We start from the raw sequence: 111,605 nt of genomic DNA on the forward strand, positions 1-111,605 counted from the left end.
GTATCAGGACAGAGCGCTCTCAACCATTGAGAGACGAAGCGGGACCGCGACGGTGCGGCGCGGACGGGACCCGGGCGGCCGCCAACGTCCGGGTGATGCCGCGTGCGGCCGCCATCAGCACCGGAACCTGCTGGTAGGCGTTGCCGTCGTTGGGCACGATCGCGGACAGTGCGGCTACGACCTGGCTGTCGGTGCCGTTGTGACCGTCGGCGCCCCGCACCGGGACCGCCACCCCGGTCGCGTCCGGGTGGATGTGCCCGGCGCACAGAGCGAAGCCGGCCTTGCGGATCTCCGCGAGGGTGCCGCGGAGCCGGTCGGGGGTGGTGATCGTGTTCGGCGTGTAGCTGGGCAGCGGGCCGGCCAGGATGCGCTCCTGCAGCTCGGCGGGTCCGTGCGCCAGCAGCACGAGCCCGGACGAGGAGGCGTGCAGGTTCAGCCGGCCGGCGATCCGGGTGTAGTTGACCACCGCACCGGGCGCGGTCAGCCGCTCGACGAACAGCGCGTGGTCCCCGTCCAGCACGCCGAGCTGGACGTGGTGCCCGATCACCCCGTGCAGGTCCTCCAGGAACGGCATGGCGGCATCCCGCAGCGTGAGCGTGGGGGAGGCCCGCTGAGCCAGCTCCCAGAACCGCACCCCGATCCGGACCCGGCCGTCCGGCTGGCGGGCCAGCAGCCCGTGCCGGACCAGCTCGCCGATCAGCCGGGACGCGGTGGCGATGTGCAGCGGAACCCGGCGCGCGATCTCGGAGACCGACAACACCGGCTCATCCGGCGTGAAGGCCTCGAAGATCCGCACGGCCCTGGTCAGGACCGACTCGCCGGATTGGGTCCGAGCCACCCGGCCAGTCTGGCACGGTGCCGCCGCTGGACAGGGTTTCAGTGGTCCCGCTGGCCTAGCTGCCTGGACAGCTCGCGCGCGCCGTCGATGACCAGCCTCTCCCAGCCGGGACGCCCGGCGGAGGTCCACCGGCTGGCCGGCACCGAGATGCTCATCGCCGCGACGGTCCGGTCCAGGTGGTCGCGCACCGGCGCGCCGACGCAGCAGACGTCGGCGTTGGACTCGCACTCCTCGAGGCTCACCCCGCGCTCGGCGACCTCGCGCAGCTGGGCGCTCAGCCCGGCGACGCTGGTGATGCTGCGCTCGGTGAGCGCGGCGAGCTTCGCCCGTCGCGGGTAGAGCGCGGCGAGCTCGGCCTCGGTCAGGTCGGCCAGCAGCGCCTTGCCCACCGCCATGCAGTGCGCCGGCAGGGTGCGCCCGACAGCGGAGACCATGCGCACCGCCCTGGTGCTGTCCACCTTGGCGATGTAGACCACGCTGCTGCCCTCGCGCACGGCCACGTGCACCGTCTCGTTGCACTCCGCGCAGATGCGCTCGGCGACCTCGGTGGCGACCTTGACCAGGTCGAAGCGCTCGCCGTATGCGTTGCCGAGCTGGAAGAGGCGCAGCCCGAGCCGGTAGTGCCCGGACAGCTCGTCGCGCGTGAGGTAGCGGCGCTCGGTGAGGGTGACGAGCAGCTCGTGCACCGTGGTGCGCGGCAGCCCGGTGCGCTGGGTGATCTGTGACGCGGACAGCGCGGCGTCCTCGGCGAGGAACAGCTCCAGGACGTCCAGGCCGCGCAGTACGGCGGGCGTGAGCCGAACCACGGCGGTCACCTCTCCGGATGCGGTGTGCGAAATCTAGCGACTCACCCTGCGAAATCCAGCGACTCGCCGGGACGGGGTTACCTGACCTCCCCGGGACGGGGTTACATGACGGTGCCGAGGTGCCAGGGCACGAACTCCTCCTCGCCGTAGTCCAGCGCCTCGCTCTTCGTCGGCTCGCCGGAGGCCACCGCGAGCACCCGGTCGAAGATCACCGCGCCCAGCTCCTCGACGGTGGTGCTGCCGTCCGCGATGCCGCCGGCGTTGATGTCCATGTCGTCGGTCATGTGCTCGTAGAGCGGGGTGTTGGTGGCCAGTTTCAGGCTGGGCACCGGGGCGCAGCCGAACGCCGAGCCGCGCCCGGTGGTGAAGCAGACGACGTTGGCGCCGCCGGCCACGATGCCGGTCACCGAGACCGGGTCGTAGCCGGGGGTGTCCATGAACACGAAGCCCGGCGTGGTCACCGGTTCGGCGTACTCGACGACGTCGACCAGCGTGGTGGTGCCGCCCTTGGCCACCGCGCCCAGCGACTTCTCCAGGATGGTGGTCAGCCCGCCCGCCTTGTTGCCCGGTGACGGGTTGTTGTCCATCGAGCCGCCGTTGCGCGCGGTGTACTCGCGCCACCAGTCGATCCGCTCGAGCAGCTTGCGGCCGACCTTCTCGGAGGCGGCCCGGCGCACCAGCATGTGCTCGGTGCCGTAGATCTCCGGCGTCTCGCCGACGACGCCGGTGCCGCCGTTGCGCACCAGGCGGTCCACCGCGTTGCCCAGCGCCGGGTTCGCGGTGAGCCCGGAGTAGGAGTCCGAGCCGCCGCAGTTGGTGCCGAGGATGATCTTGCTGGCCGGCAGCCTGGTGCGGCGGGCCCGGTCGGCGACCGGCAGCATCTCGGTCAGCCGGGCCACTCCCGCGGCCACCGTCTTCTTGGTGCCGCCGATCTCCTGGATGGTGCTGGCGAACACCGGCACGTCGGCGCGGATCCGCACGTCCCGGGTGAGCGCGGCGATCTGGTTGTCCTCGCAGCCCAGCCCGAGGATCACGAACCCGGCGAAGTTCGGGTGCGTCAGGTAGCCGCGCATCACCCGGCGCAGCACGTCCATGCCCTCGCCGTCGGGTGCCATCCCGCAGCCCTGCCCGTGGGTCAGCGCGACTACGCCGTCCACGTGTTCGAAGTCGTCCAGCACACCGGAGTAGCGCATCCGGGCCGCGATCTGCTTGGCCGCCGTCGCCGAGCAGTTCACGCTGGTCAGCACCCCGAGGTAGTTGCGGGTGCCGACGGTGCCGTCGGAGCGCAGGTAGCCGTCGAAGCTGGCCCGCTCGGACTCGTCGAGCAGCTCCTCGACCTTGGCGTCCACCGCGAACTCGTAGTCCCGCTGGAACTCGCGGTACTCGAGGTTGTGCAGGTGCACGTGTTCGCCGGCGGCGATGTCCCGCGCGGCGAAGCCGATGACCTGCCCGTAGCGCAGCACCCGCGCACCGGCGGGCAGGTCGCGCAGTGCGATCTTGTGGCCGCGGGCGATGTCGTCGCGTGCGGTGAGCGCCCGCTCGCCGTTGTCCAGCTGGGCGCCCGCGGTGATGTCGGTGCCGGCGATGGCGACGTCGTCGATCGGCTGGAGCCGGATGAGGCGTGGTGCCTGCGCTCGGGTCGGCGGTGTTGGGGTCATGGTCCCTCCACGGGCGGCGGTGCCTTTGCAGTCGGCCATTGCGGTCGGGCTCCCGCAAACTTTACCCTCGATGTTCGACAAGCAGGACTACATTCGAAATATCGAACAGCGGATTGGACGGCACATGTCCGAGTCCGTCGCACGGGAGCACGCGTGAACAACAGCGCTGGGACTGACGCTCGGGCCGGTCTGACCGGCGTCGTCCCGGTCGTTCCGACGATCTTCCGGGAGGACGAGGGGCTCGACCTGCCGGGACTGCGCCGGGTGATCGACTACCTGATCGACGGCGACGTCGACGGGCTGTGCGCGCTGGCCAACTACGCCGAGCAGTTCTCGCTGACCGACGCCGAGCGGGACGAGGTCGGCGCCGCGATCCTGGAGCACGTCGCCGGGCGGGTTCCGGTGATCGTGGCGACGAGCCACTTCAGTGCGCGGGTGGCCGCCGCGCGCAGCCGGGCGGCCCAGGATCTAGGTGCCGACATGGTCATGCTGATGCCGCCGTTCTTCGGTGCGACGCTCGCGGCCGCCGGCCCGAGCGTGATCGACTTCTTCGGGACGGTGGCCGCCGCGATCGACATCCCGATCATGGTGCAGGACGCGCCGGTGTCCAGCACGCCGCTCCCGACCGAACTGCTCGTCGACCTGGTCAAGCAGGTCCCGGCGGTGCGCTACGCCAAGATCGAGGTGCCGTTCGCGGCGGAGAAGCTGGCTGCGCTGGTCAGCGCGCTCGGGGCCGCGCTGCCCGGCCCGTTCGACGGCGAGGAGTCGGTCACCCTGATACCGGACCTGGACGCCGGCGCGGTCGGCACCATGTGCAGCTCGATGGTGCCCGCCGAGCTGGGCGCGATCGTGCGTGGCTACCTGGCCGGCGACCGCGGCGTGGCGGTCACCGCGTGGGAGCGGCTGCTGCCCCTGATCCACTTCGAGAACCGGCAGTGCGGTCTGCGGGCCCAGAAGATCCTGCTCGCGGAGGGCGGTGTGATCGCCTCGGAGCGCACCCGCGCGCCGCTGGGGCCCGTCTCGCCGCGCACCCGCTCCGGGCTGGTCGAGCTCGCCCGCCGGCACGACCCGCTGGTGCTGCGCTGGGCGCGCTGAGCCGATCCGCGGGGTGGGTGCCTGTCGCGCAGCACCTTGTTACCGAGCTGCACGTGGTGCTGGTCCGGCGGCCCGAAATACCTGCCTGGTGTGCAGTTCGGTAACAACAGGCACCCGAGCCGGCTCCGGCGGGATGGGGATGACCATGGACCTGCCGCTGGAGCACTGGTTCCGCGGCCTGCGGGTGGCCCGGGTGGTCGAGGGGCCGAGCGAGATCCACCGGTTCCTGATCGCCCGCAACCTGCTCGGCGGCGCGGCGCTCGGGAGGGTCTCGTGACCGACACCTCCGCCGCCCGCTCCACCGACCTCGGCCCGCTGCTGCGGCCGGCGTCGATCGCGATCATCGGCGCGTCCGCCAACGCCCAGGTGATCAGCGGCATCCCGCAGGCCGTCCTGGCCCAGCACGGCTACACCGGGGCGGTGTACCCGGTGAACCCGAGGCTTCACCAGCGGCGCGCGGACGGCGGCGGCGCTGCGGGCGCTCGTCGGTTGAGCGGTGCCGCGCATCGGCCGGCACCCCCGGCGCGGTCAGGCGACCAGGATCCGACGGGCACCGACTCGTGGCCGGGTGCGGCGCCGGGTCGGCGGTGCGATGGCCACCGGGAGCGGCCGGGCCGGGTCGAGCGGGTCGACCGGGTCCCGTGGGTCGAGCCGGGCCAGCGCGGTGCGCAGGGAGGCCACCGCCGCGGTGAGGGTGTGTTCCTCGGCGGCGGTGAGGGCCGTGCCGCCGGCGGCACGCACCTCGGCGTCGACCGCGGCGATGATCCGCTGCGCGTCGCGCAGGGCGGTCAGGGTCCGCCAGTGCGGCAGGCCGGTCAGCTCGGTGAGCGTGTCCAGCCGGGAGTCGAGCTCCCAGGCGAAGCGGTGCAGCGGCAGCGTGTCAGTGGTGTAGGTGTCGATGGTGTCGCGCAGTCCGTCGGTGACGAACCTGCGCAGCGGTGACCGGGGGAGGGAAGTCATCGGTGATCCAGTCCAAGGGGACGGGGGCGTTCCGCGAGCATGCGGGCACGACCAGGGACATGAGTGATGAACCTGGCCTCCGCGGCGAAATCACACCGAGACCTACAACGCCCGGGGCGGGGGCGGCGACGGACTACGACACACCGACGCTCCTACCGAGCACCGGTCACGCTAACGGCCGGGACCACCGCCGGTCAACACACGGCCGTGCGGTGGGTCGGACCGGACGGCTCAGCCCGCCAGCCGGGGCCACCAGCTGGCCGGCCGCTCGGGAGCGCCGCCGACCCCGAACTCGCTGTTCCACCAGAAGCGGTGTGCGCAGCTCGGGCACTGGCAGAACATGTTGCCGACCTCGTAGCCGAGCAGGTAGCACCAGCCCGGGTCGTCGTCGCAGGCCGGGCAGCTGGTCCACACGCGGCGGCCGATGTCCGCGTTGCGGTCGATCATCCGAGGACACCGGCCGCGCGCAGCTCGTCGTAGACGGCCTGCTGCTCGGCATCCAGGTTGCTGTACAGGCGGCGGTGCGCCTCGCGCTCGCCCTCGAGCAGTTCGATGGGGTCGTACAGGCCGGCGGAGGCCTCCAAGACCAGTGCCAGTCGCTCCTGGTCGCCCAGATCCACGCGGAACTCGTGCAGCACGGCGGCTCCTTCACCGGGTGCGCAGGCGGCTCGGGGCACGCCCAACACCGCCACAAATACCTGAGCGGTCGCCGCCGGCGCAGCTCGCTGTGACCAGCACCTCGTTGAATTGTGGCCAGTGAGACGAACGTCATGTAGTGGGCCGGCCACGCTCCGTAGCGAGAGGGGTCTGCCGGTGGCCGCGGCCGAGGGAGTAGGTCAGCCGAGCAGGGTGGTGAGCTCGGCGGCCGGGCGGACCGAACCGACCGGCTGGCCACCACCGAGCAGCGGGTGTTCGAGCTGTGCCCGGACCACGTCGTTGTCCACCCCGAGCCAGCGCAGGGTGGCCGCGACCACCACCGCCCGGGCCCGCGACGCGCCGTCGTCGATCTTGACCGCGATGCCGCGGCCGTCGGCGAGCCCGACCGCGTAGACCGCCTCCGCGCCGCCCTTGCAGAACAGGCCCGGCACCGAGCGCATCAGCGCTGCCTCGTCCCGCCGGCTGCCGCTGGCGTACTCCGGGTGCCGCCGGTAGGCGTCGGCGATGCGGCCCTCGAACGTGGCCGGGTCGGCCGAGGCGAGGCGGCCGAAGGCGCGGGCCAGTCCGGCCAGGCTGATGGCCAGCAGCGGGGCGCCGCAGCCGTCCACCGCGATGGCCGCGGCCGGCTCACCGGCGGTGTCCTCGACCGCCCTCCGGATCGCCCGCTGCACCGGGTGCTCCGGGTCGCGGTAGCTGTCGGTGTCCCAGCCGTTGGCCACGCAGGTGGCCAGCATGGCCGCGTGCTTGCCCGAGCAGTTCATGGTGATCGCCTCGACCCGGTGGCCGGCCCGGATCCAGTCGTCGCGGGCCCGCTCGTCCAGCGGGTACGCCGGTGGTGTCCGCAGCGCAGACTCGGACAGCCCGGCACCGGCCAGGATCCGCCGCACCCCGGCCAGGTGGAAGTCCTCCCCGGAGTGCGAGGCGGCGGCGAGGGCGAGCAGCTCGCCGTCCAGGTCCAGCCCGGCGCGCAGCATGCCGAGGGCCTGCATCGGCTTGTTGCAGGAGCGCGGGAACATCGGCCGGTCCACCACGCCGGCGGCGAACTCGACGGTGCCGGCCGGCCCGGTCACCACCACCGACCCGTGGTGGTGGCCCTCCACGAATTCGTTCCGGACCACGTCGGCGACGATCACTGGGGCGGTCACCGTCGCCAGCGTAGATGGGCTCGACCGGGTCGGTGGGCCGGGCAGTAGCTGGCACCCGGCGCAACGCGGTGTTCACGGCGGCGACCCTGGCCGGACACAGTCCGCCGCTTCGATGAGCCTCGCCCTACCCGACGGAGTCCGAGGTGCCTGCCCGTGTGCGACGGAACAGCCGTCCGCCCCGTCAACGGCCACCCAGGACAGCCAGACCCCGGACAGCCAGACCCCGCGCGGTCGGGCTTCGGCTGGCTCGCCGGCACCTGGCGCCGCACCCTGCTCGTCGACGGGACCGGCGCCGAGGACGTGAGCACCGAGGTCACCTGGCTGCAGGGCGCCCGGCACTATCTCGACCTGCGCCGACCACCCGGACGGCCCCCGTTCGACGCCGTGCGCCGGCTACGGGACCTCAGTCGCGACCAGGTCCGCTGGCTGGCCACCCAGGAGGCCTTCGCCGGCGAGCTGACCGACTCGGGTGATCACGTCGAGTGGGCGAGGCGCATCGATCTGCACCCGCCCGCGCGGCACCCGGACGCCGGCACCCTGACCGAGGCGGACGGGTTCCTGGTCGAGCGTGGCTGGTACGCCAACTACGTCGAGCACTGGCTCCGGGTACCGGCGGCCGCCGAACCGATGTGGTCGCTGTCCCTGGTGGAGATCGGGACCGGCGTCCGGGCGAGCGTGCTGCGCGTCGGGGCGAGCTTCGGCTGGGCCAGGGGGCGCCGCCGCGAGCTCACCGACCCTCGGCCGCTGCGCGAGGTGGTCGACGCCGCCGGGTCGCTCACCGAGGCGCAGGACGCGGTCGACGTGGAGGTCTCCCTCGGCGCGGTCCGGGACGGCGCGTGGACCGTGGCGGCGTCGACGCTGCCCTACCGCGAGCACACCGCGCTGAACCTGTCGCTGCCCGCCGATCCCGTCGCCGGCGCCACCGTGACGACCAGGGAGCCCACCGCGGCGGGGCGGACCGTGTCGCGCGCCTGGACCGTGACCGACATAGAGGGAGAGGTGACCGGGTGAGCGGGATCAGTTCCTTCACCGAGGTACCGATGATCGACATATCCGGGTTGCGCTCGGCCGATCCGACCCGGCGGCGGCGGGTGGTCGACGAGCTCGGGGCGGCCAGCCGGGAGGTCGGGTTCTGCTACCTCACCGGCACCGGGGTGGCGGCCGAGCTCTTCGACGACCTGCTGTCGGCGACCAAGCGGTTCTTCGCGCTCCCGCTGGAGACCAAGATGCGGCACTACATCGGCAACTCGAGGTGCCACCGCGGCTACGTGCCGGAGGGCGAGGAGGTGTTCAGCGGCGGCACGGTGGACCGCAAGGAGGCCTTCGACACCGGCCTCGACCTGCCCGCCGACGACCCGGACCACCTCGCCGGGAACCCGCTGCTCGGCCCGAACCAGTGGCCCGAGCTGCCCGGGTTCGCCGCCGCCGTGAGCGCCTACTACGCCGAGGTGCTCGACCTCGGGCGACTGCTGCTCACCGCGTTCGCCCTCACCCTTGGCGAGCCGCCGGAGTCGTTCCAGCGGGTGGTGACCAAGCCACCGAGCCAGCTGCGGCTCATCCACTACCCGTTCGAGCCGGACGCCAGGGACAGCGTCGGCATCGGTGCGCACACCGACTACGAGTGCTTCACCCTGCTCAAGCCGACCGCGCCGGGGCTCGAGGTGCTCAACGGGGCCGGCGACTGGATCGACGTGCCGCCCCGGCCGGACGCGTTCGTGCTCAACATCGGCGACATGCTGGAGACCTGGACGAACGGTGAGTTCGTGGCGACCACGCACCGGGTCCGCAAGGTGCGCGAGGAGCGGTACTCGTTCCCGCTGTTCTTCTGTGTCGACTACGACACGACCGTCGCGCCGCTGGCACGGTTCGTCCGGTCGGGCCGGCCGGCGCGCCCCGCCGTGCTGGCCGGCGAGCACCTGTTCGCGCAGACCGCCCAGAGTTTCGGGTACCTGAAACGGCGCATCGCCGCCGGCGAGCTCACCCTGCCCGACGGCGCGCTGGCCCTGTCCAGCTTCGGCCAGGAAGCCAGGCAACGGGAGCGCGCGTGACGCGGAGAGATCCTCAGGGAATGAGTCCTAGAGCAACGCGAGTGCACCAATGGGGTCCCTGTTCACACAGCCGATACGAACCGGGAAAGCCCGGGTCATCCGCGAAGGGTGTGCTAAGCGGGACTCACCGAGCGTGAGGCGTGTCTAGGGTTCCGTCGCCGCGACGAGGGGTCGCGGCGGGACTGGTCCGAGAGACACAGGCGGGGTTCCTCCCCGTTCCACGGCGGGATAAAAGCCCGGGAGAAGCCCTAGTCGGCTGCTCCCGCGTTGCCGACGTGAGTTCGCGGAGGACGCGTGGTTGATCTCAACACCGCCGGCCAGCGCTCGATCCCCACTGAACCGACCACCACCGCCCGTGCCGGGGACGCTGTCGTCGAGGCGACCGGCCTGCGGGTCTCGCTGAGCCGGGGCGGCCGCCGGTTCGACGTGCTGCGCGGGGTCGACCTGCAGGTGCAGCGCGGCGAGATCCTCGGCCTGGTCGGCGAGTCGGGCTCGGGCAAGAGTGTGCTGAGCCTGGCCATGTTGGGTCTGCTGCCCGCGACCTCCCAGCCGCAGCTGCAGGGCCGGCTGCGGGTCACCGGCACCGACATGCTGACCAGCGACGCGGAGGCCCGGCGGGCGAACCGGCGGGCCCATCTTGGCGCCGTCTTCCAGGACCCGATGACCTCGCTGAACCCGACCATGCGGGTGGGTCGGCAGGTGATCGAGGCGGCCGGCGGCGCGGACGAGGCGATCCGGCTGCTGGACCTGGTCGGCGTGCCCGACGCCCGGCGGCGGATGAACAGCTTCCCGCACGAGCTCTCCGGCGGTCTACGGCAGCGGGTGATGATCGCGATGGCGGTCGCCGGCAACCCCGAGCTGGTGATCGCCGACGAGCCGACCACCGCGCTGGACGTCACGGTCCAGGCGCAGGTGCTCAGCCTGCTGCGGACGCTGCGTGACGAGCTCGGCTGCAGCGTGCTGATGATCACCCATGACCTGGGCGTCGCCGCGCAGGTGGCCGACCGGGTCGCGGTGCTGTACGCCGGGCGGCTCGCCGAGCTGGGGCCTACCGCCGCCGTCCTGAGCGAGCCCGCGCACCCCTACACCGCCGGGCTGATGCGCTCGCGGCTGTCCCTGCACACCGATCGGGCCAGCGAGCTGATGACGGTGGCCGGGGCGCCGCCGGACCCGGCCCGGATGCCGCCCGGCTGCGCCTACGCGCCGCGCTGCCCGCAGGCAACCGACGCCTGCCTCGAACAGCTCCCCGAGCCGGTGCCGGTGGAAACCGACGAGGGTACCGACGCCACCCATCTGCGGGCCTGCATCGCCGACCTCTCGAGCGTGCGCCGGCTGGCCGCCGCGGTGACCCCCGCCGTGCCCATCGCCCCGGTGACCGCCTCGGCCGCCACGGAGTCCGACGCGGCCACGGTGCGGCGGGTGGAGAAGACGTTCCGGGTCAAGGTCGGCCGCTCACTCGGGCCGAAGGGCCGGCTGGCCGCGCTGCGCAGGGTGTCGCTGGACATCGCCCAGGGCGAGTCGGTGGCCCTGGTGGGGGAGAGCGGCTCGGGCAAGTCGACGCTGCTGCGGGTGATCGCCGGGCTGGAACGCGCGGACGGCGGCGGTGAGGTCGTGCTCGCCGACGGCGCGCCGCCGCAGATGGTGTTCCAGGACGCCGGCGCGTCGCTCACCCCGTGGCTGACCGTCGGCGCGCTGATCGGCGAGCGGCTGCGGCACGAGAAGCTGACCAGCTCGGCGCGGCGGGACCGGGTGGTGGCGGCGCTCGCGAAGGTCGGCCTGCCCGAGGCGGTGGCCGACGTGCGGGCCGGGGAGCTGTCCGGCGGGCAACGCCAACGGGTCGCGCTGGCCCGCGCCACCGTGGTGCCGCCGAGGCTGCTGCTCTGCGACGAACCCACCAGCGCGCTGGACGTCTCGCTCGCGGCGTCGGTGCTCAACCTGATCCGCGAGCTGCGCGGCTCGCTCGGCATGGCGGTGCTGTTCGTGACCCACGACCTGTCCGTGGCGCGCATCGTCGCGGACCGGATCGCGGTGATGTACCTCGGCAGGATCGTGGAGATCGGCCCGGCCGAGGAGCTCATCGCCGCGCCGAGGCATCCCTACACCCAGGCGTTGATCAGCGCGGTGCCCGGCTTCGGGGTGGCCCCGCCCGCCGTGCTCGGGGAGCCGGCCAGCCCGCTGGCGCCGCCGCCGGGCTGCGACTTCCACCCGCGCTGCCCGATCGCCGTCGAGGCCTGCAGCCAACCCGAGCTGGACGTGCCGCTCGAGCTGTCGCCACCCCGCGACGGCCTCGGGTCCGGCCGCCGGGTGGCCTGTATCCAGGTGGGGAGGGCGTCCTGATGGCCGTCGCCGAAGCATTCCAGCCCACGATCGGCCGCCGGTGGGGGCGCCCGGGCGTCCGCGCCGCGGCCCGGGCCGCCAGCCGCCGTGACCTGGCCGCCGCCGGCCTGCTGGTGCTGGTCACGGTGCTGGCGCTGGCCGCGCCGGTGCTGGCGCCGCACAGCCCACTCACCCCGGTCGGCACCCCCGAGCTGCCGCCGCTGCAGGGCGGGTTTCTACTCGGCAGTGACAGCGTCGGGCGCGACGTGCTCAGCCGGGTGCTGTACGGCATCCGCGCCTCGTGGTTCGCGGCGCTGGGGGTGGTCGCGCTCGGCGTCCTGCTCGGAGGGGCGATCGGGTTGCTCGCCGGCACGGTGGGCGGCTGGGTGGACAACCTGCTGATGCGGATCACCGACGGGTTCCTGGCGCTGCCCGCGCCGATCGTGGCCATCGCGGTGGTCGCGGCGCTGGGTCCCAGCCTGCTGCACACGCTGATCGCGGTGTCGGTGGTCTGGTGGCCGTTCTACGCGCGGATCGTGCGCGGTGAGATACGCACCCTGGCGGCCCGGCCGCACGTCGAGGCGGCCCGGCTGTCCGGCAGCGGCGGTTGGCGGATCGCGGTGCGCCACCTGCTGCCCGGCGCGGTGCCGGCGATCTTCGTGACCGCGAGCCTGGACATCGGGAACCTCATCCTGACCTTGTCCGGGCTGTCGTTCCTGGGCCTGGGCCAGTCGGCGCCGGCCGCCGAGCTCGGCGCGGACACCGCCCGCAACCTCAGCTACCTGCTCTACGACTGGTGGATCCCGGTGATGCCGGGGATCGCGGTGGCGCTGCTGGCGCTGGCCGCGAACGTCGCCGGCGACGGCATCCGAAACCTCCTCGCTCAACGCTGACCGCGCTGTTCCTCCCCACCCACCCGCCGTTGATCCCCGCCCCAGCCGGAGCCGCCCCGTGTTGATTCTCGTCGCCAAGCGACTGGTCGCCGCAGTAGTGATCATGGTTGCGCTGAGCGCCGCCCTGTTCGGGCTGCAGCGGGTGTCCAAGTCGGACCCGGTGCACACCATGCTCGGCCCGGGGGCCAGCCCTCAGGCCATCGCGATCGAACGGCACAAGCTCGGGCTGGACCAACCGGTCCCGACCCAGTTCTGGCACTACCTGGTGGGGGTCGCGCACGGCGACCTCGGGGTGTCCTACCGGACCCGGTCACCCGTCGCGACGGACCTGCGCACGTTCCTGCCGGCCACCGTCGAGCTGGCGGCGTTCGCGCTGCTGCTGGCGCTGGTCCTGGCGGTGCTGCTCGCGGTGGCGACCACGCTGAACTGGCCGGGGGCCGGGGTGCTGCGGTTCGTGCTGCTGCTCGGTGGCTCGACGCCGGCGTTCTTCCTGGCCATCGGCGGGATCATCGTCTTCTACAAGTACCTGGGGATACTGCCGGCCACCGGGCGCTTGACGGGGTCGCCGCCCAGTGGTGGTCCGACGCACCTGCTCACCGTGGACGCGGTGCTGCACGGCCAGCCCGGGGTGTTCCTCGACGCGCTGCGGCACCTGCTGCTGCCGGCGCTGGCGGTGGCGACCGGGCCGGCGATCTCGATCGGGCGGGTGCTGCGCTCCAGCCTGATCACCACGATGAGCCAGGACTACATCCGTACCGCGCGCGCGAAGGGGCTGCGGGAATGGGTGGTGCTGGCCAAGCACGTGCTGCGCAACTCGGCCGGCCCGGCGCTGTCGATGACCGGTCTGCAGGTGGGGCTGCTGTTCGCCGGGGTGCTGGTGGTCGAGTCGATCTTCGCGTGGCCGGGTCTCGGCCAGTACACCTCGCAGAGCCTGCCGGTGGACGACTTCCCGGCGATCGCCGGCGTGACGCTGTTGCTCGGCGCCGGCTACGTGCTGATCAACACCGTGGTGGACATCCTGCAGTCGCTGGCGGATCCGAGGATCGATGTCTGAACAGCCCGAGAAGTCCGAGCCCGAGAAGTCCGAGCCCGGGAAGTCCGAGCCCGGGAAGCCGGCCCGCGTACCCGGGCCGATGTACGTCAACCGCACCGACCGCGAGCTCGGTGTCACCGGCATCCAGACGTTCATGAAGCTGCCGGTCTGCCTGACCCCGGCCGACCTGCGGGCCGGCAAGATGGACGCCGCCGTGTGCGGGGTGCCCTGGGACGGCACCGTGACCGCGCGCTCCGGCACCCACCTCGGGCCGCAGGCGATCCGGTCCTGCGACTACGTGGGCGGGTACGGGGTCTCGCTGCCGCACCTGGACGTGCGGGTCGACCCGCTGGAGCACCTGACGGTCTGCGACTACGGCGACTCCGACGTACTGCCCGGCAACACCGACGGCACCTTCGACGCGATCCGCGAGTTCATCGCCGAGATCGTCGGCACCGGGGCGATCCCGCTGATCATGGGCGGGGACCACGGCATCACCTGGCCGACCGCGACCGCCGTCGCCGACCACTACGGCCACGGCAAGGTCGGCATCGTGCACTTCGACGCGCACGCCGACACCGCGCCGGACATGCGCGGCAACCTCGCCGGACACGGCACCCCGATGCGCCGGCTGATCGAGAGCGGCGCGGTGCCGGGGCGCAACTTCGTGCAGGTCGGCCTGCGTGGCTACTGGCCGCCGGCGGACACGCTGGACTGGATGGAGACCAACGAGCTGCGCACCCACTTCATGGCCGAGATCCGCCGCGACGGGTTCGACGTGGTGCTCGAACGGGCCCTGGACGAGGCGCTGGACCAGGCCGACTACCTCTACCTTTCGGTCGACGTGGACGCCTGCGACCCGGCGTTCGCACCCGGCACCGGCACGCCCGAGCCGGGTGGGCTGACCAGCGGCGAGATGCTGCGCGCGGTGCGCCGACTGGCCGCCGAGGTGGGCCTGGTCGGCATGGACGTGGTGGAGGTGAGCCCGCCGTACGACTCGGGCAACAGCATCACCGCGCTGCTCGCGCACCGGTGCCTGCGCGAGGCGCTGGTCGGTACCGCCATGCGTCGTCTCGGGCTCACCCAGCCCGACTACGTGGACCCCCGATCGGCCGGCACCGGCAGCGCCCGGACCTGCCGGACCCCTGAGCCCTAGCTAGCGACCCCAGCCCCAGCCCCGGCAACCCCGAAGTTCTAGGAGAAGCAGATGCCCGCACCACCACTGCTCGTCGGCCGGACCGCGCTGATCGTGGTCGACATCCAACGCAGCTCCGACCAGCCCTACGAGACCACCGGGATCTCGCACATGGCCGGGGCGGCCGAGCGCATCGCCCGGGTCGAGCGGCTTCTCGGGGCGGCCCGCGAGGTCGGTTTGCCGGTGGTGTTCTTCCAGGAGGTGCACCGGCGCAGCGGCGTCGACTTCGGCCGCGAGCTGGACGGCGCCGAGGGGGTGCACTGCCTGGACGGCGACGTCACCACCGAGCTCTGGCCGACGCTGCGCCCGCTGGCGGACGACGGCCGCGAGTTCCACATCGTCAAGCGCCGCTACTCCGGGTTCATCGGTACCGAGTTCGAGATCGTGCTGCGCGGGCTCGGGGTGCGCACGCTGATCCTGGTCGGCGGGCTGACCGACGTGTGCGTGCACTACACGTTCGCCGACGCCCACCAGCGGGACTTCCACGTGCGGGTGGTGGAGGACTGTGTGGGCGGTTCCAGCGAGCCGGCGCACGCGGCCGCCCTCAACGCGATGGAGTACCTGCAGACCGGCGCGCGCCGCCGCTGCGACGAGGTGCTGGCCGCGATCCGCGAGCAGCACAGCGAGCTCGCCGAGGTGGCGTCATGACCCGGCCGGGCGGGCGGCGTCTGATCGGAACGCTGACCACAGGGCTGACCGGTGTGCTGACCGGCGTGCTGGTGCTGCTGCTCGCTGCCTGCGGCGGCGGGGGAGGCGGGGGCGGCGGCGCCCAGGTGAACAGCGCCAAGCCGACCGACAGGGTGCTGCACCTGTCCTTCCTGCAGGACCCCGGGCAACCGCCGGACCCGGACGTCTACTACGCCGGCCAGGGGCTGGCACTGACGCTCAACACCTACGAGGGGCTGCTGAGCTACCAGCTGGGCACCGCCACCCCGACGATCGTCGGCGCGCTGGCCACCGCCTGGACCGAGTCGCCGGACAAGCTCAGCTACCGCCTGACCCTGCGCCAGGGGGTGACCTTCCACGACGGCACCCCGTTCACCTCCGCCGCGGTGGCCCCGTCGTTCGCCCGGCGCGCCGCCGTCAACGGCGGTCCGGCGTACATGGTCTCCGATGTGGCGTCGGTCGAGACGCCCAGCCCGACCGAGGTCGTGATCCGGCTCAAGCAGCCGAACTCGGCGTTCCTGGACTACCTCGCCGCACCGTACGGGCCGAAGATGATGAGCCCGACCGGCCTGAAGGCCAACGCCGGCACCGACAACGACCAGACCTACCTGCGCACCCACGACCTGGGCACCGGCGCCTACACGCTGACCCAGGCGCTGGTGGGGCAGAGCTACCAGCTGAAGGCCTTCCCGGGCTGGTGGGGTACCGCGCCGTACTTCCAGGAGATCGACATGCCGGTGATCGCCGACCTGTCCACCCAGGAGCTGGAGTTCAACCAGGGCCAGCTGGCCGCGATCATGCACGACCTGAACGCCCCGGCGGTCAAGTCCTACCTGGGCAGCACCACGGCGGCGCACTACTCGCTGCCGACCTTCGAGACCAGCCAGATCTACCTGAACCCGAACGGCGCCACGCTGAAGGACCAGGCGACGCGGGTCGCGCTGCTGCAGGCGATCGACATCAAGGCGCTCACCGACCAGGTGTTCAGCGGCCGGGGCACGGTGGCCACCGGCACCTACGGCCCCGGCCTGATCAAGGGCGTGCCGGACGTCCAGAACGTCTCCCACGACCCGACCAAGCTGGCGGCGGTGGTGGCCGCACTGCCGCCGACCGCCCGGACCCTGACCTTCGGCTATGACACCAGCCAGCCCGACGACCAGCAGATGGCCAACATCGTCGCCGCCGACCTGCAGGCCGACGGCCTCACCGTCAAGGTGCAGGGCTACCCCACCTCGCAGGTGTTCGGCTGGGTGAACGACCTGTCCGGCGCGCCGGATGTGCTGTTCACCGAGATGTGGCCGGACGCGGCGAACCCGTACACCTGGTCGCACATCCTCTACGACAAGGACGGCGGGCTGAACTACCTGCACTGCTCCAGCCCGTCGGTGAGCGACCTGCTGCCCGGCGCGCTGGCCACCGGCGACCCGGCCGCCTACGTCAAGATCGGGGACGCGGCGATCGCCACCGGCTGCTGGCTGAACGTGACCTACCGCAACGACTTCATGGTCACCCAGACCTGGCTGAAGAACGTGGAGCAGGCGCACAACGTGGCGGCCCCGACCACGCTGATCTTCAGCCCGCTGGCGGCGTGATGGCCGGCGTGCGGGAAATCGTGCTGCTCACCCTCGGCTGGGAGGAGCTGCCGAAGTCGGTGTCGGTGTACGGCGCCCCGGAGCACGAGCGGCTCCGGGAGCCGGTGCCGGGGGTGCTGCTGCGCTGTGACGGCGGCTGGCTGCTGCTGGACACCGGGTTCAACACCGCGTTGATCAGGGACCTGGCGCTGCGTCGCCGCTACCACGGGCGGGAGGGTTACCGGGCGGTGCTGCCCGGCCCGGGCGAGCCGATCGAGGAGGCGCTGGACGCGGTCGGGATCGACATCGGCGAGATCTACGCCGTCGGGCTGAGCCACCTGCACCTCGACCACGCCGGCGGCCTGAAGCTGTTCGCCGGACGGGTGCCGGTGCACACCCAGCGCCGCGAGCTGGAGTACGGCCTCTCCGACCATCCGGACCCCGAGCGGCACGCCATCTACCGGGTCGACTTCGACGACCCGGCGCACGACTGGCGACTGGCCGACGGCGACGCCGAGATCGCGCCGGGGGTGACCGCGGTGCTCACCGCCGGCCACACCCCGGGGCACCAGAGCTTCGTGGTCGACCTGGACGACTCGATCGGCGGCGGCGGGTACGTGTTCGCCTTCGACGCCGCCGACCTCACCGAGAACATCGAGCACGAGCTGCCGATCGGCGGCACCGTGCACGTGCACCCGTCGGAGACGGTGGAGCCGATCCGCCGGTTGAAGGCGATCGCCGCCGAGAAGGGCTACCCGCTGATCCCCGGCCACGACCCGGTGGTGTGGCCGGAGCTGACCGCGCGGTTCGCCGACCGCTTCTCCTCCCGGGCCACCTCCGGCAGCTGAGCGGCCGCCCGTACCCGTGAGTGGCGAGTGGTTCGGGCGGACCACTCGCCACTCACGAGGTGCTGGCCGGGCCGCCGCGGGGTCAGACGGCCGGCCAGGGGCGCCCGGCCGGCCGCAGCTGCTCGTAGGCGAAGGCCAGGCGCAGCAGACCGGGGTCGTCGAACCGGTGGCCGACCAGCTGCAGCCCGATCGGCAGGCCGCCGGAGGTGTACCCGCAGTTGATCGAGAGCGCCGGCTGGCCGGACATGTTGAACGGCAGGCTGGTGGTGATGTGCTCGAAGGGGCGGGCCGGGTCGTTCAGCGGCGCGGGCAGCTCCACCGGGTACGCCGGGATCGGCGCGGTGGGCAGCAGCAGGTAGTCGAGGTCGTGCAGCGCCCGGTCGGCGGCGACGGCCATCGCGTCCATCTGGCTGAACCCGTGGAACACCTCGGCGCCGCTGAGGTGCTCACCGCCGGCCGCCCACTCCAGGATGTAAGGCAGGATCAGGCCGCGCCGTTCCTCGGGCAGCGCGTTGATGTCCGTCCAGGACCGGGCCCGCCAGAACCGGTCCATCCCGTCCAGCATCTCCCTGGTCAGGAACGGGGACACCGGCTCGACGAGCGCGCCGGCCGCCGCGAATGCCGCGCCGGCCGCCTCCAGCGCCGCCCGGATCTCCGGGTCCACCGGCAGGCCGGGCCCGGCGTCGGTCATCAGCCCGAGCCGCAGGCCGCGCACCTCACCGGGACCCCTCGGCCAGTCGGCGGCCAGCGCGGGCAGGGCGGTGTGGTCGGCCGCGTCCGGTACCGCGACCACCGACATCAGCCGGGCGGTGTCCGCGACGGTGCGGGTCATCGGGCCGATCACCCGGCCCTGGTACGGCGGGGTGACCGGGATCCGGCCGAAGGTCGGCTTCAGTCCGACGATGCCGCACCAGCCGGCGGGCTGGCGGACCGAGCCGCCGATGTCGGTGCCCAGGTGCAGCGGTCCGTAGCCGGCCGCGGCGGCCGCCGCCGCGCCGGAGCTGGAACCGCCGGGGGTCCGGGTCGGGTCCCACGGGTTGCGGGTGGCCGCGTGGAAGCTGGACTGGCTCGAGCCGAGCATGCCGTAGTCCGGCATGGTGGTCTTGGTGAAGATCACCGCGCCGCTCTCGCGCAGTCGCGCGGCGGTGGGGGCGTCCGCCGGCATCGGCCGCAACACGGTGGCGGCGGTGCCGGCCGGCATCGGGGTGCCCCGGGTGGCGATGTTCTCCTTGAGCGTCACCGGAACCCCGTCCAGGGCGCCGACCGGGGTGCCCTGGCGCCAGCGCCGCTCCGACTCGGCGGCGGCCGCCCTGGCACCGTCCGAGTCGAGCGCATAGGTGGCCCGCACCCTCGGTTCGTCGGCCTGGACGCGGTCGAGCACCGAGTCCAGGACCTCGACCGGGGAGAACCGCTTCGCGCGGTAGCCCTCGAGCAGCTCACCGGCGGACAGGTCCGCGAGACGGGTGGCCTGGGTGGTCTCGGTCATCGACTACTCCTCCAGCGGTGGTGTGGTGGCAGGCTCATCAGAGGTCGCCGTCGGGCCGGGCGGCCGCCGTGACGGACCGGGGGAGCCCGGTGTCGAACTCGGGGACGGGCATCCGGTCGTCCGGGGGGTTGTCGGGTCTGAGCAGCGTGGCGACGTAGGTGATCGCGAGGTTGGCCACCAGCCCGATGGCGCCAGCGTTGATACCGGACCAGGGGTCGTTGCCGGTGATCACCAGCGCCAGCACGACCGCGATCCCGACGGACATGCCGACGACCGCGCCGACCATCGACATCCGCCGCCACAGCAGCGCGAGGACGACCAGTGGCAGCAGCTGGGCGATCCCTTCGTAGGAGATCACCGAGAGCCGGACCAGCACGTTCGGGAACAGGAAGGTCATCCCCAGCGCGACGAGGCCGGCCACCAGGGTGACGAGCTGGGCGAGCTGGCGTTGGCGACCCGCCGTTCGCGGGTGCCGGCCGAGGATCGAACGGCTCCACATCGTCCCGATGACCAGCATGAACACCGCCATCGGCACGATCGCGGACAGCGCGCCGGCGGCTCCGATGACGCCGAGCAGCCAGGCCGGCATCTCCGCGCGGATCATCTCGAACATCGCCAGGTTGGAGTTCTTGAGCCCGGGCACGACGAACGTGGCGGCCATCCCGAGCAGCACCGGGATGAACAGCAGCAGCTGGTAGAACGGCAGGATCATCGCGTTGCGGCGCAGCGTCTGGGCCGAGCGGGCGCCCAGGAACCCGGCCACCGAGGTCGGCAGCACGCTGTAGACCGCGCCGTTCAGCAACGCGGTCGAGATGAACCAGGCCATGCCGTAGGTATCGCCCTTGGGCCCGGGCAGGGTGAGCCAGGCCGGCCGCTCGGTGATGAGCCGGTTCATCAGCTCGCCGTAGCCGCCGAAGAACTTCAGCGGTACGTAGACGAACACGACGGCCAGCGTGACCACCACGGTGATGTCCTTGAGCACGGACACCCAGGCGCTGCCGCGCAGGCCGCTGGCCAGGATGAACACCTCGGAGATGAGGAACGCGACGAGGTAGGACAAGCCCAGCCCGATCGCCCCGTAGCTGACGCTGGCCACCACGGTGCCCATGCCGGTGATCTGCAGCTGGATGTAGGGCAGCAGGAAGACCGTGGCGACCACCGCGACGACCGCGCCCAGCCAGGGCGCGGCGAACCGGTGCGCAACCAGGTCGGTGATGTTGTGCAGGCCGTGCCGGTGCGCATAGCCCCACAGCAGTGGCCCGACCAGGTAGCTGACCGCCATGCCGATGCTCAGATAGGCGACCAGGTAGAGCCCCGAGGCGCCGTAGGTATAGGACCAGCCGGCGGCGCCGAGGTAGCTGAACGAGGTGTACGTCTCGCCGGCCATCAGCACCAGAGTCATCACGATGCCCAGGCTGCGGCCGCCGATGGACCACTCCGCGAGGTCCACTTTGTCCTGCCCTCGCGCGGCGCGGATGCCCAGCACCACGGCCGCGACCAGGAACAGCGCCAGGATGCCGATCGAGACGGCCGCGTTGTTCACGGCTTGCCTGCCTGCGCACGCTCCGCGCGCCGGGCAGCGGCCCACACCGGGTCGCCCTTGGCCGCGAGCCACACGAACAGCGGCGAGAGCAGCGTCGCGACGACCAGCCAGAACATCAGGAACGGCAGGCCGAGCACGATCGGCTCGACCCGGTTGGCCAGTGGCAGCGCGGCGAGGTACACCACCGGCGGGCCGAGCAGCCACCAGAGCGACTTTCGGTTGGTCAACATGCTGACTCCTCGCTGCCGAGGGACTGCTATGACAGGACCGCCCCCGCCGTGGCGGCTGCGGGAAGCCGCGGCGCGCGAGCCCGTCGACTCCCGGCTTCACACTAGGTAAACGTCGTGAAGAATGTGTTACCCGATTGTCCGAACACGTACTTTTTCTTCGCCGGCGCCGGGACCCGGGGTTGCGGTCACGGCATCTCCTGGAGCATCCTGCGTCTCGTGAGCTGTCGATCCTATAGGATCTTTGCGAGGTGGTTCGGGTGGCTCGGATCGTGAAAGCGGACGCCTACCTGGTGGACATCGAGGTCGAGACGGTCCGCACCGACGCGATGCAGAGCTTCCTCAAGCAGGAGACGATCTTCGTCGAGCTGGCCACCTCGGACGGGCTGACCGGCACCGGGTACTCGTACACGATCGGCACCGGTGGCCGGGCGGTGCTGTCGATGCTGCGTGAGCACCTGCTGCCGGTGCTGCTCGGCCGGGACGCCCGCGACGTGGAGGCGGCCTGGCGGGCGCTCTACGACTCGACCAGGGCCACCAGCGTGGGGGTGCTCACCGCGCTCGCCCTGGCCGCCGCCGACCTGGCGCTGTGGGACCTGCGCTGCCTGCGGGCCGGTGAGCCGCTGTGGCGCCTGGCCGGCGGGTACCGGGAGTCGGTGCCGCTCTACGACACCGAGGGCGGCTGGCTGCACCTGGACCAGGACGAGCTGGTCGCCGGTGCGCTCGAGTCGCGGGCGAAGGGCTGGCCGGGCGTCAAGCTGAAGGTCGGCAAGCCGTCCGGGACCGAGGACGCCGAGCGGATCCGCGCGGTGCGTGGCGCCGTCGGTGCCGGCATGGACATCATGGTCGACGCGAACCAGTCGATGACCGCACCCGAGGCGATCCGGCGCGCCGCGCTGCTGGAGCCCTACGACCTGTCCTGGTTCGAGGAGCCGCTGCCCGCCGAGGACGTCGCCGGCCACGAGCGCCTCGCCGCCGCGACCCGGATCCCGATCGCCGTCGGGGAGTCCATGTACTCGCTCGGGCACTTCCGGGAGTACCTGCAGCGCGGCGCCGCCGGCATCGTGCAGGTGGACGTCTCCCGGATCGGCGGCATCACGCCGTGGCTGAAGGTGGCGCACCTGGCCGAGGCGTTCAACGTCGTGGTCTGCCCGCACTTCCTGATGGAGATCCACGTCAGCCTGGTCGCGGCGATCCCGAACGGCCGCTACGTGGAACACATCCCGCAGCTGCGCGCCATCACCACCGAACAGCTGCGCATCGTGGACGGGCACGCCGTCGCCCCGGACCGCCCCGGCCTGGGCATCGCCTGGGATCGCGACCAGGTCGACAACCGCCGCGTCGGCTGAGCAGGTCGGGGCAAGCCCGCTCCGCCGCGTCGGGAACAGCCCGCCGGGCACCCGTTCCGAAGGGCGCGCGCGTGCCACCGGGAGCACACTCGGCGCATGGCCGCCGCCCCCGTTGTCGCCGAGCTGCGCGCGCGCTCGGTGCTGGTACCGATGAGCCGCCCGGTGCGCACCGCGTCCGGCTCGCTGACCGTCTCGCCGCTGGTGCTGCTGGACGTGGTGACCGATACCGGCGTGGTCGGGCACGGTTACGTGTTCGGCTACGCGCCCGAGGTCGTGGCGCCGCTGCGGGCACTCGCGGAGGCGATCGCCCCCACGCTGGTCGGCAGGACGCTCGCGCCGGCCCAGCGGATGCGGGAGCTGGCCGGAAAGTTCCGGCTGCTCGGCCTGCAGGGACTGCTGGGCATGGTCGTCGCCGGCATCGACATGGCTCTCTGGGACGCCCTCGGCAAGCTGGCCGACCAGCCGGTGGCCGCGCTGCTCGGCGGCGAACCGGTGCCGCTGCGGGCCTACGACAGCTACGGCATGGTCGACCCGGTTGCCGACGAAGCGGCGCTGCGCGAGTCGGTGGCCAGCGGCTTCACCGGAATCAAGATCAAGACTGGGCAGGCCGACCCGGCCGATGAGGTGGCCGCGGTCGGTCAGGTACGGGACATCATCGGGCCCGACGTCGAGCTGATGATCGACTACAACCAGTCCCTGGACCCGCCCGAGGCGTGCCGGCGCATCCGGCGGCTGCGCGAGTTCGACCTGTACTGGGTGGAGGAGCCGGTGGCCGCCGAGGACCTGGCGGGGCACGCCTACGTGCGGCGGCACGCCGACGCTCGCATCCAGACCGGGGAGAACTGGTGGTTCCCGCGCGGGCTGTCGGCGGCGGTGGCCGCGCGGGCCTGCGACTTCGCGATGCTGGACGTCATGAAGATCGGCGGGGTGACCGGCTGGATGCAGGCGGCCGGCGAGGCGCAGGCGGCGTCGCTGCCGGTGTCGAGTCATCTGTTCGTCGAGCCGAGCGCGCACCTGCTGGCGGTGACCCCGACCGCCGACTGGCTGGAGTACCTGGACATCGCCGGCGCCGTGCTCATCGACCCGTGCCGCCCGGTGGACGGCTACGTCACGGCCGCCGGCCCGGGTCTGGGCATCAGCTGGAACGAGGACGCGGTGGCCCGGTACGAGGTCTGAGCGCCGGGGCCCCGCTTTGCGGGTGCTACGCCGCGGCCAGCCCGCCGAAGGCGGACCGATATCGACTGGGGAGGGCGTGTTGGCACCACATCCCGCTGATAGTGCAGTGTGGCGAGACGGCGTCGGAGACGAGATCAAGCGCCGTGAGGCGTGGTTGGAACGGCACGCCTCAACCATCGACTTGGCACTCACAGCAAGCTCGTGAGAGCCCTGCACGCAGCGGTGCCCCGGCTCCGCGGCGCCCGCTCAGCCGCAGGAGGTTGGAGCGCGGTGGCCGGCGAACCGGCCGGCCAGCCAGTCCACCGCCGAGGGAGCGCCGAGTATCGCGCCGGTGACGTGCTCGGTCGCCGGTATCACCGCGTACCGCAGCCGGACATCCCGCCCGCAGTACTCCGCGCGCAGCTTCTCCGACACCGCGATCGGGATGAGCTCGTCGAACTGGGCGTGGTAGAGGAACACGGGCATGTCGGGGGCCTGCCCGCCGACCCGGTTCTCCCGCAGCGCGCGTACCAGCGGCGGGTAGTCCAGCGGGTCCTTGATCGTGCTGTACTCGCTGAGGTGGTGCCCCGGGCGCCGGGCGGTGATCTCCGCGGTGCACTCGCGGCGGACCTCGTCGATCAGCGCGCGGCCCTTGGCGTTGAGCAGCCGGCCCGGGAGGTCCAAATCCGGGTAGCCGGTGTCGTACCCGGCGGCCGCGGCGGCGACCAGCCCGAAGCCGATGCCGCCGTCGTTGAACCGGGCCACCGCGCGCAGGTCGGCCGGCACGCCACCCTCGGCGACGCCGACGACGTGCAGGTCGGAGGCGTAGTCGCTGGCCTGTTCCGCGGCCGAGGCGGCCGCGCCGCCGCCCTGGGAGTAGCCCCACAACCCCACCGGGGTGTGCTCGGAGAGCCCGGCGGCGCGCAGTCGGATCGCGGCGCGCGCCATGTCCAGCGCGGCCCGCCCCTCGGACAGCTGCACGGTGTAGGTGTGGTCGCCCGGCGTGCCCAGTCCCTCGTAGTCGGTGACCGCCACCGCCCAGCCCCGGCTGAGCGCCAGCGACATCAGCGCGAACTCCGACTCGGTGCCCGACGCCATCTCGTAGGAGGGCGCGCACTCGTCGGCGAGGCCGTGGGTGCCGACGGTGTAGCTGACCAGGGGGCGTGGCCCGGAGCCGAGCCAGGGCGCGTCCGGCACGAGCACGGTGCCGGAGACCGCGTCCGGTTCGTCGCGCGCGGTGGTCGAGCGGTACAGCACCTGCCAGGCGCGCACCGGGGCCGGGGTGAGGCCGCCCGGCGCGAGGTAGACGTGGCCGCGCCGGTAGCGGAGCACGTCGCCGGGGTCGGCGTCGTCGAGGTCCGAGGGTCGGCGGTAGAAGCTGTCCCGAGCCGGCTCGGTGGGCCGGGTGAGCAGCGGCAGCTCCGGCATCGCGGCGCGGTGGGCCAGCTGCGCGGGGATCGGTCGGGGCGCCACCGGGGTCGATTCCGCCGAGGCGGTGCCGACCAGCACGGCGGCGACCAACGCCGCCGGGACGAGCACCGCGGTACCCAGAACCAACACACGCCGCCGCCGCATGACCGGCCCAACGAATGCGCTCCGTGAACGATCCGTACCGCTGTGTAGTCACCACTCGACCGGGTAGCCGGCCTTGTTACGACCCTGCCGAGTAGTTGCGGTCAGTGATCAGAACCTGGTCGGAGCGGCCCTGGCCGGGTCTTGAGCAGGTCACCAGGCCGGTACCGCCGACCACCGTGACATCCGGCCCGAGGCCACTGAGCACGGCGGCCGCGGTGGCCTCGTCGCACGGGCGCGGCTGGAAGGCCACCTCGCGGTTGTCGGTGTTGATGACGCGCAGCTCGATGCCGGCCAGTCCGCTGTCGTCGAACGACGTCCTGGCCACCAGGCCGAAGCCGGGAGCCTGGTCGGTGAACCGCCCCTTGGAGCCGAAGGTGAAGTTGCCGAGGCAGAACAGCACCGGCATGCCGTCGATGACCTCGACCGGTTGCGGGATGTGCGCACCGGTTCCGATCACCAGGTCGAAGCCCATGTCCGCGAACGCCGCCGCGGCCTCTCGCTGCCCGGCGCTGACGGGCAGGTAGTTCCTGCCCCAGTGCACGAACGCCACGACCCAGCGGGCACCGGCCGCGAGCGCGAGCTCCCTGCCGAGGGCGACCGCCGGATAGGACAGCGTGACCGTTCCCGGCACCTCCGGGCCGGCGTCGAGGCTCTGCTCGCCGGGTTTTCCGAACGCCACGACGCCGACCTGCCCGAACGGGGTCGGGACGAGCAGCGGAGCGGTCGCTTCCGGGGCCAGTCCGGCACCGAACGGCGCGACCCCCGCGGAACGCAGGTGACGGATCGTGTCCATCAGCCCGACCGGACCGCGGTCGTAGGCGTGGTTGTTGGACAGGCCCATCGCATCGAAGCCGGCCCGGGCCAACGCGGCCGCGGCAACCGGGTTCGACCGGTAGCTCCAGCGCTGCTCCGGCGAGTGCCTGACGGTGCACTCGGTGATCGGGCCCTCGGCGTTCCCGATGCGGTAGTCGGCGTTCAGCAGCGGGGCGAGATGGGCGAACGGCCAGTCGTAGCCGTGTTCCTCCAGGTGCGGGCGGGCGGAGCTGGCCAGCAGCACATCGCCGACCCAGACGATCTCGAACGGCCCAACTGCCGGGGGTTTCCGCACCGGTCGACGCTAGCGGTCCGGGTGGTGCGCGGGCCGCGCGGGGCGTTCGCCCGGGTGGGGGGTCCGGGTTCGCGGTGACAGAGGTGGGCTTGACACGAACGGGGAGTGGAGCGTTCCATTATGGCAGCCGTCACATGGAACGTTCCATCTGCCGGCGGACATCCCTCGGAGGACACACCGCATGAGCATCGAGCAGCGAATTGCCGGCGCCCCGATCTCGTGGGGGGTGTGCGAGGTGCCCGGCTGGGGGCACCAGATCGCGCCGGAACGGGTCTTCACCGAGATGCGCGACGTCGGGCTGGCCGCGACCGAGGCGGGCCCCGCTGACTTCCTGCCCTGGGCGGACGGCGAGGTCAGCGCGTTCCTGGCGCAGCGGGGACTCGGCCTGGTCGGCGGCTTCGTGCCGGCGGTGCTGCACCGGGACCGGGATGCCGCGCTGGCCGACGTGCGGGAGGCGGCGCGGCGGCTGGTCGGTGCGGGTGGCGACGTGGTGGTGCTGGCGGCGGCGACCGGCGAGCACGGCTATGACGGCCGCACCGAGCTCTCCGGCGCGGAGTGGGAGGTGCTCACCGGCACCCTGGATGCCGCGATGGACGTCGGCGCCGGCCTCGGGGCCCGGGTCGTGCTGCACCCGCACATGGGCACGCTCGTCGAGGGGGCCGATGACGTGGCCCGGGTGCTGGACGGTTCGGCGATCCCGCTCTGCGTCGACACCGGGCACCTGCTGATCGGCGGCGTCGACCCGTACGAGCTGGTCCGCGACGCGGTGTCCCGGGTGGCGCACGTCCACTTCAAGGACGTCGACGCCGCCCTCGCCGCGCGGGTGCGGGCCGGCGAGCTGACCTACACCACCGCGATCACCCAGGGCCTGTACCGGGCGCTCGGCGAGGGGGATGTCGACGTCGCCGGCATCGTGACCGCGTTGGAGAACTACGGTTACGCCGGTTGGTACGTGCTCGAGCAGGACCTGGTGCTGGCCGAGGAGCCGCCGGCCGGCGCCGGCCCGGTGCGCGACGTCCGCGCCAGCCGGGACCTTCTGATCAGCGTGGGTACGGGCTTCGCGGCGAACCGGGGGTAGCGGCCATGCGGAGGAGGAACCTGCGCCTGCTCGCCGCGCCGCTGGCGGTGGTCCTGTTGACGCTCGTCGGTTGTCAGGGCGGTGCGGGCAAGGCGGCCGACGCCGCGTCGCCCCGGGCCGGGATAAAGATCATCATGGTCACCCACGGGCAGGCAGGCGACCCCTACTGGTCGGTGGTGAAGCACGGTGCCGACGATGCCGCGCGGGACCTCGGCGTGAGCGTCTCGTACCAGGCGCCGCAGTCCTACGACATCTTCGAGATGCGGAAGCTGCTGGACGGCGCGATCGCGCAGCGGCCGGCCGGCATCGCGGTGTCCATTCCGGACGCCGACGCGCTCGGGCCGCTGATCAAGAAGGCGGTGGCGGCCGGCATCCCGGTGGTGTCGCTCGACTCCGGCGACCAGGATGCCGCCAAGCTCGGCGTGCTCACCCACGTGGGCGCCAGCGAGTTCGACGCCGCCAAGCGGGCCGGCGAGCGGTTCGGCGCTGAGGGCGTCCGGAAGCTGGCCTGCCTGAACCACGAGCAGGGCAACGTGTCCCTCGACGTGCGCTGTGAGGGGCTGCGGGCCGGCCTGGCCGAGTCCGGCGGCACCGCGACCAACCTGGCCATCAACGGCAAGGACGCGACCGACTCGACGCAACGGCTCACCACCGCGTTCGCCAGCGGCGCCTTCGACGCGGCGATCGCCCTGGGCCCGGTGGGCTGCGGGCCGATGCTCGCGGCGGCCAAGAATACCGGGTTCAAGGGCAGGCTCGCCTCGTTCGACCTCTCCCCGGAGATCCTGCGCGCGATCGACGCGGGCACCGCCGACTTCGCGATCGACTTCCAGCAGTACGAGATGGGATACCTGCCGGTGCTGTTCCTGGTGCAGCACGCGGAGTATCAGCTGTCACCCAGCCAGCCGATCACCCCGACCGGCCCGGCGTTCGTCACGAAGGAGAATGCGGCCAAGATTCTGAAGCTCACCGAGCAGGGGGTCCGCTGATGGCTTCCGTGTCACGACCGGCGCCGCCGCGGCCCGGCAGGCACCCCGACGCGATGGACCGGATCCGACCGCTCGGCCCGCTGCAGCGGCTGCTGCGCCGCCCGGACCTCGGCGCGGTGCTCGGCGTGCTGGTGTCCTGGGGGCTGTTCGCCCTGGTCGGCGGGTCGTCGTTCAGCACCGCCGACGGCGCCGCCAGCTATCTCGCGGACGCGGCCGGGCTGGGCATCCTGGCCGCGACCGTCGCGCTGCTCATGATCGCCGGCCAGTTCGACCTCTCGGTCGGCTCGATGATCGGTGCCGCCGGCATGCTGCTGGCGATCCTGGTCGTCGAGTTCGGGGTGCCGGCCTGGCTCGCCGTGATCGTCGCGCTGCTGTTCGGCGCCGGCTACGGGGCGCTCAACGGCTGGCTGGTCGTCCGGACGAAGCTGCCCTCGTTCATCGTGACGCTCGCCGGGCTGTTCGTGCTGCGCGGCCTGACCATCGCGCTGACCCGGTTGATCACCGGGCGCACCCAGGTCGGCGGCGTGGACGACGTCGACGGCGGCGGTCTGGTGAACGCCCTGTTCGCGGCACGGATCGGGCCGTTCAGCGCCTCCGTCTTCTGGTGGCTCGCGATCACCGCGGTGTGCGCGGTGGTGCTGTCGCAGACCACGTTCGGCAACTGGCTGGCGGCCACCGGAGGCAACGAGGACGCCGCCCGCAACAGTGGTGTGCCGATCAACCGGGTCAAGATCGTCACCTTCATGCTGACCGGGCTGGCCGCGGCGCTGGTCGGCGTGATCCAGGTCGTGGAGGCCGGCAGCGCGGACACGCTGCGCGGCCAGATGAAGGAGTTCGAGGCGGTCATCGCCGTGGTCATCGGCGGCACCCTGCTGACCGGTGGCTACGGTTCGGTGATCGGCGCCGCGCTGGGTGCGCTGACCTTCGGCATCGTCCGGCAGGGCATCTTCTTCACCGGCGCCGACACCGACTGGTTCCAGGTGGTGCTCGGGGTGTTCCTGATGGTGGCGGTGCTGGTCAACAGCTGGCTGCGGACCCGCGCGCTGAAGGCCCGGTGAGCGGATGACCGCCGAGGACGTCACCGCCCAGCCCGCGATCGCCCGGCCCCCGGCCGCCGGGCCGGTGCAACCGCTGGTCCAGCTGACCAACATCTGCAAGTACTTCCTCGGCGTCACCGCGCTGGAGGACATCAACTTCCCGGTGTATCCCGGTGAGGTGATGTGCCTGCTCGGCGACAACGGTGCCGGCAAGTCGACACTGATCAAGATCCTGTCCGGGGTGCACCAGCAGGACAAGGGCACCTACTGGTTCGACGGGCAGGCGCGTCGGTTCACCTCCCCGCGCGAGGCGAAGGCCTGCGGCATCGCCACCGTCTACCAGGACCTGTCGATGATCCCGCTGATGAGCATCTCGCGGAACTTCTGGCTCGGCTCCGAGCCGACCCGGGGAGTCGGGCCGCTGCACTTCTTCGACGGACCCACCGCGCGCCGGGTGGCCCGCGAGGAGCTGGCCCGGATCGGGATCAGGATCAGGGACGCCGATCAGCTCGTGGGCACCCTCTCCGGCGGCGAACGGCAGTGCGTGGCGATCGCCAGGGCGAAGTACTTCGGTGCGAAGCTGCTGATCCTGGACGAGCCGACGTCCGCGCTCGGCGTGCGGGAGGCCCGCGGCGTGCTGCGCTACGTCCGGCAGGCCCGCGACGAAGGGCTCGGCGTCGTGCTCATCACCCACAACGTCAACCACGCCTACCCGGTCGGCGACCGGTTCACCGTCCTCGGCCACGGGCACAGCCTCGGCACCTTCACCAAGGACGAGGTGAGCCGGGAGGACGTGCTCGAGCTGATGGCGGGGGGCGAGGACCTGGCGGATGTCGGTGCCGATGCTGGTGTCGATGCTGGTGTCGACGACGGTGTCGATGCTGGCGCCGATGCCGGGGGAGAGCTCGCCGATGAGTGACCCGTCCACCGGCCGGCGGCGGGGGGCCCGGGCGCCGACCATCATCGACGTCGCGGCCCGGGCGGGCGTGTCCAAGTCGCTGGTCAGCCTGGTGCTGCGGGGGAAGGGGCCGCCGCTGGTCAGCGCGGAGCGCCGGGAGCTGGTGCGCCGCGCGGTCGCCGAGCTCGGCTACCGGCCGAACGGGATGGCCCGGGGCCTGGCCCAGCAGCGCACCGGACTGCTCGGCGTGCTGGTGTCCGACCTGCGCAACCCGTTCTTCGCCGAGCTCGCCGAGTCGGTCGACGCCGAGGCGGCCCGGCGCGGCTACCGGGCGGTGCTGGCCGCCGGGCACCGGAACGCCGAGCGGGAGCAGCTCGTGGTCAACGACTTCCTCGAGTCACGGGTGGAAGCGCTGGTGCTGCTGTCCCCGGCGCTGTCCGCCGCCGCCATCACCCGGACCGTGGGCGGGGTGCCGGTCGTCGTCGAAGGACGCCCGACGTTCCGCTCGGCGCGGGTCGACCTGGTCGGCACCGACGACGCGCTGGGTGCCGAGCTCGCCGTCCGGCACCTGGTCGAGCTCGGTCACAGCGACATCGCGCACATCGCCGGTACCGCGCCCGGGGCGGCGGCCCGGCGCAAGGGTTACGAGCGGGCGATGCGGACGCACCGCCGCGGTGAGTACGTCCAGGTGGTCGGCAGCGACGAGACCGACAGCGCCGGCTACGAGGTGGCCCGCCGGCTGCTCGGCGGCCCGGATCGCCCGACCGCGGTGTTCGCGGTGAACGACGTGGTGGCGCTGAGCGTGCTGGCCGCCGCCGAGGACCTGGAGATCCGGGTGCCGGAGGAGTTGTCGGTGGTCGGGTTCGACGACATCTACCTGGCCGGTCTGCGCGGAGTCGGCCTCACCACGGTCGCCCAACCGGTGGACGAGATCGCCACCACGATGGTCGGCGCGCTGCTGAGCCGGATCGAGGGGAGCGGTGCGAACCGGCCGGCGGTGCGTCAGTGGCTGCCGCCGACGTTGACCGTGCGGCGCACCACGGCGGCCGCCCCGGGCGACTGAGCGGGCGACCGGCACGGAAAGGGCACGCACACCGCACGCGCAGAGCACGGACACGAGGGGGAGCACGCATGCCGCTGCGACTGGGTATCGTCGGACTCGGCGCCGTCGCCCAGCTCGTCTACGAGCCCATCCTCGCCCGCCGCCGCGACGTGTTCGAGATCGTCGGGGTCGCCGAGCTGTCCCGGGCGGTGCGCGACGCGGTCGGCGGCCGCCTCGGGGTGGACCGGGCGGGCCGGCACGCCTCGGTCGAGGAGCTGCTGGCCGGCGGTGGGCTGGACGCGGTGCTGGTGCTCAGCTCCGGTTCGCACGGCGCGGTGGTGGACGCGGTGACCGCCGAGGGGATCCCGGTGCTGGTGGAGAAGCCGCTGGCCTGGACCCACGCCGAGCTGGACCGGTTGGCGAGCCGGTCCGGGTTGATCCAGGTCGGGTACATGAAACGGTTCGACCCGGCCTACCGTCGGGTCGCCGAGCTGCTTGACGGGGGCGGCTCGGCGATCCGTGCGGTGGAGGTGACGGTGCTGCACCCCTCGGACGCCCGCCAGATCGCCTTCCGCGGCGGAACGTTGGCCACGGCCACCGATGTGGCGCCGGAGCGGACGGCGGCGGGGCACGCCCACTCCGAGCTACTGCGCGCGGGGGCGCTCGGTGGCGCCGCGGCCACCCTGGGCTGGGTCTACTCGGACGTACTGCTGGGCAGCCTGATCCACGACCTCGCGGTGTTGCGGCCGCTGGTCGGTGACCCGCGCGACATCGGCTGGGCACGGCTGTGGCCCGAGGACTGGCACCCGGAGCGGCTGTCCGTCGGGTTCGACGCCGACCTGGCCGGCGCGGCCCAGCTGTCCCTCCGGTGGCACTACCTGCCCGAGTACCCGAGCTACACCGAGACCGTGCGGGTGCACACCGAGACCGCCAGCTACGCCCTCACCTTCCCGGCGCCGTACCTGCTGCACGCACCGACCCGGCTGAGGGTCACCTCGGCGCGCGAGGGCTACACCGAGGTCACCGAGTCGACGTCGCACCTCGAGGCCTTCGAGGCCCAGCTGGCGGACTTCCACCGCGGCGTGGCGAACGGGCTGGCCCCGGCCATCGGGCTGGACGAGGCACGGGCGGACCTGCGCACCTGCCAGCGTCTGGCCGCCGCCCTGGCGGCCACCCTCGGGCTGCGGATCGGCGGCGAAGCCGCGGGAACATCGGACGTAGCGGAACCGGTGGGGGCGACGGGGAGCCCGCGACAGTGATCCGGTCGACATCCCGACACCGGGATCGCGGATTACGCTGATCTTGTGCAGGAGGATTGGGATCCGATCGAGCCGGCAGATCCGGAGTTCGCCGCGCTGCTCACCACCAGCCATCTCAAAGTGGTGGGGGTGCCGCTGGCCCCCGGCACATCGCTCGAGGACATGGCACCGGTGGACGCGGCGCGCTGGCTCTACCGGGAGGCCCCGTTCGTGCTCCTGGCGCACCGGCTCACCGCTGATCCGGTGTTCTGCTACGCGAACCTGGCCGCCCAGCGGACCTTCGGCTACAGCTGGGACGAGTTCATCGGCCTGCCCTCGCGGTACTCGGCGGCCACCCCGGACCGCGCGGAGCGCGACCGGCTATTCGAGCGGGTGGCCAGCTACGGCTTCATCGACGACTACCGGGGGCTCCGGATCACCAGGTCGGGCGCCCAGTTCTGGATCGACGACGCCACGGTGTGGAACCTGCTCGACGCGCACGGCCGGCTGCACGGGCAGGCCGCTGTGTTCGCCCCGCCCGCCCCGCCGAGCTAGGCCGGGCGCGTCGGGACCGCCCCGGCGACCGAAACCGGTCCGGTGGGGACGGCCTCAGAACCCGTCCTGGCCGCGCCAGGCGTCGAGCACCCGGCGTTCGCGCTTGGTGGGGCGGCCGGCACCGCGGTCGCGCCGGGCCACCGGTAGGACCGGCTGCGGTGGTGGCGGCGGGGTGTGGTCGATGAAGCAGGTCGCCGCCTCGGCGGCGCCCACCCGCCGCTGGATCACCCGGACGACCTCCACGGTCCGGGTCGTCTGGTTCACCCTGGCGCGCACCTGGTCGCCGGGGGAGACCATGGTGGCCGGTTTGGCGGGCAGGTCGTTGACCCGGATGTGACCCCCTCGGCACGCGGCCGCGGCGTCCGGGCGGGTTTTGGTGAGCCGCACCGCCCACAGCCAGCGATCTACTCGGGTGGACTCCACCCGGCAATTATGGCTGGACCGGCCGCGGTGTGCCGACGGCTGGCCGGCGGCGCGCGGCGCGGCTAGCCTCCCGGTCATGGCGTTGCGGAACTACCTGGTCGGCGAGGTCGCCGAGGATTTCGCGGACGGGCTGCTGACCCGGCGGGAGGCGCTGCGCCGGCTCGGGCTGCTCGGCCTGGGGGTGACCTCGGCGGGCGCCCTGCTCGCGGCCTGCGGCGAACCCGCGAGCCCGGGCGCGCCGCCCAGCTCCGTGGCGCCCGCTACCCCCACCGCGCCGGCGGCCGCTCCGCCGGGCCGTGGCCCCGGGGTCGCCCGGGGCACCGATGTCCGGTTCGCCGGCCCGTCCGGTGAGCTGTTCGGTGCCTGGGCCGCGCCGGCCGGCCCGCCGAGGGGCGCGCTGCTGGTGGTGCACGAGAACCGAGGCCTGACCGCGCACTTCTACGACGTGGTCGGCCGGTTCGCCGGCGCCGGTTACGGTGCGCTGTGCGTGGACCTGCTGTCCGCCCAGGGCGGCACCGCCGAACTCACCGACCCGGCACAGGCGCCCACCGCGCTGGCGAACGCCCCGGTGGGCGGGCTGGTCGCGGACCTGCGCGCGGGCATCGACGAGCTCGGTCGCCGGGTGCCGGGCGCGAAGTTCGGCGGGGTCGGCTTCTGCTTCGGCGGCGGCATGATCTGGCAGCTGCTCAACGCCGGGGAGTCCCGGCTGGCGGCCGCCGTGCCGTTCTACGGGCCGGCGCCGGAGCAGCCGAACTTCGGCCACGCGAAGGCGGCGGTGCTGGCGATCTACGGCCAGCTCGACGCCAGGGTGGACGCGACCGCGCCGAGGGCGGAGGCCGCGCTGAAGGCTGCCGGCCTGCAGTACCGGGTGCTCACGCTCGGCGGCGCCGACCACGCGTTCTTCAACGACACCGGCCCGAGGTACCAGCCGGACGCGGCACGGACGGCGTGGTCCGCAACGCTGGACTGGTTCGGCCAGCACCTGGCACCCGCCTGAGCGCCACCCCGCGCAAACCGAGCCGTCTCCCGGCGACGGTCAGGACACCCGTGGTTTCCGCAGCTTGAGCCAGGTCATGAAGGCGACCGGCGGGCCGGTCACCCGGTGCCGGTCACCCGGTCCCGGTGAACGCGGAGGGTGGACGCTTGAGCCAGAATTCGACGATCCGGGCCGACTCCATACCTTCGGTCGACGTGGCCATGGCCAGCAGCGCCGCCCGGTCGCCTGGCCGGAGCCGATCCTCCTCCGCTTCGCTCTCGCCGCGCGCGGTCAGGAAGCGGGTGGGGGCGTCGCTGTAGCGCAGCAGGTACCGCAGCGAGCGCATCGCGGTCAGGGTGGCCGGGCCCCCGGTCTTCTGGCCGGCGAGGCCGTCCAACACGTGGCGCCGGATCCCCCCTGGATCGACTCGTAGGCGGGGGGGGGTCGCGCCAGCGATGCATCATGATCACTGGGTGGCCGCCGACACCGTCCGACTCCCTGGTTCGAATTGTGCGCGGGGCATTAGCTAAATGTCGCCGGCGGCCGTATACCGTTAATTCAACGGCCATCCCGCGTTCATTTAACTTAATGTCCCAGGCCCCCGTTGTGGGGGCCGGCGGCCGGCCGAGCGGCGACGTGGCGGCGGCCCGGCGCAGGCATGTCAACCGTTCGTCCACGCTACGGCAACCGGGCAATGGGATACCTGTTGTCATGGAGAAGGTGGATGCGCTGCTCGAGTGTGCAGTGGACATGGGGAACGTCGCCGGCGTGGTTGCGATGGTCACCGCACCCGGTTGCGAGCCGTATGCGGGTGCGTACGGAGGCAGCTCGCCCGGCGAGGCCGCAACGATGTCCACCGACACGATCTTCCAGGTGTCGTCGATGGTCCGGCCGATCCTGACGGTGGCCGCCCTGACGCTGGTGGAGTCCGGGAGACTGGGCCTCGACGATCCCCTCGGCGCGGTCCTGCCGGGGCTGCAAGCGCCCACGCGGCAGGTCCGGTTCACGCCGAACAAGCGGATCGTGTCCAAGGCCGTTCGGGGGAAGCTCACCCTGCGGACACTGTTGAACCACACCTCCGGTCTGGCCGATCTCGACCGCGCCGGTGCACTGGCCGGGTCATCGGGGCGGGACGTGCCGGCCCTGCTGTTCCAGCCGGGCGCCCGATGGCACCACGGCGGCGACCTGAGCCTGGTCGGTGCGGTCATCGAGCGGGTCGCCGGGTCGCCGGTCGCCGACTACCTCCGGACGGCGATATTCGACGTGCTGGGCATGCACGACACCGGTTTCCACGTCGAGTACGGATCACGGCACCGGGTGGCCGGCGGTTGGCGGGAAGTGGCCCGTGGTCCAGGGGAGAGCGCGTCCTACTCGACGCCGGCGGACTACTTCGCCTTCGTCGAGGCACTGCTGCTGCGGCACGGTTCACTGCTGTCGCAGTCCTCGTTCGACCTGGTGCACCTGAACCAGATCGGGGCGATGACGGTGCCCACAGTGCTCGGTCTCGAGGCCGTGCGGGTGCCGGGGGAGATCAACTATTACCCGGAGATCCAGCTCTACCCCGAGGTGTCGCGCAAGTGGAGTCTCGGGTTCATGGTGAACGACATGCCGGTGCCGGGCGGGCCCCGCGCGGGCAGCCTCACCTGTGCCGCACCCGCCCGGGCCTACTGCTGGATCGACGCGGCCTCCGGGGTGGCCGGTGTGCTGTTCGCCCGCCGCACCCCGACCTGTCCGGACCTCGTCGACTCGCTCTTCGCGGACCTGCAGCGCTCGGTCTACGTCAGCCAGGCGGTGCGGCTGAGCAACGAGTCCCGTCGGCGCCGTGGCGTGGAGCGGCTGTTCGAGGGATGGACCCAGGACTCCTGGTCGATGTGGTGGCCGATGTAACCGGAGCAGACCGCACCCCTTCGGCGCAATCCGAATACTGGTGGGGCACAAGTGGCGCATGTGGGTGTTTTTTATCAAGATTCTGTGCGCGAGATGTCAACTTGGTAACTTTCTGAAACGCTCTTAGGTTAGCGAGCGCTCATCCCCCACAAGAGCCAAAGGCAGCCCCGCCGGCGGCTTGTGTGAGGGGGAAACACCATGCGAGTCCGCACCATTCTTGCCGGGGTCATGTTGGCTCTGCTCACGCTGGCCTGGAGCGCACCGGTCGCACTGGCCGCCGAGAGCAACGACGGCAGCGCCCCGGCGACTGCGCTGCCGCCGAGCTCGGCGGCGGCGCAGCGGCCGGGTCAGTCGCTGTCGTCGAAGGACGACGACCAGAACGGTGACCAGAACATCGGCGGCGACCAGAGCAGCGGCGGCGACAAGCCCAGCGGCGGCGACAAGCCGGCCGAGCCACCCAAGGAACCGGACCCACCGAAGCCGTCGAAGCCGGCGGATCCGCCGACGGTGACCGCGCCGGCGCCGCCCGCGCAGCAGCTGAAGCCCATCCCGGCGGACCCGAAGGCGAGCCTGTCGCTCTCGCCGAATGTGGCGAAGCAGGGCACCAACTTCGCCGCCAACGCGAACTGCGCGAACGGTAAGATCGACTCGCTGTCGGGGGACGGCGTGAGCTTCAGTGGCACCACCGGCTCGGTCGGCGACAACGCCAGGCCAGGCAACCACACGGTCACCCTGGTGTGCGTCAACGCCTCGAAGAGGGACACCGCCACCGCGACGTTGCAGGTGTTGAAGCCCAACGATCCGGGTGGCCCCGGACTGCACCCGTCGATCCTGGTGGACCCGAAGGTCGTCAAGCCCGGCGATGAGATCACCTTCAACGGCGGCTGCCCGAACGGCCGCCAGGAGTCGCTGACCGCCGACGGCGTGGACGTCCGCGGCAACTCCGGGCGGGTCCGCGACGACGCCCGCGAGGGCGGGCACACCGCGACCAGGACCTGCGTCGAGGGCGACCGGCGCGAGTCGGCGTCCGACACGTTCCGGGTGACGGGCAAGGGCGGCCCGGTGGGCGGCAACACGCTGTCGGTGTCGCCGAAACTGGTCCGGCAGGGCGGCACGGTCTACTTCAACGGCGACTGCGGCGCCGGCCACCAGATCTCACTGTCCGCCGACGACGTGGAGGTGCGCGGCCGCGCCGGTACGGTGCGTGACGATGCGCGCCTCGGCGACCACACCGCGACGCGGGAGTGCGCGTACGGCGGCGGGGCGGTCACGGCGACGCACGACAACTTCCGGGTCGTTCCGGGCGACAACAACGGCAACGGCGACGGGCCGAGGGACTTCTGGCTGAGCGACCGGTCCGGTTACCGGGGCGACTCGGTGGACGTGTCGGTGCGCTGCCGGGACAACTCCGCGCGGTTGGACTCCGACGCTCTCGACGACATCACCCTGCACCGCGACGGTGGCCGGCTGCGGGGGAGCACCCGCGTGGTCGGGCACGTCGGCAACGGCTGGCACCGAGTGACGGTGAGCTGCGACGGGCACAGCGAGAGCCGGGGGTTCCTGGTGCTGTCCGACCGCGGTGACCACGACAGGTACCTGAGCGTGGACCCGGGCTACGGGCACCGGGGCGACGAGGTCGACATCCACGTCGGGTGTGACTGGTCGGTCGGCCGCGTCGAGTCCAACGCGCTGGACGACATCGACGTGGACCACGACGGGCGGCCGTGGCGCTACAGCGGCACCACGCACGTCAGTGACGACGCGGAACCGGGTGAGCACACGGTCCGGGTGCGGTGTGGGAACGACACCCTGGAGGAGTCGTTCTTCGTCAAGGGCGACCACGACGGCGACAACGGATCGGACGGGGACGACGGCACACCGGACGGCGGCGAGCAGACCTCGGTCTACCCGCTGGGTGCCCCGGAGACCGGCGGTGGCCCGGTCGGCGGTGGATCACCGGGCCTGGTGGCCCTCGGGGTGATCGGCGCGACCGGTGCGACGATCGCCGGTGCGGGTACCGCGCTGGTGCGGCGTGGGGCGCGCCGGTGAGCGCGGCACGGGCACGGCTGGCCGGTGTGGTGGGCGCGGCGGTGCTTTCCCTCGGGCTGACCCTCGGGTTGACCGGGTGCGGCATGGCGGCGGGGCCGTGGGCCAGCGCGGCGGACGGTCCGAACCTGACCTCGCCGATCGTCACCGGCGCCCCGGTGGCCCCGGCAGCGCCGCTGGCCGCGGCGGCTCCGGTGGGACTGCGGATCGACTCGATCAACGCGTCGTCGACCCTGGTTCCGCTGGGGTTGAACGCGAACCGGACGGTTGCCGTGCCGCCGGTGAGCACGCCGTTGCAGGCGAGCTGGTACCGACTGGGCCCGGCACCGGGCGCACCGGGGCCGGCGGTGATCCTCGGCCACGTCAACGGCGACGGCAAGGAAGGCATCTTCGCCCGGCTGAACGAGGTCAAGCCGGGGGACCAGGTGAAGGTGAGCAGGGCGGACGGCAAGACCGCCGTGTTCACCGTGACGAAGCTGCAGCAGGTCGCGAAGAACGCCTTCCCGACCACCGCGGTGTACGGGGACACCCCGGCCGCCGAGCTGCGGCTGGTCACCTGTGGCGGTGACTTCGACCAGAGCAAGCACAGCTACGCCGACAGCATCATCGCCTTCGCCACCCTCACCTCGGTGGCCTGAGAGACGGCCTGAGAGATGGCCTGACGGGACTCCGCCCGGGTGCTGTTCGCGGCACCCGAGCGGAGTTCCCGGCCACGCTCTAGGGCACTAGGGTCGTTGATCGTGAGTATCTGCGGGCGCGTGCGGTGGGCCAATGATCGGTCGGTGGCCTGATGGATCTGGGGATCAGCGGGCGTACCGCGGTGGTGTGCGCCTCCACCGGCGGGCTCGGTGCGGCGGTAGCCAGGGCGGTGGCTGCCGAGGGCGCGAACGTGGTCGTCTCCGGCCGGCGCGGCGAGCTGGCCGAGTCGATTGCCGCGGAACTGCCCAGCGCGGTCGGGGTGGCCGTCGACCTGACCGCCGACGGCGGCCCCGAGGCGCTGCTGGCCGCCGCGGCGCAGGCGTTCGGCGAGGTCGACATCCTGGTGCTGAACGGGCCCGGGCCCAAGCCGGCGACCGCCTCGCAACTGGACCCGGAGACCACCGCGCGGGCCGTGCACGACCTGCTCCTCGTACAGCAGACCCTGGTCAACGCGGTGCTGCCCGGGATGCGGGCGCGTGGCTGGGGCCGGATCGTCGCGATCGCCTCAAGCGGCGTGGTCCAGCCACTGCCGAACCTGGCACTGTCCAACATCGGGCGCACCGCGCTGGCGGCCTACCTCAAGAGCCTGGCCACCGATGTCGCCGCCGACGGGGTCACGGTGAACCTGGTGCTGCCCGGCCGGATCGCCACCGACCGGACCGCCTCGCTGGACCGGGCGCTGGCGGAGAGCTCCGGCCGCTCGATCGAGGAGGCGCGGGCGGACAGCGAGCGCGGTATCCCGGCCGGGCGGTACGGGCGGCCGGACGAGTTCGGCGCCACCGCGGCGTTCCTGTGCGGCGCGTCCGCCTCCTACATCACCGGCACCGCGGTGCGCTGCGACGGCGGGCTCGTCGGGGTGCTGTAGGACACCCGCACCTCAGCCGCCCACCCGCATCCAGCCGAGCACCGGGGTGGACTGCAGGAACACCAGTACGCACATGGCCAGCAGGAACACCGCACTCCAGCCGAACACCCGCCGGAACAGGAGTCCCTCGGCGCCGACCTCGCCGACCGCCGCCGTACCGATCGCCAGGTTCTGCGGCGAGATCATCTTGGCCATCACGCCGCCGGAGGTGTTCGCGGCGCCGAACAGGATCGGGTTGGCGTGCAGCTGCTCGGCGGCCGTCACCTGGAGCTTGGCGAACAGCGCGTTGGAGCCGGCGTCCGTCCCGGTGACCGCCACGCCGAACCAGCCGACCACGGGTGACAGGAACGCGAAGAACACGCCGGCCTGGGCGAGCCAGAGGCCGAGGGTGGAGATCTGGCCGGACAGGTTCATGATGTAGGACAGCGCGAAGACCAGCAGGATCGTCAGGATGGCCCAGCCGAACTGGCGCAGGGTCTCGATATAGGTCCTGGCCGCGACCGCCGGCTTCAGTCGCAGCACGATCGCGGTGATCACGCCGGAGATGAACAGCAGTGTCCCGGTGGCCGCCAGCCAGTTGAGCTTGTAGGCCACCGACACCGGCTTGCCGGCCTGTGACAGGACGTGCAGCCCGGGCCAGTTGAACGTGATGGTCGGGGCGTTCAGGGCATCGCTGATACCCGGCAGCTGGGCGAGCGAGAACAGGACCACGACCACCGCGTACGGGGCGAAGGCCAGCAGCACGTCCCGGCGGGAGTCCCCGCCCGGCGCACCTACCCTGCGGGTGAAGGCGGGGTCCTCACCGGCGCCACCGGCGATGACCTTCGGGGCCTGCACCCGGACCTGTTTGGGCTGCCACACCTTGTTCAGCAGGATCACCGCGATTGCGGACACCAGTGCGCCGAAGATGTCGCAGAGCTTGTAGTTGACGAAGTTGGAGAACACGAACTGCGCGATGCCGAAGGAGAGCCCGCAGGTCAGTGCGGCCGGCCAGACCTCGCGTACGCCCTTCCAACCGTCCACGATGCCGACCAGCACGAACGGTACGAAGATCGCCAACAGGGACACCTGACGGCCGGCCATGGCACCGAAGTCGGCGGCCGGCAGGTCGGTGACCTGGCCCATGATGGTGATCGGGTTGCCAAGGCCGCCGAACGCGACCGGTGCGGTGTTCGCCACCAGTGCGACGGTCGCGGCCTTGAGCGGGCTGAAGTCGATCGCGATCAGCATCACCGCGCAGATCGCGATCGGGGAACCACCGCCGGCCAGCGACTCGAGCAGCGCGCCGAAGGAGAACGCGATGACGATGGACTGGATCCGCCGGTCGTCACTGATCGCCGCGAAGGACCGCCGCAACACCGCGAAGTGCCCGCTCTTGACGGTGAGGTTGTAGATCCAGATCGCGTTGAACGTGATCCACAGGACTGCCAGGACGCTCAGCGCGGCACCGAACACTCCCGAGTTGAGAGTCTCGCCCAGCGGCATGTGGTAAACGCCCATGGCGATCGCGATGGAGATCAACAAAGCGGCCGTGCCGGCCCAGTGCGCCCGCCACTTGAAGACCCCCAGAGCGACCAGCAGGGCGAGCAGCGGAAGTGACGCGAGCAGCGCTGACAGTGTCAGTGAACCGGTCGGATTCAGGTTCTGGGTGTACACCGGGCCCCTCCGGACGACGTTGTTCCGGACTCTCTGCAGATTCACAAGTGTGAACAAGAGTCATGTATGCGAAACAATGGTGACACTTGGCGCCGTCATGCGAAAGAGGGAATGTGGCCCCGGACACGCCTCGGCCCGGCCCGGCCCGGCCCGGCTCGGCTGGCTCGGCGAGTTCAACCGTGGCGGCGTCGGAACGCCTCGCGGACCCGGCTGTGGTTGAACTCGCCGTAAGAATGCGTGAGTGACGCGGGTCGTGTGCGCTGGTTCGGGCCGAGCTGTGTCGGGTCAGCGCTGGCGGTGGTCCACCAGGCGGTGCAGCTTGCCGAGGGAGCGCTCCAGGGTGTCCGGGTCGAGGACCGAGCAGGTCACCGAGATGCCGACCGACTCCTTGACAGCCCGGACCAGCTCGGTGGCGGCGGCGGCGCGCCGGTCCGTCCCGGTGTCGTGCCGCGCCTCGACCCGCACCTGCAGCGCATCCATCCGGCCCTGTGTGCTGAGGACCAGCTGGAAATGCGGTGAGAGCCCGGTGGTGCGCAGCACCAGCTCCTCGATCTGGGTCGGGAACACGTTCACCCCGCGCAGGATGATCATGTCATCGGTCCGGCCGGTGATCTTGTCCATCCGCCGCATCGCCGGGCGCGCGGTACCGGGGCGCAGCGTGGTGAGGTCGCGCGTGCGATAGCGGATGATCGGTAGCGCTTCCTTGGTCAGCGAGGTGAACAGCAGTTCGCCCTGCTCGCCGTCGGGCAGCACGGTGGCGTCCAGCGGGTCGATGACCTCGGGGTAGAAGTGGTCCTCCCAGATGTGCAGGCCGTCCTTGGTCTCCACGCACTCCTGGGACACCCCGGGGCCCATCACCTCGGACAGGCCGTAGATGTCCACCGCGTGCATGTCCATCCGGTCCTCGATCTCCAGGCGCATCTGCTCGGTCCACGGTTCGGCGCCGAAGATGCCGACCCGTAGCGAGCTGGTACTGGGGTCGATGCCCTGCCGCTCGAACTCGTCGATCACGGTGAGCAGGTAGGACGGGGTGACCATGATGACGTCCGGGCGGAAGTCCTGGATGAGCTGGACCTGGCGTGGCGTCATGCCGCCGGACACCGGGATCGCCGTCGCGCCGAGTCGTTCGATGCCGTAGTGCGCACCCAGCCCGCCGGTGAACAACCCGTAGCCGTAGGCGTTGTGCACCTTGTGCCCTGGCCGGCCACCGGCGGCCCGGATCGACCGGGCCATCACCTGTGACCAGACATCGATGTCGCCCTCGGTGTAGCCGACCACGGTGGGCCGGCCGGTGGTGCCGGAGGACGCGTGAATGCGGCGCACCCGCTCCTGAGGGACCGCGAACATGCCGAACGGGTAGTTGTCCCGCAGGTCCGCCTTGCTGGTGGTCGGGAACCGGGACAGGTCGGCCAGCTCGCGGCAGTCGTCCGGGTGTACGCCCGCGGCGTCGAAGCTCCGCCGGTAGAACGGCACGTTGTCGTAGGCGTGCCGCAGTGTCCACCGCAGGCGGCTGAGCTGGGTGGCGCGCAGCTCGTCGACGCTGATCAGCTCGGCGGCGTCGAGCAGCTCCGTCGGTGGCGGGTCGCCCAGCCGGGCGGGCCCGGTGGTGGGCCCGGTGGTGGGCCCGGTTGTGGGCTCGGTCGTGGGCCCGGAGACCAGGGGGGCTGCGCTGCCAGCGGGCTGCATCGGGGCGTCACTTCTCCTCGTGGCCAACCGATCGTTCGGTTGAGCGTGTGCACGTTAGCACGCTGCCGGCGGTCCGGGTAGGCCCCGCGTGCCGGGTCGCCCCGTGACGGTTGCCCGGCGGCGGGTGCCCGGGCCGGCGGAAGGGGGGTGCAGGTCACCCTCTGTGGATGGACCGTGGACCCTTAGCGTGGTCTTCGGTGGATCATCAGATCCGCGAGGGGAGCGGGCCATGGACGACAGCGGGACCTCGGCCGCCGAGGGGGAACCTGCCACGGCACCGGACCCGGCCGCCGCGGCGGACCCGGTGGCTGTCCCGGGCTCGGTGGTCGCACCCGGCGAGGCCACGGTGGCCATCTCGGGCGCGCCGGCCACCGCCGCCAACACCACCAACACCGCAGCCACCAACACCGCCGCCACCGTCGTCGCTGCCGCCACGGGGCTGTCCCTGCTGTTGGTGCTGGTGTTCGCGGTGGCCAGCGGCGCCGCGGTGGGCAACCTGTACTACGCGCAACCACTGCTGGACATGATCGCCGGTGACCTGCGCATCGGGCAGGGCCCCGCCGGGTTGCTGGTGACCGCCACCCAGGTCGGCTACGCGCTCGGGATTATGTTCATCGTCCCGCTCGGCGACGTCCGCAACCGGCGCCGGATGGTGCCGCTGATGATGGGGCTCTCGGCGCTCTCCCTGGCCGCGTGCGCCGCGGCCCCCGGCTTCGTGGTGCTGCTCTGCTCCCTGGTCGCGGTCGGCCTGACCACGGTGGCGGGGCAGATCCTGATCCCGTTCGCCGGCGACCTGGCCGATGACTCCAGCCGCGGCAAGGTGGTCGGGATCGTGGTCAGCGGCGCGCTGACCGGCATCCTGGTGGCCCGGATCGTCAGTGGGTTCATCGCGGGCGTTGCCGGCTGGCGGGTCGTCTTCCTCTGCGCGGCGGTACTGATGCTGGGCCTCTCGGTGACGCTCTACCGGGCCATCCCGGCCGCGCCGGCCAAGACGGCGCAGCCCTACCGGGCGCTGCTGCGTTCGGTGCTCGTGCTGGTGCGCCGGGAGCCGACGCTGCGGCTCGCGATGGGTTACGGCGTGATCTGCATGGCCACCTTCACGATCTTCTGGACCGCCCTGACCTTCCTGCTCAGCGGGCCGCCGTACCGGTACTCCACGGCGGCCATCGGGCTGTTCAGCCTGGCCGGTTTGGTGGGGTCGATCGCCGCGCAGGGCGCGGGTCGGCTGCACGACCGGGGTTGGTCGAAGCGGGCGACCGGGGTGTTCTGGCTGTGTGCGATCGCCGCGTGGGCGATCTGTGGGTTCGGCCGGTACTCCCTGGTCTGGCTGCTCGTCGGCATCGTTGTGCTGGACGTGGCCACCCAGGGGCAGCGGATCCTGAACCAGGCGCAGATCTTCGCCATCTCCGCCGAGGCCCGCAGTCGGGTCAACACCGCATACGTGACCGGCAACTTCGTCGGCGGCGCGATCGGCTCCATCACCGCGTCGGCGCTGTGGGTGGCCGGCGGGTGGACCGCCGTGAGCGCCGCCGGTGCCGCGCTGTCCGCCGTGGCGTTCGGCGTATGGCTGGTCACCACGCTGTTGTCCCGACGCTGAGCGCGCCGTGATCAGCTCCGGCAGGATGACGGGTGGGGGTTCCCGGTCACCACAGCAGTGAGGACGGCAATCATGCAGCTCGGAGTGGTCTTTCCGCAGACAGAGCTCGGCGGCGATCCGGGCGCGGTGCGCGCCTACGGACAGGGTGTGGAGGCGCTGGGCTTCAAACATCTGCTGGCCTACGACCACGTGGTCGGCGCGGACCCCGCGGTGCACACCGGCTGGAACGGTCCGTACGACGTGCACACCACGTTCCACGAGCCACTGGTGATGTTCGGCTTCCTCGCCGCGATCACCGACCTGGAGCTGGTCACCGGCATCCTGATCCTGCCGCAGCGGCAGACCGTGCTGGTGGCCAAACAGGCCGCCGAGGTCGACCTGCTCTCCGGTGGCCGCCTCCGGGTCGGCGTCGGCCTGGGCTGGAACCAGGTGGAGTACGAGGCGCTCGGGCAGGACTTCACCACCCGGGGCCGGCGCCTGGACGAGCAGGTGGAACTGCTGCGGCGGCTGTGGACCGAGCAGACGGTCACCTTCGAGGGGCGGTTCGACCGGATCACCGGCGCGGGCCTGGCGCCGATGCCGGTGCAGTCACCGATCCCGATCTGGATCGGTGGCCTCTCGGAGCGGGCCTACCGCCGGATCGGCCGCTTCGCCGACGGCTGGTTCCCGATGGTGCCGCCCGGCCCGGCGCTCGACGAGGCGCGGGCCGTGGTGGCGGCCTCGGCCACCGAGGCCGGCCGGGATGCCGCCGCGCTGGGTATGGAGGGGCAGGTGCCCTGGCGCGATGACCTGGACAAGGCCTCGGCGCTGGCGGTGGAGTGGGAGCGGGCCGGCGCGACCCACCTGGCGGTCAACACCATGGGCGCCGGGCACGCCGACGTGGACGCCCACCTCGCCGCACTCGCCGATGCGGCCCAGGCGCTCCTCCCGCACTGACCACCTTGGCTGTGACTTTCCCTCGGCGACTTTCCCTCGGTGACTTTGAAACGGTGACTTTGAAACGGTGACTTTCCCTCGGTGACCTTGCCTCGGCGCGGCGGTGTCGACAGGGTGGCGCGATGAGCGGGACGAGCGGTGAGGCGCGCGACGGGGTGTCGCTGACCAACTTGGACCAGCCGCTGTTCGACGGCGCGGATGCGACCAAGCGGGACCTGGTGGACTACCTGGACGCGGTTGCGGACCGGATCATCCCGGCGCTCGGGGACCGGCCGCTCTCGGTGGTCCGGGTGCTGCGCGGGCAGGCGCCGTTCATGCAGAAGAACCTGCCGAAGTACACCCCGGACTGGGTGCAACGGGTGCCGCTGTGGGCCGAGACCTCACACCGCGAGGTGTCCTACGCGCTCTGCAACGACCGCCGCACGCTGCTCTGGTTCGCCAACCAGCGCGCGGTGGAGTACCACCCGACCCTGGTCCGGGTGGACCGATGGGACCGCGCCACCCACCTGGTGCTCGACCTCGACCCGCCGGCCGCTTCGCCGGCGGCGTTCGGGCAGGCCGTGGGCGCGGCGCGGCTGGTCCGCGAGGTGTTGACGCAGCTGGGGTTGACCGCGGCGGTGAAGACCAGCGGCGCGAAGGGGGTGCACGTGTTCGTGCCGGTCACCCCGGAGGCGACCCTGGAGGAGGTGGCGGCGGCGACCAGGGCGATCGCCGCCAGGGCCGAGCGACTGGACCCGGCGCTGGCCACCACCGCGTTCATCCGGGACGACCGAGGCGGCAAGGTGTTCCTCGACTCCACCCGGGCCGGCGGGGCCACGGTCGTCGGGGTGTACAGCCCTCGGGTGCGACCGGGCGTGCCGGTGTCGTTCCCGGTGCCGTGGGACGAGCTCGACCAGGTGTCCCCGGCCGACTTCACGGTGCACACCGCCGCCCGACTGCTGGGTGACCGTGACCCCTGGGCCGAGGCGATGCCGGCCGCCCAGCCGCTGAGCGCGGAGCTGATCGAGGAGGGCCGGGCCATCCCCATCGCCCGGGTGCAGGCGATGCACGAGGGCAAGCGGCGCGCCAGGGCCCGCCGCGATCCGGGCTGACCGAGGCTCACGGAGCGGTGGTCAGCTGGGGTGGCCAGTCCTGGGCCATCGAGACCAGGTCCTCCTCGATCCGGGCGGCGGTGCGGGCCAGCTCGCCGGCCCATTCCGGCAGCCGGGCCCGTTTGTACCGCGCGGTGGGCATCGCCAGGGACACCGCCGCGATCGCCGTACCGGGCGCGCGGAAGATCACCCGGCCGACGGCGGTCACGCCCGCCTCGGTGCCCTGGTTGTTGACCGCGAAGCCCTGCCTGCGGATCTGGCGCAGGCCCCGGCGAAGCGCATCGAGATCGACATCGCTCTCCGCGTACAGCGCCTGGAGCTCGTCGTCGGTGCGGTGCGCCAGCAGGGCCCGGCCGCCCGAGGCCAGGTGTGCGGGCAGCATCCGACCCTCCCGGTCGCCGACCCGCAACACCGCGGCGCACTCGACGGTGGCCACGAACCGCGCCTGGTCGCCCAGCAGTATCATCAGGTTGACCGTCTCCCCGGCGCGGCCGACCAGCTCCTCCAGGTGCGGCACCGCCGCCGCGCGCAGCTGTGCCACCGGCTCGACGTCGGTGGGGCGGCGCAGCACCGGGCCGGCCAGGTAGCGCCGGTCGGCGCCCTGCTCGGCGAAGTCGCGGTAGACCAGCATGGCGAGCAGCCGGTGCGCGGTGGAGCGGGCCACCCCGAGGCGCTCCGCCACCTCGGCCACCCGCAGCGGGCCCTCGTGCCGCAGCAGGATCGCCAACCGCAGCGCGTGATCGACGGAGTCGATGCTGTAAGCCGGCTTGTTCTTCATGCCAGAATGTTATGTCCCTGTCTTCGGAACGTACGTAGCTTCGCGGGTATGACCAGCTCACCCGTCACCCTGCGGGCTCCCGACGCGCCGGGCCAGCCGGTGCCCTCGCCGGAGCTCGACCAGCTCTACCGCGGCTTCGAGCGGGAACTGCTGGTGCCGCTGTGGACCGAGATCGGCGACCTGATGCCGACCAGCCCGCGCCCGGCGGCCGCCGCGCACGTGTGGCGTTGGCAGCGGCTGCTCGAGCTGGCCCGCCGCTCCGGCGACCTCGTGCCGGTCGGTCGCGGCGGGGAGCGGCGGGCGATCGCGCTGGCCAACCCGGGTCTGGGCGGCGCGCCGTACGCCACGCCGACACTGTGGGCGGCGATCCAGTACCTCAACCCGCGCGAGGACGCCCCGGTGCACCGGCACACCCAGCACGCGTTCCGCTTCGTGGTGCAGGGCGAGGGCGTGTGGACCGTGGTCGACGGCGACCCCGTGGCGATGCGCCGGGGCGATTTCCTGCTGACCCCGGGCTGGCGGTTCCACGGCCACCACAACCAGAGCGACACCCCGATGGCCTGGCTCGACGGGTTGGACATCCCGTTCGTGCACACGGTCGGTTCGGCGTTCTTCGAGCTGGGGCCGGACACGGTGGCCGACCACTCCACCCCGGCCCGGTCCCGGGCGGAGCGGCTGTGGGCGCACCCGGGGTTGCGGCCGGTGTCGCAGCCCGGGCCGACCCCGAGCTCGCCGATCGCGGCGTACCGCTGGGAGCACACCGACGCCGCGCTGGCCGACCAGCTCGCACTCGAGACCGACGGCTACCCGGGTGTGCTGGAACCCGGCCACGCCGCCGTGCGGTTCAGCAACCCGACGACCGGCGGCGACGTGTTGCCGACCATGCGCGCGGAGATGCACCGACTGCGCGCCGGCACTCGCACCACCACCCGCCGCGAGGTCGGTTCGGCGGTGTGGCAGGTGTTCGACGGTGCCGGGCGGGTGCGCCTCGGCGAGCGGGAGTGGTCGGTCGAACAGGGCGACCTGGTCGCGGTGCCGTCCTGGGTGCCGCTGACCTGGGACACCGAGACCGGCCTCGACCTGTTCCGGTTCAGCGACACCCCGATATTCGAGCGGCTGCACGCGGACCGGGTCCAGATCGGGGGCGAGTAGCCCGGTGGCGCTGGTGCGCTACATCTCCCGCATCGTCACGCTGAACCCCGGTGACGTGATCGCCACCGGCACCCCGGGCGGCGTCGGCCACGCCCGCAGGCCGCCGCGCTACCTGACCGACGGCTCCGTGCTGGTCACCGAGATCGACGGCATCGGGCGGCTGAGCAACGTCGCCCGCGCGATCACCGCGGTGCCGGTATGACCGACGTCGTGGTGGTGGGCGGCGGCATCGGCGGGCTGGCCAGTGCGCTGGCACTGACCAGGGCCGGTGCCGCGGTACGGGTGCTGGAGCAGGCGTCGCGGTTCGGTGAGGTGGGCGCCGGGCTGCAGCTGGCACCGAACGCCACCCGCATCCTGCGGTCCTGGGGGCTGCTGGACGAGGTGGTGGCGCGCGGTGTGCTCCCGCGCCGGCTGGTGATGCGCGACGCGGTGGACGGGCGCGAGCTCAGCCACCTGGACCTGGCCGACGTGGACCGCCGGTACGGGGCGCCCTACGTGGTGATCCACCGCAGCGACCTGCACGCGATCCTGGTGCGGGCGTGCCGGGCGGCCGGCGTCGACCTGGTCACCGACGCCGTGGTCACCGAGGTCGAGCGCGGCGACGGGCAGGCGGTGGCGGTGAGCACGGGGCGCCGCGACGCCGGTGCGCTCGTCCTGGCCGCCGACGGGCTGAACTCGGCACTGCGCGGGCGGCTCAGCGGCGACGACCCGGTCAGCTCCGCCTACGTCGCCTACCGGGGCGCGGTGCCCACCGAGAACATCGCTGACACCGCCGACCTGGCGCTGGACGACGTGGTCTTCTACGTCGGCCCGCACTGCCACCTGGTGCAGTACCCACTGCGCCGGGGTGAGATCTTCAACCAGGTCGCGGTGTTCCGCTCGCCCCGTGCGTTGGCCGGCGAGCCGGACTGGGGGACACCGGACGAGCTGGATGCCGCCTTCGCCGGTACCTGTGACCTGGTGCGCGCCGCGTTGCCGAACCTGTGGCGGGACCGGTGGTGGCGGATGTTCGACCGCGAGCCGATCACGAACTGGGTGGACGGCCGCCTCGCGCTGACCGGCGACGCCGCGCACCCGATGCTGCAGTACCTCGCGCAGGGCGCCTGCCAGGCACTGGAGGACGCCGACTGCCTGGCCGGCATGGTCGGTAAGCACGGCGGCGGCACGGTCGGTAAGCACGAGGGCAGCACCGCGGGCGGCACCGACTGGGATGGGGCGCTGCGCGGCTACGCCGAGGTGCGCACGGTCCGCACCGCGCGGGTCCAGCGCACCGCCCGGGACTGGGGCGAGCTGTGGCACTGCGACGGGCTGTTCCGCTCGGTGCGCAACGCCATGCTCGCTGACCGGGACCCTGGCGACTACCGCTACATCGACTGGCTCTACGGCGGCTGACCCGGTACCCGCGGCCGCAGCTTGCTGTTGTCCCAGCTGATCAGTCGCCCGACCGGGGCCAGGGCGACGATGGCCGAGTCACAGGCGTAGTGCCGGACCGTCGCCTCGGGCAGGGTGTGCTGGTCACCGGTGCCCCGGTCGGCGTACTTGGCGGCCCGGGCGGCGAACACCTCAGCGCGGCGCGCCTCATCGGTGACCAGCCGGGCGGTGGCCGAGAACGACACCGCCCGCAGGTCCCGCCACCGGTCGCCGGACTCGACCAGGAACGCGGCCCTCGGATCGGCGTGGATCCGGGCCACCTTGCTGCTGCCGGCCGGGGTGCGGAAGTAGACCTCGCGGCCCAGCACGACGAACCAGACCGGCAGGGTGACCGGGAACCCGTCGCGGCGCAGCGTGGTCACGATGCCGGTGAGAGCCGCGTCGAGGAACGCCCAGGCCTCGTCCTCGGAGAGGGCAATTCCCATCGCCGGTCCCACCCATCGGTCGCGTGCTGTCAGGTGAAGAAGACCGTGATGGCCCGCTCCGGGCACTCCCCGGCGCCCCGGAACGCGGCTTCGCCCTCCTCGTCGGTGATGGTGAACTCGCCGGCGACGTTGTAGCCGAGGTCGTCGAGGTGGTAGATCTCCGGCGCGACGGCGGCGCAGCGGCCGTTGCCCTGGCAGACCTTGCGGTTGATCTTCACGCGCATGGTTGCCCCTGTTGGTCATGGGTCGGCAGCGCACCGAGGCGGACCAGCTCGGCGCGGCAGGCGTCCTCGTCGGTGAACAGGATCGGCGCGATACCCAGCGCCGCCGCCGCGTCGACGTTGCGCGGCAGGTCGTCGACGAACGCGACCTGCTCAGGGCGGCGGTCCACCCGGCGCAGCAGTTCGAGGTAGATCGCCGGGTCGGGCTTGCGCACGCCGACGTCGCTGGAGTCGATCACCACGCTGAACAGCTCGAACGGGAACGTGCCTCGCCAGCCGGCCGCCGCCACGTTGTTGGTGACCAGCGCGGTGGGGCAGTACCGGCGGACCTGTTCGACCAGCGCCAGCATGGCGGGGTTCAGCCGCTCGCCCTCGCCCGCCGCGGCCGCCAGCCGCCGGATGTCCAGCCGCTGTCCGTGTGCCCGCTCGGTGGTGACGCAGACGTGCTTGAAGAAGTCGCGGGCGGTGGTCTCGCCGACCTCGAGGCGGGCCATCTCGGCGCCGTCGCGGAACTCGCGCACCAGGGTGTCCGTCGGCAGTCCGAGCTCGCGCTCGTAGTCGCGCAGGCCGCCGAACGCGCTGTAGGTCAGTACTCCGCCGAAGTCGAAGGCCACCGCCGTGACCGGGAGGGTCGGGTCGGACATGGCATCAACTCCCGCGGTCACGGCGAAAAATCGGCACGGCGAATAAATCGACTTAATATGTACCGTATAATTTAGCCACAAGCTAGTACGCGTCGGGGTGGCGCGGAGTTAGGGACTACGAGGTCGCCAGCTGGCGGGCGAGCCGTTCACGCACGGCCGAGGCGGCGCGCTCGTCGGACACCAGGTGCTCCAGCAGGGCTTCGATCACGTCGCCGCGGGCGATACCGCGTACCTGCAGGCGGTGGGCGGTATCCCGGCACCAGTTCATCAGCAGGCGCTGCATCGCCGGCGCCAGCTCGATCGGCAGTTGGACGGCGCGCTCCGGCGAGGCGCTGTTGATCCCGGTCGGCCTGTTCTCGTCGATCCGTGCAGCGTCGATCCGTGCAGCGTCGATCCGTGCAGAAGTCACAGCCACATCCCAGCAATGGTCTAGCGGGTATTCCCCGAGGTCCACCGCAGGGCTTCTTCCACACTACGCGAGCGCCACCCCGGATCCGCCTGACCGGACCTGGGACGAGCGTCACCAGGCCCGGCGGGCGGCCATCGGGACGGTCAGGACGGCCGGGTGAGCTGGGCCAGCCGGTTGCTGGTCGGCCAGCGGACGTCGTAGGCCCAGCCCAGCTTCTCCAACGCCCAGATGACCCGGGCGGTCATGTCGACCTGCCCGCGTTTGACGCCGTGCCGGGCGCAGGTGGGGTCGGCGTGGTGCAGGTTGTGCCACGACTCACCCATCGACAGGATGGCCAGCGGCCAGACGTTGGTGGCCTTGTCGCGGGCCTCGAAGGGCCGCTTCCCGATCATGTGGCAGATCGAGTTGATCGACCAGGTGACGTGGTGCAGCACCGCCGCGCGGACCAACCCGGCCCAGAAGAACGCGGTGAGTGCGCCCCACCACGACATGCTGATCAGCCCGCCGAGCAGGGCCGGGGCGAGCAGGCTGACCGCGGTCCACAGCGCGAACTGCCGGCTGATGCGGACGATGTCACGGTCGGCAAGCAGATCCGGGGTGAACCGGGCGGCGTTGGTCCGTTCCGGGCCGAACAGCCAGCCCATGTGGGCATGCCAGAAACCCTTGGCCAGTGCGGCCGTCGTGGTGCCGTAGAGCCACGGGGAGTGCGGGTCGCCCTCCTTGTCGGAGAACGCGTGGTGGCGGCGGTGGTCGGCGACCCAGGTGATCACGTCACCCTGCAGTGCCATGCTGCCGGTGATCGCCAGCGCGTTGCGCAGTGCCCGGTTGGCCTTGAAGCCGCGGTGGGTGAAGTAGCGGTGGTACCCGACCGTCACCCCGAAGCCGGACAGGTAGTAGAAGCCGACGGCAAGGCCGACGTCGGTCCAGGTCAGCCCCCAGCCCCAGGTCAGTGGGACGGCGGCGATGAGCGCGGCCATCGGGACCATCGTGAAGATGCCCACGATGAGCCGCTCGGCTCTCGGTCGGTTCCCGTCGAGGACCGGTTTGGCGCCGGTCACGGGCTCGGTCGCGGCCTGGGAAGTCATCGTCCTGGTCTCTCCTCGGTCTGGTCGATCGGTCCGCCGCAACGCCGCGGCAACGGGCACGGCAGTGGGCACAGCAGGGGGCACAGCAGGGGGCACAGCAGGGGGCACAGTGGTGCGCTCACCGGCGGATGCGCCCGGTCGAGTTCGAACAGGTCGGGTGTTGGCCATGAGATGTCCCGAGGCAGACGGCTGAGGCGCGGTCACCGTTTCCCAGTCATTCCCGCTGAGCAGCCGTCGTTCCGCATCGAGTTGGATGGTATCCGGGCTGGCTGTGTGGCGGGTGTGTGCGCGTGACCCCCCGGGCACAGCCAAGTCGCGGTGGGCGCGGGACCGGGCTGGGGAGCTCACTTGCCGCTGAATCGGCCCCGCCCGTACATCGGCGTTCCGGCTCCGCCCGGCGCACTGACTGTGCGCGCTTGAGCGGCCTTGGCGGCGCTGCCCGCGGGGCACATGCAGCCCCGGTCCAGGCCACGGTCCTGACTCGCCCGGCAGTACCGGATCGCGGTCGCGTCGTGCACTGAGACGTCGTGCGCGCAGGCCGGGCAGACCTCCACCAGAGTGTCGCCGTCGGCCGGCTCGGAACCGGCGGATTGGTTGTCGAACTCAGTTGTCATGTCATGCGTCCTGACTTCGCCGGCGCAACCGGCGAGGACGTGGAACTCCTGGCGCGGCACGTCGGAGAAATGCTGTCGGACCAGGCCTCCGCAGCCTACGCGGCCAACCCCAGAAGCTACAGCTGTGGCAGTAGGGAGACCGGTGAACGTTTCCCGACCCTCACCGCACGATGCCGAGCCAGTCCCGCTCACCGGTACTCGTGCACCTTCAGATAGCCGCCGGCGTCCACCCGCAGCTGCATGCCGGTGACGAAGCGGGACTCCTCCGACGCCAGGTAGACCACCGCGTGGCTGACGTCCTCGGGCTGCACGTAGGGGACCGGCATGGCGTTCATCGCGGGGAAGCCGGCCTCGGCCTGCTCGCGGGTCGGCTCGTCGAGGTCGGGGCGGAACAGCCGGTACATCCCCGCGTTGTGCAGCATCTCGGTGTCCGTGTTGGTCGGGTGGATCGCGTTCACCCGGATCCGCCGCGGGGCGAGCACGGTCGCCAGCTCGTGCACGTAGTGCGCCAGCGACTGCTTGGCGAACTTGTAGCCGACCGCGCCCGGGCCGCCCGAGCCGGACGAGGACCGGGGACGCAGCGCGGACAGCGAGCCGGTCGCGATCACCGAGGCCCCGCTGGCCAGGTGCGGGATGGTCGCGTGCAGCGTGTTGAGCACCCCACCCAGGTTCACGTCCACGGTGTCCAGCAGCGACTGCAGCGGCTGCCCGGTGCCGACCGGGGCGATCCCGGCCTGCGCGACCACCACGTCGAGGTGGCCGAACTCGTCCAGCCCCCGCCCCACCGCCGCCCGGACCTGCGACGGTTCGCGCACGTCGGCGCGCACGGTGAGGATGCGGCGGTCCAGCGCTTCAACGAGCCGGGCGGTCTCCGCGAGGTCGGCCTCGGTACCCAGCGGGTAAGGCACCGACTCGATGTCCGCGCACAGGTCGATGGCCACGATGTCGGCGCCCTCGGCGGCCAGGCGCACCGCGTGGCTGCGCCCCTGACCCCGGGCCGCCCCGGTGATCAGGACGACCTTGCCCGCCACCCGGCCGCCGCCTGTGCCGCTCACAGTGCCGCTCTCCCAGTGCCCATGTCGGACCTCCCCGCGTACTCGACCAGCCGCCACAATGCGGTATAACTTAACCCTATATTGCCGCCCCGGTGCCCGACCCGAGGAGCCCCATGACGGAGCAGCCGTACTGGAACGTCGAAGCGCAGACCCTGCCGCCGGACACCCTGGCGAAGCTCCAGACCGAACGGCTGCGGGAGGCGGTCGCGCAGGCCGCGCGGGCGCCGTTCTTCGCCGACCGCCTCGCCGCCGCCGGGGTGCGCCCCGACGATATCCGGGAACCGGCCGACGTCGCGCTGCTGCCCCGGTTCAGCAAGGCCGACATCCGGGAGAGCGAGCAGCGCACCCCGCCGATCGGTGACTACCGCCCGCACGGGCTGGACCGGGCCGTGCGCATCGCGATGTCCACCGGCACCACCGGGCGGCCGACCGCGATGATCTGGACCCGCCGCGACCTCGGCGTGGAGTGCGAGCTGTCGGCGCGCAACCACTACCGGCACGGCATCCGCCCCGGCATGGTCGTGGTCAGTGCCCACCCCGGCTACCTCAACGGCGGCCAGGGTCTGCAGCAGGCGGCGTACGAGCACCTGGGCTGCCTGCTGGTCTCGATCGGGCCGCCGGACTCGGTGGACGCGGCGGAGCGGGCGCTGCGCTCGATCGCCGAGCTGCCGATCGACCGCTGGCAGCTGTTCCCCTCTGCGTTGCTCCGGCTGCGCGAGGCGGCGGCCCGGATCGGCTTCGACGGGCTGCCGGAGCCGGAGGAGATCGGCCCGCTGACCCAGTACACGAAGATCAGCGCGGGGATGGAGTGCGTGGCGTACCTGGGATCCTCGTGCGGCCGGTCCGACGGCTCGCACCTGGCCGAGGACTACGCGCTGGTGGAGGCGGTGGACCCGGTGACCGGCGAACCGGTGCCGGACGGGCAGCGCGGGCAGCTCGTGGTCACCTCGCTGGGCCGGGACAACCCGATGCTGCGCTACGACCTCGAGGACGTGGTGCGCATCGACGCCAGCCCGTGCCCGTGCGGGGAGACCACCCGGCGGGGCTTCTGGGAGGGCCGGGCCAAGGACATCGTCGAGGTCGCCGGCCGCCAGGTGCTGCCCATCGACGTCTGGCGCCACCTCGACCCGGCCGCCGAGTACGTGATCATCCGACCGGAGCGCCCCGCCGACCGGCTCGCCATCCGGGTGGAGGGCGCCAGGGACACCGCCGTCGAGGACGCGCTGACCGAGGCAGTGGGGGTGCCGGTCGACGTCACCTGGGTCGGCACCGGTGAGCTGCCCCGGGCCGCCTACAAGGCTCAGCGGGTGGTGCCCGCCGGCTCCTGACGAAAACCCCGACTCGCCCTGACAGAAACCCCGACTCGCGGGTGTGGGTGGGTGGGGTGGGGCCTACTCGAGCAGGTCGAGCACCGAGCCGGCTCCGGGTGAGGACATCAGGTGCGCGTCACCGGCCTCCAGGTGACGCCGCCAGAGGTCCTCCGCGTCCTGGGCCGCGCCGGCCGCCACCAGGTCGACCAGCCGCGAGTGCGCGCGGTGCGCCTCGGCCATCCGCTCCTGGGTCTCGCCCTCGCCGCCGTGCGCCGCGACGAACCGGTCGGCCTGGACCTGGATGATCCGGTTCGCCACCGAGCTCAGCGCCTCGTAGGTGTGGCAGCCGGTGAGCTGGACGACGAGCTGGTGGAACCGCCCGTGCGCCCGGGCCAGCCGCGGTGGGTTGTCCGCCGCGTCGTCCTCCGCGGCCAGCGCCTCGCGCAGCCGGGACACGATCTCCGGGGTGGCGCGCTCGGCGAGCAGCGCGGCGGCCGGCGCCTCCAGCATGACCCTGGCCTGGTGCACGTCCTGCACGGTGGCGCCCTCGTACTGCAGCAGCAGCCCGATGTAGCGGGCGACCATCGGCACGGCGGGCGTCCTGATCCGGGCACCGCCACCGGCGCCGCGGCGGACCACGATCAGCCCCTCGGACTCCAGGATGCGCAGCGCCTCCCGGACCGTCGTGCGGGCCACCGCCATCTCCGCCATCAGCTGGTCCTCGGGCGGCAGCGGGTCGTCCGCCTGCAGCTCGTGCGTGACGATCTTGCGCCGCAGCGTCCTGGCGACGATCTCGGCGGCCTTGGGCAGCTGGACCGCCTCGAGCTTGGTGACCATGCGGGTGCCTTCTGTTCCTGCTGCTCGTGCTACTGGGCGGTGCTACTGGGCGGTGCTACTGGGCGGTGCTACTGGGCGACAGCGCCGCCGTCGACCGGCAGCGCGTGGCCGTTGACGAACGATGCCGCATCAGAACACAGCCACACCACCGAATCGGCGATCTCGGTCGGCTCGGCGAGGCGGCGCATCGGCGTGACGTCGGTCATCGCCTTGGCCATGACCGGGCTCGACTCGGCCCGCTCGATGTTCATCTGTGTCCTGGTGGTTCCGGGGCATACCGCGTTGACTCGGACGCCTTTGCGACCGTACTCGACGGCCGCGGCCTTGGTGAGCCCGACGACGCCGTGCTTGGACGCCACGTAGGCGGCGGCGAACGGTACCGCGACCAGCCCGGAGTACGACGCGGTGTTGACGATGGCGCCGCCGCCGGAGGCCAGCATCGCGGGGATCTCGTGTTTCATGCAGCTGAATACCGCGGTCAGGTTGATCGCGATCACCCGCGCGAAGTCGGCTTCCTCGACGTCCACCAGCTTGGCCGACGCGCCGAGCACGCCGGCGTTGTTGTGCGCGCAGTGCAGGCCGCCGTAGGTCTGCACGGCATAGGCCACCAGCGCCTGAACCTGCGCGGAGTCGGACACGTCGGCCTGCTGGAAGCTGGCCTCGCCGCCCGCGTCCAGGATCGCCTCGACGGTCGCCTTGCCGCCGCCGGAGTCGATGTCGGAGACCACCACCCGGGCGCCGGCGGCGGCAAAGGCGAGCGCGGAGGCCCGCCCGATGCCCGTCCCGGCGCCGGTGACCAGCGCGACCTTGTTCCCCAGCAGCGACACGGGCGTCTCCTCGGCTCAGTTGGTTGGGGGAGATCGTATCCGAATAATTCGTTCTAAGTTAGAGTGATTATAGGTGCTACCCGAACAACCAGCTCCGACCAACCAGCTCCGGTTACCCAGATCCGACCATCCCGATCCGAGGTGCATCCCGATGCCGCTCCAGGACCACATGCAGCTGATCTCCGTCGACGACCACCTGGTCGAGCCCCCGCACGTCTGGCAGGACCGGCTGCCGGCGCGCTACCTGGCGGACGGCCCGAAGATCGTCGAGGAGGAGGTCGAGGGCGGCGGCCCGCCCGCTCACGTCTGGTACTACGAGGGCCGCCGATACCCGCAGATCGGGCTCAACGCGGTCGCCGGCAAGCGCCCGGAGGAGTTCGGCACCGAGCCGCTGCGCTACTCCGACATGCTGCCCGGCTGTTACGACCCGGAGGCCAGGGTCATCGACATGGACCTGGACGGGGTTCAGGCGGCGATCTGCTACCCGTCCTTCCCGGGCTTCGCCGGCAAGGTGTTCCTGCAGGGCAAGGACCGCGAGCTCGGTGCGCTCTGCGTGCGGGCGTTCAACGACTTCATGATCGACGAGTGGTGCGCGGCGGCCCCGGAGCGGTTCATCCCGGTGGTCATGCTGCCGCTGTGGGACGTGCAGGCCTGTGTGGCCGAGCTGCACCGCACGGTGGCCAAGGGCGCCAAGGCCATCACGTTCTCGGAGAACCCGGTGCCGCTGGGGCTGCCCTCGTTCCACACCGACCACTGGGACCCGCTGTTCGCCGCCGCCGAAGAGGCCGGCATCCCGTTGTGCATGCACTTCGGCACGTCCGGGCAGGCGCCGACCACCGCGCCGGACGCCCCGTTCGCGGTGACCATCACGCTGTTCGGCTGCAACTCGATGTTCGCGGCCGCCGACCTGATGTTCTCCCCGGTCTTCCACCGCCACCCGGGGCTGAAGGTCGCGCTGGCGGAGGGCGGCGTCGGCTGGGTTCCGTACCTGCTGGAGCGCGCCGACTACGTGTGGGACCGGCACCGCTACTACCAGAACGTCAACCAGGACATGAAGCCCTCGGACATCTTCCGGCGCAACATCTGGGGCTGCTTCATCGACGACGTGCACGGCCTGCGCAGCCGGGACGTGATCGGCGTGGACCGGATCACCTGGGAGTGCGACTACCCGCACTCGGACTCGAACTGGCCGAACAGCCGCAAGCGGGCCGTCGAGGTGTTCGCCGAGGTGCCGGACGACGAGGTGCACCGGATCGTCGAATGGAACAGCCGCGAGCTGTTCTCCTTCCCGCGCGTCTGATGCCCACGCCGGACCCGACCGCGGACGACTGGTCCGACCTCGACCTGCTGACCGTGTCCGAGGCGACCGAGCGACTGGACGTGGAGATCGACGCGGTCGGCAGGGAGATCGCCGCGCTCGCCGAGGACTCGCCGCTGCTGGCGCCCGCGCACCGGCGCCTGGAGCTGCTGCGCCGGGCCCGCGTCCGGGCGGCATCCGGTGCCGCGGTGGTCACCCCGGGACGGGTACGGACCACGGCCGAGGTGGCGGCCACCCCCGGCCCGCCGGACTGATGGAGCTCGGGCTGGCCGGCGCCCACGGCTGCCGCCGGCTCGCCGAGTTCAACCGCACCGGCCTTGGAGCGCGCGGCGAACCCCGGTGCGGTTGAACTCGGCGCAACAGCGACGTCAACCGGTGCCGGGGTAGCCGCCGCCGCCGAAGCGGGCGTCCAGTGCGTCGTAGTCGGTACCTCCGTCCCGGGTGGGCAGCGCGTCGACGAACTCCACCAGCCGAGGTCGCTTGTAGCCGGCCAGCTCGCGGCGGCAGTGCTCGATCAGCTGCTCGGCCAGCGTCGTCGGCTCCGGGTCGGCAGTGGTGGCCGCGGGGACCACCACGGCGAGCACCCGCTGGCCCCAGGTGGCGTCCGGCAGCCCGATGACCGCCGCCTTGGCCACGCCGCTGTGCCGCCGCAGCGACGCCTCGACCTCGGCGGGGTACACGTTCTCGGCCGCCGACTTGATCATCTTGCGCAGCGGTCCGACGAACGAGAGGGAGCCGTCGGGTTCGCGGCGGCCCAGGTCACCGGTGTGGTGCCAACCGTGCCGGCGCTTGGCGGCGGTGAGCTCGGGGCGCCGGTGGTACCCGTTCATCACCATCGGGCCGCGCACCGCGAGCTCGCCGACCTCGCCCACTCCGACAGGCACCCCGGCTGGGTCGAGCACCTCGACGGTGGCCAGCGGCCCGGGCAGTCCACCGACGGTGGGCCGCTCCGGCATGCTGAACGTGACGACGCCGGCCAGCTCGGTCTGCCCGTAGCCCGAGCGCACCCGGGCACCGCGCTGCACGGTGACCAGCTCGTCCCAGCCCGGGGGCCCCGGTGGGGTGCGCAGGCTGCTCAGGTCGTACCGGCCGCCGAGGGCCACCAGCTGCTCCATGGTCGGGCGCTGCAGGAACGCACTGGTGCACCGCTGCGCCTGGACCAGCTCGGCGAGCAGCTCGGGCTCGACCCGGCGCAGCATCACGTTCCGCCCGCCGGCGTGCGCCACCGCGAGCGTGCGGCGCAGCGTGCCGATGTGGAACAGCGGGCCGGAGTTGAGGAACACCTCGTCCGCGCCGACCCCCTCGAGCAGCAGCAACGTGGTGGTCTGGCTGAGCAGCGCGGTCTGCGAGAGCAGCGCCCCGTTCGGGCGGCCGTTGAACGCCGCCGTGTAAAGCATCAGCACCGGCCCGGCGGGGTCGACCGGCGCCGCGGCGACCGGTTGCGCCGCCGCCAGCAGTGCCTCGTAGCCGTCCGGGCCCGGGTCGTCGTGCTGGATCCAGTGGGCCGAGCCGACTGTGCCGACCCGGGCGGTGTCGACCCGGGTGGTGTCGACCCGGGAGGTGTCGACCCGAGCGGTGTCGACCCGAGCCGCGGCGACCGCCTCGCCGATCTCCACCGCCTGCCACAACACCACCGACGGCTCCGCGTCGGTCAGCACGAAGCGCAGCTCGTCGACGCTCTGGCGCCAGTTGACCGGGCACAGCACGGCGCCGAGCCGGGCGGCCGCGAACAGCGCCTCGAGCAGCCGGTGGCAGTTCTGCCCGAGCCAGAGCAGCCGCTCGCCGGGCGCCAGGCCCCGCGAGGCCAGCACGGCGGCGAGCGCGCAGACGCGGCGGTCCAGCTCCGACCAGCTCGACCGGTGCGTTCCGCACACCACGGCGGTGTCGTCCGGCCGGGTCCTGGCGTGCTCGGTCAGCACGTCGCCGAGCCCGAACCAGTGCGGCCCGGGCGGACCCGGGGGAGCTGTGGACATCGACGGCCTCCAGTAAGCTCATATCGACCAAAGCGATAGCGAATTATGCACCAATCTTGGGCATCGGCGCTCGACCCGGTTGTCCTGGAGTGCTCCAGGTGTTTATTGTTGTAACGAATTAACGGGACTGTTCGGAGGTAGCGATGTTGCAGGCCCGGCCCGACCACGTGCCGCCCGCGTTGGTTCGGGACTTCGACCACGTCTTCGGCGCGGCGTTCACCCAGGACCCGTTCGCGGCCTTCGAACAGACCCGGGGCGACCGCGCGTTCTGGAGCCCGCACCACGGCGGCTACTGGGTGCTGACCCGGATGGCCGACATCCGGGAGGTCCTGCAGCGGCCTCAGCAGTTCTCCAACTGGCCGACCGGCATCCCGGCGCACGTCAGCCGCCGCGAGCGGATGCTGCCCCTGGAGCTGGACCCGCCCGACCACACCGCCTACCGCCGCGTGCTGGCCCCGATGTTCGCGCCCAAGGCGGTGACCGCCCGCACCGCGGCCATCGGCGCGACCTGCGCGCAGCTCATCGACGCGCTGGCACCGAAGGGGCACTGCGACTTCATCGCCGAGTTCGCCCAGCCGTTCCCCACCACGATCTTCACCAACATGCTCGGTCTGCCGGCGAGCGAGGCCGACCTGTTCGTCGGCTGGAACAACGTGCTGCTGCACTCGCAGGACGACCCGGAGGCCCGCCGGGTCGCCGGTCTGGAGATCAACGGCTACCTGCGGGAGCTGATCGCGGCCCGCGGCGAGGAGCCCCGCGACGACCTGGTCTCCGCCCTGTTGGAGAGCCAGGTGGACGGCCGGCCGATCGAGCGGGACGAGGTGCAGAACCTGACGTTCATGCTGTTCGTGGCCGGTCTGGACACCGTCACCGCGGCCCTGTCGTTCTGCTTCCGCTACCTCGCCGAGCACGCCGAGCACCGCCGCCAGATCGTGGCCGACCCGGCGCTGGTCCCGAGCGCGGTGGAGGAGCTGCTGCGGGTGCACGCGTTCATCAACCCGGCGCGCACGGTCACCGAGGACCTGGAGTTCGCCGGCGTGTCGATGAAGGCCGGTGAGCGGGTGCTCGCGTCCACCGCGCTGGCCAGCAACGACCCCGACGAGTTCGCCGACCCACTGCGGGTGCGGCTGGACCGGCCGGGCAACCGCCACCTCGCCTTCGGCGCCGGGCCGCACCGCTGCGCCGGCTCGCACCTGGCCCGCGACGAGCTGACCACCGCGGTGTCGCAGTGGCACCTCCGCCTTCCGGAGTACTCGGCGGCGCCCGACCAACAGATCGTGGTGCACGCCGGCGGCGCGATGGGCATCGACCGACTGGAGCTGGTGTGGCCCGTCCCGGCCTGACCGAGGGCCCGGCTCCGGCGCGTGCTGCGGCGGGCGGGACGCCGGACCGGTCCGGGCTCACCGAGGGCGAGTTCCGGGCCGAGCTGCGCGGTTTCCTGCGCGACCGGCTGCCCGGGCCGGCGCCCCGGGACCGAGCGGAACGGCTGGCGCACCTGCGTGCCTGGCAGGCCACCCTGACCGACGAGGGCTGGGTGGCGCCGGGCTGGCCGCGGCGCTGGGGTGGCATGGCGTTGCCGGCCGCGCTGCAGGCCGTCTACCACCGGGAGATGGCGCTGGGCCGGGCGCCGGTGCCACCGACCAACGCGGTGGGCATCGTCGGGCCGACCATCGTGCGGGACGGCACCGACGCCCAGCGGGAGCGCTACCTGCGCCCGATGCTGCGCGCCGACGAGCTGTGGTGCCAGGGATTCTCCGAACCCGACGCCGGCTCCGACCTGGCCGCGCTGCGCACCCGGGCGGTCCTGGACGGCGACCACTACCGGGTCACCGGCCGCAAGATCTGGACGACGAACGCGCCGGTCGCCCGCCGGATGCTGTTGCTGGCCCGCACCGGCACCCTCGCGGCCCGCTCACGCGGCATCACCTGTCTGATCCTGGACATGGCCGCGTCCGGGGTGACCGTGCGGCCGCTGCGGGACATGACCGGCGCCCGGTACTTCGCCGAGGTCAGCTTCGACGAGGTCGCGGTGCCGGTCACCGACCGGGTCGGGGAGCACGACCAGGGCTGGAGCTCGGCGCGGGTGACGCTGGGGCACGAGCGGTCGACCTCGCTGGCCGCCGCCGCGCTGCGCTACCAGCGGGTGGTCGGCGACCTGGTCGAGCTGGCCCGCCGCCGGCGCCGGCTCGACGAACCGGCGGTGCGCCAGCAGGTCGCCCGGCTGGTCAGCGGGGCCAGGCTGCTGGAGCTGAACGGCGCGCGCGGGCTCGGCCAGGTGCTGAGCGGGCAGCCGCCGGGGCCGGTGTCCTCGGTCAGCCGGCTGCAGCACGCCGAGTTCGAGCAGCGGCTGCACGAGCTGGCGCTGGAGCTGCTCGGACCGGACGGGCAGCTCGACGCCGCCGACCCCAGGATGCGCACCGACGGGCGCTGGGTGCGGGGTTTCCTGCGCACCCGGGCCTCCACCATCGGCGCCGGCACCTCGGAGATCCAGCGCAACACGATCGCGGAGAAGGTGCTCGGCCTGCCGGCCGACCGGGAGGAACAGTGACCGTGCCGACCGTGCAAACCGTGCCGACCGAGACCGCCGAGCTGACCGAGATGTTCGCGTTCGGGCCGGAGCGCGACGAGCTGCGGGCCACCGTGCGCCGGTTCCTCGCCGACCGCAGCCCGGAGCCCGAGGTCCGCCGCCTGATGGAGACCGAGGACGGCTACGACCCGGCGGTCTGGCGGCTGATGGCCAACCAGCTGGGCCTGCAGGGACTGATCGTGCCGGAGCGCTACGGCGGCGCCGGCTCCGGCTGCGTGGAGCTGCAGATCGCCTGCGAGGAGATGGGCCGGGCCCTGCTGTGCGCGCCGTTCCTGTCCTCGGCGGTACTGGCCACCTCGGCGCTGCTGTTCGCCGGTGACGACGGCGCCGCTCAGCGGTACCTGCCCGGACTGGCGGACGGCTCGATGATCGGCACGCTGGCGGTGACCGAGGAGTCCGGCAGCTGGGCGGCCGGCGCCGTCCGGACCGTGGCCACGCCTGATGGTTCCGGGTACCGGTTGGCCGGGGAGAAGCTCTACGTACTGGACGGCACCGTCGCCGACCTGCTGCTCGTGGTGGCCACCACCGAGCGGGGCCCCGGCCTGTTCGTGGTGGCCCCGGACGCACCGGGCCTGACCCGCACCGCGATGGCCACCCTGGACGCCACCCGCAGACAGGCCCGGCTCGTCCTGGACGACACCCCCGCCACCCTGGTCGGCGAGGACGGCGGCGCCGCCGGACCGCTGGCCGCCGCGCTGGACGTCGGGGCCGCCGCGCTGGCCGCCGAACAGGCCGGCGGGGCGCGGCGGGTGCTCGAGATGGCCGTGGAGTACGCCAAGGTCCGCGAACAGTTCGGCCGGCCGATCGGCTCCTACCAGGCGATCAAGCACAAGTGCGCGGACATGCTGCTCGAGGTCGAGTCGTCGACGTCGGCCGCCTACGCCGCCGGGTGGGCGATCGACGGCGAGTCGGCGGAGATCGGTGTGCTGGCCAGCCTGGCCAAGGCGTACTGCTCCGAGGCGTACTACCACTGCGCCGCCGAGAACATCCAGGTCCACGGCGGCATCGGCTTCACCTGGGAGCACCCCGCGCACCTGTACTTCAAGAGGGCCACGAGCACCGAGATCCTGCTCGGCTCACCCCGTTACCACCGCGAGCTGCTCACCCGGCGGCTCGGAATCTGACGCGCACCCGACCACTCGGCACCCGAGGAGCCATCCGTGACGACCAGACAGGACGCCGAGGCGCTGCTGCCCAAGGCGACCAGCTTCATCGGCGACGCACCGGCGGCCGGCAGCGCCGAGCAGCGGAGCTTCGTGCACCCCGCCGACGGGCTGGGCTACGCCGAGCTCGCACTGGCCGGTACCGCCGAGGTGGATGCGGCGGTCGCGGCCGCCCGGGAGGCGTGGCCGGCCTGGCGGGCGCTGGCGCCGGCCGCCCGCCGCGACCTGCTGTACCGCCTCGCCGGCACCATCCGCGAACACGCCACCGAGCTGGCCGCGCTGGTCAGCCTGGAGATGGGGATGCCGCTGCGGGCCTCGGTGGCGGGTGTCGAACAGGCCGCCGAGTGGTTCGCGCACTACGCGGGCTGGGCCGACAAGATCGGCGGCGTCACCGTGCCGGCCGCCCCCCGCTCGGTGCACGACTACACCGCGGTCTCCCCGCGCGGTGTGGTCGCCGCGATCATCCCGTGGAACGGCCCGGTGATCGCGGCCGCGCTGAAGGTGGCGCCCGCGCTGGCCGCCGGCAACTGTGTGGTGCTCAAGCCGTCCGAGCTCGCCCCGTTCTCCACCGTGCGGCTGGCGGCGCTGCTGGCCGAGTCGGGCCTGCCGGCGGGGGTGCTGGGCGTGGTCGGCGGCGGCCCGGCGGCGGGGGAGCGCCTGGTCGGCCACGACGGGGTGGACATGATCAGCTTCACCGGTGGCAACAGCGCCGGGCAGGCGGTCGGGCGGGCGGCGGCGCGGCGGCACCTGCCGGCGGTGCTGGAGCTCGGCGGCAAGTCGGCGTCGATCGTGTTCGACGACGTCGACCCGACCCGGGCCGGCAAGCTGGCGGCGATCCTGGGGGTGGTCCAGAACAGCGGCCAGGGCTGCTTCCTGCCCACCCGGCTGCTGGTGCACCGCTCCAGCTACGACGACGTGCTGCTCGCGGTGGCCGCCGCGGTGGGCAAGGTCCGCCTCGGTGACCCGTTCGCCGCCGGCACCTCGATGGGACCGGTGGTCAACGGGGCGGCCGCCGACCGGATCCACGGCGTGATCGACGCGGCCCGGACCCGGGGCGACGGGTTGCTGCTCGTCGGCGGCGACCGGGTGCCCGGCGCCGGTTCGTTCGTCGCGCCCACCGTGTTCTCCGACGTCGACCCGGCCAGCCCACTGGCGCAGGAGGAGATCTTCGGCCCGGTGCTCGCGGTGACCGCGTTCGACGACGAGGACGAGGCGGTGGCGCTGGCCAACGGCACCCGGTACGGACTCGCCGGCTACCTGTGGACGTCCGACCTCGCCCGGGCGCACCGGGTGGCCGAGCGGCTGGACGCGGGCTACGTCTCGGTGAACGGGATGGCAGGGTTGCCGCCGGCGGCCCCGTTCGGCGGCTGGAAGGCCAGCGGGCACGGCACCGAGGGCGGTCTGGACGGGCTGCGCGAGTACCTGCGCACCAAGAACGTGCACGTGCAGCTGTGAGCGCCGGCGCCGACACCGACCTGCTCGCGCTGGCCGGCACCGCCGAGGAGCTGGCGTTCGCGCGGCGCGCGGTGGAGTTCCTCGGCGCGCACGCCGACCGCCGCTCCGACGTGAGCACCTCCTGGGGTGTCGGGCCGGAGAACCTGGCGCTGTTCCACGAGACGTCCGGGGAGCAGGAGCAGCGGGAGTGCGCGGCGGCACGGGCCTGGCAGCGGACCCGCTGGGACGCCGGTTTCGGGTGGCTCACCGGGCCGGTCGAGCACGGCGGCGCCGGCCTGCCCGCCGGCCACGACCGGCTGTACCGGCTGATCGAGGCCGCGTTCGAGGTACCGGACATGAACCCGGTGCGGATCGGGCTGGGCACCGTCGGGCCGGCGATCACCGCGTTCGGCAGCCAGGAGCAGATCGCCCGGTTCGCGGTCGGGCTGTACCGGGGCGACCTGGTGGCGTGCCAGCTGTTCTCCGAGCCGGATGCGGGCTCCGACCTCGCCGGGGTGCGGACCCGGGCGGTGCCCGACGGCGACGGGTACGTGCTGGACGGGCAGAAGGTGTGGACCTCGAACGCCACCTTCGCCGACCTCGGCCTCGCGCTCGTGCGCACCGACCCGGAGGCGCCCAAGCACCGCGGCCTGAGCATGTTCGTCGTCGCGATGGACACGCCCGGCGTCGAGGTGCGGCCGCTGCGGCAGCTCACCGGCGGCGCCAGCTTCACCGAGGTCTGGCTCACCGACGTCCGGGTGCCGGCGGCGAACCTGGTCGGCGAGCCCGGCGCCGGCTGGCGGGTGGCGACCGGCGCGCTGGCCGGGGAGCGCCGCGCGGTGGGCGACCGCTCGCACGAGCTGACCTCGCGCGCGCTGGCGCTGTTGCGCACCCTGGCCGAGCGCGAGGGTCGGCTCGACGACCCGCTCGCCCGGGACGACTGGGCCCGGCTCTACAGCAGGCTGCGCGTCGCCCGGTTCCAGCAGCAGCGGATGCAGGCTCTCCCGGACAGCGCACTGGGCGGCGCCGAGCGGGCGGTGGACAAGCTGCTGCTGACCACCAACCTGCAGCTGATCGGGGAGCTGGCCGCCGAGCTGCTCGGGCCGGCGTTCGTCGCGGACACGGGGGCCTGGGGCAGCTTCGGCTGGAACCGCTGGATGATGGGCGCACTCGGCTACCGGATCGCGGGCGGCACCGAGGAGATCCTCAAGACCATGCTGGCCGAGCGGGTGCTGGCGCTGCCGAGAGAGCCGAGATGAGCGACTACCAGACGGTGCTGTTCGAGCTGGCCGACCACGTCGCGACCATCACGCTGAACCGCCCGGAGGTGCTGAACAGCTTCGACCAGCGGATGCTCGACGAGTTCGCGGACATCTGGCGCCGCTGCCGGCTGGAGGACGACATCCGGGTGGTGGTGTTGCGTGCCGCCGGCGAGCGGGCGTTCTCCACCGGCGTGGACCGCAAGGCCGGCCGGTTCCGCCACCCGAACCCGTGGAGCGCGGACGACCCCGGGTTCTTCCTGGGCGCCAAGCAGAACCGGGTGTGGAAGCCGCTGATCTGCGCGGTGCACGGGATGTGCGCCGGCGGAGCCTTCTACTGGGTCAACGAGTCCGACGTGGTGATCTGCTCGGCGGATGCGACGTTCTTCGACCCGCACACCAGCTACGGCATGCTGTCGGCGCTCGAACCCGCTGCGCTGGCCCGGCGGATCCCGTTCGGGGAGGCGATGCGGATCGCGCTGTTCGGCCTGGACGAGCGGGTCGGCGCCGATCGCGCGCACACCATCGGGCTGGTCAGCGAGGTGGTTCCCGGCGCGCGGGAGCAGGTGTGGGCGCGCGCGGCGACCCTGGCCGGACGGCTGGCCGACAAGGCGCCGCTGGCCGTGCAGGGCAGCGTCAAGGCCATCTGGGACTCGCTGTCCATGTCCCCGCACGCGATCCGCGAGGTGCCGCTGATGTACCCGCAGCTGAGCAACCCGGCCAGCCAGACCGAGTTCAAGCCCGGGCCGAGGGTCGAGCCGGAGATCCGCTGAGCGACCGGCCGCTCAGGCCGCGCGGTGCTTGCGGCGCAGGCCCTGCACACCGGCGGCCGCGGCGTACCGGGCCAGGTTCAGCACCGGTGGCCGCGGGGTCGGGGTCCTTGCCGTCGGCCATCCGCCACAGCTGCACGGTGTACCAGGCCGTCTGCGCAACCCGCAGGCGAGCCGGACCCAGATCAGGGACCTCCTCGTCGCCCAGGTGCACGCCACCGTACTGTCGGCCGTCCAGCTCGACCCCGAGATCGCGTTGTCGCCGGGGGCGGCCCAGGCGCTGATCGAGCACCCGGCCCCGCCGCACTGCCGGGCGGCCGCGCTCCCGCCCGCCCAGGAACCCGATCCCGCCCAGGAAGAGGTCTCGCCATGACCCCCGCCGCGAACCCAGGACCCCGCAACACGCTCGCCGCCGGCGCGCTCGGGCGCGCGGTGACCAGGGCTCTCGGCCCCCGGGGGCTCAACGACCAGCGACGGCTGCGCCGGGCGGTCGACGGCAAGATCGCCGTGGTGACCGGGGCCTCCTACGGTCTCGGCGAGGCGACGGCGCGGCTGCTGGCCGGCGCCGGGGCCACCGTGGTGCTCGGCGCCCGCTCCGTCGACCGCCTCGCCGCGATCGCCGGTGAGATCACCGCCGCCGGCGGGTCCGCCGTTGCGCTGCCGCTGGATCTCGTGTCCGAGGAGTCGGTGGCCGGCTTCGCCGCCGGGGTGCTGGACCGGTTCGGCCGGGTGGACTACCTCGTGCACAACGCCGGCAAGTCGCTGCGCCGCCCGGTGCACCTGTCCTACCAGCGGCCGAAGGACCTGACGTCCAGCACCGGGGTGAACTACCTCGGCCCGATGCGGCTGACCCTCGCGCTGCTGCCGGCCATGCGCGCCGCCGGCTCGGGCCACATCGTGAACGTCTCCACCGCCGGGGTGATCCTGCCGGCGATGCCGAAGTGGAGCTTCTACCTCTCGTCCAAGGCGGCCTTCGACTTCTGGATGCGCTGCGTGGCGACGGAGGCCAGGGCGGACGGGGTCACGCTCACCACCTTCTACGCCGGGCTGATCCACACCCGGATGAGCGCTCCGACGCCGTGGCTACGCGAGATGCCCGGACAGACCCCGGAGCAGGCCGCGCAGGTCGTGGCCAGGGCGATCGTGACGAAGCCGAACACGCTCACCCCGCTCTACGGTCACCTCGCGCCACCGATGACGCCGCTGGTCCGGGCGCGGGTCGAGCTGCTGCTCGGCCGGCTGGACCGCCGGATCAGCGACAGCCGGGCGTCCCGGGCCGGCGGTGCCCTCGCCGCTCCGGTCGTGCCGGCCCCCCGCGTGCACTGACCACGCGGTCGTGATCGACAGGCCGCCGCCCGCCGCTACGCAGCGGCAGTCACAGTCGGTGACCGGTAGTTCGACTCAGGCCGCCGACCGGAGGGGGAGATGCGTTCGAGGTCGACCTGAGTCTGGATCTGGGCGAAAAAATGCGGACTGACGTTGGTCTCGGTGACAATGGACGCGCGGGGACTGAGCCCAGGGTCGCCCTGTTGGTGACGCGGCGTGACCCCCAGCGTCAAGGCGGTGGCTGTGTCCCGCTCGCGGGGCGTGGGTGTTCCATCGCGACTGCCTAGGGTGGGTGGCATGTGCCGGAACATCACCACCCTGCGCGGCCTCGAGCCGTCCGCCACGGCCGAGGAGATCGAGGCCGCCGCCCGCCAGTACGTGCGCAAGGTCAGCGGGGTGCAGAGCGCCTCGCCCGCCACCCGCGACCCGGTCGAGGCGGCCGTCGCGGAGATCGCCGCGATCACCACCCGGCTGCTGGCGGAGCTGCCGGCCCGCCGTCAACCGCCACCCACGCTGCCGCCGTTGCGCCGCCCCGAGGTCCGGGCCCGGCTGGCCGCCAAGCGCGCGTAGGAGCGCCTGTGGCGCAGCTCACCCGCGTACCGATATAATCACCAGCGATTTATTCGGTCGACGGAAGAGGACGCTCATGCGCGAAGTGGTGGCCGGGGCAGCGTCGCTCATCTCCGCCCAGGACCAGCTCGACGACGAGATGTGCACCTGGCCCACCGCCCCCGCGCTGCACACCCGGGCCAACGCCGTCGACCAGTGGCCCCGGCCGATGACGCCGCTCACCCAGGACCTGATCGCCGCCCCGCAGGAGCGCGGGCTGGGCCGTGCGTTCGGGCCCGAGCTGGGCACCGCGCCGGAGGGCGAGCCGTGGACCTGGAACGGGGTGTTCTACGGCTGGTACACCTACGGCGTCGGGCCGGCCGCCGAGATGGCCGACAACCTGCCCGGTTACTCCCGGCTCGCGGTGTACAGCGACTACTTCGGCGTCGAGGAGGATCCCGAGGCTCAGGCCGCCGCCGGTGGTGGCGCTGGCCCGCTCGCGGTGGCGCGGATCGGGCGCAACTTCGTGCGCGCGATGCGCGGCTATCCCCGGCGGGCCGAGCGGATGACCGACCTGGCCCGGCTGCGGCTGGACGCTGACCTGCGCCGGGACTGGCCGAACGAGCCCGACGAGAAGTTGGTGCGCCGGCTGCGTGCCCACCACGACGAAGCGGTCGAGTTCCGGGTGCCGCACGTGCTGGCCAGCGTGATCTCCGCGCCGCTGTTCCAGAACGTCACCGAGTCGGTCCGCCGGCTGGTCCCGGACGGCGCGGACGCGCTGGTGCTGGAGGCCGTCTGCGGGCTGGGCGGCATCCACCTGCGCGAGGCCGCCGGCGCGATGGTCGAGGTGGCCGGCGGCCGGCTGAGCCGCGAGGCGTTCGTGGACACCTACGGCTTCCGAGGCGCCAACGAGTTCGAGCTTGCCGCGCTGCCGTGGCGCGACGACCCGGCCACCCTGGACCGGCTGATCGAGGCGGCGGCGACCGAGCGCCCCGACCTGGCCACCGGTCGGCGGGACGGCGCCAGGGCCCGGCTGCGCGCGGCGGCGGGGGTCCGCTGGCCGGTCCTGCGCTGGAAGCTGGGCATGTTGGAGACGCACATGCGGTGGCGGGAGAACGGCAAGGTGCCGATGGTGCTGGCCACCCACTCGATGCGGCTGCTGACCAGGGAGGCCGCCCGCCGTCTCGTCGAGCGCGGGCGGCTGGGGCGCGTCGAGGACGTCCACTACCTGCGGCTGAGCGAGCTGCTGCGGGAGCTGTCCGGCGACCCGGTTGCCGATGTCGACACCGCCGTCGCCCGCCGCCGGCGCACCCTGGAGCTGTCCGCGCAGCTGCGCATCCCGGAGATGCTCGACGTCGAACCGGGGCGGCTGGCCGAGATCGGCCCGGCGCGGTGGAAGGCGATGGGGGTGCTGCCGCCGAAACCGCCGGTCGACGCCGGTGGTGTCGGAGGTGTCGGTGTCGGAGGTGCTGACGGTGCCGGTGGTGTCCGAGTGGACAGCGAGCTGGTCGGGGTAGGTGGTTCGACCGGGGTCGCCACCGGGCGGGCCCGCATCGTGTACGACCCGAACGAGGTCGAGCTGCTGGAGGGCGATGTGATCGTCGCCCGCGGTACCGACTCGGCCTGGACGCCGCTGTTCTTCGAGGCCGCCGCCGTGGTGATCGACATCGGCGGCCCGATGTCACACTGCGCCATCGCCGCCCGCGAGGTCGGCATCCCGTGCGTGGTCAACGTGAAGACCGGCACCGAGCACATCGCGGAGGGCCAGCAGATCACCGTGGACGGTGGCGCCGGGGTGGTCCGGCTCCACTGACGGCTCCACTCACGGCCGCACCGACGGCCGCACCGACGGCCGCACTGTCGGCCGCACTGTCGGCCGCACCGACGCCGAATCGTGTCGTCCGGCTTGGATAAATCGAGAAAACATGTAACGATTTATTCGACGACGAGGGAGCGTGGATGACCACCGCACGAGCAGACCGGGACAGCACTGGCGGCGCGGGCGAGTTCGGCCGGCTGAGCACCGAGGGCATCGAGAAGTTCCGCGAGAAGATCGGCCTCGACTGGCCGTACAGCCGGTGGACCACCTGGAACGAGGAGGCCACCCGGGACGGCGTGCGGCACTACGCCTACGGCTTCGGCGACGACAACCCGCTCTGGGTCGACCCCGACCACGCCGCCACCAGCCGCTGGGGCGGCATCATCGCGCCGCCCGGGTTCCTCGAGGGCGCAGGGCTCACCCCGCGGCTGCCGCGCCGCCCGGAGGACAAGGGCCGGGGCAAGGGCGCGCTGTCCGGCGTGCACATGTTCTGGGCCGGCGACCACATCCGCTACTTCAACCCGGTCCGCGAGGGTGACCGGCTCTGGGTGCGGCGGTTCTACGTGGACGTCAAGGAGAAGGAGCGCTCGCGCTTCGGCGGCCGGTCGGCGGTGACGGTGCGCCGGCGGGTCTACTGGAACGACCGGGGCGAGCTGATCGCGATCTGGGACGCCGACTTCGTGCACACCGAGCGGGACACCGCCGCCAACCGCAACCGGACCCTGCAGGCCGTACCGGACCAGCACATCTACACCGAGGACGAGCTGCTGGAGGTCGACGCGCACTATGCCAGGGAGTCGATCCGGGGCGCCGAGTCGCGCTACACCGAGGACGTCGAGGTGGGCGAGGAGTTCCTACCCCGCTTCCGCGGCCCGCTGATCACCGGCGACGTCATCGCCTGGCTCCAGGGCAACGGGCGCAGCGAGATCTTCCCGTACCGGCTCGGCTACCAGAACCGGCAGCGCATGGGCGGCTTCTACTCGCGCAACGAGGACGGCGCCTGGGACTCCGCGATGCGGGTGCACTGGGACGACGAGTACGCCCGGTCGGTGGGCGCCCGCCGCGCCTACGACTACGGCATGCTGCGCAACGCCTGGATGATGCAGGTGGTCACCGACTGGATGGGCGACGACGCCGTCCTGGTCCGGGTGGACGACCGGATCACCGGGTTCAACGTGCTCGGTGACCTGACCCGGATCACCGGCTCGGTCACCGCGGTCGACACCTCCGGCGAGTGGCCCGAGGTGGTCTGCACCGTCCAGTGCACGAACCAGCTGAACGAGAAGACCGCGCACGGGGACATCCGGGTCCGGCTGCCCTCCCGTGAGCGCGGGCTGCCCGAGTTCCCCGAACCGCCCGCCGACCATGGGCTGCTGCCCGGCATGCCGGAGCCGGAAAACGGCCCGTGGGTGCGGTGAGCCACGCGGCCGGCACCCGCGTCGAGCTGCCCAGGGCCGACCAGTTCATCGACGGCCGGTGGCGGGAGTCCAACGGTGGCGAGCCCGAGACGGTCCTGGACCCGGCCACCGGACAACCGCTGGGCACCGTGCCCGGCGCCGACCCCTCGGCCGTCGACGCGGCGCTCACCGCCGCCCGCCGCGCCGCCGCCACGGGGACCTGGGCGGGTGCGACGCCGAGGGCGCGCAGCGAGGCGCTCTACCGGCTGCACGGGGTGCTCACCGGCATGTCAGAGCGGCTGCTGGACGTCGTCGTCGCCGAAACCGGCTGCCCGCTGCGGCTGAGCAAGGGACAGCAGGTCGGGCTCGCGCTGCGGCACCTGGAGCACTGGGCCGAGGCGGCCCGGCGACCCGAGCTGACCGCACGCCCGCCGGTGGTCACACCCCGGCCGGGTGGCGCCGCGACGCTGGGTGGCTGGGCGGTCCGCCGCGAGCCCTACGGTGTGGTCGCGGCGATCACCCCGTACAACTTCCCGCTGCTCGAGAACGTGATGAAGCTGGGCCCCGCGCTGGCCGCCGGCAACACGGTGGTGCTCAAGCCCTCGCCGCTGACCCCGTACTCGGCGCTGCTGCTCGCCGAGGCCGCCGAGTTCGCCGACCTGCCGGCGGGGGTGCTCAACGTGTTGACCGGTGGTGCCCCGGTCGGCGCGGCGCTGACCACCGACCCGAGGGTCGACCTGGTCAGCTTCACCGGCTCGGACACCGTCGGCGCCCGCATCCTGGCCGCCGCCGCGCCCCGGGTGACGAAGGTGCTGCTGGAGCTGGGCGGCAAGTCGGCGCTGGTGGTGTGCGCGGACGCCGACCTGGCGTTGGCCGCGCGGATCGGCGCGCAGAACGTGACCACGCACGCCGGCCAGGGTTGCGTGCTGGCCACCCGGCACGTGGTGCAGCACAGCGTGCGGGACGAGTACCAGGAGCGGCTGCGCGCCGCGCTCGGCGGCGTCCGGCTCGGCCTGCCCAGGGATCCGGGTACCGGGATGGGGCCGCTGATCAGGGCGGCCGCCGTGGACCGGGTGGACGGGCACGTGCGGACCGCGGTGCGGGCCGGTGCGACCGTGCTCACCGGCGGCGCCCGCCCCGCGCCCGGGACCGCCCCGGCCGGCGGCTTCTACTACCCGCCGACCGTGCTCACCGACCTGGACAACACCTGGGCGGTGGCGCGCGAGGAGATCTTCGGTCCGGTCGCCGTGGTGCTCGGCTTCGACACCGAGGACGAGGCGGTGGCGATCGCCAACGACAGCGCGTACGGGCTGGCCGGGCACGTGGTGTCCGCCGACCCCGGCCGCGCGTTCGAACTGGCCTGCCGGTTGCGCACCGGCACCGTCGACATCAACGGCGGCCCCGGCTACACCAACCCGGACGTACCGTTCGGTGGTTACCGGCGCTCCGGGCTGGGCCGGGAGAACGGCACCGAGGGCCTCGACGAGTACACCCAGCTCAAGACCATCAAGTACCACGCCGGCTAGCCCCGTGAGTGGCGAGTGGTCCTGGGGGACCACTCGCCACTCACGGGGGCGACGAAGGAGGACATCGGTGGGCGAGCGGGAGCCGACGGGGTCACTGGCGCGGCTGCTGGGCTGGCGGCTGGCGGAGCTGCCCCGCCGGGGGTTCCTGTACGTGGAGGACGACGGGCCGTGGAGCTTCGCCCGGCTGGCCGCCGCCTCGGTGACCGTCGGCGAGCAGCTGGCGACGGTCACGGCGGGGGACCGGGTGGTTGTCCGGGTGGGCAACGACGAGCGGTTCCTGCCCGCCGCCTCGGCCGTGTGGTGCCGCCGCGCCGCCGTGGTCGCGGTGCACCCGGCGGCGCCCGCCGAGGAGGTGGCCCGGATCGTGGCGGCGATGGGTGCCACCGCGGTCATCTGCGACCCAGGCGACCCCGCGGTGACGGCGGTGGGCGTGCCGGTGGTGACCTTCGCCCGGTTCGCCCCGGCCGGCGGCCCGGAGATCACCGAGCTGGCCGCGCGCTACCGGCCGCCGAGCGGGGACGTCGGCGCCGAGCCCGCGCTGGTGCTGCTGACCTCGGGTTCGACCGGGGAGCCCAAGGGTGTGGTGCTGACCCACGACAACGCGTGGTCCAACCTGCGGGCCACCGTGTCGGCGTTCCGCCGCGACACCAGCCCGACGCCGCTGGCCGACGAGGGCAAGCCGCCGAACCTGATCGCCAACCCGCTGTCGCACACCGCCGGCGTGGTGCGGCTGCTGTTCGCGCTCTACGTGGGGCGCGGGGTGGCCCTGCTGCGCAAGTTCGACGGCCCCACCGCCAAGCGACTGCTGGACCGGCACCGGATCGACAACCTGACGATCAACCCGGCCATGCTGCGCATCCTGCTGGACACCCTGGACCCCGGCGCGGACCTCGGCGCCGTCCGCTACGTCTCCTCCGGTACCGCGCCGCTCACCCCGGCGCTGCGGGAGGAGTTCGAGGCCAGGTTCGGGGTGCCCGTGCTGCAGGCCTACGGGCAGACCGAGGCGTTCGGCGGCATCTCCGTGGAGAGCGCCCGCGACGTGCTCGCCGGGCGCCGCCGGCCGGGTTCGGTGGGCCGGCCGCTGCCCGGCGTGCAGCTGCGGCTGGTGACCGACGGCGGCACCGAGGCGGCGACCGGGCAGGAGGGCGAGATCCGGGTGCGCACCCGCTCGGCCACCTCCGGCTACCTCGGCGCCACCGGCTCGGACTCGCCGCCCGACCCGCCGCTGGACGAGGACGGCTGGCTGCGCACCGGCGACATCGGCAAGCTGGACGACGACGGTTACCTGTACCTGACCGGCCGGCTGAAGAACATCATCATCTGCGGCGGGTTCAACGTGGTGCCCGAGGAGATCGAGGCGGCGCTGGCGGCCGACCCGACGGTCCGCGAGGCGGTGGTGATCGGGGTCCCGGACGACCGGCTCGGTGAGCTGCCGGTGGCCCTGGTGCTGGGCGAGGCGGCCGCGCCACCCGCACCGCACGAGGTGCTCGAACGGGTCCGGCCTCGGCTGGCGCCGTACAAGCGGCCGCGTCAGGTGTTCGTGGTGGACGAGCTGCCCCGGGTGCCGAACGGCAAGGTGGACCGGCCCCGGGCGCAGGCGCTGGCGGTCGCGCTGGCCGCGCCCGTCGGCACAGCGCAGGTCAGCAAGCCGGTCACTGAGCCGGCCAGCGAGCCGGTGAGCGAGCCGGCGGACGCGAGCCGGTGACCGCGCCGGGCTACCTGGAGCGGGGCCTGTGGTGCTCGGCATCGGTGGGCTGGTCGCTGCCGATGGCGGCGGCGCGCTGGCCGGACCGGACCGCCGTGGCGATCAGCGGCACGACCGGCACCGGGCGCTGGACCTTCGCCGAGCTGCTCGGCCGGGTGGAGGCGGTGGCCGCCGACCTGGCGGGGCGGGGCGTCCGGCCCGGCGACCGGGTGGTCGCGCAGCTGCCGAACCGGGTCGAGCTGCTGGTGCTGATCATGGCGTCCTGGCACCTCGGCGCGGTCGCCGTGCCGGTGGTGCCGATGTACCGCCGCCGCGAGCTGACGCACATCCTGCGGGTCACCGCGCCGGTCGCCGTGGTGGCGGCCGCGGCGCGGGGTGAGCGCCGGCCGGCGGCCGAGTTCGACGCGATCCTGACCGAACTGGGGCACGTCCCGGCGGTCCGCTACGTCGTCGGCGGGGCGGAGCCGGGCTGGGCCGCGCCACCGACCGACGCCGTCGGACCGGCGCCGCACCGGCCGGCACCCCCGGGCGACTGCTGCCTGCTGCTGTTCACCTCCGGCACCACCTCCGACCCGAAGGGGGTGCGGCACTCGTCGCGCTCGCTGCTGTGCGAGGCGCGCAGCTACCGGGACGAGGCGCTGCTCGGCGCGGACAGCCCGGTGCTGGTCCCGGCGCCCGTGGCGCACATCGGCGCGGTCGTGGCCTGCACGCTGCTGCCCTGCCTGACCGCCGCGCGCACGGTGCTGCTGGAGCGCTGGGACCCGGAGGTCGCGGCCCGCGCCTGCGCCGAGGAGCGGGTCGCGCTGGCCATCGGGGCGCCGGTGTTCCTGTCCGAGCTGCTGGACCGCTACGAGCGCGATGACCTCGACCGCGACGACCAGGACACCGGCGGCACCGGCACCGGCGGGCACCGGATCTCGATGTTCCACACCGGGGCCGCGCCGACCGGGGACTCCGTGGTGGTGCGGGCGCAGCGGCTGGGGGTCACCGCCTGGCGGGCCTGGGGGATGACCGAGGCACCGACCATGACATCCGGGCACCCCGGCGACCCGCTGGAGCTTCGCACGCGGACCGACGGCCGGGTGGACGTGGGCTCCGAGGTGGAGGCGGTCGACGAGCACCGGGCGCCGCTGCCGGCCGGGACGCCGGGGGAGCTGCGCATCCGGAGCCCGAAGCTGATGCTCGGGTACCTCGACCCGGCGCAGCAGGCCGAGCAGGTCGACGCCGAGGGGTGGTTCTACACCGGCGACATCGGGGTGGTGGACGCGCGGGGCTGGGTGACGATCCGGGGCCGCGTCAAGGACATCATCAACCGCGGCGGCGAGAAGTTCTCCGCCGCCGAGATCGAGTCCGTGATCAGCAGCCATCCGGCGATCGAGGCGGTCGCCGTGGTGGGGCTGCCGGACCAGCGCCTCGGCGAGCAGGTCGCCGCGTTCGTCACGGTCCGCGCCGGCCGGGACTGGCCCGGTGAGACGGCGTTGCTGGCGCACCTGGAACAGCACCAGCTCGCCCGGCAGAAGCTCCCGGTGATCTGGCGGCTGTGCGCCCGGTTGCCCCGCACCCCGACCGGCAAGATCCAGAAACGCGAGCTGGTCACCGAATGGCTCGCCGGTCGGTAGGGCAGGGACTCAGCGGCCGGGGAACACCGTGCCCGGGTCGCCGCCCTTCTTGGCCTTCTTCTCCGCGCGCTTTGCCTTGAGGGACTGGCCGGACTTCTTACTCAGCGCCTGCCGAGGGGACTTGTCTGCCATGGCTCTCCCGGCGGCAGCCGACACCGCGGCCACCGCGTCTGACGAGAATCGGACCGCCGTTGATCGAACCCGAAGGTGCTGAACCTTCCGTATCACGGGCGCGACATGCGGGGCGAGGTGAATGGCCCCGGACGGTCTGTGCGCCTCACAGTACGCGCATCCGCACGGCCGGAGTGGGTTTTCCGGCCCGATCCGGGGCCCGGCCGCGGACCGCCGCCTGGCTGGGCTCGGCCCGGCTGGGCACGGGCTCGGGCACGGCTCGGCCTCGGGCTCGGCGAGTTCAACCGTGGCGGCCTCGGAACGCGTCGCCGACCCGGCTGTGGTTGAACTCGGCGCACGAACTCGCCGCAAAGAGAGAGTCAGCTCTCGATGTCCAGCACGAGGTCGGTGTTGATCGACTTGCGGAGCTGGCGGTGTACCGCCTCCAGGTGCTCGCGCCAGTGCCGCGCGGCCTCCCGGGACGCACCGGCCTCGATGAGGTCGACGATCCGCGAGTGCTCCTCGATCAGGCCGCTGGCCTGCGACGGGATCCGCTGCTTGCGCCGTTCCGCGTCGTGGCGCTCCATCGCGCCGTCCAGCAGCCCGGAGATCAGCCGGGCGAACAGCACCAGCGAGCGGTTGCCGGTGAGCTCGATGAGCTTGATGTGGAACTCCGAGCCGATCCGGCGGATGTCGGCGGCGTCGGTGGCGGCGAGGCTGTCGGCCACCGCCACCCGCAGCGCGGCGATGTCCTCGGCGGAGACGGTGCCGGCGATCCGCGCGACGGCGGCCGGCTCCAGCAACAGCCGCGCGGTGTGCACGTCGTCGAGTGTCGCGCCCTGGAAGAGCAGCAGGTTGTTCAGGTGCCGCCCCGCCGTGTCGACCGTCGGCCGGCTGACCCGGGCGCCGCCGTTGCGGCCGCGGTGGATGCGGACCAGCCGTTCGTTCTCCAGGATGCGCAGCGCCTGGCGCAGGGTCGGGCGGGACACCCCGAGCTCGGTCATCAGCCGCAGCTCGGGCGGCAGCAGCTCACCCTCGGCGCGCTCGCCCATCACGATCTGGCGGCGGAGCTGAGCGGCCACCAGCTCGGCCGCCTTCGGCACCTGGAGTGCGCCGGCGGGTGCGGGCTCCGACATCTGCGACTGCTCCCCTCCCGAGGCCAAGGCGGTCATTCTATGAGCGAATTGGCCGATCTCGGTGCAACCCCACGAACGCGAGGTCCTGCAGCGTGTTCGGCAGGTTGCGCAGGGCCACGGCGACGCCGAGCCGGCGGGGGATGGTGGTGACCAGCGCGTCCCGCTCGACCGAGTCGGCGAGCTGCCGGGCCACCGCCTCCGGGGTGAGCACCGGGATCGCCAGCGCGAGCCGCTTGGACACCGCGGCGATCAGCGGCGACTGGCGGGCCTGCTCCATCATGCCGGTGCCGGCCACCTCGCCGAGGGTCACCAGGGACATGGTGACCCCGGTGCCGCGCAGCTCGCGCTGGGCGATCGAGGTGTAGTGGTGCAGCGCGGCCTTGCTCGCCCCGTAGAGCGACAGGTCGGGCACCGCGCCGACCGCGGCAAGGGTGGACACGTTGACCAGGTTGCCGGTGCCCCGCGCGAGCATGCCGGGCAGCGCCAGGCGGCACAGCTCCATCGGAGCGACCGCATTGACCATCATCAGCGCCTGCGCCTGGCCGGGCTTGTTCTCGACGGCGGGGGCGACCAACCCGAGGCCGGCGTTGTTCACCAGCACGTCCACCGGGCCGTGGCCGCGCTCGGCCCGGTCGATCACCGACTCGACGGCGCGCTCGTCGGCGAGGTCCGCGACCAGCACCTGGCCCTCGACCTCGGCGGCCACCTCGGTCAGCCGGGCCTCGTCGCGCCCCAGCAGCGTCACCCTGGCACCCCGCGCGTGGAACTCCCTGGCCAGGCGGACCCCGATGCCGTGCGAGGCGCCGGTGATCAGGGCGTGGCGGCCGGACAGCTGCATGCGGCACCTCCGGGGCAAGGTCGGAAAAAATACACCGATTAGTGCCGGGATCGACGGTGTGGAAGGGACGTTGTCTAGTCTGAGTGCGTAAATATCAGTGTATCTTCAATCGATATCGCCGTGTACGTCGACACCGGCGCCCGCGTTCCGGAGGTCGCCCGGGTGGACATCGATGACTTCACCGAGCTCACCGTCGCCGTCGAGGCCGGCGTCGCGCTGGTCACCCTGAACCGCCCGGACCGACGCAACGCCTGGGGCGGCCGGATGGCGGTGGAGTACCGGTGGGCCCTGCACCACGCGCACACCCGCGCGGACGTCCGGGTCGTGGTGGTCACCGGCGCCGGCGGGCACTTCTGCGTCGGCGCCGATACCCGGGCGCTGGACGCGATCAGCTCGGGCGGTGGCGGGTACGCCGCCGAGCCGCTGCCGCTGCCGCCCTACCCGGCGGGCACCCCGGAGCCGATGCGGCACAACCACGTCTTCCCGCTGACCATCAGCACGCCGGTGATCGCCGCGTTGACCGGTGGCTGCGCCGGGGCCGGGTTCGTGGTGGCCAGCTACGCCGACCTGCGGTTCGCCGCGCGGGACTGCCGGATCACCACCTCGTTCGCCAAGCTGGGGCTCCCCGCCGAGTACGGCCTCGGCTGGCTGCTGCCGAGGATGGTCGGGGTACCGAACGCACTGGAGCTGCTCTACACCGCGCGGGTGCTGGACGGTCCGGAGGCCGCCCGGCTCGGCTGGGTACAGCGCTGCCACGAACCCGCCGAGCTGCTCGAGCGGACACTGGAGTTCGCCGGCGAGCTGGCCAGGCACAGCTCGGCGGAGTCGGTGCGGATGATGAAGCGGCAGGTGTTCCTCGACGCGGCCCTCGACCTGGGCACCGCCTACGACCGCTCGGTCCAGGACATGAACGCCGCCCTGCGACACCCGGACCTGAAGGAGGGGTTGGCCGCGTTGCGGGAGCGGCGGCCGACCGACTTCCTGGCGGCGTCGGCGGCGGCGCCGTCGGCGGCTTCGGCGGTGGTGGCGGACGGTCCGGACACGGCCTAGCCCCAGCCGAGCCTGTGCAGGGCGTCCTCCTCGATGCCGAAGTGGTGCGCGATCTCGTGAACGACGGTGACCAGCACCTCGTGCACCAGCTCGGCCTCGTCGGCCGAGATCGACAGCAGCGGGTCGCGGTAGAGGGTGATCCGGTCCGGCAGCGCGCCGGAGTAGTCGTGGGTCCGCTCGGTCAGCGGCACGCCGTCGTAGAGACCGAGCAGGTCCGGGTCGTCGGGGTGTGCGTCCTCGGTGAGCACCACGACGTTGTCCATCGCGGCGGCCAGCGGCGCCGGGATCCGGTCCAGCGCATCGGCCACCAGCTCGTCGAACCGGGCAGCGGAAACCATCACCACCCCAGTCTGCTCCGCTCACACAGCCCGCGTGGTGCCCACACAGCGGCCCGGGCCGCTGTGTCGAGCCGGGGGAGCTGTGTGCGCTAGGTGGACCGCAGGAACTCGGCCACCCCGTCGATCAGCCGGTGCACCTCGGCGGCGTCGTTGTAGGGGGCCAGCCCGACGCGCAGGCCGTTCTCGTCATCCAGCCCGAGCGCCCGGAACGCCTCGATCGCGTAGAACGAGCCGGCTGGCGCCAGCACGTCGGCGGCGGCGAGATGGCGGTAGGCGTCCCAGGTCCGGCGGCCCTCGATGGTCAGGAACAGGGTCGGCGTCCGGTGCGCCGCGCGGGAGTGCAGGGTGATCGCCGGGCCCAGCGAGGTGAGTCCGTCCTGCACCAGGTCGCGCAGGACGTCCTCGTGCGCGGCCATCGCGGCCATCGAGCTGACCAGGCGCTCCCGGCGGGTCCGGCCCTCGCCCGGCGCGACGGCGGCGAGGAAGTCGACGGCGGCGGTCACCCCGGCCAGCTGTTCGTAGGGCAGGGTGCCGAACTCGAACCGCTCCGGCACGTCGTCGGTCGAGGGCAGCAGCTTGTCCGGTACGAGCGAGTCGAGCAACGCCGGGTCGGCGGCCAGTACGCCGCAGTGCGGGCCCATGAACTTGTACGGCGAGCAGACGAAGAAGTCCGCGCCGAGCTCCCGCACGTCGACCGCGTGGTGCGCGGTGTAGTGCACCCCGTCGACGTAGAGCAGCGCGCCGTGCGCATGGGCGAGCTCGGCGACCCGGGCCACCGGGGGCATGGTGCCGAGCAGGTTGGACGCCGCGGTCACCGCGACCAACCGGGTCCTCGGGCCGATGATCCCGGCGAGGGCGGCGATGTCCAGCTCGGCGGTGGCCGGGTCGAACTCCGCCCAGCGCACGGTGGCGCCGGCCCGCTCGGCGGCCAGCACCCACGGCCGGATGTTCGCGTCGTGGTCCAGCCGGGTCACCACGACCTCGTCGCCGGGTGACCAGGTCTTCTCCAGGTGGCGGGCGAAGTCCAGGGTCAGCTGGGTGGCGCTGCGGCCGTGCACGATACCCAGCGGGCTCGACCCCAGCAGGTCGGCGGCGGCCGCCCGGAACGCCTCGACGAACCCGGTGGCGTTGCGCTCCGAGGCCACCCCGTCGCCGCGGTTGGAGAGCGGTCCGCAGAGCGCGGAGGCCACCGCGTCGGCCACCGGGCGGGGGGTCTGGGAGCCGCCGGGGCCGTCGAAGTGGGCGATTCCGGAGTCCAGCGAGGGGAACTGCTTGCGCAGGGCGGACAGGTCAAAGGTCACCGCTCCATCCTGGCCGCCCCGGCTCGCGCCGGCAGCCCGAAACTCCGGCGGGCCGCCACTCGGGCCAACCCGACCTGCGCCGACCGGGTGCGCCACCTACCGGCCGTGCGGCCCAGCGGTGTGGCCCGCGCGGCGCCGACCCTGCGAGCGGAGACTCGGCTGGACACAATGGGGCGATGACCTCGGGTCGGCGAGCGGCCAATCGCGGCTACGGCCGGCTCGACCGCGCGACGATCGTCGCGGTCGGGCTCGGTATCGCCCGCGGCGAGGGGCTGGCCGCCGTCACCATGCGCGCGATCGCCGAGGAGCTGGGTAACGCGCCGATGGCGCTGTACCGCCACGTCGCGGACCGGCAGGCGCTGGTCGCCGGGATGCTGGACGCGGTGATGGCGGAGATCGTGCCCCCCGAGCCCAGCGACGACCCGCGCGAGGAGATCATCGGGCTGTGCTCGGCGGTGTACCGGGCGCTGCGCAGGGACGGCTGGGCGGTGCTCGTGCAGGTGGTGGACGGTGTGGCCAGCCCGGTCACCCTGCCGCTGCTGGAGCGGTTGTACGCGGCCCTGCGCGCGGCCGGGCTCTCCGACGCCGACTGCCATCGCGCGGTGGCGGCGCTGCGGCACTACACCTACGGCGTGCTGCTCGGTACGCACCGGGACCGGGTGGACGGCTTCGCCGGCCGGCTGGTCCGGCACGCCGACCCGGACCGGTACCCGGCCCTCGCCTCGGCCACCCGGGCGGCCGACCCACACCGGGTCGAGGGCACCTTCGAGCTCGGGTTGGAGATCCTGGTGAGCGGCCTGTTGGCCCAGCTGGGCCCGACCCGGAACTGACGCCGGGCACCGCGGTTGAACGTGCGCCGATCGGGTACCTCATGCACTGATTGCGTACCGGTGGAGGTGACCAGAGATGCGCACGCCGACCGAACAGAGCACGCCCGCCGACCCGACCCGTTCCGCCGCCCCGGCCGCGGCGGCCCGTACCCTGACGGCGCCGACGCCGACCGAGGTACTCGGCTTCCGGATGAACCCCGCGCACAGCCTCCTGCTGCTGGCCACCGGGCTGCTGGCGCTGGCCGCGCTGTGGCACCCGGCCTGGCGGCGGCGGTTCGTCGCAGCACAGACGATCGGCTACCTGCTGCTGTTCGGGTTCGGTCTGGCGTACGCCGCGCACACCCCGACGGCGACCATGTGGAACCTGAACACGCCTGACCACGTACTGCACGCGGTGCTGGTCGTCCTCGGGCTTACCCTGGTACTGATGCTGTACTCGACCTGGTTCGAACGGTCCGGCACCGACGGCGCGGAGTCCTCGCTCGGCGCCAGGTCCTCCCACGACACGGCGCCCGAGCGCGGATGACGAGTCGGGTAGCGCGGCACGAGGCCGGGGCGGGGCGGCCGGGGGCGGCCGGGCAGACTGCCCGGATGCGTCGGGCGAGCTGGTTCTGGGTCGCGGCCTCGGTTGTCGGTGTGCTCGGCGGGGTGGCCAACTATCTGCTCGCCACCCGGGAGGCCGCGGCCGGTGAGGCCGTGGAGATCGGCGCCGCCGCGCTGGTCGGTGCGGTGCTCGGCCTCGGCTGCTGGGTGGTGCTCGCCGTGGTGTGGCTGGCGCTGCAGATCCCGCTGCGTGGCGGGCACGGCTGGGCCCGGGTCTCGCTGGGCCTCACCGCCGTGCTCGGCGTCGGGCTGGACGTGATCAGCCTGGTCGGTTCGTGGCCCACGATCGTCGCCGCGGTGGTCCAGCTGGTCCTGCTTGGTGCCGCGCTGGTGCTGACCTTCCGGCCTTCGCCGGGCTGAGCTCCCGGTGCGACCGCCGTCACTTTGATCGCGATCATGTCACTCGATAGCGTGTACCGCGGCGCCCGCGCTGCGCGCCTGCCTGCCTGGGGGGAGACGGACGTGCGTGTGACGCCTTCCCGTCGCCGGGTCCGACTGATCCGCCGCCATCACGTGGACCTGTGCCGAACCAGCACGGCGGTCTGTCCGGGCTGACGATCCGCCCGGTCCCACTCTTTCTCCTGAGGGTCGGCGCGCGCCAGGTCGGAGTACCGCGCCAGCTCCGGAGTCCCCTCGCCGCCCGTCCCAGGAGCTTCCGATGGCGTCCGCCATGCTGTCCCGCCGACTTCTGCTCCGCGCCGGTCTCGGTGCCGGCGCCCTCGCCGGGCTCGCCCCGCTGATCGCCGCCTGCGGCGGGTCCGGCGGGGGTAAGCAGCTGCCCGCCGGGCCGCCGGCCGACCTGCACGGGGCGACCGTCCGCGCCATGGTCAACCAGCCGCACGTGCTGGCGTTCACCGAGCTGCTCGGCCCGGCGTTCGCCCGCGAGTTCGGCGGGACCCTGCAGGTCAGCGCGGTGCCGTACGACCAGCTGACCAGCCAGCAGATCCTCGACGTGCAGGGTGGCGCCGGCCAGTTCGACGTGTTCGACTACTTCTGGAGCTGATCCCGGACGGCACGGAAAACGGCACGGAAAACGGCACCGCGTACCTGCTGCGCGGCCGGAAGAACTTCGCCACCGGAGTGTCCACCGGGGATGCCTCGGTCGTGTCCGGCACGGTGCGCCGGCCGGACGGGACGCTCGGCGAGCACCTGCTGGTGGTGGTGCGCGGCGACGACCCCGGGCTGCATCGGGGCGGTGACTGGGACAACCTCGGGCAGCGGCTGTCCGCCCGTGGCAGCGTCACCCTCCACGACGTCCGGATCGCCCCGGAACAGGTCGTCGGCGCGCTCGGCACTGACCACGCCACAGCGCGTGCCTCGCTGGTCACCCCGGCGATCCAGTCGGTGTTCGGCAACCTCTACCTCGGCATCGCGCAGGGCGCCCTGGCCACCGCACGGGAGTACACGCTGGGCACGTCCCGGCCGTGGCTGCTCTCCGACTCCCGAGCGGGCCGCCGCCGACCCGTACGTGCTGGCCAACTACGGGCGGCTGGTCTCCTCGGTGCGCGCGGTCCAGGCGTTGGCGGACGGGTCGGCGCGGAGCTGGCTCGCGCCGACGCGGCGGGCGTTTCGCTCACCTGGGAAGCACGCGGGGAGCTGGCCGAGCTCATCGCCGCCCTGAAGATCGCCTCCACCGACGTGGCACTGCACGTCACCTCGACGGTCTTCGAGGTGACCGGGGCGCGGGCCACCAGCAACGCCGTCGGCCTCGACCGGTTCTGGCGCAACGTGCGCACCCACACCCTGCACGACCCGGTCGCCTACAAGCAGCGCGAAGTGGGCGACCACTTCCTGAACGGCACCCACCCCCCGTTCACCCTCTACACCTGACCCAGCCCGCGTCGCGGGGGAACGCCGTAGGCCAACCGGCGCAACTTGGTTCGAGCCTTGTGTCGCGGGGATTGATGGCGCGCCGCAAGTGGGTAAGCGTGCGGATATGGAGGTGGACCGTGACAACCCCGACCGAACCCCGCGCGAACGGCACCGACTCTGCCGCTGACCGCGCAGCCGCACCCGCAACCCGACGCCGATCGCATGGCACCCGCTTCAGCGATGTCGCCCAGGGAGCTACCTCCCGGGTCAAAGGCACCGCGAAGAAGGTGAGCGGGGCGACGGCAGCCCGAGGCAAAGCCGCCGCCCCGGAAACCGCGGCACGGGTGCGCCCGAAGGGCACGGCGCCGACCGATGTCGCCGCCAACGCCGCGGAGACCGTCGGCTCCACCGCGACCAAGACCGTCGGCTCCACCGCGCGGACCGCGACCAAGACCGTCGGCTCGACCGCGCGGACCGGGACGAAGACCGTCGGCTCAACCGTGCGAGGCGCGGCCCGGACCGTGGGTCCGGTGCTGGCCGGTGGAGTCGGGGTGGGGTTCGGCCTTCTGGTCGCGAGGGCGATGCTGCTGCTGGAACTGATCAAGCGGATTGCGTTGCAGGTGATCGAGGCCCTCCACGACCTGGCTCGGCGCCTGCGGGAGCGCTCAGGAACCGATCGGTCGACCAATCCCTCGACCGAGGCCGACGGACACAGCACCGAGCCAGTGCCGATGTGAGCGCCGGCCCGAGCGAACCCACCGTCCAGCTGCGGGAGAGCCTGCGCGAACTCCTGGTCGCGCTGCTCGATCGCGGCTTCGGCATCGCGCTGGACACGGTCGAGAAGCTCTCCCGAACCTTCGACGAGATGGCTGCCCGAGGCGGGTACACGGTCGGCGCCCTGGTCGGCGGGACGCACGCAGCCGTGTCGGGACGCAACCCGGTACTGGGGGCGATCACGGGCGCGGTATCGGCATTGAGCCCGGGCGCCAAGGCCGCGGTGATCGCTCTGCTGATCCTGGCGTTGCTCCTGCTGCCGGTCACGGTCGTTCTGGTCTTGCTCTTCTTGATCGTCGTCGCGGTCGTTGCGGTGGCCCGGAGCCGCTCCGCCAACTAGCTCGGAGTGCCGGTTATCCCACACCCGCTGGTGTCGGCGGGACGATCTGGCTGTCGGTCAGTAGCGCACCGCCGTCGTCGAAGAGCACGACCCCGTTGCACAGCAGGTACCAGCCCTGCTCGGGGTGGCCGGCAACGATCTGGGCACGCAGACCGCTTGGGTCGGTCCCCGACGGGTCTCCCGCTAGCGACGAGCGGAGATGATCCCGGTGCCGTGCGGTCCAGTGCTACTGCTAACCGGCGGTAGTCGATCTGGCACTATTCGTTGGCCGATCTTGTGCGGCAGCGCCCCGTACTCCCACTAAAGCGAGGTTCGTTTGTGACGACACGTCGTCCCATCCTGGCGGCGCTCGGGCTGGTCGTCCTGGCCGGCGCCTTCCTGTCCGGCGGCATCCTCATCGGCGAGCGCACCGCCAGTGCGGACGATCGGGCGGCCGGGCGGGGTCAACCGAGTCGGGACTTCATGTTCCAGGTGATCGGTGTGAAAACGGCGAACCAGGGCGGACACACACTCAACCTGTTCTTCCACTACCGCTACGCAAGCGGAATCGCGGACAAGGACATCCCCGACTACACGCGGCTACGCACAACGGCGCTCGACAGCCTGGCCGCGGTCGATGCGGCCAAGGGCCCGTACTGGGAAGTGGTGAACAACCAGCTGTGCGCGCAGCTCAAGAACGGGTTCCCGATCCAGGCGATCAGCTGCGAGCTGCAGGTCGTCGGCTCGGAAGACCCGGGACCGCACGACGAGCCCGGCTACCGCGCCAGCATCGAGACGATCGGCGACATCGACCCACTGGACGTCCCGGGTCCGCTGGCCAGGTGACCTCAGCTGGCCACTTCCTGAATGGCACCCACTGGCGGTTCACACCGCACCCGTGACCCGTGATGGCACCCCGGCGGACGCCTTCGCGAGGACGGTGGTGCGCCGGGGGCGTAGTGTCGCCGTCGTCTGGGGCATGTCGCGCGTAGGTCGAGCCTGCGTCGTCCCCGATGAACAAGCTCGGGCAGCGTGCCCAGGCAGGCATGGTACGCATGACAGCTGAGGCCCACGAGACCACCAGACCCACGGCGGACGGGCCTGCTGCCAAGGAACTGACGGCCGAGGACGCCGATCCGGCGGTCGCCGAGTCCGACGGGCAGAGCGGCCCCGGCCTCACCGCGGCCACCAGCTTCGAATGGGACGAGGAGGAGTCGGCGGCACTGCGCCAGGCGCGCAAGGACGCCGAGCTGACCACCTCCGCCGACTCGGTCCGGGCCTACCTCAAGCAGATCGGCAAGGTCGCGCTGCTCAACGCGGTGCAGGAGGTGGAGCTCGCCAAGCGGATCGAGGCCGGTCTCTACGCCGCCGAACGCCTCACCTCGACCGTCGACCCGATCGACCCGAAGGACCCCGGCACCACCCAGCTGCGCGTTGACCTGCGCTGGATCGTCCGGGACGGCGAACGCGCCAAGAACCACCTCCTCGAGGCGAACCTGCGGCTGGTCGTCTCGCAGGCCAGGCGCTACACCGGTCGCGGCATGGCGTTCCTGGACCTGATCCAGGAGGGCAACCTCGGCCTGATCCGCGCGGTCGACAAGTTCGACTACACCAAGGGCTACAAGTTCTCCACCTACGCGACGTGGTGGATCCGCCAGGCGATCACCCGGGCGATGGCCGACCAGGCCCGCACCATCCGCATCCCGGTGCATGTCGTCGAGATCATGAACCGGCTCAGCCGGATGCAGCGGGACATGATGCGCGACCTGGGCCGCGAGCCCACGCCGGAAGAGCTCGCCAAGGAAATGGACATCACCCCGGAGAAGGTGCTCGAGGTCCAGCAGTACGCCCGGGAGCCCATCTCCCTGGACCAGACCATCGGCGAGGACGGCAGCAGCCAGCTCGGCGACTTCATCGAGGACTCCGAAGCCGTGGTGGCGGTGGATGCGGTGGCCTTCGCGCTGCTGCGCGACCAGCTCCAGTCCGTGCTGGCCACCCTGTCCGACCGGGAGGCCGGCGTGGTCCGGCTGCGCTTCGGCCTCACCGACGGCCAGCCGCGCACCCTGGACGAGATCGGCCAGGTCTACGGCGTCACCCGCGAGCGGATCCGCCAGATCGAGTCCAAGACCATGCACAAGCTCCGGCACCCGTCCCGCTCTCAAGTATTGCGTGACTACCTGGAGTGAGGCGCGGCGCGCTTCGTCGCCACCGAGGTAGCGTTTGATCATCGGCGACGACAGCGTGGAAGGAGATGTGCCATGACCGTCCTGGACAGCATCCTCGACGGGGTCCGCGAGGATCTTGCGGTGAGACAGCGCGAGGTGCCGTTCGCCGAGCTCAAGGCCCGGGTGCCGGACGTGGCCCCGGCGCTCGACCCGTTGCCCGCGTTCCGCGCCCCGGGCGTCTCGATCATCGCCGAGGTCAAGCGGAAGAGCCCGAGCAAGGGTGAGCTCGCGGACATCCCCGATCCGGCGTGGCTGGCCGCGCGTTATGCCGACGGTGGCGCCGCCGCGATCAGTGTTCTCACCGAGCAGCGCAGGTTCAGCGGTTCGCTCGCCGACCTGACAGCGGTGCGAAACTCGGTGTCGATCCCGATCCTGCGCAAGGACTTCGTGGTGACCGAGTACCAGGTGTGGGAGACGCGCGCGTTCGGCGCCGACCTGATCCTGCTGATGGTGGCCTCGCTGGACGACTCACTGCTGACCGAGCTGCTCGGGCTGTCCGGCGAGCTCGGGCTGACCGCGCTGGTCGAGGTGCACACCGCGGCGGAGCTGGCGCGGGCGGAGAAGGCGGGCGCCCAGCTGATCGGCGTCAACGCCCGGAACCTCAAGACCCTCGAGGTGGACCGTTCGATCTACGCGGAGCTGGCCCCGCGCATCCCGGTCGGCGCGGTGAAGGTGGCCGAGTCCGGGGTCGCCGGCCCGGAGGACGTCGCCGAGTACCACTCGTGGGGCGCCGACGTGGTGCTGGTCGGCGAGGCGCTGGTGCGGGCCGGTGACCCGAGGGACGCGGTTGCCAAGTTCATCGCAGCCGCCGGCAACGGGGTCTGAGCGGGCCTGAGCGGGGCCGCGCATCGTGCTCCGAGGTCGCGCACCAGGCGTGGACGCCGCACCTGTTTCGACGTGGTGTTGCAAGGTGCGCGGCAAGTACGGATGCCGCGCGGGAACCACGGATGGCGCGCGGGAACCACCGGGGCGTGCACGGGTGTGGGCGGCGACCAGCCGCCGCCGCTCCGACTCCCGCGGCGGCGACGGTTCCGCCGGCGTGCGGTGGGCGACCGCTGCTCTCCGATGTTCACCTGGTGGGCCGGTCGTTGTGGCCGTGGCGCGGTTGTCCGGACAACCGGGGACGGAATCGTCGGGTGGGTGACGACCTCGACGAGATACCTGGAGATCGCCGATCGGCTGGCCGCGGAGATCGTCGGCTGGCCACCCGGGGCCCGGGTGGCCAGCGAACCCGAGCTGGCCGACCGGTTCGGAGTGGGCCGGGCGGCGGCCCGCTCGGCGCTGCAGGAGTTGGAGCGGCGGCTGCTGGTCCGCCGGGTGCAGGGTGCCGGCACGTTCGTCAACCGGCGCATCGAGTACGTGATCTCGCACAGCAGGCCGCCGTCCTGGCACGCCGCGGTCGCCGCCGCCGGTGCCACCGCCCGCTCCCAGCTCACCTCCGCCGGCCGCACCCGACTGCCGGCCACGCTCGCCGAGCGGCTGGGCCGCCCGGCCGGCACCGCGGTGCACCGCATCGTGCGCATCTTCTTCGTCGACGACCTGCTGGCGTCCTGGACCGAGGACTGGATCCCGGTCGACGTGGCGCCGGACCTCGACCTGGCGCCGAGGGCCGTGGAGTCGATCGACCTGGTGCCCCGGCGGCCGGGCAGGGTCCGGGACTGGTGCCGGGTGAGCTTCGACATCCCGCCGGTGGAGGCGCTGCGCGGGCTGCGGCTCGACGCCGGGGTGGCGGCCTGGCGGGTGGAGCGCATCAGCCGGGACGCCGACACCGGCCGGGTGCTGCTGGCCAGCATCACGTGGACCAGGGCCGACGCGGTTCGGATGGTGGTGGAGCTGCGGGACGCCCCCGCGGCGCCGGACACGGCCGGGTAGGTTCGAGGCGGTCGAGCAGAGTCGCGGTCAGCCGGGGGAGCCATGTCAGGTGGGAGATCGGCCGACGGCCGCTCCGGCGCGGGTCGGCTCTTCGCGGTGCTGGAGGCCTTCGAGGTCGATGCGGGACCGCTGAGCCTCAGTGAGCTGGGCCGGCGTGCCGACCTACCGGTGTCCACCACCCACCGGCTGGTCCGGGAGCTGCTCGACTGGGGCGCCCTGGAGCGCATGCCGGACAACCGGTACCGGCTCGGTCAACGGGTCTGGCGGCTCGGCGCGGCGACCAGCTGGGAACGCCGGCTGCGCCGGACCTGCGCGGGGTTCACCCACCGGCTGGCCGCCGAGGTCGGGCACGCGGTCGCGGTCAGCATGCTGGACGGCGATCGGCTGATCTGCCTGGACACGGTCGCCGGGCGACATCCGTCGGTCGAGCTGGCCAGCGCCGGCGAGGAGATCCCGCTGTTCGCCACCAGCGCGGGCAAGCTGCTGCTGGCCTCGGCGCCCCGGCAGCGCGTCGCCGGGTTGGTGGCCGGCGGCATTCCCCGGCTGACCCGGCGTTCGCTGACCGCGCCCGGGGTGTTCGCCGGCCAGCTCGAGGCGGCCCGGCGCAACGGGTACGCGGTGGCCTTCGGGGAGTCCGCCGCTGGCCAGTCCTCCGTGTCGGTGTCGATCAGCCAGAGTTCCGGAGCGGGCAGCGGACCATTGGCGCTGACCATCCTGACCCCGATCAGCCACCCGGACCTGACCTCGCTGGTACAGCCGCTGCGCCGGGCCGCGATGACCATCCGCGGCGCCCTGGCCGGACCGGCTTTCCACTAGTTGGAAAGAGAGGTTTCCGCCGGGGGCGCCCGCTCGCGCATGCTCGGGGGCAGGCGCGGTGCGGTGCCCGCCGCCCGGAGGAGGCAGTGGTGTCGGTGCGGTTCAGCATCTTCGACTCGTTCGACCTCGGCGACCGGCCCGACGCCGGGGTGGTACTCGCCGAGCGGTTGGAGTTCGCGGTCGCGGCCGAGGCGCTGGGCATCGACCACTACCACGTCACCGAGCACCACGGCACCCCGCTGTCGGTCTGCCCGTCGCCCAACATCTGGCTCGCCGCGCTCAGCCAGCGGACCACCCGGATGCGGCTCGGCGCGCTGGTCAACGTGCTGCCCGCGCACGACCCGCTGCGTCTCGCCGAGGAGATTGCCGCCCTCGACCACCTCACCGGCGGCCGGCTCGACGTCGGCGTCGGCTCCGGGGTCAGTCCGTACGAGCTCGCGCATTTCGGGGTCGCCGCCGAGCAGGCCAAGGCGATCTACGCCGAGGCGCTCGAGGCGATCACCGGCGCCTGGCGCACCGGCCGGCTGAGCCACCGGGGCATCCTGCTGCGCAGCTACGACGCGCAGCTCTCGGTACTGCCGAAACAGCGGCCGTACCCGCCGCTGTGGTACGCCTCGAGCAACACGAAGACCGCGCGCTGGGCCGGCGAGCACGGGGTGAACTTCGTCGGCCGGTGGAACGGCGGCGGGCTGGGCGCGGCCGTCGAGGAGTACTGGAGCGCGTGGGAGTCCCACCGCGACGCGCCCGGTCGGCTGAACGGCCATGTGGAGCACCCGCTGGTCGGTCTGGCGGCCAGTGTGGTGATCGCCGGCTCGGACGCCGAGGCCGAGGAGACCTACCTCAGGGCGCACGCGGTGTTCGGCCGGCAGCTGACCCAGCTGTGGCACGAGCACGGCAACCACCAGGTCGACCGGATGGCCGACGGCGCGGGTGCGCTGCGGGCCGGCGCCGCCTGTGTCGGGTCCGTGGCCACCGTGCGCGAGCAGGTGCTGCACCAGCTGCGGAGCACCGGCGCCAACTTCTTCCAGATGCAGGTCTTCTTCGGTGACCTCACCGTGCCCGAGGCGCACCGAACGCTGCGCACCTTCATGACCGAGGTGGCGCCGGTCCTGCGTAGCGAGCTCAGCCCGGCCGGGCCGCGCGTGCGTACCGACGGCCGGGAGTCGGCCTGACGGTCAGGTTCCGCTGGCCGCTGGTGCGACCGGTGCCCGGGTGGAACCGGGGGGAGTGGGGCCGGTCGCGGCCAGGTCGGCGAGCCGGGCGAGCGCCGGTGCCGCCGCGAGCAGCAGTTCGGCGTCCCGCTCGCTGATTCCGGGCAGCAGTCCGGCCAGCACGGACGCCCAGGTGGCCTTCAGCATCTCGCCGTGCCGGTCCGCGATCGCGGTCAGCCGGAGCAGCACCCGCCGCTGGTCACGTGGGTCCGCGGTGCGCTCGACCAGGCCGCGGCGCACCAGTTGGCGCACGGTGTTGCTGACGTTGCTGGTCTGCAGCCGCAGCCCGCGCGCGACGTCGGACACCGAGGCACCCGGATGCGAACCGACGAACTCCAGGACGTCGTACTCGCTCTGCGGCAGCGGTTCCAGTCCGACCTGGATCTCCCCGGTGCGGCGCAGCGTCCGGGACAACACGTGCGAGGCCGTCGCGAGCTGGCGGAGCCGGGCGTCGGTGTTCGTCACATTCGCTATGTTAGCGCAAGCGTTATGTATATTCTCATAACTAATTACCGGATGCCCAACAGGAACCGAGGAGTCCAGATGCCGCGTCGTTTGCTACCCGCGCCGAGCCGAGCGCCGCTGGCGGTCTGGATCAGCGTGCTCGCCCTGATGTCCGCCATCGCGCCGCTCGCGACCGGGGATCGGGGCGGCGTGGACCGGGCCGGCGTGGACGCCGTAGACCCCGCCTGAGCAGGGCCGACGGCGGTAACCCCGACCACCGGCGACCGACCAGGCGATCCGTGACTAGGCGGCAGTCAGCGCGGCGGCGAGCGTGCTGGCCGCGATGTTCGCCCCGCAGGAGACGATGGCCACCCGCTGGCCGCGCAGCTCCTCCCGGCGGGCCAGTGCTGCCGCCACCGCCACCGCGGCGGCGCCCTCGATGAGCTGGTGCTCGGTATCGATGACCAGCCGCAACGCCGCGCGGATCGCCGCCTCGTCGACCAGGACCCAGTCGTCGACGAGCGCCCGGCAGAGCCCCAGGGTGACCGCGCCGTCCTCGACACTGCCGGCGGTGCCGTCGGACAGGGTGGGGCGCGCATCCACCGGCACCACGCGGCCGGCCGCGACCGACGCCGCCATCGCCGCGTCCGCCGAGGGCGAGGCACCGAACACCCGCACCCCGGGCAGCCGGCGCTTCAGCACCGACGCAACGCCGCTGATCAACCCGCCACCGCCGACGCTGACGAACACCGCGTCCAGCCCACACCCGCCGGCCTGCTCCAGCATCTCGACCCCGATCGTGCCCTGGCCGGCGATGACGTCGAGGTCGTTGTACGGGGAGACGTAGACGAGGTCGTGCTCGCCGGCGTACTCGCGGGCGAGGGTCTCCATGGCACCGGAGTCGCTGCCGTGGCCGCGGACCTCGGCACCGAACCGGCGGATGGCGGCAACCTTCACCGGCGACGCGGTGTCCGGCACGAACACGATGCCCCGCCCACCGAGCACCGAGAGCGCGAGCGCCACCCCGAGCCCGTGGTTGCCCGAGGAGGCGGTGACCACACCGCGGTCGCGCTGCTCGGCGGTCAGCGTCAGGACCTTGGCCAGCGCGCCGCGGGCCTTGAACGAACCGGTGCGCTGCAGGTGCTCGCACTTGACCAGTGCCTCGGTGCCCAGCTCGTCGGCCACCCCGTGGAAGGTGGCCAGCGGGGTGAGCGTGAGGTGCTCGCGCATCCTGGGCGCGATCAGCTCGGACTGCGCGGCCACGGCGGCCGGGGATGCCGGCACCCCGTCAACGGTCTCGGTCATGCCGCCATCATGTCGGCCGGCACCGACATGCCGCCGAGGCGGTCGGCCGCCGGGCCTGGCAGCGGCCGCCGGCGTCTGCGAGATTGCTCAGGAGGCACGTCGAAGTTGGCGGACAGGTAGGACGAGGGGTCGGAGCATGGCGGCAGGCGCACTCCCGGGTACGGCTCAGATCTTCACCGCGGGCACCGTGCACCCGCTGACCGGGACCCAGGCCGGGACACCGCCGGCATTCGCGACGCTGGGTGAGTGGATCGTGGCGACCGGGACGGTGGCGCGGTTGCGCGAGATGTTCCCTGGTGCCCCGGTCCACGACTTCGGCCGGCGGGTGCTGGTGCCCGGTTTCAACGACGCCCACCAGCACCCCAGCATGATTGCGGGCCAACTGCTCGACGTGGACCTGTCGCCGGAGCGCGTCGGGTCCCGCGACCAGTTGCTCGACCTGCTGCGCGAGCGGGCCGAGGCAACCCCGGCCGGGGAGTGGGTGCAGGGCAGCCGCTACGACCACACCAAGACCACCGGCGGCGTCGTGCTGACCAGGGCCGAGCTGGACGGGGCCTGTCCGGATCACCCGGTGTACGTCCGGCAGATCGGGATGCACTGGGGGGTGCTCAACTCCGCCGGGCTGCGTGCCGTGAACCTGACCGACGCCAGCGAGCCGCCGGCCGGTGGTGAGTTCGGTCGGGACGCCGCCGGGCAGCTCAACGGCGTGATGTACGAGCGGGCCATGCACGACCTGGTCGAGGTGGCGATCCCACCGCCCAGCCCGGAGCACGAGCTGGCGGCGCTGGGCCGCTACCAGGGGATGATGCACGCGGCCGGCATCACCTCGGTGGGCGACGCGCTGGTGCTCCCGCGTGGGCTGCGGGTACTGCAGGAGGCGCACGCACGCGGCGAGCTGACCCTGCGGGTGAACATGCTGCTGGCCTACCCGGTGCTGGACTCGCTCGAGGCGCTGGGCCTGCGCACCGGGCTGGGGGACACCTGGCTGCGCATCGGCGGGGTCAAGGCGTTCGTGGACGGCGCGATCGCCGGCGGGACCTGCCTGCTGGAGGCGCCGTACGAGGGCAGTTGCTCGCACGGGATCCAGGCGATGCCGACCGAGGAGCTGAACGAGTTCGTCCGCCGGGTGCACGACGCCGGCAGCACGGTGTGCGTACACGCCAACGGTGACCGGGCGATCCGGCTGCTGCTGGACGCCGTGGAGGCGGCCCAGCGGGCCAACCCCCGGCCGGGCGCGCGGCACCGCATCGAGCACTGCAGCGTGGTCGACGCCGAGATCCTGAAGCGGATCCGGGCCTCGGACATGGTGGCCGTGCCGTTCGGGAGCTATGTAGCGTTCCACGGTGAGAAGCTGCCGGGCTACTACGGGATGGACCGGTTGGAGCGGATGTTCGCGCACCGGGACCTGCTGGACGCGGGCATCCCGGTGGCCGGCTCCTCGGACTTCCCGTGCGGGCCGTACGAGGTACTGCTGGCCATGCGCAGCTGTGTCACCCGCCGCGCCGGCGACGGTACCGAGCTCGGTGCCAACCAGCGGATCACCGCCGCCGAAGCACTCGCGCTGTACACCACCGGGTCCGCGTTTGCCTCCGGCGAGGAGCACCACAAGGGCCGGCTGGCCCCGGGCATGCTCGCCGACTTCGTGGTGCTCGAGCGCGACCCGCTGACCACGGCGCCGGAGGAGCTGGCCGAGATCGACGTCGCGCAGACCTGGGTGGGGGCGACGCCGGTGTACCAGGCCGGCGCCGGATAGCGCGGATTGCCCCGGATCGGCTACCACCCCCCGCCGCCGGTCCGGCTCACCGCGACGAGAGCGGTCGAGGACCTGTTCGGGCCCGCCCGCTGCAGGAGGTCGCCGTCGAGCTGCTGGAGTCGCGCCTGGGCGCGGCACCTGACCGCGATGCGCGCCGCGCTGCGGGAACGCCATGACGTGCTGGTGGCGGCCGTACGCGAGCACCTGCCCGGCGTGACGCTTGGTGATCACGGGCTACCTGGCGCTCGCCCCGTCCAGGTCACGCGCGCGGCTCGGCAGCGGGGCCGGGCCGCCGATGAGCGCGTTCAGGTCGATCAGGGCCGCGACGACGTCCTGCTGGGCGTGCAGCAGCTGGTGATGCAGCCGGGCCGGGTCCCGGTTGGGCACAGTGAGTTGGTCGGTGATCCGTTGCAGGTTGCGCGCGACCTCAACCGCGCGGAGCTGGACTTGGGTCTCGATGGGGTCACCCTTAGCGATCACGGGTGTAAATCCTGCCCCACACCGTGCCCTGGCCGACTGGTTCGCCGGCTACACAATCTGCCTCCTTCTCCTGGAGGGATCCCACCTTGACGCCGGTCGGTTCGAATCCCGCCAATCGGCAATCCTCGTCCCGAAAGTAACGTCCGGCCGGTTTGAGCCTGATGAAACCAGCCTGTTGTTACTATCGAGCCCGATTTGAGGATTCCGAGCCCTGGCGCTGGGCACTCGCACCGTGCCGACACCCGTGCCGACACCCGGCAGCCGCGGGCCGACCCGCCCAGCGGGCGGCCCCCACGCGGTGTTGCGTATCCCTACGCCCCGGCGAGATGGTGCTCGAACCGTCGTTGGCCACCTACTTCGGCGTGTCCAGGACGCCGGTCCGCGAAGCGCTGCGGATGCTGACGCACGACGGCTGGGTGGCCACCATCCCGCGCAAGGGTTACCTGATCAAGCCCCTGCAACTGGACGACATCAGTGAGGTCTTCGGGCTGCGGATGATGATCGAGCCGGCGCTGTTCGCCGAGGCCGCCCGCCAGGCCACCGCGGAGACCGTCGCCATGCTGGTCGACTGGTGCTAGCGAGAGCGCGCGGGCCGGGTGTACTCAGCTGTCCGGGTTGATGCCCCGCTTGCGCAGCGAGTCGGCGGTGTATTCGTTGCAGTCCGGACCCTTGGCGTCCCGCTCGCAGCGCTGGTAAGCCTGCTTCTCGTTGCTGTTCATGGCGCGGCCGGTGGTGCCGTTCGCGTTGTGACCGCTGTTGCCTGGGCCGTTGTTGCCGCCTCCGAAGTTGGCGCCGTTGCCGCCGAAGTTGGCGCCGTTGTTGCTGCCGCGGTGGTTCTCGTTGCCGCGCTCGCCGCCCCGGGTCGGCGCCTGGGTGACCGTCGTGGTGGCCGGAGCCTGGGTCACGGTGACCGGTGCCTGGGCCGCCGGTGCCTGGGTGACTGTCGTCGTCGACCCGGAGTCGGTCCCCGTGCCGCTGTCCGTGCTGTCGGCGGTGGCGGAGCTCGAGTCGGTCGGCGACGCCGACTCGGAAGGCACGGTGGTCGTCGAGCCGCCGTTGTTGCAACCGGCGAGTAGCACGATCAGCCCACCGACGACCAGCAGCGAGCCCTTGTGATGTCTCATGCACTCCACAACGGGCTGGCCGGGAAATGGACGCGATGTTCACACCCGCCGAGCCGGCTGAACTCTCAGAATTCGCGCGGCCAGAGGCACACCCGGGTCAGACCATGGTCGGTGGCGCGGCCGCGGTCGTGAGGGGCTGACCGGGGCCGGGCGTCCCGGTGCCGCCGGAGCCGGCCACGTTGCGACGCGCCCGGGTACCCACGCTGCGCTCCACCAGGACGGCCAGCCGGGACAGCGCAAAGTTCACCACCACGTAGATCAGCGCGACGATGAGGTAGGTCTGTACCAGCAGGTGGGTGTAGACGGTCAGGTTGTTGCCCTGCTTCATCAGCTCCGGGTAGCTGACCACGTAGCCGAGGGTGGAGTCCTTGAGCAGCGCGACGAGCTGGGTCACCAGCGTCGGGGCCACCAGTCGCACGGCCTGCGGCATGATCACCGCTCGCATGGCGGTGCCCTCGCGCAGCCCGAGCGAGACCGCCGCCTCGAACTGACCCCGGTCCACGGCGTTGATGCCGGCCCGGAAGATCTCGGCCAGCACCGCGGTGTTGACCAGCACGATCGGCACGACGAGTTTCCACAGGATCGGCAGGTTGATCCCGAACCGGGGCAGCGCCAGCAGGAAGGCGTAGATCAACAGCAGCAGCGGGATGCCGCGGAACAGCTCGACATACGCGGTGGCGACCCAGCGCAGGGCTCGCCGCCGGGACAGCCGGCCGAGCGCCAGCACCATGCCGAGCGGGAACGAGGCCACCGCGGCGAGTGCGGTCGCGGTGATCGTCCCGACGAACCCGTCAGCCAGGAACCTGAGGTAGGACAGCTGCGCGAACGGCGCCCAGCGGTCGCGTCCGAGCTGCCCGTTGCGGCCGAACTGCCACAGGGCCAGCGCGAGGAGCCCGGCCAGCAACACCAGCCCCAGCACCGTGCACACCCGGATGCGTGCCCGGGCGCGGGGTCCGGGCTCGTCGAAGAGCACCCGAGGGACGGTCATCGGGCCCGCCGGGTGAGCCGACGCTCGAGGGCGCCGCCGACGGTTCCGCCGAGCAGTGCGATGGCCAGGTACATCGCGCCGCTGACCAGGAACAGCACGACGGCCTCGGCCGACTGGAGGTTGAGCAGCTGAGTCCGATTGGTCAGCTCACTCACGCCGACCGCCGCGGCCAGCGACGACCCGAGAGCGATCCCGATGAAGATGTTCACCAGCGGCTGGACCATCGTCCGGAAGGCCGGCGGGAGGATGACGTGACGCAGTGACTGGGTGAAGGTGAACCCGAGTGCGCGGGCGGCCTCGGCCTGCCCGACCGGCACCGCGTTGATGCCGCCGCGGATGGCCTCACACACGAACGCGGCACCGAAGCCCGCCAGGCAGACCGCGGCGGAGGTGAACAGCGAGAACGTCACGCCCACGTCCGGCAGGCCGAAGACGACGAGGACGAGGAGGCTGAGCAGCGGCATGTTGCGCAGCACCTCGACGTACACCGCGCCGGCCACCCGCAGCGGCGGGACCGGGCTGACCCGGAACACCGCCAACACGGTGCCCAGCAGCATCGCCCCGACGAAGCCCAGCGCGGTCAGCTCCAGGGTGACGAGCAGGCCGCCCAGCAGGAAGCCGAGACTGTCGATGACAACGTGCACGCCCGCGCCCCGCCCGGCGGCTCAGGATCCCGCGACCGAGCCGATCGCCGGCGGTGCCGGAGGGTCGCCCTTGACGACGGTGCCGATGGTCGCCCGCCACAGCTTCGCCCAACTGCCGTCGGCGTAGATCTTCTTCAGCCAGTCGTTGACGAACTGCTTGGCCGCCGGGTCGCCGAGGGGCAGTCCGATGCCGTAGGGCTCCTGGGTGAACGGCGCGCCCACCACCTTGACCGCGGGGTTGGTGCTGGCGTCGGAGATCAGGATGCCCTGGTCGAGCACGTACGCGTCGGCCCGGCCCTGCTGCACCGCGGCCACGCATTGGGCGTCCTCCTGGAACAACAGTGTCTTCGCCCCTGGTGCGGCCTTCTGCAGGGCGAGTACCGCGGTGGAGTTCGCCTCGGTGGCCACCGTCCTGCCGTTGAGGTCCGCGACCGTGCTGATGGACGTGTTGTCGGCCTTGACCATGATCGCGTCACCGGACTCGTAGTACGGGCCCGCGAACGCCACTTTCGCCGCGCGCGCCGGCGTGATCGTGTAGGTGGCGAACACGGCGTCCACGGTGCCGTTCTGGATCAGCGTCTCGCGGGTGTCCACCGTCGTGATCGTCAGCTGGGTGTTGGCAGTGGTCTTGCCGGTGATGTAGTGGGCGAGCATCTGGGACAGCCCGGCGTCGAAGCCGGTGACCTTGCCGGTGCTCGGGTCCTTGAGGGAGAACAGCGGTCCGGCATCGGTGCCGCCGATGTTGAGCGTGCCGCGCTGCTTGATCTTGTCCGCCCAGGTGCCGGGGGTGATCGCCGAGGGGTCGGCCACCGGGGAGCCGGCGACGACCGCGTCGTAGTTGCCGGTGTCCGCCGGTCCGGGCAGCGCGGGTGCGGTGCCGCTGTCGGCGCATCCGGCGAGCGCGAGCAGAGCGGCGGCCGCCGCCGCCGCGACCATCCTGGCGCGGGCGACAACTCGGTAGCGGCGCCGGGTAGTACGGATCACTGGCCCCCCTGAGGTTCGAACACCGCCACACCAGCTGGCCGTTGGCCGACCCTTCCACATGGCACCCGCCGGAACAACGGGGCCGCGCACCCTGGGTGGACGCCGCGCACCTGCTGCAGCGGGTGCGCGGCGCACCCACCGGGTGTGCGGTGCGGGGGAGGTCGGCCGCTAGGACTCGTCGACCTTGTTGACCACGGTGTCGTCCGGGTCGAGCCGGCGTCCGTCCGAGGCGCGGATCTCCAGGGCGTGCAGCGGGCGCCCGTCGCGGCGGTCCAGCAGTTCGGAGTGTGGTTCGCCCGGTTGGAAGAAGTGCGCCTCGCCCCACTGCCGCAGCGCCACCACCACGGGGAACAGGTCGCGGCCTTTCGCGGTGAGCTGGTACTCGCGGTAGGCGCTGCCGTCCGAGGCGGGCACGACCTCGAAGACGCCGGCGTCGACCAGGTCGCGCAGCCGGGCCGACAGGATGTTCTTGGCCGCGCCGAGGCGGCGCTGGAACTCACCGAAGCGGCGGCTGCCGTCGAAGGCCTCGCGCACGATCAGCAGGGACCACCGGTCGCCGATCACGTCGACCGACCGGCCCACCGGGCACTCGCTGTCATCGAACCGGATTCGCTCGGCCACACGCCCTCCGCTGTGTTCGCCGCCTCACCGTATCTGGTTGCGAAATGCTACCAGCCTATCTACGGTCTCTCCTGAATGGTAGCAAGACGCAACCAGTTCAGGAGGCAATGTGACCCGCTGCCGCGACGACCTGCCCGCACCGAGCTCAGCAGCCACGGTTCCGGCCGCCGCGATACGAGCAGCCCCGATTCGCGCTGGCGAGAGCTCAGCTCCGACCGGCGCTGCCGGTGGGCTCTCCCGACGGACCACCCTGTTCTTCGCCGTCGCCTGCGGGGTCTCGGTCTCGAACGTCTACTTCGCGGACCCGCTGCTGGTGAGCATGGGCCAGGATTTCGGGCTCAGCCCCGGCACCCTCGGGCTGGTGGTCACCGCGACCCAGATCGGGTACGGACTGGGCCTGTTCCTGCTGGTGCCGCTGGGTGACGTGGTCAACCGGCGGCGGCTCATCGTGGTCCAGTTCCTGCTGATGGCGCTCGCCCTGGTGGCCGCGGGCAGCGCGCCCGTCGCGGTGGTACTGCTGGCCGGGATGGTCGCCGTCGGGTCGCTGGCGGTGGTCACCCAGTCGTTGGTGGCCTTCGCCGCGTCACTGGCCGGGCCGGCGCACCGGGGGCGGGTCGTCGGTGTGGTGACCAGCGGCGTGGTGATCGGCATCCTGTGCGCCCGCACCGCATCCGGGGTTCTCGCCGACCTCGCCGGTTGGCGCACTGTCTACTTCGCCTCCGCCGCATTGGCGCTGGCCATCGGCCTGGTTGCGCACCGTGCGCTGCCCCGGCCGACGCCCGTCGGTGACCAGGTGGCCTACTTCCGGCTGTTGGCCTCGATGGCCGAGCTGTTCCGGACGGAGCGCACGTTCCGGAACCGGGCGTTGCTCGCGCTGCTGGTCTTCGGCGCGTTCAGCACTCTGTGGAGTTGCCTGGCGTTGCCGCTGAGCGCCCCGCCGCTGTCCCTGTCACACAGCGCGATCGGCGCTTTCGGGCTCATCGGCGTGGCCGGTGCGCTGGCGGCCGTCCCGGCCGGCCGGCTCAACGACCGGGGATTATCCCGGTGGACCACCGGCGGGGCGCTCGTCGTGCTCTGCGTGTCCTGGGCGCCGATCGCGCTGGCCCGGCAGTCGCTGTGGGCGTTGGCGATCGGGGTGGTCCTGCTCGACCTCGCGGTCCAGGCGGTGCACGTGACGAGCCAGAGCCTGATCTACGAGGTCCGCCCGGCCGCCGGCAGTCGGCTGATCGGCGGCTACATGATCTTCTACTCGATCGGCAGCGGCACCGGTGCCATTGCCTCCACCGCTACGTTCGCGGTGGCCGGCTGGGCGGGAGTCTCCGTGCAGGGTGCCTCGCTCAGCCTGTGCGCACTGCTGTGGTGGGCGTATACGGCGTCCACCGAGGGGTCCAGCGAGGCGTCCAGCGAGGCGTCCAGTGAGGCGTCCACCGGGAACGGCCCGGTCCGATTCGTGCGAGGCTGGCGCGAGCGGGCCGGTCGCGGCACGCCCAGCACGGCCGGGAGTGCCGGCCTCGAACGCGGGTAGGGACTGAGGATGCGAGTCTGGGGTGCCATCGTGGTAGGGATCCTCTGCGTGCTGATCGGCGCGCTGTGGTTCCTGCAGGGCGTCGGTGTGGTCGGCGGCAGCTTCATGTCCGGCAGCAAGCTCTGGCTGTTCATCGGCCTGGTGGTGCTGCTGGCCGGGGGCGCGCTGGTGCGAACCGGGCTGCGTGCGCGGCACCGGGCCTGACCGGGGTCAGCGGCCGGGCGGCACCAACCGGTACACCGCGCCCGCACTGTCGTCGGTGATGTAGACGGCCCGGTCCGGGCCCTGCACGGCCGCCACCGGCCGGCCCCAGCGGGAACCGTCGGCGGTCTGGAAACCGCCGACCAGGGTGCGCTGGGGACCGAACGTGCAGTTCACCCACGGGAAGAACGACACCTCGGGTGCCCGGGGCGGGGTGCGGTTCCAGGACCCGTGGATGCCGACCAGTGCACCTTCGGTGTACGGCGCCGGCAGGGTGGCGCCGGTCAGCACACTGAGGCCCAGTGGCGCGGAGTGCGCGCCGAAGGTCTGCTCGACGGGCGCGAGCGCCGCACAGTCGAGCTCGCCGCCGCCGGGGTTCGTCTGGACGTCCACGACGAACTTCGGCGCGGTGTGGTTGACGGCGGTACCGGGCACGCCTGGCTGGACGTCCCCGTCCGGGTTGCAGTACGGCCAACCGAGGTCGCGCCCGGCGGCGCCAGTACCTGGCGGAGCTCGTCGAACGGCGCATCGGCCAACCCGGCGGGCACCGTGACCGGCGTTGCCATCAGGCCCGCCGGGGTGGCCGCGGTCGGTGCGCCGGCACGCTCGGCCGACGAGGCGTCGCCACACCCGGAGGCGACCAGGACCAGTGCCGACCCGGCGGTGAGCAAAAGGCGGCGGTGCGGGCGCATGCCCGCCATTGTCCGCCGGACCGGACGTGCGGCCGGGTGGCCCGTCAGTAACCGTGGTTGGCGTAGTTGTGGCTGTCGTCGTACTGGCTGTCGTTGTGTGAGTTCAGCGCGTTGTGGCTGTCGCTGCGCGAGTCGTCGTCGTAGTGGCTGTGCGAGCTGGTGTCGGACTCGTGCTGGTCGGCGTAGTTGTTCGCGTGCCCGTCCGGGCCGGCCGCGTTGACCGTGGTGGAGCCGTCGCCGGAGTTGTGCGCCGAGGTCCGGGTGTCACTCTCGGTGTTGTGTCCGTCGGCGTTGCCGCCGATGGACAGCGAGCCGCCGTCACCGAGTGAGCTGTGGCCCAGGTCGGCGCGGTTGGCGGCGCCGCTGCCGAAGGCGGTCGTGCCGTCGTCGCCGGTGATCGCCTGGTTGTCGTGGCCGACCACATTGCCGTCGCCGGTGGTCAGGGTGGCGTCCTTGATGTCGCCGTGCGCCGCCACCGCGCCGTCCCCGGAGGCGACCACGGGGTCGTTGTCCATCACCTGGTGGAAGTCGCCGCCGTGCGTGTCGATGTCCTGGTGCACCGAGTTGTCGACGTACGTGTCGTGACGCTCGATCGTCTCGTAGTGGTTGATGTAGTGCTTCAGGTAGTGCGAGCCGCCGCCACCGTGGTAGTGCGGCGGGGACGGCAGGTGGATCGACTCGTCGGAGTGCGCCGGCGCGCAGTCGGCGGCAAGGCACAGTGCGTCGTGCACGTCCCCGCCGGAGAGGTTGCTGAATCCGTGTGCGGCCGCGTAGCCGTCGGGATCGGACTGGAAGGCGGAACGGGCGGAGGAGTCACCAAGCAGTTTGAGGATCCAGTCGAGGAGCGAAGGCGAGGTCGAGGTCGTCATGTCGGTCATCTCCTGGTCGGTTGCCGGTCAGGCCACCGGACATACGTCGGCGTTGTGCGCACACGCTATGTGTTGTCCTCACTCACAAGATCGCGAAACAGCCGACCAGGTGTCGCTCAAACAGGTGTCTCTGTCATGCAGCGCCACCATTGGGTGGATCCGCGGCCGAAATTGCCGCATACCCCTGGCTGCCGGTACTCAGCATTCGGAAGATCGACATTAGGCCAAGGGGACGCGCTCCGACCTGCGGTTCGGCGTAATCCTTACCCTACTTGATGGCGCAATGAGCTCAGCCGGAACGACCAGCGGGCGAAACCTGCACCGGCGTGTCTCGTTGGAGATCGCGTCACCGCCGTGGCAACACGGACCGGTCGGGGCCCACGCCCACACCGACGGTTCGCCGAGCGCCGGGGTTCCCGGAACCGGCGAGCTCGGTGACGACACGGCCAGTTTCGGAGGGGGAAATGGCGCTAGCAACGGATACCCAAGGTCGACATTCGGTCTCGCCGGACGGGCGGTTCCTGTTCGACTCGGATGAGGATGTCGACCGGGGGCCCGATTTCGCGGCAATCCGCGGCAGCGCCGAGTTCGGTGCACTGCGCCGCCGGTTCCGGCGGTTCGTCTTCCCGATGACCGCGCTGTTCATGGGGTGGTACCTGGCCTTCGTGCTGCTGGCCGCCTACGACCACCCGTTCATGGCGATCCAGGTGCTAGGCCTGATCAACATGGGCATGGTGCTCGGCCTGGCCCAGTTCGTCAGCACCGTTGTGATCATGCTGGTGTACACCCGCTACGCCAGGCTCCGGCTCGACCCGGCGCTGGAAGCTGTCCGGGCCAGCTCGGGGGAGCACTCGTGAACTACGCCGCGCCGGGCTCCGCCTTCAACCACACAGCCGTGACCCACACCGGCTTCGTCAAGTCCGGTTGGGCCCACACCGGACTGGTCAAGTCCGGGCTCGTCAACAGCGGGATGGTCAAAACCGCGCTGGTCAAAACCGCGGTCACGAAGACCGCGGTGGCCAAGGCGGCAGTCACCTTCCTGGCCGCCACCACCGCGGTGGGTAGCAACCCGGTCCTCAACCTCGGGTTGTTCGTCGGGTTCGTCGCGGTCACCCTCTACATCGTCCACCGGGTGAGCAGCGGCAACCAGACGACGAGCAGCTACTACGCGGCCGGCGGCGAGTTCACCGGCGGCCAGAACGGCATCGCGCTGTCCGGCGACTTCCTCTCGGCGGCGTCCTTCCTCGGCATTGCCGGGGGTATCGCGGTGCACGGCTACGACGGCTTCGTGTACTCGGTCGGCTGGGTGGTGGCGTGGCTGGTCGGGCTGCTGCTGGTCGGGGAGATGCTGCGCAACACCGGGCGGTTCACCATGGGGGACGTGGTGGCCTTCCGGATGCGGCAGCGCCCGGTGCGGGTCGCGGCGGCAGCGTCCACGTTGTTGATCTCGTACTTCTACCTGCTCGCGCAGATCGCCGGTGCCGGCGGCCTGGTGGCGCTGCTGCTCAACATCACCGGGAAGTTCGGTCAGTCCATCGCCATCGCGGTGGCCGGCGCGATCATGATCCTGTACGTGCTGATCGGCGGCATGAAGGGCACCACCTGGGTGCAGATCATCAAGGCCACCCTGCTGCTGATGTGCATGGCGCTGATCACGATCTTCCTGCTGGGCCGGTTCGGCTTCAACTTCTCCACGATCCTCAGCCAGGCCACCCAGCACAACAGCCTGGGCAACGCGATCCTCACCCCCGGCACGCTGTACGGCAAGAACGAGCTGGACTTCGTGTCCCTCGCACTGGCCCTGGTGCTCGGCATCTGCAGCCTGCCGCACGTGTTGATGCGGTTCTACACGGTGCCCAACGCCCGGCAGGTGCGCCGCTCGCTGGTGTGGGCGATCTGGTCGATGGTCGGCTTCTACCTGTGCACGCTCGTGGTGGGCTACAGCGCGACCGCGCTGGTCGGCTCCGACGCGATCGTGCACGCGCCGGGTGGGGAGAACTCGGCGGCGCCGCTGCTGGCCTACGCGATCGGTGGGTCGATCCTGCTGGGCCTGGTGTCCGCCGTCGCGTTCGCCACGATCCTCGCGGTGGTGGCCGGGCTGACGCTGACCGCGTCGGTGTCCTTCGCGCACGACGTCTACGCGAGCATCATCAAGAAGGGCAACGCCGAGCCGCGCAGCGAGGTCCGGGTGGCCCGGCTGACCGCGGTCATCATGGGTGTGCTGGCCATCCTCGGCGGCATCCTGGTCAACGGGCGCAACGTGGCGTTCCTGGTCGCGCTGGCGTTGGCGCTGGCGGCGTCGGCCAACCTGTCCACGCTGCTGTACTCGCTGTTCTGGAAGCGGTTCAACACGCCGGGCGCACTGGCCAGCATCTACTCCGGCCTCGGCTCGTGCATCCTGCTGATCACCTTCTCGCCGGTGGTCTCCGGCGCCAGCACGTCGATCTTCCCGACGGTGGACTTCCACGTGTTCCCGCTGAGCAACCCGGGGATCGTGTCGATCCCGCTCTCGTTCCTCTGCGGCTGGGTGGCGACGATGATCGGCTCGCGGGAGGAGAACCCGGCCAAGCAGGTCGAGATGGAGGTCCGCGCGATGACCGGGATCGGGTCCGGGCTGCATTCCTAGAGCGGCACTGGCTCTACTGTTCACATGATCGTCAGCTCGGCCGGCCCAGGTCGGCCGAGCTGACGGTTTGCTGAGTCCGCATTGCTGAGTGGCGACGCGCTCCATAGCTTGCCTGGCAGCAGAAATGATCGGCGCGACACGCGCCGGAAGGGGGAGCGGCTACATGGCCGATGCTGGGTTCCTTGATCGCTCGCGCATCGTGGCGCCGGCGAACTGGAGTCGCTGGCTGGTTCCACCGGCGGCACTGTCGATCCACCTGGCGATCGGCCAGGCCTACGCGTGGAGTGTGTTCAAGGACCCGCTGAGCGCGACGCTGCTGAAGGGCAGCAGTTGGGCGGGCACGCTGAGCGCGCTGCCGTTCACGCTGGGCATCGTGATGCTGGGGGTGTCCGCGGCGGTCTTCGGTACCGCGGTGGACCACCGGGGGCCGCGCTGGGCGATGGTGGTGGCCACCGCGTGCTTCTCGACCGGTTTCCTGGTCTCGGCGGCGGGCATGGCGCTGGGTCAGTACTGGCTGGTCGTCGTGGGCTACGGGTTCATCGGCGGGATCGGGCTGGGTATCGGGTACATCTCGCCGGTGTCCACGTTGATCAAGTGGTTCCCGGACCGGCCCGGTCTTGCCACCGGGATCGCGATCATGGGCTTCGGCGGCGGTGCGCTGATCGCCTCGCCGTGGTCCAGCTCGCTGCTGACCTCGTTCGGCGGCAGCGGCGCCGGTGCGCACCCGGGTGGGATCGCCAAGACCTTCCTGGTGATGGGGATCGGCTACGCGATCTTCATGTCGATGGGGTGGCTGCTGATCCGGGTACCGGCCGACGACTGGAAGCCGGCCGGCTGGGACCCCGCCTCGGTGCGGGAGAAGCCACTGGTCACCACCGCGCAGGTGTCGGCCCGCAACGCGATCAAGACGCCGCAGTTCTGGCTGCTGTGGGTGGTGCTGTGCTTCAACGTGACCGCCGGCATCGGCATCCTGGAGCGCGCCGCGCCGATCTACCAGGACTTCTTCCGCGGCGACACGCCCGCCAAGACGCTCACCACGATCGCCGCCGGCTTCGTCGCGATCCTGTCGCTGGCCAACATGCTGGGGCGGTTCGTCTGGTCGAGCACCTCCGACGTGGTCGGGCGCAAGAACATCTACCGCTTCTACCTGGGTGTCGGCGCGGTGCTGTACCTGGTGCTGCTCTTCGCGGGCAACGCCAACAAGGCGGTGTTCCTGATCGCGGCGATGCTGATCCTGTCGTTCTACGGTGCCGGGTTCGCCACCGTGCCGGCGTATCTGCGGGATCTGTTCGGCACCTTCGAGGTCGGCGCGATCCACGGCCGGCTGCTCACCGCGTGGTCGGTCGCCGGTGTGCTCGGCCCGATCATCGTCGACGCCATCGCCGACAAGCAGAAGGCCGCCGGGCTGTCCGGCCCCCGGCTGTACGTGCTGTCCTTCGACATCATGATCGGTCTGCTGATCGTCGGATTCATCTGCAACGAGCTGATCAAGCCGGTCGACTCGAAGTTCCACGAGCCGGCCAGCGGTGACCTCGCGCCGGCCGGAAGGGCGGAATAGATATGGCTGACACGAGCTCGGGGGCGGCCTCGCCCTCGCCGGTCCGGCTGGTGGTCACCGCGGTGGCCTGGCTGTGGGTGCTGGTGCCGTTCCTCTGGGGAGTCTGGCAACTCCTGGTCAAGGTCGTGCCCCTGTTCAGCGGCTGAGGCTTGGGTCGTGGAGTGACTGAGCCGCACACCGGGCCGGTTGGCGGTACTCGCCACCGGCCCGGGTGCGGCTCGGCCAGGGGTGCCACCGCCCGGCGGGGGCCCTCAACAGCGGCGGATCCGGGCCAGCCAGGCGAGCAGGTCGGCCGGCCCGTCCGCCGGCAGGCCCAGCTCGAGCCGCTGCTCGGCGGTGGCGATGCCCCGGTACCGGCTCGGTTCGAGGGCCTCGAGCGCCCAGTCCGGCCCCGCGAACGCCGCGCGGATCACGGCGTCGCTGATCCGGGGGCCGAAACCCGGCGCGGCGTCGGACAGGGCCAGCAGGTGCACCGTCGCGCCCGGCCGGCAGACGCCGCGCAGGCTGCGCACGTAGCGGGCCCGGTCGGCGTCGCCGAAGACGTGGAACAGCGCGCTGTCGAGCACGGTGTCGAAGCCGAGGAGCCCGTCCAGGCTCAGCGCGTCGGCCACCTCGAAGCGGGCCGGAACGCCGTGCCGCGCGGCGTTCGCGCGTGCCTGCTCGACGGCCGCCGGCGCGAAGTCCACCCCGAGCACGTCATAGCCGAGGCGGGTCAGGAGGACGGTGTGCTCGCCGGTGCCGCAGCCGGCGTCGAGCACGGCGCCCCCGATCAGCCCCGCGCGCTCCAGGTCGACGATCGCCGGCTGGGGCTCGCCGATCACCCAGGGAGCCGAGTGGGTCAGGTAGGCGTCCTGGAAGCGGGACTGGTTCGGCGACTCCACGGGGGCTCCTCGACTCGATGGTCCGGTGCTCGCAAGTCTGGAACATCAACCGCACTCGAGGTCAACAGCGAGCTAGGCTCTGGAGATCCTTGGGGTGGAAAACCGTGACACTCACGCCGCGTCACCGACCGGGCGATCCGGTGTCGACCCCGGTGCGTTCATCTCACCGAGAGCAACGTCAGTCTGGAATTTTCGAACGACCCTGGCGTCGATCTCCGGCGAGACCTGCGCGCTCGCCGAGATCGACGCTGTTGGGTATACCTACGGGCCGGCCAGAACATGCCTGGTGTTACCACCGCTGGTTGGTGACCGGGGCGTCACCAGCTCCGGGTGGGTGCGGGTGCGCAGTCTCACCTGCTGGCCCGCTGCCCCTGGCCGAGTAGAGCCGCGCTGACGTCCTGGGCGAGTGGTTCCGGCGCGCGTCTCGCCCCTGTCCGGTCAGCCGGACCCGCGCGACCTCGTGTTCATGGTCAACTCGACGTATTTCTGGTTTGATCATGAAGTTGACCAGAATTTCGTCGAGTTGACCATTGCCGGGCGGCCGCCGGATGCACCACCCCTGGAACGCCGCCGGCGCCCACACCGACGGCCGGCTGGTGTTCCGAGTCCGGGGTCGCGTGAGCGGCCTGGTCGGCGCCGAGGGCCTGGTCAGGGAGTGGCCCGGTCAGCCCGCCGGGCATGGTCCAGCCCGCACGTTGGTCAGCCCGCGTAAGAGTCGGTCAAATCAAGTCGGTCCGCGGAACGCTCGCGCCGAATTCGGCACAGGACCTCGGACTCAAGACACTAGATCGAGCGGCCGGTCGAGTAGACGTAGGCGTTGCGCGCTTCGTCGAGGCCGTGCAGGTGGTAGGTGGTCGAGCCGGGGTTGCCCCGGCCGCCGGCGCCGGTCGGGTTGGCGATCACCACCTGCTCGGGCGGCCGGTCGCCGGGACCGGTCTCGACGTTGAGGGTGAGCCCGGCCTGCGGCCCGTCCTCGATCAACGCGCGCGTCTGGAAGCTGCTCATCCGCTCAGCGTTCCGGTAGTCCCCGCCGGCCCCGGCGCCGGGGTGCGATGCGGGGCGGGTGTCGGGCCGGTTCAGGCGGCGGGTTCGGGGTCGGGTGGCGGGATGCTGATCTGGATCTCGCCACCGAGCCGGTAACCAGCGTCGAGCTCCAGCGCGTCACCGCTCCAGAACCGGCCCGGGTCGTAGTAGTTCGGCGTCCGCCGGTCGGGCAGCAGGCCCATCATCTGGTAGGTCAGCGCGACTACCTCGGCGCAGTAGGCCGTCTCCAGCTCGGCCTCGCTCCTGGCGGGGCTCGCCGGTTGCTCCGGCTGCTCGCTCCGGCGTCCGGGTCCGCCCCGGCGGATGTCACGCCAGCGGGGGAGCGCGGGGAGCGACGGCAGCGCCTCCCGGGTGGGCAGCCGGCCGCGGAACCAGCGTGAGGCGAGCTTGGCGGTGGACGGGAACGGGGTGCCGTCCAGCCGGGCGATTGCCCGCAGCGCGCCGTCCTCCATCTCCCGGGTGATCGGGGTGTCCAGCTGGCGCAGCCAGCCGCGCTGGCCGTAGCGGTTCGCCCAGACGACGGCCGCGT

At 72.2% G+C, this 111,605-nt stretch carries 115 protein-coding genes, 2 pseudogenes and 1 riboswitch (1 of these 118 only partly in view); of the genes and pseudogenes, 71 read left to right on the plus strand and 46 right to left on the minus strand.

Annotated elements, in window-relative coordinates; genetic code table 11:
• Positions 1-19: 19 nt before the first annotated feature.
• The 3 genes from ACTXG6_RS25775 to ACTXG6_RS25785 all read right to left on the minus strand — a co-directional run bounded on the left by ACTXG6_RS25775 (position 20) and on the right by ACTXG6_RS25785 (position 3,302).
• Positions 20-838, minus strand: a complete 819-nt coding sequence (locus ACTXG6_RS25775; RefSeq protein ID WP_445181955.1) for an IclR family transcriptional regulator — start codon at positions 836-838, stop codon at positions 20-22.
• A 38-nt stretch (positions 839-876) separates the two neighbouring features.
• Positions 877-1,644, minus strand: coding sequence for an IclR family transcriptional regulator (locus ACTXG6_RS25780; RefSeq protein ID WP_445181956.1), 768 nt, complete (start codon positions 1,642-1,644; stop codon positions 877-879).
• 101 nt (positions 1,645-1,745) lie between these two features.
• Complete coding sequence (locus ACTXG6_RS25785; protein ID WP_445181957.1) at positions 1,746-3,302, minus strand: UxaA family hydrolase; 1,557 nt, start codon at positions 3,300-3,302, stop codon at positions 1,746-1,748.
• Positions 3,303-3,455: 153 nt separating this feature from the next.
• Between ACTXG6_RS25785 and ACTXG6_RS25790 the strand changes: the two genes are divergently transcribed.
• Together ACTXG6_RS25790 and ACTXG6_RS25795 are read left to right on the plus strand one after the other, a co-directional pair.
• The gene (locus ACTXG6_RS25790) at positions 3,456-4,397 is read left to right on the plus strand and encodes a dihydrodipicolinate synthase family protein (RefSeq protein WP_445181958.1); all 942 of its coding nucleotides are present in this window, start codon (positions 3,456-3,458) and stop codon (positions 4,395-4,397) included.
• A gap of 139 nt (positions 4,398-4,536) precedes the next feature.
• Entirely contained in the window at positions 4,537-4,674 is a 138-nt protein-coding gene (locus ACTXG6_RS25795; protein ID WP_445181959.1) for an acyl-CoA dehydrogenase family protein, read from the plus strand.
• A gap of 251 nt (positions 4,675-4,925) precedes the next feature.
• On the opposite strand, the gene ACTXG6_RS25800 is transcribed toward ACTXG6_RS25795, so the two are convergent.
• The 4 genes from ACTXG6_RS25800 to ACTXG6_RS25815 all read right to left on the minus strand — a co-directional run bounded on the left by ACTXG6_RS25800 (position 4,926) and on the right by ACTXG6_RS25815 (position 7,159).
• Positions 4,926-5,357, minus strand: a complete 432-nt coding sequence (locus ACTXG6_RS25800) for a hypothetical protein (RefSeq protein ID WP_445181960.1) — start codon at positions 5,355-5,357, stop codon at positions 4,926-4,928.
• Positions 5,358-5,588: 231 nt separating this feature from the next.
• The gene (locus tag ACTXG6_RS25805; RefSeq protein ID WP_445181961.1) at positions 5,589-5,804 is read right to left on the minus strand and encodes a hypothetical protein; all 216 of its coding nucleotides are present in this window, start codon (positions 5,802-5,804) and stop codon (positions 5,589-5,591) included.
• Positions 5,801-5,995, minus strand: coding sequence for a DUF6400 family protein (locus tag ACTXG6_RS25810; protein WP_445181962.1), 195 nt, complete (start codon positions 5,993-5,995; stop codon positions 5,801-5,803). The genes ACTXG6_RS25805 and ACTXG6_RS25810 overlap by 4 nt, the downstream gene beginning before the upstream one ends.
• Before the next feature lie 198 nt (positions 5,996-6,193).
• Positions 6,194-7,159, minus strand: a complete 966-nt coding sequence (locus ACTXG6_RS25815) for an asparaginase (RefSeq protein WP_445181963.1) — start codon at positions 7,157-7,159, stop codon at positions 6,194-6,196.
• Between the two features lie 153 nt (positions 7,160-7,312).
• Here ACTXG6_RS25815 and ACTXG6_RS25820 point away from each other — a divergent pair, with 153 nt between their 5' ends.
• From ACTXG6_RS25820 to ACTXG6_RS25860, 9 genes are all read left to right on the plus strand, one after another.
• Complete coding sequence (locus tag ACTXG6_RS25820; protein WP_445181964.1) at positions 7,313-8,170, plus strand: hypothetical protein; 858 nt, start codon at positions 7,313-7,315, stop codon at positions 8,168-8,170.
• The gene (locus tag ACTXG6_RS25825; RefSeq protein WP_445181965.1) at positions 8,167-9,207 is read left to right on the plus strand and encodes an isopenicillin N synthase family dioxygenase; all 1,041 of its coding nucleotides are present in this window, start codon (positions 8,167-8,169) and stop codon (positions 9,205-9,207) included. The genes ACTXG6_RS25820 and ACTXG6_RS25825 overlap by 4 nt, the downstream gene beginning before the upstream one ends.
• A gap of 133 nt (positions 9,208-9,340) precedes the next feature.
• Positions 9,341-9,452: riboswitch (guanidine-I (ykkC/yxkD leader) on the plus strand.
• Between the two features lie 49 nt (positions 9,453-9,501).
• Entirely contained in the window at positions 9,502-11,544 is a 2,043-nt protein-coding gene (locus ACTXG6_RS25830; RefSeq protein WP_445181966.1) for a dipeptide ABC transporter ATP-binding protein, read from the plus strand.
• The gene (locus tag ACTXG6_RS25835; protein ID WP_445181967.1) at positions 11,544-12,416 is read left to right on the plus strand and encodes an ABC transporter permease; all 873 of its coding nucleotides are present in this window, start codon (positions 11,544-11,546) and stop codon (positions 12,414-12,416) included. The genes ACTXG6_RS25830 and ACTXG6_RS25835 overlap by 1 nt, the downstream gene beginning before the upstream one ends.
• Before the next feature lie 58 nt (positions 12,417-12,474).
• Positions 12,475-13,470, plus strand: coding sequence for an ABC transporter permease (locus tag ACTXG6_RS25840; RefSeq protein ID WP_445181968.1), 996 nt, complete (start codon positions 12,475-12,477; stop codon positions 13,468-13,470).
• Entirely contained in the window at positions 13,463-14,605 is a 1,143-nt protein-coding gene (speB, locus tag ACTXG6_RS25845; protein ID WP_445181969.1) for an agmatinase, read from the plus strand. Before ACTXG6_RS25840 ends, speB begins: the two co-directional genes overlap by 8 nt.
• Before the next feature lie 51 nt (positions 14,606-14,656).
• Positions 14,657-15,292, plus strand: a complete 636-nt coding sequence (locus ACTXG6_RS25850; RefSeq protein ID WP_445181970.1) for a cysteine hydrolase family protein — start codon at positions 14,657-14,659, stop codon at positions 15,290-15,292.
• A complete protein-coding gene (locus ACTXG6_RS25855) occupies positions 15,289-16,902 on the plus strand; it encodes an ABC transporter substrate-binding protein (protein WP_445181971.1) in 1,614 nt (537 codons plus the stop codon). Before ACTXG6_RS25850 ends, ACTXG6_RS25855 begins: the two co-directional genes overlap by 4 nt.
• Before the next feature lie 8 nt (positions 16,903-16,910).
• A complete protein-coding gene (locus ACTXG6_RS25860; RefSeq protein WP_445181972.1) occupies positions 16,911-17,729 on the plus strand; it encodes an N-acyl homoserine lactonase family protein in 819 nt (272 codons plus the stop codon).
• Between the two features lie 82 nt (positions 17,730-17,811).
• Here ACTXG6_RS25860 and ACTXG6_RS25865 read toward each other — a convergent pair whose 3' ends face one another.
• Genes ACTXG6_RS25865 through ACTXG6_RS25875 form a run of 3 tightly spaced genes read right to left on the minus strand, consistent with a single transcriptional unit; the run spans position 17,812 to position 20,988 of the window.
• Positions 17,812-19,215, minus strand: coding sequence for an amidase (locus ACTXG6_RS25865; protein WP_445181973.1), 1,404 nt, complete (start codon positions 19,213-19,215; stop codon positions 17,812-17,814).
• 37 nt (positions 19,216-19,252) lie between these two features.
• Positions 19,253-20,758 (minus strand): sodium:solute symporter family protein, encoded by a 1,506-nt coding sequence (locus ACTXG6_RS25870; protein ID WP_445181974.1) that lies wholly within the window; start codon positions 20,756-20,758, stop codon positions 19,253-19,255.
• Positions 20,755-20,988 (minus strand): DUF3311 domain-containing protein, encoded by a 234-nt coding sequence (locus tag ACTXG6_RS25875; RefSeq protein WP_445181975.1) that lies wholly within the window; start codon positions 20,986-20,988, stop codon positions 20,755-20,757. The genes ACTXG6_RS25870 and ACTXG6_RS25875 overlap by 4 nt, the downstream gene beginning before the upstream one ends.
• 257 nt (positions 20,989-21,245) lie before the next feature.
• Here ACTXG6_RS25875 and ACTXG6_RS25880 point away from each other — a divergent pair, with 257 nt between their 5' ends.
• Positions 21,246-22,334, plus strand: a complete 1,089-nt coding sequence (locus tag ACTXG6_RS25880) for a mandelate racemase/muconate lactonizing enzyme family protein (protein WP_445181976.1) — start codon at positions 21,246-21,248, stop codon at positions 22,332-22,334.
• A 96-nt stretch (positions 22,335-22,430) separates the two neighbouring features.
• Positions 22,431-23,510, plus strand: a complete 1,080-nt coding sequence (locus ACTXG6_RS25885; RefSeq protein WP_445181977.1) for an enolase C-terminal domain-like protein — start codon at positions 22,431-22,433, stop codon at positions 23,508-23,510.
• A 246-nt stretch (positions 23,511-23,756) separates the two neighbouring features.
• Here the strand turns inward: ACTXG6_RS25885 and ACTXG6_RS25890 are convergent, their stop codons facing one another.
• The gene (locus tag ACTXG6_RS25890; protein ID WP_445181978.1) at positions 23,757-25,064 is read right to left on the minus strand and encodes a lipase family protein; all 1,308 of its coding nucleotides are present in this window, start codon (positions 25,062-25,064) and stop codon (positions 23,757-23,759) included.
• Positions 25,065-25,140: 76 nt separating this feature from the next.
• Positions 25,141-26,172, minus strand: coding sequence for a CapA family protein (locus tag ACTXG6_RS25895; protein WP_445181979.1), 1,032 nt, complete (start codon positions 26,170-26,172; stop codon positions 25,141-25,143).
• Positions 26,173-26,353: 181 nt separating this feature from the next.
• Here ACTXG6_RS25895 and ACTXG6_RS25900 point away from each other — a divergent pair, with 181 nt between their 5' ends.
• The 7 genes from ACTXG6_RS25900 (at position 26,354) to ACTXG6_RS25930 (ending at position 33,006) form a co-directional block, all read left to right on the plus strand.
• Positions 26,354-27,250 carry a TIM barrel protein gene (locus tag ACTXG6_RS25900; RefSeq protein WP_445181980.1) on the plus strand — a complete coding sequence of 299 codons (897 nt, stop codon included), beginning with the start codon at positions 26,354-26,356 and terminating at the stop codon, positions 27,248-27,250.
• 5 nt (positions 27,251-27,255) lie between these two features.
• Positions 27,256-28,236: a sugar ABC transporter substrate-binding protein gene (locus ACTXG6_RS25905; RefSeq protein ID WP_445181981.1), complete on the plus strand. Its 981-nt coding sequence runs from the start codon at positions 27,256-27,258 to the stop codon at positions 28,234-28,236.
• Positions 28,236-29,294, plus strand: coding sequence for an ABC transporter permease (locus tag ACTXG6_RS25910; RefSeq protein ID WP_445181982.1), 1,059 nt, complete (start codon positions 28,236-28,238; stop codon positions 29,292-29,294). The genes ACTXG6_RS25905 and ACTXG6_RS25910 overlap by 1 nt, the downstream gene beginning before the upstream one ends.
• Before the next feature lie 4 nt (positions 29,295-29,298).
• Positions 29,299-30,192 (plus strand): ATP-binding cassette domain-containing protein, encoded by an 894-nt coding sequence (locus tag ACTXG6_RS25915; protein ID WP_445181983.1) that lies wholly within the window; start codon positions 29,299-29,301, stop codon positions 30,190-30,192.
• Complete coding sequence (locus ACTXG6_RS25920; RefSeq protein WP_445181984.1) at positions 30,104-31,234, plus strand: LacI family DNA-binding transcriptional regulator; 1,131 nt, start codon at positions 30,104-30,106, stop codon at positions 31,232-31,234. The genes ACTXG6_RS25915 and ACTXG6_RS25920 overlap by 89 nt, the downstream gene beginning before the upstream one ends.
• A 68-nt stretch (positions 31,235-31,302) precedes the next feature.
• A complete protein-coding gene (locus ACTXG6_RS25925) occupies positions 31,303-32,472 on the plus strand; it encodes a Gfo/Idh/MocA family protein (protein ID WP_445181985.1) in 1,170 nt (389 codons plus the stop codon).
• Between the two features lie 45 nt (positions 32,473-32,517).
• Positions 32,518-33,006 (plus strand): MEKHLA domain-containing protein, encoded by a 489-nt coding sequence (locus ACTXG6_RS25930; RefSeq protein WP_445181986.1) that lies wholly within the window; start codon positions 32,518-32,520, stop codon positions 33,004-33,006.
• Positions 33,007-33,060: 54 nt separating this feature from the next.
• Here the strand turns inward: ACTXG6_RS25930 and ACTXG6_RS25935 are convergent, their stop codons facing one another.
• Positions 33,061-33,429, minus strand: coding sequence for an RNA-binding S4 domain-containing protein (locus tag ACTXG6_RS25935; protein WP_445190108.1), 369 nt, complete (start codon positions 33,427-33,429; stop codon positions 33,061-33,063).
• A 76-nt stretch (positions 33,430-33,505) separates the two neighbouring features.
• Here ACTXG6_RS25935 and ACTXG6_RS25940 point away from each other — a divergent pair, with 76 nt between their 5' ends.
• Positions 33,506-34,426 (plus strand): dienelactone hydrolase family protein, encoded by a 921-nt coding sequence (locus tag ACTXG6_RS25940; RefSeq protein ID WP_445181987.1) that lies wholly within the window; start codon positions 33,506-33,508, stop codon positions 34,424-34,426.
• Between the two features lie 112 nt (positions 34,427-34,538).
• Here the strand turns inward: ACTXG6_RS25940 and ACTXG6_RS25945 are convergent, their stop codons facing one another.
• Positions 34,539-34,805 carry a hypothetical protein gene (locus ACTXG6_RS25945; protein WP_445181988.1) on the minus strand — a complete coding sequence of 89 codons (267 nt, stop codon included), beginning with the start codon at positions 34,803-34,805 and terminating at the stop codon, positions 34,539-34,541.
• Between the two features lie 311 nt (positions 34,806-35,116).
• On the opposite strand from ACTXG6_RS25945, the gene ACTXG6_RS25950 reads away from it, so the two are divergent.
• The 4 genes from ACTXG6_RS25950 (at position 35,117) to ACTXG6_RS25965 (ending at position 39,902) form a co-directional block, all read left to right on the plus strand.
• Complete coding sequence (locus ACTXG6_RS25950; RefSeq protein WP_445181989.1) at positions 35,117-36,292, plus strand: serine hydrolase domain-containing protein; 1,176 nt, start codon at positions 35,117-35,119, stop codon at positions 36,290-36,292.
• A 198-nt stretch (positions 36,293-36,490) separates the two neighbouring features.
• Positions 36,491-38,341 carry a hypothetical protein gene (locus ACTXG6_RS25955; protein WP_445181990.1) on the plus strand — a complete coding sequence of 617 codons (1,851 nt, stop codon included), beginning with the start codon at positions 36,491-36,493 and terminating at the stop codon, positions 38,339-38,341.
• On the plus strand, positions 38,338-38,976 hold the full coding sequence (locus ACTXG6_RS25960) for a class F sortase (RefSeq protein ID WP_445181991.1): 639 nt from the start codon (positions 38,338-38,340) through the stop codon (positions 38,974-38,976). Before ACTXG6_RS25955 ends, ACTXG6_RS25960 begins: the two co-directional genes overlap by 4 nt.
• A gap of 152 nt (positions 38,977-39,128) precedes the next feature.
• Entirely contained in the window at positions 39,129-39,902 is a 774-nt protein-coding gene (locus ACTXG6_RS25965; RefSeq protein WP_445181992.1) for an SDR family oxidoreductase, read from the plus strand.
• A gap of 12 nt (positions 39,903-39,914) precedes the next feature.
• Here the strand turns inward: ACTXG6_RS25965 and ACTXG6_RS25970 are convergent, their stop codons facing one another.
• Entirely contained in the window at positions 39,915-41,558 is a 1,644-nt protein-coding gene (locus tag ACTXG6_RS25970) for an L-lactate permease (RefSeq protein ID WP_445181993.1), read from the minus strand.
• Between the two features lie 285 nt (positions 41,559-41,843).
• A complete protein-coding gene (gene paaK / locus ACTXG6_RS25975; RefSeq protein ID WP_445181994.1) occupies positions 41,844-43,244 on the minus strand; it encodes a phenylacetate--CoA ligase PaaK in 1,401 nt (466 codons plus the stop codon).
• 229 nt (positions 43,245-43,473) lie between these two features.
• Here paaK and ACTXG6_RS25980 point away from each other — a divergent pair, with 229 nt between their 5' ends.
• The 3 genes from ACTXG6_RS25980 (at position 43,474) to ACTXG6_RS25990 (ending at position 46,868) form a co-directional block, all read left to right on the plus strand.
• On the plus strand, positions 43,474-44,841 hold the full coding sequence (locus tag ACTXG6_RS25980; RefSeq protein ID WP_445181995.1) for an MFS transporter: 1,368 nt from the start codon (positions 43,474-43,476) through the stop codon (positions 44,839-44,841).
• 72 nt (positions 44,842-44,913) lie between these two features.
• Positions 44,914-45,777: an LLM class F420-dependent oxidoreductase gene (locus ACTXG6_RS25985; protein ID WP_445181996.1), complete on the plus strand. Its 864-nt coding sequence runs from the start codon at positions 44,914-44,916 to the stop codon at positions 45,775-45,777.
• Between the two features lie 122 nt (positions 45,778-45,899).
• Positions 45,900-46,868 carry a DNA polymerase domain-containing protein gene (locus ACTXG6_RS25990; protein ID WP_445181997.1) on the plus strand — a complete coding sequence of 323 codons (969 nt, stop codon included), beginning with the start codon at positions 45,900-45,902 and terminating at the stop codon, positions 46,866-46,868.
• A 7-nt stretch (positions 46,869-46,875) separates the two neighbouring features.
• Here ACTXG6_RS25990 and ACTXG6_RS25995 read toward each other — a convergent pair whose 3' ends face one another.
• Entirely contained in the window at positions 46,876-47,646 is a 771-nt protein-coding gene (locus tag ACTXG6_RS25995; protein WP_445181998.1) for an IclR family transcriptional regulator, read from the minus strand.
• A 48-nt stretch (positions 47,647-47,694) separates the two neighbouring features.
• Between ACTXG6_RS25995 and ACTXG6_RS26000 the strand changes: the two genes are divergently transcribed.
• The 3 genes and pseudogenes from ACTXG6_RS26000 to ACTXG6_RS26010 all read left to right on the plus strand — a co-directional run bounded on the left by ACTXG6_RS26000 (position 47,695) and on the right by ACTXG6_RS26010 (position 50,190).
• The gene (locus ACTXG6_RS26000) at positions 47,695-48,798 is read left to right on the plus strand and encodes a cupin domain-containing protein (protein WP_445181999.1); all 1,104 of its coding nucleotides are present in this window, start codon (positions 47,695-47,697) and stop codon (positions 48,796-48,798) included.
• A 1-nt stretch (position 48,799) separates the two neighbouring features.
• A pseudogene (locus ACTXG6_RS26005) lies at positions 48,800-49,000 on the plus strand (fumarylacetoacetate hydrolase family protein); the annotation flags it as partial.
• Positions 48,997-50,190, plus strand: a complete 1,194-nt coding sequence (locus tag ACTXG6_RS26010; RefSeq protein WP_445182000.1) for an FAD-dependent monooxygenase — start codon at positions 48,997-48,999, stop codon at positions 50,188-50,190. The pseudogene ACTXG6_RS26005 and the gene ACTXG6_RS26010, both read left to right, overlap by 4 nt.
• On the opposite strand, the gene ACTXG6_RS26015 is transcribed toward ACTXG6_RS26010, so the two are convergent.
• From ACTXG6_RS26015 to ACTXG6_RS26045, 7 genes are all read right to left on the minus strand, one after another.
• The gene (locus tag ACTXG6_RS26015; RefSeq protein WP_445182001.1) at positions 50,178-50,654 is read right to left on the minus strand and encodes a pyridoxamine 5'-phosphate oxidase family protein; all 477 of its coding nucleotides are present in this window, start codon (positions 50,652-50,654) and stop codon (positions 50,178-50,180) included. The genes ACTXG6_RS26010 and ACTXG6_RS26015 overlap by 13 nt on opposite strands.
• Before the next feature lie 29 nt (positions 50,655-50,683).
• Entirely contained in the window at positions 50,684-50,878 is a 195-nt protein-coding gene (locus ACTXG6_RS26020) for a ferredoxin (RefSeq protein WP_445182002.1), read from the minus strand.
• Positions 50,869-51,519, minus strand: a complete 651-nt coding sequence (locus tag ACTXG6_RS26025; protein WP_445182003.1) for an HAD family hydrolase — start codon at positions 51,517-51,519, stop codon at positions 50,869-50,871. The genes ACTXG6_RS26020 and ACTXG6_RS26025 overlap by 10 nt, the downstream gene beginning before the upstream one ends.
• A 115-nt stretch (positions 51,520-51,634) precedes the next feature.
• Entirely contained in the window at positions 51,635-51,973 is a 339-nt protein-coding gene (locus tag ACTXG6_RS26030; protein WP_445182004.1) for a hypothetical protein, read from the minus strand.
• A 98-nt stretch (positions 51,974-52,071) separates the two neighbouring features.
• Entirely contained in the window at positions 52,072-53,013 is a 942-nt protein-coding gene (locus ACTXG6_RS26035) for an acyl-CoA desaturase (RefSeq protein ID WP_445182005.1), read from the minus strand.
• A gap of 344 nt (positions 53,014-53,357) precedes the next feature.
• Positions 53,358-53,627, minus strand: coding sequence for an RGCVC family protein (locus ACTXG6_RS26040; RefSeq protein WP_445182006.1), 270 nt, complete (start codon positions 53,625-53,627; stop codon positions 53,358-53,360).
• A 188-nt stretch (positions 53,628-53,815) separates the two neighbouring features.
• A complete protein-coding gene (locus tag ACTXG6_RS26045) occupies positions 53,816-54,682 on the minus strand; it encodes a mycofactocin-coupled SDR family oxidoreductase (RefSeq protein ID WP_445182007.1) in 867 nt (288 codons plus the stop codon).
• A 113-nt stretch (positions 54,683-54,795) separates the two neighbouring features.
• On the opposite strand from ACTXG6_RS26045, the gene ACTXG6_RS26050 reads away from it, so the two are divergent.
• Positions 54,796-56,010, plus strand: a complete 1,215-nt coding sequence (locus ACTXG6_RS26050; RefSeq protein ID WP_445182008.1) for a phenylacetate--CoA ligase family protein — start codon at positions 54,796-54,798, stop codon at positions 56,008-56,010.
• 63 nt (positions 56,011-56,073) lie between these two features.
• On the opposite strand, the gene ACTXG6_RS26055 is transcribed toward ACTXG6_RS26050, so the two are convergent.
• Both ACTXG6_RS26055 and ACTXG6_RS26060 read right to left on the minus strand, forming a co-directional pair.
• Positions 56,074-56,829, minus strand: a complete 756-nt coding sequence (locus tag ACTXG6_RS26055) for a FadR/GntR family transcriptional regulator (RefSeq protein ID WP_445182009.1) — start codon at positions 56,827-56,829, stop codon at positions 56,074-56,076.
• Positions 56,830-56,897: 68 nt separating this feature from the next.
• The gene (locus ACTXG6_RS26060; protein ID WP_445182010.1) at positions 56,898-57,656 is read right to left on the minus strand and encodes a glucose 1-dehydrogenase; all 759 of its coding nucleotides are present in this window, start codon (positions 57,654-57,656) and stop codon (positions 56,898-56,900) included.
• Between the two features lie 151 nt (positions 57,657-57,807).
• Between ACTXG6_RS26060 and ACTXG6_RS26065 the strand changes: the two genes are divergently transcribed.
• The gene (locus ACTXG6_RS26065; RefSeq protein ID WP_445182011.1) at positions 57,808-58,956 is read left to right on the plus strand and encodes an amidohydrolase family protein; all 1,149 of its coding nucleotides are present in this window, start codon (positions 57,808-57,810) and stop codon (positions 58,954-58,956) included.
• Positions 58,956-59,228: a hypothetical protein gene (locus ACTXG6_RS26070; protein ID WP_445182012.1), complete on the plus strand. Its 273-nt coding sequence runs from the start codon at positions 58,956-58,958 to the stop codon at positions 59,226-59,228. The genes ACTXG6_RS26065 and ACTXG6_RS26070 overlap by 1 nt, the downstream gene beginning before the upstream one ends.
• A 114-nt stretch (positions 59,229-59,342) precedes the next feature.
• Here the strand turns inward: ACTXG6_RS26070 and ACTXG6_RS26075 are convergent, their stop codons facing one another.
• Positions 59,343-60,947 carry an AMP-binding protein gene (locus tag ACTXG6_RS26075; RefSeq protein WP_445182013.1) on the minus strand — a complete coding sequence of 535 codons (1,605 nt, stop codon included), beginning with the start codon at positions 60,945-60,947 and terminating at the stop codon, positions 59,343-59,345.
• Between the two features lie 143 nt (positions 60,948-61,090).
• Between ACTXG6_RS26075 and ACTXG6_RS26080 the strand changes: the two genes are divergently transcribed.
• The 14 genes from ACTXG6_RS26080 (at position 61,091) to ACTXG6_RS26145 (ending at position 78,101) form a co-directional block, all read left to right on the plus strand.
• Positions 61,091-62,290: a cytochrome P450 gene (locus ACTXG6_RS26080; protein ID WP_445182014.1), complete on the plus strand. Its 1,200-nt coding sequence runs from the start codon at positions 61,091-61,093 to the stop codon at positions 62,288-62,290.
• Positions 62,272-63,495, plus strand: a complete 1,224-nt coding sequence (locus ACTXG6_RS26085) for an acyl-CoA dehydrogenase family protein (RefSeq protein ID WP_445182015.1) — start codon at positions 62,272-62,274, stop codon at positions 63,493-63,495. Before ACTXG6_RS26080 ends, ACTXG6_RS26085 begins: the two co-directional genes overlap by 19 nt.
• 50 nt (positions 63,496-63,545) lie before the next feature.
• On the plus strand, positions 63,546-64,658 hold the full coding sequence (locus tag ACTXG6_RS26090) for an acyl-CoA dehydrogenase family protein (protein WP_445190109.1): 1,113 nt from the start codon (positions 63,546-63,548) through the stop codon (positions 64,656-64,658).
• Between the two features lie 36 nt (positions 64,659-64,694).
• Entirely contained in the window at positions 64,695-66,152 is a 1,458-nt protein-coding gene (locus tag ACTXG6_RS26095; protein WP_445182016.1) for an aldehyde dehydrogenase family protein, read from the plus strand.
• Positions 66,149-67,390, plus strand: coding sequence for an acyl-CoA dehydrogenase family protein (locus ACTXG6_RS26100; protein WP_445182017.1), 1,242 nt, complete (start codon positions 66,149-66,151; stop codon positions 67,388-67,390). The genes ACTXG6_RS26095 and ACTXG6_RS26100 overlap by 4 nt, the downstream gene beginning before the upstream one ends.
• A complete protein-coding gene (locus ACTXG6_RS26105) occupies positions 67,387-68,163 on the plus strand; it encodes an enoyl-CoA hydratase/isomerase family protein (protein ID WP_445182018.1) in 777 nt (258 codons plus the stop codon). Before ACTXG6_RS26100 ends, ACTXG6_RS26105 begins: the two co-directional genes overlap by 4 nt.
• A gap of 205 nt (positions 68,164-68,368) precedes the next feature.
• Positions 68,369-68,533 carry a hypothetical protein gene (locus ACTXG6_RS26110; protein ID WP_445182019.1) on the plus strand — a complete coding sequence of 55 codons (165 nt, stop codon included), beginning with the start codon at positions 68,369-68,371 and terminating at the stop codon, positions 68,531-68,533.
• Entirely contained in the window at positions 68,530-69,486 is a 957-nt protein-coding gene (locus ACTXG6_RS26115) for an SDR family NAD(P)-dependent oxidoreductase (RefSeq protein ID WP_445182020.1), read from the plus strand. Before ACTXG6_RS26110 ends, ACTXG6_RS26115 begins: the two co-directional genes overlap by 4 nt.
• Positions 69,487-69,783: 297 nt before the next feature.
• The gene (locus ACTXG6_RS26120) at positions 69,784-70,056 is read left to right on the plus strand and encodes a DUF2277 family protein (protein WP_445182021.1); all 273 of its coding nucleotides are present in this window, start codon (positions 69,784-69,786) and stop codon (positions 70,054-70,056) included.
• 76 nt (positions 70,057-70,132) lie between these two features.
• Positions 70,133-71,848 carry a PEP-utilizing enzyme gene (locus ACTXG6_RS26125; RefSeq protein ID WP_445182022.1) on the plus strand — a complete coding sequence of 572 codons (1,716 nt, stop codon included), beginning with the start codon at positions 70,133-70,135 and terminating at the stop codon, positions 71,846-71,848.
• Positions 71,849-71,994: 146 nt separating this feature from the next.
• Complete coding sequence (locus ACTXG6_RS26130; protein ID WP_445182023.1) at positions 71,995-73,272, plus strand: FAS1-like dehydratase domain-containing protein; 1,278 nt, start codon at positions 71,995-71,997, stop codon at positions 73,270-73,272.
• A complete protein-coding gene (locus tag ACTXG6_RS26135; RefSeq protein WP_445182024.1) occupies positions 73,269-74,777 on the plus strand; it encodes an aldehyde dehydrogenase family protein in 1,509 nt (502 codons plus the stop codon). Before ACTXG6_RS26130 ends, ACTXG6_RS26135 begins: the two co-directional genes overlap by 4 nt.
• Before the next feature lie 67 nt (positions 74,778-74,844).
• Positions 74,845-76,482, plus strand: coding sequence for a class I adenylate-forming enzyme family protein (locus tag ACTXG6_RS26140; protein WP_445182025.1), 1,638 nt, complete (start codon positions 74,845-74,847; stop codon positions 76,480-76,482).
• A complete protein-coding gene (locus tag ACTXG6_RS26145) occupies positions 76,479-78,101 on the plus strand; it encodes a class I adenylate-forming enzyme family protein (RefSeq protein WP_445182026.1) in 1,623 nt (540 codons plus the stop codon). Before ACTXG6_RS26140 ends, ACTXG6_RS26145 begins: the two co-directional genes overlap by 4 nt.
• 9 nt (positions 78,102-78,110) lie before the next feature.
• On the opposite strand, the gene ACTXG6_RS26150 is transcribed toward ACTXG6_RS26145, so the two are convergent.
• From ACTXG6_RS26150 to ACTXG6_RS26160, 3 genes are all read right to left on the minus strand, one after another.
• Complete coding sequence (locus ACTXG6_RS26150) at positions 78,111-78,233, minus strand: hypothetical protein (RefSeq protein ID WP_445182027.1); 123 nt, start codon at positions 78,231-78,233, stop codon at positions 78,111-78,113.
• Between the two features lie 359 nt (positions 78,234-78,592).
• Entirely contained in the window at positions 78,593-79,348 is a 756-nt protein-coding gene (locus ACTXG6_RS26155) for a FadR/GntR family transcriptional regulator (protein ID WP_445182028.1), read from the minus strand.
• Positions 79,349-79,385: 37 nt separating this feature from the next.
• Positions 79,386-80,186 carry an SDR family NAD(P)-dependent oxidoreductase gene (locus tag ACTXG6_RS26160; RefSeq protein ID WP_445182029.1) on the minus strand — a complete coding sequence of 267 codons (801 nt, stop codon included), beginning with the start codon at positions 80,184-80,186 and terminating at the stop codon, positions 79,386-79,388.
• 120 nt (positions 80,187-80,306) lie between these two features.
• Here ACTXG6_RS26160 and ACTXG6_RS26165 point away from each other — a divergent pair, with 120 nt between their 5' ends.
• A complete protein-coding gene (locus ACTXG6_RS26165) occupies positions 80,307-81,236 on the plus strand; it encodes an enoyl-CoA hydratase-related protein (protein ID WP_445182030.1) in 930 nt (309 codons plus the stop codon).
• Here ACTXG6_RS26165 and ACTXG6_RS26170 read toward each other — a convergent pair.
• On the minus strand, positions 81,233-81,574 hold the full coding sequence (locus ACTXG6_RS26170) for a metallopeptidase family protein (protein WP_445190110.1): 342 nt from the start codon (positions 81,572-81,574) through the stop codon (positions 81,233-81,235). The genes ACTXG6_RS26165 and ACTXG6_RS26170 overlap by 4 nt on opposite strands.
• 89 nt (positions 81,575-81,663) lie before the next feature.
• On the minus strand, positions 81,664-82,875 hold the full coding sequence (locus ACTXG6_RS26175; protein WP_445182031.1) for a cysteine desulfurase-like protein: 1,212 nt from the start codon (positions 82,873-82,875) through the stop codon (positions 81,664-81,666).
• Between the two features lie 176 nt (positions 82,876-83,051).
• Between ACTXG6_RS26175 and ACTXG6_RS26180 the strand changes: the two genes are divergently transcribed.
• The 7 genes from ACTXG6_RS26180 to ACTXG6_RS26210 all read left to right on the plus strand — a co-directional run bounded on the left by ACTXG6_RS26180 (position 83,052) and on the right by ACTXG6_RS26210 (position 87,234).
• Complete coding sequence (locus tag ACTXG6_RS26180; protein WP_445182032.1) at positions 83,052-83,705, plus strand: TetR/AcrR family transcriptional regulator; 654 nt, start codon at positions 83,052-83,054, stop codon at positions 83,703-83,705.
• 76 nt (positions 83,706-83,781) lie between these two features.
• Positions 83,782-84,231, plus strand: a complete 450-nt coding sequence (locus tag ACTXG6_RS26185) for a DUF4383 domain-containing protein (protein WP_445182033.1) — start codon at positions 83,782-83,784, stop codon at positions 84,229-84,231.
• Positions 84,228-84,668: a hypothetical protein gene (locus ACTXG6_RS26190; RefSeq protein WP_445182034.1), complete on the plus strand. Its 441-nt coding sequence runs from the start codon at positions 84,228-84,230 to the stop codon at positions 84,666-84,668. The genes ACTXG6_RS26185 and ACTXG6_RS26190 overlap by 4 nt, the downstream gene beginning before the upstream one ends.
• A gap of 298 nt (positions 84,669-84,966) precedes the next feature.
• Complete coding sequence (locus tag ACTXG6_RS26195) at positions 84,967-85,311, plus strand: hypothetical protein (protein ID WP_445182035.1); 345 nt, start codon at positions 84,967-84,969, stop codon at positions 85,309-85,311.
• Between the two features lie 77 nt (positions 85,312-85,388).
• Entirely contained in the window at positions 85,389-86,138 is a 750-nt protein-coding gene (locus tag ACTXG6_RS26200; protein WP_445182036.1) for a hypothetical protein, read from the plus strand.
• A gap of 269 nt (positions 86,139-86,407) precedes the next feature.
• Positions 86,408-86,857, plus strand: coding sequence for a hypothetical protein (locus ACTXG6_RS26205; RefSeq protein WP_445182037.1), 450 nt, complete (start codon positions 86,408-86,410; stop codon positions 86,855-86,857).
• The gene (locus ACTXG6_RS26210) at positions 86,854-87,234 is read left to right on the plus strand and encodes a hypothetical protein (RefSeq protein WP_445182038.1); all 381 of its coding nucleotides are present in this window, start codon (positions 86,854-86,856) and stop codon (positions 87,232-87,234) included. The genes ACTXG6_RS26205 and ACTXG6_RS26210 overlap by 4 nt, the downstream gene beginning before the upstream one ends.
• A gap of 13 nt (positions 87,235-87,247) precedes the next feature.
• On the opposite strand, the pseudogene ACTXG6_RS26215 reads toward ACTXG6_RS26210, so the two are convergent.
• Positions 87,248-87,397: pseudogene (locus ACTXG6_RS26215) on the minus strand (DUF5999 family protein); the annotation flags it as partial.
• A gap of 155 nt (positions 87,398-87,552) precedes the next feature.
• Here ACTXG6_RS26215 and ACTXG6_RS26220 point away from each other — a divergent pair.
• From ACTXG6_RS26220 to ACTXG6_RS26245, 6 genes are all read left to right on the plus strand, one after another.
• The gene (locus ACTXG6_RS26220) at positions 87,553-88,059 is read left to right on the plus strand and encodes a hypothetical protein (RefSeq protein ID WP_445182039.1); all 507 of its coding nucleotides are present in this window, start codon (positions 87,553-87,555) and stop codon (positions 88,057-88,059) included.
• 209 nt (positions 88,060-88,268) lie between these two features.
• Positions 88,269-89,399, plus strand: coding sequence for an RNA polymerase sigma factor (locus tag ACTXG6_RS26225; RefSeq protein ID WP_445182040.1), 1,131 nt, complete (start codon positions 88,269-88,271; stop codon positions 89,397-89,399).
• Between the two features lie 72 nt (positions 89,400-89,471).
• On the plus strand, positions 89,472-90,263 hold the full coding sequence (trpC, locus tag ACTXG6_RS26230; protein WP_445182041.1) for an indole-3-glycerol phosphate synthase TrpC: 792 nt from the start codon (positions 89,472-89,474) through the stop codon (positions 90,261-90,263).
• Positions 90,264-90,578: 315 nt separating this feature from the next.
• Entirely contained in the window at positions 90,579-91,310 is a 732-nt protein-coding gene (locus ACTXG6_RS26235) for a GntR family transcriptional regulator (protein ID WP_445182042.1), read from the plus strand.
• A gap of 42 nt (positions 91,311-91,352) precedes the next feature.
• Complete coding sequence (locus ACTXG6_RS26240) at positions 91,353-92,126, plus strand: IclR family transcriptional regulator (protein ID WP_445182043.1); 774 nt, start codon at positions 91,353-91,355, stop codon at positions 92,124-92,126.
• 89 nt (positions 92,127-92,215) lie between these two features.
• A complete protein-coding gene (locus ACTXG6_RS26245) occupies positions 92,216-93,298 on the plus strand; it encodes an LLM class flavin-dependent oxidoreductase (RefSeq protein ID WP_445182044.1) in 1,083 nt (360 codons plus the stop codon).
• 3 nt (positions 93,299-93,301) lie between these two features.
• On the opposite strand, the gene ACTXG6_RS26250 is transcribed toward ACTXG6_RS26245, so the two are convergent.
• Entirely contained in the window at positions 93,302-93,802 is a 501-nt protein-coding gene (locus ACTXG6_RS26250) for a MarR family winged helix-turn-helix transcriptional regulator (RefSeq protein ID WP_445182045.1), read from the minus strand.
• A 78-nt stretch (positions 93,803-93,880) separates the two neighbouring features.
• On the opposite strand from ACTXG6_RS26250, the gene ACTXG6_RS26255 reads away from it, so the two are divergent.
• Positions 93,881-94,030 (plus strand): hypothetical protein, encoded by a 150-nt coding sequence (locus tag ACTXG6_RS26255; protein ID WP_445182046.1) that lies wholly within the window; start codon positions 93,881-93,883, stop codon positions 94,028-94,030.
• Between the two features lie 54 nt (positions 94,031-94,084).
• On the opposite strand, the gene ACTXG6_RS26260 is transcribed toward ACTXG6_RS26255, so the two are convergent.
• On the minus strand, positions 94,085-95,086 hold the full coding sequence (locus ACTXG6_RS26260; protein ID WP_445182047.1) for a threonine/serine dehydratase: 1,002 nt from the start codon (positions 95,084-95,086) through the stop codon (positions 94,085-94,087).
• Positions 95,087-95,222: 136 nt separating this feature from the next.
• On the opposite strand from ACTXG6_RS26260, the gene ACTXG6_RS26265 reads away from it, so the two are divergent.
• Positions 95,223-96,839: an amidohydrolase gene (locus ACTXG6_RS26265; protein WP_445182048.1), complete on the plus strand. Its 1,617-nt coding sequence runs from the start codon at positions 95,223-95,225 to the stop codon at positions 96,837-96,839.
• Between the two features lie 234 nt (positions 96,840-97,073).
• Here the strand turns inward: ACTXG6_RS26265 and ACTXG6_RS26270 are convergent, their stop codons facing one another.
• Positions 97,074-97,319, minus strand: a complete 246-nt coding sequence (locus ACTXG6_RS26270) for a hypothetical protein (RefSeq protein WP_445182049.1) — start codon at positions 97,317-97,319, stop codon at positions 97,074-97,076.
• Positions 97,320-97,480: 161 nt separating this feature from the next.
• On the opposite strand from ACTXG6_RS26270, the gene ACTXG6_RS26275 reads away from it, so the two are divergent.
• The gene (locus tag ACTXG6_RS26275; protein ID WP_445182050.1) at positions 97,481-97,897 is read left to right on the plus strand and encodes a GntR family transcriptional regulator; all 417 of its coding nucleotides are present in this window, start codon (positions 97,481-97,483) and stop codon (positions 97,895-97,897) included.
• 24 nt (positions 97,898-97,921) lie between these two features.
• On the opposite strand, the gene ACTXG6_RS26280 is transcribed toward ACTXG6_RS26275, so the two are convergent.
• The 5 genes from ACTXG6_RS26280 to ACTXG6_RS26300 form a co-directional block, all read right to left on the minus strand.
• On the minus strand, positions 97,922-98,443 hold the full coding sequence (locus tag ACTXG6_RS26280) for a hypothetical protein (protein WP_445182051.1): 522 nt from the start codon (positions 98,441-98,443) through the stop codon (positions 97,922-97,924).
• A 97-nt stretch (positions 98,444-98,540) separates the two neighbouring features.
• Entirely contained in the window at positions 98,541-99,431 is an 891-nt protein-coding gene (locus ACTXG6_RS26285; protein WP_445182052.1) for an amino acid ABC transporter permease, read from the minus strand.
• A complete protein-coding gene (locus ACTXG6_RS26290) occupies positions 99,428-100,075 on the minus strand; it encodes an amino acid ABC transporter permease (RefSeq protein ID WP_445182053.1) in 648 nt (215 codons plus the stop codon). The genes ACTXG6_RS26285 and ACTXG6_RS26290 overlap by 4 nt, the downstream gene beginning before the upstream one ends.
• Before the next feature lie 21 nt (positions 100,076-100,096).
• Entirely contained in the window at positions 100,097-101,059 is a 963-nt protein-coding gene (locus ACTXG6_RS26295; protein ID WP_445182054.1) for a glutamate ABC transporter substrate-binding protein, read from the minus strand.
• 168 nt (positions 101,060-101,227) lie between these two features.
• Entirely contained in the window at positions 101,228-101,680 is a 453-nt protein-coding gene (locus ACTXG6_RS26300; RefSeq protein ID WP_445182055.1) for a winged helix-turn-helix transcriptional regulator, read from the minus strand.
• A 109-nt stretch (positions 101,681-101,789) separates the two neighbouring features.
• Between ACTXG6_RS26300 and ACTXG6_RS26305 the strand changes: the two genes are divergently transcribed.
• Both ACTXG6_RS26305 and ACTXG6_RS26310 read left to right on the plus strand, forming a co-directional pair.
• Complete coding sequence (locus ACTXG6_RS26305) at positions 101,790-103,205, plus strand: MFS transporter (RefSeq protein ID WP_445182056.1); 1,416 nt, start codon at positions 101,790-101,792, stop codon at positions 103,203-103,205.
• A 9-nt stretch (positions 103,206-103,214) separates the two neighbouring features.
• A complete protein-coding gene (locus tag ACTXG6_RS26310; protein WP_445182057.1) occupies positions 103,215-103,409 on the plus strand; it encodes a hypothetical protein in 195 nt (64 codons plus the stop codon).
• Between the two features lie 6 nt (positions 103,410-103,415).
• On the opposite strand, the gene ACTXG6_RS26315 is transcribed toward ACTXG6_RS26310, so the two are convergent.
• Together ACTXG6_RS26315 and ACTXG6_RS26320 are read right to left on the minus strand one after the other, a co-directional pair.
• Positions 103,416-103,841 carry a hypothetical protein gene (locus tag ACTXG6_RS26315; RefSeq protein ID WP_445182058.1) on the minus strand — a complete coding sequence of 142 codons (426 nt, stop codon included), beginning with the start codon at positions 103,839-103,841 and terminating at the stop codon, positions 103,416-103,418.
• Between the two features lie 301 nt (positions 103,842-104,142).
• A complete protein-coding gene (locus ACTXG6_RS26320; protein WP_445182059.1) occupies positions 104,143-104,967 on the minus strand; it encodes an IniB N-terminal domain-containing protein in 825 nt (274 codons plus the stop codon).
• A 464-nt stretch (positions 104,968-105,431) separates the two neighbouring features.
• Here ACTXG6_RS26320 and ACTXG6_RS26325 point away from each other — a divergent pair, with 464 nt between their 5' ends.
• The 4 genes from ACTXG6_RS26325 to ACTXG6_RS26340 all read left to right on the plus strand — a co-directional run bounded on the left by ACTXG6_RS26325 (position 105,432) and on the right by ACTXG6_RS26340 (position 109,297).
• Entirely contained in the window at positions 105,432-105,824 is a 393-nt protein-coding gene (locus ACTXG6_RS26325) for a DUF485 domain-containing protein (RefSeq protein WP_445182060.1), read from the plus strand.
• A 113-nt stretch (positions 105,825-105,937) separates the two neighbouring features.
• A complete protein-coding gene (locus ACTXG6_RS26330) occupies positions 105,938-107,593 on the plus strand; it encodes a solute symporter family protein (RefSeq protein ID WP_445190111.1) in 1,656 nt (551 codons plus the stop codon).
• Between the two features lie 163 nt (positions 107,594-107,756).
• Complete coding sequence (locus ACTXG6_RS26335; RefSeq protein ID WP_445182061.1) at positions 107,757-109,151, plus strand: OFA family MFS transporter; 1,395 nt, start codon at positions 107,757-107,759, stop codon at positions 109,149-109,151.
• Between the two features lie 2 nt (positions 109,152-109,153).
• Entirely contained in the window at positions 109,154-109,297 is a 144-nt protein-coding gene (locus ACTXG6_RS26340) for an MFS transporter small subunit (RefSeq protein WP_445182062.1), read from the plus strand.
• 105 nt (positions 109,298-109,402) lie between these two features.
• On the opposite strand, the gene ACTXG6_RS26345 is transcribed toward ACTXG6_RS26340, so the two are convergent.
• The 3 genes from ACTXG6_RS26345 to ACTXG6_RS26355 form a co-directional block, all read right to left on the minus strand.
• Positions 109,403-110,032, minus strand: a complete 630-nt coding sequence (locus tag ACTXG6_RS26345; RefSeq protein WP_445182063.1) for a class I SAM-dependent methyltransferase — start codon at positions 110,030-110,032, stop codon at positions 109,403-109,405.
• 783 nt (positions 110,033-110,815) lie between these two features.
• Positions 110,816-111,037 carry a hypothetical protein gene (locus ACTXG6_RS26350; protein ID WP_445182064.1) on the minus strand — a complete coding sequence of 74 codons (222 nt, stop codon included), beginning with the start codon at positions 111,035-111,037 and terminating at the stop codon, positions 110,816-110,818.
• 71 nt (positions 111,038-111,108) lie between these two features.
• Positions 111,109-111,605, minus strand: partial view of a hypothetical protein gene (locus tag ACTXG6_RS26355; protein ID WP_445182065.1) — the 3' portion only. The gene runs 253 nt beyond the window's last position; 497 of the gene's 750 nt are visible here — the last part of the coding sequence; the start codon falls outside the window, past its right edge; the stop codon is at positions 111,109-111,111.

The sequence above is a fragment of the Pseudonocardia sp. Cha107L01 genome (assembly GCF_052566575.1).

Bases quoted from the DNA above. Each gene is read 5' to 3' on its own strand.
- ACTXG6_RS25900 (WP_445181980.1), top strand. From the start codon at position 26,354: ATGAGCATCGAGCAGCGAATTGCCGGCGCCCCGATCTCGTGGGGGGTG.
- ACTXG6_RS26185 (WP_445182033.1), top strand. From the start codon at position 83,782: ATGCGCACGCCGACCGAACAGAGCACGCCCGCCGACCCGACCCGTTCC.
- speB (WP_445181969.1), top strand. From the start codon at position 13,463: ATGTCTGAACAGCCCGAGAAGTCCGAGCCCGAGAAGTCCGAGCCCGGG.
- trpC (WP_445182041.1), top strand. From the start codon at position 89,472: ATGACCGTCCTGGACAGCATCCTCGACGGGGTCCGCGAGGATCTTGCG.
- ACTXG6_RS26120 (WP_445182021.1), top strand. From the start codon at position 69,784: ATGTGCCGGAACATCACCACCCTGCGCGGCCTCGAGCCGTCCGCCACG.
- ACTXG6_RS25855 (WP_445181971.1), top strand. From the start codon at position 15,289: ATGACCCGGCCGGGCGGGCGGCGTCTGATCGGAACGCTGACCACAGGG.
- ACTXG6_RS26115 (WP_445182020.1), top strand. From the start codon at position 68,530: ATGACCCCCGCCGCGAACCCAGGACCCCGCAACACGCTCGCCGCCGGC.
- ACTXG6_RS26240 (WP_445182043.1), top strand. From the start codon at position 91,353: ATGTCAGGTGGGAGATCGGCCGACGGCCGCTCCGGCGCGGGTCGGCTC.
- ACTXG6_RS25850 (WP_445181970.1), top strand. From the start codon at position 14,657: ATGCCCGCACCACCACTGCTCGTCGGCCGGACCGCGCTGATCGTGGTC.
- ACTXG6_RS26260 (WP_445182047.1), bottom strand. From the start codon at position 95,086: ATGACCGAGACCGTTGACGGGGTGCCGGCATCCCCGGCCGCCGTGGCC.
- ACTXG6_RS26040 (WP_445182006.1), bottom strand. From the start codon at position 53,627: ATGACAACTGAGTTCGACAACCAATCCGCCGGTTCCGAGCCGGCCGAC.
- ACTXG6_RS26020 (WP_445182002.1), bottom strand. From the start codon at position 50,878: ATGCGCGTGAAGATCAACCGCAAGGTCTGCCAGGGCAACGGCCGCTGC.
- ACTXG6_RS26320 (WP_445182059.1), bottom strand. From the start codon at position 104,967: ATGACGACCTCGACCTCGCCTTCGCTCCTCGACTGGATCCTCAAACTG.
- ACTXG6_RS25990 (WP_445181997.1), top strand. From the start codon at position 45,900: ATGAGCGGGACGAGCGGTGAGGCGCGCGACGGGGTGTCGCTGACCAAC.
- ACTXG6_RS26280 (WP_445182051.1), bottom strand. From the start codon at position 98,443: ATGAGACATCACAAGGGCTCGCTGCTGGTCGTCGGTGGGCTGATCGTG.
- ACTXG6_RS25925 (WP_445181985.1), top strand. From the start codon at position 31,303: ATGCCGCTGCGACTGGGTATCGTCGGACTCGGCGCCGTCGCCCAGCTC.
- ACTXG6_RS25985 (WP_445181996.1), top strand. From the start codon at position 44,914: ATGCAGCTCGGAGTGGTCTTTCCGCAGACAGAGCTCGGCGGCGATCCG.
- ACTXG6_RS26285 (WP_445182052.1), bottom strand. From the start codon at position 99,431: ATGACCGTCCCTCGGGTGCTCTTCGACGAGCCCGGACCCCGCGCCCGG.
- ACTXG6_RS26065 (WP_445182011.1), top strand. From the start codon at position 57,808: ATGCCGCTCCAGGACCACATGCAGCTGATCTCCGTCGACGACCACCTG.
- ACTXG6_RS25865 (WP_445181973.1), bottom strand. From the start codon at position 19,215: ATGACCGAGACCACCCAGGCCACCCGTCTCGCGGACCTGTCCGCCGGT.
- ACTXG6_RS25800 (WP_445181960.1), bottom strand. From the start codon at position 5,357: ATGACTTCCCTCCCCCGGTCACCGCTGCGCAGGTTCGTCACCGACGGA.
- ACTXG6_RS26330 (WP_445190111.1), top strand. From the start codon at position 105,938: ATGGTCAAAACCGCGCTGGTCAAAACCGCGGTCACGAAGACCGCGGTG.
- ACTXG6_RS26265 (WP_445182048.1), top strand. From the start codon at position 95,223: ATGGCGGCAGGCGCACTCCCGGGTACGGCTCAGATCTTCACCGCGGGC.
- paaK (WP_445181994.1), bottom strand. From the start codon at position 43,244: ATGCAGCCCGCTGGCAGCGCAGCCCCCCTGGTCTCCGGGCCCACGACC.
- ACTXG6_RS25835 (WP_445181967.1), top strand. From the start codon at position 11,544: ATGGCCGTCGCCGAAGCATTCCAGCCCACGATCGGCCGCCGGTGGGGG.
- ACTXG6_RS25910 (WP_445181982.1), top strand. From the start codon at position 28,236: ATGGCTTCCGTGTCACGACCGGCGCCGCCGCGGCCCGGCAGGCACCCC.
- ACTXG6_RS26025 (WP_445182003.1), bottom strand. From the start codon at position 51,519: ATGTCCGACCCGACCCTCCCGGTCACGGCGGTGGCCTTCGACTTCGGC.
- ACTXG6_RS26050 (WP_445182008.1), top strand. From the start codon at position 54,796: ATGACGGAGCAGCCGTACTGGAACGTCGAAGCGCAGACCCTGCCGCCG.
- ACTXG6_RS26195 (WP_445182035.1), top strand. From the start codon at position 84,967: ATGGCGTCCGCCATGCTGTCCCGCCGACTTCTGCTCCGCGCCGGTCTC.
- ACTXG6_RS26225 (WP_445182040.1), top strand. From the start codon at position 88,269: ATGACAGCTGAGGCCCACGAGACCACCAGACCCACGGCGGACGGGCCT.
- ACTXG6_RS26340 (WP_445182062.1), top strand. From the start codon at position 109,154: ATGGCTGACACGAGCTCGGGGGCGGCCTCGCCCTCGCCGGTCCGGCTG.
- ACTXG6_RS25885 (WP_445181977.1), top strand. From the start codon at position 22,431: ATGGCCGCCGCCCCCGTTGTCGCCGAGCTGCGCGCGCGCTCGGTGCTG.
- ACTXG6_RS25890 (WP_445181978.1), bottom strand. From the start codon at position 25,064: ATGCGGCGGCGGCGTGTGTTGGTTCTGGGTACCGCGGTGCTCGTCCCG.
- ACTXG6_RS26090 (WP_445190109.1), top strand. From the start codon at position 63,546: ATGTTCGCGTTCGGGCCGGAGCGCGACGAGCTGCGGGCCACCGTGCGC.
- ACTXG6_RS26170 (WP_445190110.1), bottom strand. From the start codon at position 81,574: ATGGTTTCCGCTGCCCGGTTCGACGAGCTGGTGGCCGATGCGCTGGAC.
- ACTXG6_RS26325 (WP_445182060.1), top strand. From the start codon at position 105,432: ATGGCGCTAGCAACGGATACCCAAGGTCGACATTCGGTCTCGCCGGAC.
- ACTXG6_RS25805 (WP_445181961.1), bottom strand. From the start codon at position 5,804: ATGATCGACCGCAACGCGGACATCGGCCGCCGCGTGTGGACCAGCTGC.
- ACTXG6_RS25980 (WP_445181995.1), top strand. From the start codon at position 43,474: ATGGACGACAGCGGGACCTCGGCCGCCGAGGGGGAACCTGCCACGGCA.
- ACTXG6_RS26105 (WP_445182018.1), top strand. From the start codon at position 67,387: ATGAGCGACTACCAGACGGTGCTGTTCGAGCTGGCCGACCACGTCGCG.
- ACTXG6_RS26255 (WP_445182046.1), top strand. From the start codon at position 93,881: ATGCCGCGTCGTTTGCTACCCGCGCCGAGCCGAGCGCCGCTGGCGGTC.
- ACTXG6_RS26000 (WP_445181999.1), top strand. From the start codon at position 47,695: ATGACCAGCTCACCCGTCACCCTGCGGGCTCCCGACGCGCCGGGCCAG.
- ACTXG6_RS26070 (WP_445182012.1), top strand. From the start codon at position 58,956: ATGCCCACGCCGGACCCGACCGCGGACGACTGGTCCGACCTCGACCTG.
- ACTXG6_RS26190 (WP_445182034.1), top strand. From the start codon at position 84,228: ATGACGAGTCGGGTAGCGCGGCACGAGGCCGGGGCGGGGCGGCCGGGG.
- ACTXG6_RS26180 (WP_445182032.1), top strand. From the start codon at position 83,052: ATGACCTCGGGTCGGCGAGCGGCCAATCGCGGCTACGGCCGGCTCGAC.
- ACTXG6_RS26310 (WP_445182057.1), top strand. From the start codon at position 103,215: ATGCGAGTCTGGGGTGCCATCGTGGTAGGGATCCTCTGCGTGCTGATC.
- ACTXG6_RS26015 (WP_445182001.1), bottom strand. From the start codon at position 50,654: ATGGGAATTGCCCTCTCCGAGGACGAGGCCTGGGCGTTCCTCGACGCG.
- ACTXG6_RS26010 (WP_445182000.1), top strand. From the start codon at position 48,997: ATGACCGACGTCGTGGTGGTGGGCGGCGGCATCGGCGGGCTGGCCAGT.
- ACTXG6_RS25965 (WP_445181992.1), top strand. From the start codon at position 39,129: ATGGATCTGGGGATCAGCGGGCGTACCGCGGTGGTGTGCGCCTCCACC.
- ACTXG6_RS26160 (WP_445182029.1), bottom strand. From the start codon at position 80,186: ATGCAGCTGTCCGGCCGCCACGCCCTGATCACCGGCGCCTCGCACGGC.
- ACTXG6_RS26035 (WP_445182005.1), bottom strand. From the start codon at position 53,013: ATGACTTCCCAGGCCGCGACCGAGCCCGTGACCGGCGCCAAACCGGTC.
- ACTXG6_RS25920 (WP_445181984.1), top strand. From the start codon at position 30,104: ATGTCGGTGCCGATGCTGGTGTCGATGCTGGTGTCGACGACGGTGTCG.
- ACTXG6_RS26075 (WP_445182013.1), bottom strand. From the start codon at position 60,947: ATGTCCACAGCTCCCCCGGGTCCGCCCGGGCCGCACTGGTTCGGGCTC.
- ACTXG6_RS25905 (WP_445181981.1), top strand. From the start codon at position 27,256: ATGCGGAGGAGGAACCTGCGCCTGCTCGCCGCGCCGCTGGCGGTGGTC.
- ACTXG6_RS26155 (WP_445182028.1), bottom strand. From the start codon at position 79,348: ATGTCGGAGCCCGCACCCGCCGGCGCACTCCAGGTGCCGAAGGCGGCC.
- ACTXG6_RS25875 (WP_445181975.1), bottom strand. From the start codon at position 20,988: ATGTTGACCAACCGAAAGTCGCTCTGGTGGCTGCTCGGCCCGCCGGTG.
- ACTXG6_RS26055 (WP_445182009.1), bottom strand. From the start codon at position 56,829: ATGGTCACCAAGCTCGAGGCGGTCCAGCTGCCCAAGGCCGCCGAGATC.
- ACTXG6_RS25950 (WP_445181989.1), top strand. From the start codon at position 35,117: ATGGAGAAGGTGGATGCGCTGCTCGAGTGTGCAGTGGACATGGGGAAC.
- ACTXG6_RS26080 (WP_445182014.1), top strand. From the start codon at position 61,091: ATGTTGCAGGCCCGGCCCGACCACGTGCCGCCCGCGTTGGTTCGGGAC.
- ACTXG6_RS25955 (WP_445181990.1), top strand. From the start codon at position 36,491: ATGCGAGTCCGCACCATTCTTGCCGGGGTCATGTTGGCTCTGCTCACG.
- ACTXG6_RS25785 (WP_445181957.1), bottom strand. From the start codon at position 3,302: ATGACCCCAACACCGCCGACCCGAGCGCAGGCACCACGCCTCATCCGG.
- ACTXG6_RS26335 (WP_445182061.1), top strand. From the start codon at position 107,757: ATGGCCGATGCTGGGTTCCTTGATCGCTCGCGCATCGTGGCGCCGGCG.
- ACTXG6_RS25915 (WP_445181983.1), top strand. From the start codon at position 29,299: ATGACCGCCGAGGACGTCACCGCCCAGCCCGCGATCGCCCGGCCCCCG.
- ACTXG6_RS26130 (WP_445182023.1), top strand. From the start codon at position 71,995: ATGACCACCGCACGAGCAGACCGGGACAGCACTGGCGGCGCGGGCGAG.
- ACTXG6_RS26125 (WP_445182022.1), top strand. From the start codon at position 70,133: ATGCGCGAAGTGGTGGCCGGGGCAGCGTCGCTCATCTCCGCCCAGGAC.
- ACTXG6_RS25940 (WP_445181987.1), top strand. From the start codon at position 33,506: ATGGCGTTGCGGAACTACCTGGTCGGCGAGGTCGCCGAGGATTTCGCG.
- ACTXG6_RS25995 (WP_445181998.1), bottom strand. From the start codon at position 47,646: ATGAAGAACAAGCCGGCTTACAGCATCGACTCCGTCGATCACGCGCTG.
- ACTXG6_RS26275 (WP_445182050.1), top strand. From the start codon at position 97,481: ATGAAACCAGCCTGTTGTTACTATCGAGCCCGATTTGAGGATTCCGAG.
- ACTXG6_RS25795 (WP_445181959.1), top strand. From the start codon at position 4,537: ATGACCATGGACCTGCCGCTGGAGCACTGGTTCCGCGGCCTGCGGGTG.
- ACTXG6_RS26350 (WP_445182064.1), bottom strand. From the start codon at position 111,037: ATGAGCAGCTTCCAGACGCGCGCGTTGATCGAGGACGGGCCGCAGGCC.
- ACTXG6_RS26150 (WP_445182027.1), bottom strand. From the start codon at position 78,233: ATGGCAGACAAGTCCCCTCGGCAGGCGCTGAGTAAGAAGTCCGGCCAG.